At 68.4% G+C, this 113,350-nt stretch carries 106 protein-coding genes and 2 pseudogenes (2 of these 108 only partly in view); 59 read left to right on the top strand and 49 right to left on the bottom strand.

The window, feature by feature from the left end; translation table 11 throughout:
- A protein-coding gene (locus tag ACFVJ3_RS08915) for an MFS transporter (protein ID WP_378451738.1) crosses the window boundary here: on the top strand, positions 1-1,061 show its 3' portion. Its footprint begins 403 nt before the window's first position; 1,061 of the gene's 1,464 nt are visible here — the last part of the coding sequence; the start codon falls outside the window, past its left edge; its stop codon occupies positions 1,059-1,061.
- A 69-nt stretch (positions 1,062-1,130) separates the two neighbouring features.
- Here ACFVJ3_RS08915 and ACFVJ3_RS08910 read toward each other — a convergent pair whose 3' ends face one another.
- Together ACFVJ3_RS08910 and ACFVJ3_RS08905 are read right to left on the bottom strand one after the other, a co-directional pair.
- Entirely contained in the window at positions 1,131-1,613 is a 483-nt protein-coding gene (locus ACFVJ3_RS08910) for a nuclear transport factor 2 family protein (RefSeq protein ID WP_378451717.1), read from the bottom strand.
- Positions 1,610-2,506 (bottom strand): TIGR03619 family F420-dependent LLM class oxidoreductase, encoded by an 897-nt coding sequence (locus tag ACFVJ3_RS08905; protein WP_378451716.1) that lies wholly within the window; start codon positions 2,504-2,506, stop codon positions 1,610-1,612. The genes ACFVJ3_RS08910 and ACFVJ3_RS08905 overlap by 4 nt, the downstream gene beginning before the upstream one ends.
- Before the next feature lie 201 nt (positions 2,507-2,707).
- Here ACFVJ3_RS08905 and ACFVJ3_RS08900 point away from each other — a divergent pair, with 201 nt between their 5' ends.
- Positions 2,708-3,601: an IclR family transcriptional regulator gene (locus ACFVJ3_RS08900; RefSeq protein WP_378451715.1), complete on the top strand. Its 894-nt coding sequence runs from the start codon at positions 2,708-2,710 to the stop codon at positions 3,599-3,601.
- Between the two features lie 25 nt (positions 3,602-3,626).
- On the opposite strand, the gene ACFVJ3_RS08895 is transcribed toward ACFVJ3_RS08900, so the two are convergent.
- Positions 3,627-4,163, bottom strand: coding sequence for a flavin reductase family protein (locus tag ACFVJ3_RS08895; RefSeq protein ID WP_378451714.1), 537 nt, complete (start codon positions 4,161-4,163; stop codon positions 3,627-3,629).
- Between the two features lie 197 nt (positions 4,164-4,360).
- Here ACFVJ3_RS08895 and ACFVJ3_RS08890 point away from each other — a divergent pair, with 197 nt between their 5' ends.
- The 12 genes from ACFVJ3_RS08890 to ACFVJ3_RS08835 all read left to right on the top strand — a co-directional run bounded on the left by ACFVJ3_RS08890 (position 4,361) and on the right by ACFVJ3_RS08835 (position 16,124).
- Complete coding sequence (locus ACFVJ3_RS08890; protein ID WP_378451713.1) at positions 4,361-5,236, top strand: alpha/beta fold hydrolase; 876 nt, start codon at positions 4,361-4,363, stop codon at positions 5,234-5,236.
- On the top strand, positions 5,233-6,945 hold the full coding sequence (locus ACFVJ3_RS08885; protein ID WP_378451712.1) for an FAD-binding protein: 1,713 nt from the start codon (positions 5,233-5,235) through the stop codon (positions 6,943-6,945). The genes ACFVJ3_RS08890 and ACFVJ3_RS08885 overlap by 4 nt, the downstream gene beginning before the upstream one ends.
- Entirely contained in the window at positions 6,945-7,730 is a 786-nt protein-coding gene (locus ACFVJ3_RS08880) for a 2-keto-4-pentenoate hydratase (protein WP_378451711.1), read from the top strand. The genes ACFVJ3_RS08885 and ACFVJ3_RS08880 overlap by 1 nt, the downstream gene beginning before the upstream one ends.
- Positions 7,731-7,741: 11 nt before the next feature.
- On the top strand, positions 7,742-8,644 hold the full coding sequence (locus ACFVJ3_RS08875) for an acetaldehyde dehydrogenase (acetylating) (protein ID WP_378451710.1): 903 nt from the start codon (positions 7,742-7,744) through the stop codon (positions 8,642-8,644).
- Between the two features lie 36 nt (positions 8,645-8,680).
- Positions 8,681-9,739: a 4-hydroxy-2-oxovalerate aldolase gene (dmpG, locus tag ACFVJ3_RS08870; RefSeq protein ID WP_378451709.1), complete on the top strand. Its 1,059-nt coding sequence runs from the start codon at positions 8,681-8,683 to the stop codon at positions 9,737-9,739.
- Positions 9,740-9,777: 38 nt separating this feature from the next.
- Positions 9,778-10,956 (top strand): acyl-CoA dehydrogenase family protein, encoded by a 1,179-nt coding sequence (locus ACFVJ3_RS08865; protein ID WP_378451708.1) that lies wholly within the window; start codon positions 9,778-9,780, stop codon positions 10,954-10,956.
- Between the two features lie 88 nt (positions 10,957-11,044).
- Entirely contained in the window at positions 11,045-11,956 is a 912-nt protein-coding gene (gene bphC, locus ACFVJ3_RS08860; RefSeq protein WP_378451707.1) for a biphenyl-2,3-diol 1,2-dioxygenase, read from the top strand.
- A complete protein-coding gene (locus tag ACFVJ3_RS08855) occupies positions 11,953-13,107 on the top strand; it encodes an alpha/beta hydrolase family protein (protein WP_378451706.1) in 1,155 nt (384 codons plus the stop codon). The genes bphC and ACFVJ3_RS08855 overlap by 4 nt, the downstream gene beginning before the upstream one ends.
- A gap of 78 nt (positions 13,108-13,185) precedes the next feature.
- On the top strand, positions 13,186-13,572 hold the full coding sequence (locus tag ACFVJ3_RS08850; RefSeq protein WP_378451705.1) for a hypothetical protein: 387 nt from the start codon (positions 13,186-13,188) through the stop codon (positions 13,570-13,572).
- Positions 13,573-13,575: 3 nt separating this feature from the next.
- Complete coding sequence (locus ACFVJ3_RS08845) at positions 13,576-14,664, top strand: PEP/pyruvate-binding domain-containing protein (RefSeq protein WP_378451704.1); 1,089 nt, start codon at positions 13,576-13,578, stop codon at positions 14,662-14,664.
- Positions 14,664-15,272 carry a hypothetical protein gene (locus ACFVJ3_RS08840; RefSeq protein WP_378451703.1) on the top strand — a complete coding sequence of 203 codons (609 nt, stop codon included), beginning with the start codon at positions 14,664-14,666 and terminating at the stop codon, positions 15,270-15,272. Before ACFVJ3_RS08845 ends, ACFVJ3_RS08840 begins: the two co-directional genes overlap by 1 nt.
- A gap of 9 nt (positions 15,273-15,281) precedes the next feature.
- Positions 15,282-16,124: a DUF427 domain-containing protein gene (locus ACFVJ3_RS08835; RefSeq protein ID WP_378451702.1), complete on the top strand. Its 843-nt coding sequence runs from the start codon at positions 15,282-15,284 to the stop codon at positions 16,122-16,124.
- Here ACFVJ3_RS08835 and ACFVJ3_RS08830 read toward each other — a convergent pair.
- Together ACFVJ3_RS08830 and ACFVJ3_RS08825 are read right to left on the bottom strand one after the other, a co-directional pair.
- The gene (locus ACFVJ3_RS08830) at positions 16,121-17,356 is read right to left on the bottom strand and encodes a low temperature requirement protein A (RefSeq protein ID WP_378451737.1); all 1,236 of its coding nucleotides are present in this window, start codon (positions 17,354-17,356) and stop codon (positions 16,121-16,123) included. The two genes, ACFVJ3_RS08835 and ACFVJ3_RS08830, sit on opposite strands and share 4 nt — an antisense overlap.
- 69 nt (positions 17,357-17,425) lie before the next feature.
- Positions 17,426-18,241, bottom strand: coding sequence for an alpha/beta fold hydrolase (locus tag ACFVJ3_RS08825; protein ID WP_378451701.1), 816 nt, complete (start codon positions 18,239-18,241; stop codon positions 17,426-17,428).
- A 229-nt stretch (positions 18,242-18,470) separates the two neighbouring features.
- On the opposite strand from ACFVJ3_RS08825, the gene ACFVJ3_RS08820 reads away from it, so the two are divergent.
- Positions 18,471-19,256 carry an SDR family NAD(P)-dependent oxidoreductase gene (locus tag ACFVJ3_RS08820; protein WP_378451700.1) on the top strand — a complete coding sequence of 262 codons (786 nt, stop codon included), beginning with the start codon at positions 18,471-18,473 and terminating at the stop codon, positions 19,254-19,256.
- A gap of 9 nt (positions 19,257-19,265) precedes the next feature.
- Here ACFVJ3_RS08820 and ACFVJ3_RS08815 read toward each other — a convergent pair whose 3' ends face one another.
- From ACFVJ3_RS08815 to ACFVJ3_RS08805, 3 genes are read right to left on the bottom strand one after another with little or no spacing between them, the layout of a single operon-like run.
- A complete protein-coding gene (locus tag ACFVJ3_RS08815; RefSeq protein ID WP_378451699.1) occupies positions 19,266-20,057 on the bottom strand; it encodes an SDR family NAD(P)-dependent oxidoreductase in 792 nt (263 codons plus the stop codon).
- Between the two features lie 22 nt (positions 20,058-20,079).
- A complete protein-coding gene (locus tag ACFVJ3_RS08810) occupies positions 20,080-20,334 on the bottom strand; it encodes a hypothetical protein (protein ID WP_378451698.1) in 255 nt (84 codons plus the stop codon).
- On the bottom strand, positions 20,312-21,475 hold the full coding sequence (locus ACFVJ3_RS08805; protein ID WP_378451697.1) for a Rieske 2Fe-2S domain-containing protein: 1,164 nt from the start codon (positions 21,473-21,475) through the stop codon (positions 20,312-20,314). The genes ACFVJ3_RS08810 and ACFVJ3_RS08805 overlap by 23 nt, the downstream gene beginning before the upstream one ends.
- A gap of 167 nt (positions 21,476-21,642) precedes the next feature.
- Between ACFVJ3_RS08805 and hsaA the strand changes: the two genes are divergently transcribed.
- Positions 21,643-22,809, top strand: a complete 1,167-nt coding sequence (gene hsaA, locus ACFVJ3_RS08800; RefSeq protein WP_378451696.1) for a 3-hydroxy-9,10-secoandrosta-1,3,5(10)-triene-9,17-dione monooxygenase oxygenase subunit — start codon at positions 21,643-21,645, stop codon at positions 22,807-22,809.
- Here hsaA and ACFVJ3_RS08795 read toward each other — a convergent pair whose 3' ends face one another.
- Positions 22,810-24,348 (bottom strand): FAD-dependent oxidoreductase, encoded by a 1,539-nt coding sequence (locus ACFVJ3_RS08795; protein WP_378451695.1) that lies wholly within the window; start codon positions 24,346-24,348, stop codon positions 22,810-22,812. It lies immediately after the preceding gene.
- A 186-nt stretch (positions 24,349-24,534) separates the two neighbouring features.
- Between ACFVJ3_RS08795 and ACFVJ3_RS08790 the strand changes: the two genes are divergently transcribed.
- From ACFVJ3_RS08790 to ACFVJ3_RS08765, 6 genes are all read left to right on the top strand, one after another.
- The gene (locus ACFVJ3_RS08790) at positions 24,535-25,146 is read left to right on the top strand and encodes a TetR family transcriptional regulator (RefSeq protein WP_181450479.1); all 612 of its coding nucleotides are present in this window, start codon (positions 24,535-24,537) and stop codon (positions 25,144-25,146) included.
- Positions 25,147-25,328: 182 nt separating this feature from the next.
- Positions 25,329-26,492 carry a steroid 3-ketoacyl-CoA thiolase gene (locus ACFVJ3_RS08785; RefSeq protein WP_378451736.1) on the top strand — a complete coding sequence of 388 codons (1,164 nt, stop codon included), beginning with the start codon at positions 25,329-25,331 and terminating at the stop codon, positions 26,490-26,492.
- 26 nt (positions 26,493-26,518) lie between these two features.
- Positions 26,519-28,747, top strand: coding sequence for an acyl-CoA dehydrogenase (locus ACFVJ3_RS08780; RefSeq protein ID WP_378451694.1), 2,229 nt, complete (start codon positions 26,519-26,521; stop codon positions 28,745-28,747).
- Positions 28,748-28,753: 6 nt separating this feature from the next.
- Positions 28,754-29,626 (top strand): MaoC/PaaZ C-terminal domain-containing protein, encoded by an 873-nt coding sequence (locus tag ACFVJ3_RS08775; protein ID WP_378451693.1) that lies wholly within the window; start codon positions 28,754-28,756, stop codon positions 29,624-29,626.
- Complete coding sequence (locus ACFVJ3_RS08770; RefSeq protein ID WP_378451692.1) at positions 29,623-30,273, top strand: PaaI family thioesterase; 651 nt, start codon at positions 29,623-29,625, stop codon at positions 30,271-30,273. Before ACFVJ3_RS08775 ends, ACFVJ3_RS08770 begins: the two co-directional genes overlap by 4 nt.
- 36 nt (positions 30,274-30,309) lie before the next feature.
- On the top strand, positions 30,310-31,125 hold the full coding sequence (locus ACFVJ3_RS08765; RefSeq protein ID WP_378451691.1) for a mycofactocin-coupled SDR family oxidoreductase: 816 nt from the start codon (positions 30,310-30,312) through the stop codon (positions 31,123-31,125).
- Between the two features lie 77 nt (positions 31,126-31,202).
- Here ACFVJ3_RS08765 and ACFVJ3_RS08760 read toward each other — a convergent pair whose 3' ends face one another.
- Positions 31,203-32,864 carry a class I adenylate-forming enzyme family protein gene (locus ACFVJ3_RS08760; RefSeq protein WP_378451690.1) on the bottom strand — a complete coding sequence of 554 codons (1,662 nt, stop codon included), beginning with the start codon at positions 32,862-32,864 and terminating at the stop codon, positions 31,203-31,205.
- A 153-nt stretch (positions 32,865-33,017) separates the two neighbouring features.
- On the opposite strand from ACFVJ3_RS08760, the gene ACFVJ3_RS08755 reads away from it, so the two are divergent.
- Genes ACFVJ3_RS08755 through ACFVJ3_RS08745 form a run of 3 tightly spaced genes read left to right on the top strand, consistent with a single transcriptional unit; the run spans position 33,018 to position 36,806 of the window.
- Positions 33,018-34,211 carry an NADH:flavin oxidoreductase gene (locus ACFVJ3_RS08755; RefSeq protein WP_378451689.1) on the top strand — a complete coding sequence of 398 codons (1,194 nt, stop codon included), beginning with the start codon at positions 33,018-33,020 and terminating at the stop codon, positions 34,209-34,211.
- Between the two features lie 26 nt (positions 34,212-34,237).
- Complete coding sequence (locus tag ACFVJ3_RS08750) at positions 34,238-35,905, top strand: AMP-binding protein (protein ID WP_378451735.1); 1,668 nt, start codon at positions 34,238-34,240, stop codon at positions 35,903-35,905.
- Positions 35,906-35,918: 13 nt separating this feature from the next.
- Positions 35,919-36,806 (top strand): LLM class F420-dependent oxidoreductase, encoded by an 888-nt coding sequence (locus ACFVJ3_RS08745; RefSeq protein ID WP_378451688.1) that lies wholly within the window; start codon positions 35,919-35,921, stop codon positions 36,804-36,806.
- On the opposite strand, the gene ACFVJ3_RS08740 is transcribed toward ACFVJ3_RS08745, so the two are convergent.
- Positions 36,790-37,230: a nuclear transport factor 2 family protein gene (locus tag ACFVJ3_RS08740; protein WP_378451687.1), complete on the bottom strand. Its 441-nt coding sequence runs from the start codon at positions 37,228-37,230 to the stop codon at positions 36,790-36,792. The two genes, ACFVJ3_RS08745 and ACFVJ3_RS08740, sit on opposite strands and share 17 nt — an antisense overlap.
- A gap of 139 nt (positions 37,231-37,369) precedes the next feature.
- Here ACFVJ3_RS08740 and ACFVJ3_RS08735 point away from each other — a divergent pair, with 139 nt between their 5' ends.
- From ACFVJ3_RS08735 to ACFVJ3_RS08710, 6 genes are read left to right on the top strand one after another with little or no spacing between them, the layout of a single operon-like run.
- The gene (locus ACFVJ3_RS08735; RefSeq protein WP_378451686.1) at positions 37,370-38,536 is read left to right on the top strand and encodes an acyl-CoA dehydrogenase family protein; all 1,167 of its coding nucleotides are present in this window, start codon (positions 37,370-37,372) and stop codon (positions 38,534-38,536) included.
- Entirely contained in the window at positions 38,533-39,468 is a 936-nt protein-coding gene (locus tag ACFVJ3_RS08730) for a bifunctional MaoC family dehydratase N-terminal/OB-fold nucleic acid binding domain-containing protein (protein WP_378451685.1), read from the top strand. Before ACFVJ3_RS08735 ends, ACFVJ3_RS08730 begins: the two co-directional genes overlap by 4 nt.
- Positions 39,468-40,580, top strand: coding sequence for an acyl-CoA dehydrogenase family protein (locus ACFVJ3_RS08725; protein ID WP_378451684.1), 1,113 nt, complete (start codon positions 39,468-39,470; stop codon positions 40,578-40,580). The genes ACFVJ3_RS08730 and ACFVJ3_RS08725 overlap by 1 nt, the downstream gene beginning before the upstream one ends.
- The gene (locus ACFVJ3_RS08720; RefSeq protein ID WP_378451683.1) at positions 40,577-41,008 is read left to right on the top strand and encodes a MaoC family dehydratase; all 432 of its coding nucleotides are present in this window, start codon (positions 40,577-40,579) and stop codon (positions 41,006-41,008) included. The genes ACFVJ3_RS08725 and ACFVJ3_RS08720 overlap by 4 nt, the downstream gene beginning before the upstream one ends.
- A complete protein-coding gene (locus ACFVJ3_RS08715) occupies positions 41,005-42,183 on the top strand; it encodes a lipid-transfer protein (protein WP_378451682.1) in 1,179 nt (392 codons plus the stop codon). The genes ACFVJ3_RS08720 and ACFVJ3_RS08715 overlap by 4 nt, the downstream gene beginning before the upstream one ends.
- Positions 42,184-42,185: 2 nt before the next feature.
- Positions 42,186-42,998, top strand: coding sequence for a MaoC/PaaZ C-terminal domain-containing protein (locus ACFVJ3_RS08710; RefSeq protein WP_378451681.1), 813 nt, complete (start codon positions 42,186-42,188; stop codon positions 42,996-42,998).
- Positions 42,999-43,074: 76 nt separating this feature from the next.
- On the opposite strand, the gene ACFVJ3_RS08705 is transcribed toward ACFVJ3_RS08710, so the two are convergent.
- Complete coding sequence (locus ACFVJ3_RS08705) at positions 43,075-43,848, bottom strand: SDR family oxidoreductase (RefSeq protein ID WP_378451680.1); 774 nt, start codon at positions 43,846-43,848, stop codon at positions 43,075-43,077.
- Positions 43,849-43,969: 121 nt separating this feature from the next.
- On the opposite strand from ACFVJ3_RS08705, the gene ACFVJ3_RS08700 reads away from it, so the two are divergent.
- Complete coding sequence (locus tag ACFVJ3_RS08700; protein ID WP_378451679.1) at positions 43,970-44,731, top strand: SDR family NAD(P)-dependent oxidoreductase; 762 nt, start codon at positions 43,970-43,972, stop codon at positions 44,729-44,731.
- A gap of 156 nt (positions 44,732-44,887) precedes the next feature.
- A complete protein-coding gene (locus tag ACFVJ3_RS08695; RefSeq protein WP_378451678.1) occupies positions 44,888-45,943 on the top strand; it encodes a 2Fe-2S iron-sulfur cluster-binding protein in 1,056 nt (351 codons plus the stop codon).
- A gap of 10 nt (positions 45,944-45,953) precedes the next feature.
- Here ACFVJ3_RS08695 and ACFVJ3_RS08690 read toward each other — a convergent pair whose 3' ends face one another.
- From ACFVJ3_RS08690 to ACFVJ3_RS08675, 4 genes are all read right to left on the bottom strand, one after another.
- Complete coding sequence (locus tag ACFVJ3_RS08690; RefSeq protein WP_378451677.1) at positions 45,954-46,823, bottom strand: class II glutamine amidotransferase; 870 nt, start codon at positions 46,821-46,823, stop codon at positions 45,954-45,956.
- 24 nt (positions 46,824-46,847) lie between these two features.
- Positions 46,848-47,579 carry a flavodoxin family protein gene (locus ACFVJ3_RS08685; RefSeq protein ID WP_378451676.1) on the bottom strand — a complete coding sequence of 244 codons (732 nt, stop codon included), beginning with the start codon at positions 47,577-47,579 and terminating at the stop codon, positions 46,848-46,850.
- A gap of 114 nt (positions 47,580-47,693) precedes the next feature.
- On the bottom strand, positions 47,694-49,157 hold the full coding sequence (locus ACFVJ3_RS08680) for a catalase (RefSeq protein ID WP_378451675.1): 1,464 nt from the start codon (positions 49,155-49,157) through the stop codon (positions 47,694-47,696).
- Between the two features lie 201 nt (positions 49,158-49,358).
- On the bottom strand, positions 49,359-52,853 hold the full coding sequence (locus ACFVJ3_RS08675) for a protein kinase (RefSeq protein ID WP_378451734.1): 3,495 nt from the start codon (positions 52,851-52,853) through the stop codon (positions 49,359-49,361).
- Positions 52,854-52,956: 103 nt separating this feature from the next.
- Between ACFVJ3_RS08675 and ACFVJ3_RS08670 the strand changes: the two genes are divergently transcribed.
- The 3 genes from ACFVJ3_RS08670 (at position 52,957) to ACFVJ3_RS08660 (ending at position 55,826) form a co-directional block, all read left to right on the top strand.
- Positions 52,957-53,664 carry a nitroreductase gene (locus tag ACFVJ3_RS08670; protein WP_378451674.1) on the top strand — a complete coding sequence of 236 codons (708 nt, stop codon included), beginning with the start codon at positions 52,957-52,959 and terminating at the stop codon, positions 53,662-53,664.
- A gap of 1 nt (position 53,665) precedes the next feature.
- Positions 53,666-54,808, top strand: coding sequence for a class I SAM-dependent methyltransferase (locus tag ACFVJ3_RS08665; RefSeq protein ID WP_378451673.1), 1,143 nt, complete (start codon positions 53,666-53,668; stop codon positions 54,806-54,808).
- 163 nt (positions 54,809-54,971) lie between these two features.
- On the top strand, positions 54,972-55,826 hold the full coding sequence (locus ACFVJ3_RS08660; RefSeq protein ID WP_378451672.1) for a Bax inhibitor-1/YccA family protein: 855 nt from the start codon (positions 54,972-54,974) through the stop codon (positions 55,824-55,826).
- 158 nt (positions 55,827-55,984) lie between these two features.
- On the opposite strand, the gene ACFVJ3_RS08655 is transcribed toward ACFVJ3_RS08660, so the two are convergent.
- Together ACFVJ3_RS08655 and ACFVJ3_RS08650 are read right to left on the bottom strand one after the other, a co-directional pair.
- A complete protein-coding gene (locus ACFVJ3_RS08655; protein WP_378451671.1) occupies positions 55,985-57,202 on the bottom strand; it encodes an acetyl-CoA C-acetyltransferase in 1,218 nt (405 codons plus the stop codon).
- Positions 57,203-57,309: 107 nt separating this feature from the next.
- The gene (locus tag ACFVJ3_RS08650) at positions 57,310-58,332 is read right to left on the bottom strand and encodes an SGNH/GDSL hydrolase family protein (RefSeq protein WP_378451670.1); all 1,023 of its coding nucleotides are present in this window, start codon (positions 58,330-58,332) and stop codon (positions 57,310-57,312) included.
- A 135-nt stretch (positions 58,333-58,467) separates the two neighbouring features.
- Between ACFVJ3_RS08650 and ACFVJ3_RS08645 the strand changes: the two genes are divergently transcribed.
- From ACFVJ3_RS08645 to ilvA, 4 genes are all read left to right on the top strand, one after another.
- Positions 58,468-59,853: a cystathionine beta-synthase gene (locus ACFVJ3_RS08645; protein WP_005255744.1), complete on the top strand. Its 1,386-nt coding sequence runs from the start codon at positions 58,468-58,470 to the stop codon at positions 59,851-59,853.
- 126 nt (positions 59,854-59,979) lie between these two features.
- A complete protein-coding gene (locus ACFVJ3_RS08640; protein ID WP_378451733.1) occupies positions 59,980-60,486 on the top strand; it encodes a hypothetical protein in 507 nt (168 codons plus the stop codon).
- 21 nt (positions 60,487-60,507) lie between these two features.
- Complete coding sequence (locus tag ACFVJ3_RS08635; protein ID WP_378451669.1) at positions 60,508-61,680, top strand: cystathionine gamma-synthase; 1,173 nt, start codon at positions 60,508-60,510, stop codon at positions 61,678-61,680.
- 72 nt (positions 61,681-61,752) lie between these two features.
- Positions 61,753-62,985 (top strand): threonine ammonia-lyase, encoded by a 1,233-nt coding sequence (gene ilvA, locus ACFVJ3_RS08630; RefSeq protein ID WP_378451668.1) that lies wholly within the window; start codon positions 61,753-61,755, stop codon positions 62,983-62,985.
- Positions 62,986-62,991: 6 nt separating this feature from the next.
- On the opposite strand, the gene ACFVJ3_RS08625 is transcribed toward ilvA, so the two are convergent.
- The 3 genes from ACFVJ3_RS08625 to ACFVJ3_RS08615 all read right to left on the bottom strand — a co-directional run bounded on the left by ACFVJ3_RS08625 (position 62,992) and on the right by ACFVJ3_RS08615 (position 64,352).
- Positions 62,992-63,762: an FAD:protein FMN transferase gene (locus ACFVJ3_RS08625; protein ID WP_378451667.1), complete on the bottom strand. Its 771-nt coding sequence runs from the start codon at positions 63,760-63,762 to the stop codon at positions 62,992-62,994.
- 25 nt (positions 63,763-63,787) lie between these two features.
- Complete coding sequence (locus tag ACFVJ3_RS08620) at positions 63,788-63,979, bottom strand: hypothetical protein (RefSeq protein ID WP_378451666.1); 192 nt, start codon at positions 63,977-63,979, stop codon at positions 63,788-63,790.
- 178 nt (positions 63,980-64,157) lie between these two features.
- Positions 64,158-64,352, bottom strand: a complete 195-nt coding sequence (locus ACFVJ3_RS08615) for a hypothetical protein (RefSeq protein WP_378451665.1) — start codon at positions 64,350-64,352, stop codon at positions 64,158-64,160.
- Between the two features lie 15 nt (positions 64,353-64,367).
- Between ACFVJ3_RS08615 and ACFVJ3_RS08610 the strand changes: the two genes are divergently transcribed.
- Positions 64,368-65,894, top strand: a complete 1,527-nt coding sequence (locus ACFVJ3_RS08610) for an SEC-C domain-containing protein (protein WP_378451664.1) — start codon at positions 64,368-64,370, stop codon at positions 65,892-65,894.
- Positions 65,895-66,040: 146 nt separating this feature from the next.
- Positions 66,041-67,387, top strand: a complete 1,347-nt coding sequence (locus ACFVJ3_RS08605) for an NlpC/P60 family protein (protein WP_378451663.1) — start codon at positions 66,041-66,043, stop codon at positions 67,385-67,387.
- Positions 67,388-67,467: 80 nt separating this feature from the next.
- On the opposite strand, the gene greA is transcribed toward ACFVJ3_RS08605, so the two are convergent.
- Together greA and ACFVJ3_RS08595 are read right to left on the bottom strand one after the other, a co-directional pair.
- Entirely contained in the window at positions 67,468-67,962 is a 495-nt protein-coding gene (gene greA, locus ACFVJ3_RS08600) for a transcription elongation factor GreA (RefSeq protein ID WP_005238978.1), read from the bottom strand.
- A 227-nt stretch (positions 67,963-68,189) separates the two neighbouring features.
- A complete protein-coding gene (locus ACFVJ3_RS08595; protein ID WP_378451662.1) occupies positions 68,190-68,615 on the bottom strand; it encodes a DUF4307 domain-containing protein in 426 nt (141 codons plus the stop codon).
- 191 nt (positions 68,616-68,806) lie between these two features.
- Between ACFVJ3_RS08595 and mca the strand changes: the two genes are divergently transcribed.
- The 3 genes from mca to ACFVJ3_RS08580 are packed head-to-tail and all read left to right on the top strand — an operon-like array spanning position 68,807 to position 72,035.
- Positions 68,807-69,685 carry a mycothiol conjugate amidase Mca gene (mca, locus tag ACFVJ3_RS08590; RefSeq protein WP_378451661.1) on the top strand — a complete coding sequence of 293 codons (879 nt, stop codon included), beginning with the start codon at positions 68,807-68,809 and terminating at the stop codon, positions 69,683-69,685.
- Entirely contained in the window at positions 69,682-70,002 is a 321-nt protein-coding gene (locus ACFVJ3_RS08585; RefSeq protein ID WP_378451660.1) for a hypothetical protein, read from the top strand. Before mca ends, ACFVJ3_RS08585 begins: the two co-directional genes overlap by 4 nt.
- 17 nt (positions 70,003-70,019) lie before the next feature.
- Complete coding sequence (locus tag ACFVJ3_RS08580) at positions 70,020-72,035, top strand: thioredoxin domain-containing protein (RefSeq protein WP_378451659.1); 2,016 nt, start codon at positions 70,020-70,022, stop codon at positions 72,033-72,035.
- Between the two features lie 6 nt (positions 72,036-72,041).
- Here the strand turns inward: ACFVJ3_RS08580 and ACFVJ3_RS08575 are convergent, their stop codons facing one another.
- A complete protein-coding gene (locus ACFVJ3_RS08575) occupies positions 72,042-72,710 on the bottom strand; it encodes a hemolysin III family protein (RefSeq protein WP_005238985.1) in 669 nt (222 codons plus the stop codon).
- 161 nt (positions 72,711-72,871) lie between these two features.
- Here ACFVJ3_RS08575 and ACFVJ3_RS08570 point away from each other — a divergent pair, with 161 nt between their 5' ends.
- Positions 72,872-73,639, top strand: coding sequence for an isoprenyl transferase (locus ACFVJ3_RS08570; RefSeq protein ID WP_378451658.1), 768 nt, complete (start codon positions 72,872-72,874; stop codon positions 73,637-73,639).
- Positions 73,640-73,680: 41 nt separating this feature from the next.
- Here the strand turns inward: ACFVJ3_RS08570 and coaA are convergent, their stop codons facing one another.
- Positions 73,681-74,613 (bottom strand): type I pantothenate kinase, encoded by a 933-nt coding sequence (gene coaA / locus ACFVJ3_RS08565; protein WP_378451657.1) that lies wholly within the window; start codon positions 74,611-74,613, stop codon positions 73,681-73,683.
- Between the two features lie 169 nt (positions 74,614-74,782).
- On the opposite strand from coaA, the gene ACFVJ3_RS08560 reads away from it, so the two are divergent.
- From ACFVJ3_RS08560 to ACFVJ3_RS08550, 3 genes are all read left to right on the top strand, one after another.
- The gene (locus ACFVJ3_RS08560) at positions 74,783-76,003 is read left to right on the top strand and encodes a DUF885 domain-containing protein (RefSeq protein WP_378451656.1); all 1,221 of its coding nucleotides are present in this window, start codon (positions 74,783-74,785) and stop codon (positions 76,001-76,003) included.
- Positions 76,004-76,069: 66 nt separating this feature from the next.
- On the top strand, positions 76,070-77,365 hold the full coding sequence (gene glyA, locus ACFVJ3_RS08555) for a serine hydroxymethyltransferase (RefSeq protein WP_378451655.1): 1,296 nt from the start codon (positions 76,070-76,072) through the stop codon (positions 77,363-77,365).
- Positions 77,366-77,673: 308 nt separating this feature from the next.
- Positions 77,674-79,041: a PhoH family protein gene (locus ACFVJ3_RS08550; RefSeq protein WP_378451654.1), complete on the top strand. Its 1,368-nt coding sequence runs from the start codon at positions 77,674-77,676 to the stop codon at positions 79,039-79,041.
- 73 nt (positions 79,042-79,114) lie between these two features.
- Here the strand turns inward: ACFVJ3_RS08550 and ACFVJ3_RS08545 are convergent, their stop codons facing one another.
- Both ACFVJ3_RS08545 and ACFVJ3_RS08540 read right to left on the bottom strand, forming a co-directional pair.
- Positions 79,115-79,546 carry a limonene-1,2-epoxide hydrolase family protein gene (locus tag ACFVJ3_RS08545; protein WP_378451653.1) on the bottom strand — a complete coding sequence of 144 codons (432 nt, stop codon included), beginning with the start codon at positions 79,544-79,546 and terminating at the stop codon, positions 79,115-79,117.
- 26 nt (positions 79,547-79,572) lie between these two features.
- Positions 79,573-81,183, bottom strand: a complete 1,611-nt coding sequence (locus ACFVJ3_RS08540) for a serine hydrolase (protein ID WP_378451652.1) — start codon at positions 81,181-81,183, stop codon at positions 79,573-79,575.
- A 150-nt stretch (positions 81,184-81,333) separates the two neighbouring features.
- Here ACFVJ3_RS08540 and ACFVJ3_RS08535 point away from each other — a divergent pair, with 150 nt between their 5' ends.
- Complete coding sequence (locus ACFVJ3_RS08535; RefSeq protein WP_378451651.1) at positions 81,334-82,191, top strand: acyl-ACP desaturase; 858 nt, start codon at positions 81,334-81,336, stop codon at positions 82,189-82,191.
- A gap of 60 nt (positions 82,192-82,251) precedes the next feature.
- Here the strand turns inward: ACFVJ3_RS08535 and ACFVJ3_RS08530 are convergent, their stop codons facing one another.
- Both ACFVJ3_RS08530 and glpX read right to left on the bottom strand, forming a co-directional pair.
- Entirely contained in the window at positions 82,252-83,655 is a 1,404-nt protein-coding gene (locus ACFVJ3_RS08530) for a class II fumarate hydratase (protein ID WP_378451650.1), read from the bottom strand.
- A 99-nt stretch (positions 83,656-83,754) separates the two neighbouring features.
- On the bottom strand, positions 83,755-84,795 hold the full coding sequence (glpX, locus tag ACFVJ3_RS08525) for a class II fructose-bisphosphatase (protein WP_378451649.1): 1,041 nt from the start codon (positions 84,793-84,795) through the stop codon (positions 83,755-83,757).
- 189 nt (positions 84,796-84,984) lie between these two features.
- Here glpX and ACFVJ3_RS08520 point away from each other — a divergent pair, with 189 nt between their 5' ends.
- Positions 84,985-85,554: a DUF4245 domain-containing protein gene (locus tag ACFVJ3_RS08520; protein ID WP_378451648.1), complete on the top strand. Its 570-nt coding sequence runs from the start codon at positions 84,985-84,987 to the stop codon at positions 85,552-85,554.
- Positions 85,555-85,568: 14 nt separating this feature from the next.
- On the opposite strand, the gene ACFVJ3_RS08515 is transcribed toward ACFVJ3_RS08520, so the two are convergent.
- From ACFVJ3_RS08515 to ACFVJ3_RS08505, 3 genes are read right to left on the bottom strand one after another with little or no spacing between them, the layout of a single operon-like run.
- Positions 85,569-85,799: an exodeoxyribonuclease VII small subunit gene (locus ACFVJ3_RS08515; RefSeq protein ID WP_378451647.1), complete on the bottom strand. Its 231-nt coding sequence runs from the start codon at positions 85,797-85,799 to the stop codon at positions 85,569-85,571.
- A 3-nt stretch (positions 85,800-85,802) separates the two neighbouring features.
- The gene (xseA, locus tag ACFVJ3_RS08510; protein ID WP_378451646.1) at positions 85,803-87,059 is read right to left on the bottom strand and encodes an exodeoxyribonuclease VII large subunit; all 1,257 of its coding nucleotides are present in this window, start codon (positions 87,057-87,059) and stop codon (positions 85,803-85,805) included.
- The gene (locus ACFVJ3_RS08505; RefSeq protein ID WP_378451645.1) at positions 87,056-87,691 is read right to left on the bottom strand and encodes a lipid droplet-associated protein; all 636 of its coding nucleotides are present in this window, start codon (positions 87,689-87,691) and stop codon (positions 87,056-87,058) included. The genes xseA and ACFVJ3_RS08505 overlap by 4 nt, the downstream gene beginning before the upstream one ends.
- Positions 87,692-87,833: 142 nt before the next feature.
- Between ACFVJ3_RS08505 and ACFVJ3_RS08500 the strand changes: the two genes are divergently transcribed.
- Positions 87,834-88,844, top strand: coding sequence for a 4-hydroxy-3-methylbut-2-enyl diphosphate reductase (locus tag ACFVJ3_RS08500; protein WP_378451644.1), 1,011 nt, complete (start codon positions 87,834-87,836; stop codon positions 88,842-88,844).
- A 28-nt stretch (positions 88,845-88,872) separates the two neighbouring features.
- Here ACFVJ3_RS08500 and ACFVJ3_RS08495 read toward each other — a convergent pair whose 3' ends face one another.
- From ACFVJ3_RS08495 to ACFVJ3_RS08475, 5 genes and pseudogenes are all read right to left on the bottom strand, one after another.
- On the bottom strand, positions 88,873-89,715 hold the full coding sequence (locus ACFVJ3_RS08495; protein WP_378451643.1) for a DUF6542 domain-containing protein: 843 nt from the start codon (positions 89,713-89,715) through the stop codon (positions 88,873-88,875).
- Between the two features lie 23 nt (positions 89,716-89,738).
- A pseudogene (locus ACFVJ3_RS08490) lies at positions 89,739-90,540 on the bottom strand (DNA recombination protein RmuC); the annotation flags it as partial.
- A 2-nt stretch (positions 90,541-90,542) separates the two neighbouring features.
- On the bottom strand, positions 90,543-90,803 hold the full coding sequence (locus tag ACFVJ3_RS08485) for a zinc ribbon domain-containing protein (RefSeq protein WP_378451642.1): 261 nt from the start codon (positions 90,801-90,803) through the stop codon (positions 90,543-90,545).
- Positions 90,763-91,605, bottom strand: a complete 843-nt coding sequence (locus ACFVJ3_RS08480) for an RNA-guided endonuclease InsQ/TnpB family protein (RefSeq protein ID WP_378451641.1) — start codon at positions 91,603-91,605, stop codon at positions 90,763-90,765. The genes ACFVJ3_RS08485 and ACFVJ3_RS08480 overlap by 41 nt, the downstream gene beginning before the upstream one ends.
- A gap of 271 nt (positions 91,606-91,876) precedes the next feature.
- A pseudogene (locus ACFVJ3_RS08475) lies at positions 91,877-92,011 on the bottom strand (hypothetical protein); the annotation flags it as partial.
- A 446-nt stretch (positions 92,012-92,457) separates the two neighbouring features.
- Between ACFVJ3_RS08475 and ACFVJ3_RS08470 the strand changes: the two are divergent.
- Both ACFVJ3_RS08470 and ACFVJ3_RS08465 read left to right on the top strand, forming a co-directional pair.
- Positions 92,458-93,642 (top strand): exonuclease SbcCD subunit D, encoded by a 1,185-nt coding sequence (locus ACFVJ3_RS08470; RefSeq protein WP_378451640.1) that lies wholly within the window; start codon positions 92,458-92,460, stop codon positions 93,640-93,642.
- Positions 93,639-96,620 carry an AAA family ATPase gene (locus ACFVJ3_RS08465; RefSeq protein ID WP_378451639.1) on the top strand — a complete coding sequence of 994 codons (2,982 nt, stop codon included), beginning with the start codon at positions 93,639-93,641 and terminating at the stop codon, positions 96,618-96,620. The genes ACFVJ3_RS08470 and ACFVJ3_RS08465 overlap by 4 nt, the downstream gene beginning before the upstream one ends.
- 7 nt (positions 96,621-96,627) lie before the next feature.
- Here the strand turns inward: ACFVJ3_RS08465 and ACFVJ3_RS08460 are convergent, their stop codons facing one another.
- The 4 genes from ACFVJ3_RS08460 to ACFVJ3_RS08445 form a co-directional block, all read right to left on the bottom strand.
- Entirely contained in the window at positions 96,628-97,839 is a 1,212-nt protein-coding gene (locus tag ACFVJ3_RS08460; protein WP_378451638.1) for an AI-2E family transporter, read from the bottom strand.
- 77 nt (positions 97,840-97,916) lie between these two features.
- Complete coding sequence (locus tag ACFVJ3_RS08455) at positions 97,917-98,108, bottom strand: YbdD/YjiX family protein (protein WP_005239019.1); 192 nt, start codon at positions 98,106-98,108, stop codon at positions 97,917-97,919.
- Complete coding sequence (locus tag ACFVJ3_RS08450; protein WP_378451637.1) at positions 98,101-100,404, bottom strand: carbon starvation CstA family protein; 2,304 nt, start codon at positions 100,402-100,404, stop codon at positions 98,101-98,103. The genes ACFVJ3_RS08455 and ACFVJ3_RS08450 overlap by 8 nt, the downstream gene beginning before the upstream one ends.
- Before the next feature lie 126 nt (positions 100,405-100,530).
- Positions 100,531-102,108, bottom strand: coding sequence for an FMN-binding glutamate synthase family protein (locus ACFVJ3_RS08445; RefSeq protein WP_378451636.1), 1,578 nt, complete (start codon positions 102,106-102,108; stop codon positions 100,531-100,533).
- 119 nt (positions 102,109-102,227) lie between these two features.
- Between ACFVJ3_RS08445 and ACFVJ3_RS08440 the strand changes: the two genes are divergently transcribed.
- Together ACFVJ3_RS08440 and ychF are read left to right on the top strand one after the other, a co-directional pair.
- Positions 102,228-102,641, top strand: coding sequence for a CD225/dispanin family protein (locus ACFVJ3_RS08440; protein WP_378451635.1), 414 nt, complete (start codon positions 102,228-102,230; stop codon positions 102,639-102,641).
- 47 nt (positions 102,642-102,688) lie between these two features.
- On the top strand, positions 102,689-103,768 hold the full coding sequence (gene ychF, locus ACFVJ3_RS08435; protein ID WP_378451634.1) for a redox-regulated ATPase YchF: 1,080 nt from the start codon (positions 102,689-102,691) through the stop codon (positions 103,766-103,768).
- A 9-nt stretch (positions 103,769-103,777) separates the two neighbouring features.
- Here the strand turns inward: ychF and ACFVJ3_RS08430 are convergent, their stop codons facing one another.
- Together ACFVJ3_RS08430 and ACFVJ3_RS08425 are read right to left on the bottom strand one after the other, a co-directional pair.
- Positions 103,778-104,245, bottom strand: a complete 468-nt coding sequence (locus tag ACFVJ3_RS08430; protein WP_378451633.1) for an Ig-like domain-containing protein — start codon at positions 104,243-104,245, stop codon at positions 103,778-103,780.
- 154 nt (positions 104,246-104,399) lie between these two features.
- Positions 104,400-105,815, bottom strand: coding sequence for an MFS transporter (locus tag ACFVJ3_RS08425; protein WP_378451632.1), 1,416 nt, complete (start codon positions 105,813-105,815; stop codon positions 104,400-104,402).
- Between the two features lie 61 nt (positions 105,816-105,876).
- Between ACFVJ3_RS08425 and ACFVJ3_RS08420 the strand changes: the two genes are divergently transcribed.
- Positions 105,877-106,407, top strand: a complete 531-nt coding sequence (locus tag ACFVJ3_RS08420; protein ID WP_378451631.1) for a winged helix-turn-helix transcriptional regulator — start codon at positions 105,877-105,879, stop codon at positions 106,405-106,407.
- A 12-nt stretch (positions 106,408-106,419) separates the two neighbouring features.
- On the opposite strand, the gene ACFVJ3_RS08415 is transcribed toward ACFVJ3_RS08420, so the two are convergent.
- The 3 genes from ACFVJ3_RS08415 to ACFVJ3_RS08405 form a co-directional block, all read right to left on the bottom strand.
- Positions 106,420-107,289 (bottom strand): PE-PPE domain-containing protein, encoded by an 870-nt coding sequence (locus ACFVJ3_RS08415; RefSeq protein WP_378451630.1) that lies wholly within the window; start codon positions 107,287-107,289, stop codon positions 106,420-106,422.
- Positions 107,290-107,357: 68 nt separating this feature from the next.
- Positions 107,358-107,762, bottom strand: a complete 405-nt coding sequence (locus tag ACFVJ3_RS08410) for a DUF1304 domain-containing protein (RefSeq protein WP_378451629.1) — start codon at positions 107,760-107,762, stop codon at positions 107,358-107,360.
- Entirely contained in the window at positions 107,759-108,226 is a 468-nt protein-coding gene (locus ACFVJ3_RS08405; protein ID WP_378451628.1) for a hypothetical protein, read from the bottom strand. The genes ACFVJ3_RS08410 and ACFVJ3_RS08405 overlap by 4 nt, the downstream gene beginning before the upstream one ends.
- An 86-nt stretch (positions 108,227-108,312) precedes the next feature.
- Here ACFVJ3_RS08405 and ACFVJ3_RS08400 point away from each other — a divergent pair, with 86 nt between their 5' ends.
- The gene (locus ACFVJ3_RS08400) at positions 108,313-109,359 is read left to right on the top strand and encodes a LuxR C-terminal-related transcriptional regulator (protein WP_378451627.1); all 1,047 of its coding nucleotides are present in this window, start codon (positions 108,313-108,315) and stop codon (positions 109,357-109,359) included.
- A gap of 7 nt (positions 109,360-109,366) precedes the next feature.
- Here ACFVJ3_RS08400 and ACFVJ3_RS08395 read toward each other — a convergent pair whose 3' ends face one another.
- Both ACFVJ3_RS08395 and ACFVJ3_RS08390 read right to left on the bottom strand, forming a co-directional pair.
- Positions 109,367-109,765, bottom strand: a complete 399-nt coding sequence (locus ACFVJ3_RS08395; protein ID WP_378451626.1) for a hypothetical protein — start codon at positions 109,763-109,765, stop codon at positions 109,367-109,369.
- An 88-nt stretch (positions 109,766-109,853) separates the two neighbouring features.
- A complete protein-coding gene (locus ACFVJ3_RS08390) occupies positions 109,854-111,881 on the bottom strand; it encodes an elongation factor G (protein ID WP_378451732.1) in 2,028 nt (675 codons plus the stop codon).
- A gap of 139 nt (positions 111,882-112,020) precedes the next feature.
- On the opposite strand from ACFVJ3_RS08390, the gene ACFVJ3_RS08385 reads away from it, so the two are divergent.
- Positions 112,021-112,491 (top strand): SRPBCC family protein, encoded by a 471-nt coding sequence (locus ACFVJ3_RS08385; RefSeq protein WP_378451625.1) that lies wholly within the window; start codon positions 112,021-112,023, stop codon positions 112,489-112,491.
- A 3-nt stretch (positions 112,492-112,494) separates the two neighbouring features.
- On the opposite strand, the gene ACFVJ3_RS08380 is transcribed toward ACFVJ3_RS08385, so the two are convergent.
- Positions 112,495-113,350, bottom strand: partial view of an alkaline phosphatase D family protein gene (locus ACFVJ3_RS08380; protein ID WP_378451624.1) — the 3' portion only. The gene runs 791 nt beyond the window's last position; the window shows 856 of its 1,647 coding nt (coding positions 792-1,647); its start codon lies off the right edge, out of view; its stop codon occupies positions 112,495-112,497.

The raw sequence follows: 113,350 nt of genomic DNA, 5'->3' as shown, positions 1-113,350 counted from the left end.
CCCCGTCGATCATTCCCGTGGCCGTGGGATTCGTCGCGACAGGCATGGGCGCCAGCACAATCCTCGGCCCGATCATCGGTGGCTATCTCATCGACCACTTCGGTTACACCGGTGTGTTCTGGGCGCAACTCCTCCACGTGGCGGTCGTCGGAATCGCGGTCGCGATCTTCGTTCCCGAGTCCACCCTGCGCACGCGGTCCAAGCTGGACGTGCTCGGCGCGGTCATCCTCGGGCTCGGCGCCTTCGTGCTGCTGTTCGGCATCGGCAAGGCCACCGCGTGGGGGTACGCCGCACCGCAGACGCTTCTCTGCGTGGGCGGCGGTCTCGCGATTCTTGCCGGTTGGCTGGTGTATGAGCGCACGCCGAAGGAACCGCTCATCGACCTGCAGATGCTGAAGCACGGACCCGTCGCGAAAACATTGGCCGCCAGCGGTTTCGTCCAGTTCGTCCTCGTCAGCCATTCGATGCTCATCCCGATGTTCGTGATGACCGATCCCGACCTCGGTCTCGGCTACGGATTCGGTGTCACCGCCCTCGCCGTGGCGATCTACACCGTCCCCACGGGTGTCGTGTCGATGATCGCGGGCCCGGTCGGCGGATACTTCACCCGTCGCATCGGCCCGGCGCCGGTTCTGGTGTTCGGCGGCGCCTCCCTCGCGCTCGGGTCGTTCCTGCTCGCCACCCTGCACGACTCGACCGTCCAGATGATGTTCGGGCAGTTGGTGATCGGCCTGGGTCTCGGTTCCGCGTCGGCGACGTTGCCGAACCTCATCATGCGCACCGTGCCCGCGCAGACGCAGGGGATCGCAGGCGGGATGCTGAACCTGTCCGGCTCGCTGGGCAGTGCGATCGGCAGTCAGGTGATGATCGCCATCGTCGCGATCCCCGGGGTCGTGCTGGTGGGCCGGGCCGCGCAGTACTCGGAGAAGGGGTTCGTCTACGCCTTCTTCACACTCGCCGTCGCCGGACTGCTGGCCGCGGTGATGGGACTTCTCCTCACCCGCAACAAGATCGAGCGTCCAGTCGATACGGCGGTGCCCAAGTCGGAGATGGTCGCCTGACCTTCCCCCGCACAGACCACGAGGCCCGCAGCACCTGCGGGCCTCGTGCCGGTGCAGCTGAAGCTTTGCTCAGGCGTGTACGCCCGCGGCCAGCAGGGTGCGTGCCTCCTCGCAGCCGTCGAGCAGCCGATTGATGCGCCGGGTCACCTTCCACTCGCCGTCGATCTTGGCGAGTTCCCACCGGTTGGCGGTGATCCGGTGGACGCGGAATCCGTCGTCGTCGTGAATGATCAACTGCGACTTGCACGTGGCCACCGCGGTGTCGCCGGCGACGCGCACGTGCCCGGGTTCGAGCATGTGCGCGCAGCCACCGCCGATCCAGCCTTGATGCGCCTGTGACTGCACCATCGCCGTGATGGCCGCATGTCCGCGCATCACTCCGGTGTCGACGTCGTACACGCCGTCCTCTGTCCACAGCCGCGCGACCGCGTCGGCCGAACCGCTGTCGATGGCGGGACCGTAGGCGGTCATCAACTCGAGGATGGCGAGCTTGTCTTCGAGTGCGGTGACGCGTTCGGCGAGTGCGCGGACGAGTTCTTCGGTGCCGGTCATGGACGGATCCTGTCTGCGGTTGCGGTGCGGAAGGAGAGGCCGAGTTCGTCGCCCAACTGCCGGAGGGCCTCCAGTTGCTCGCAGTAGTGGGCTGCGCTCGTGGACGCGAGGGTGGCGCTGACGACGGTGGTGCCGGCGTCGCGTCGTCGTTCGAGGGCGCGGGCCGCGGTGTCGCGGGAGCCGATCGGGTCGAGGGGCGCGCCCGCGCTGAGGACCACGTCGAAACCGTCGGGGAGGTCGACCTTGGCGAGCAGCGCGCACAACTCGTCGAGGGACAGGCCGAACGGCACCCACCCGTCGCCGAGCGTCGCCGCGCGGCGCAGGGATCGCAGTGTCCGTCCCCCGATCCACAGCGGGACCCGCGGTTGGACGGCGTGCGGTTCGACGACGACGCCGTCGAAGTCGTAGAAGGTGCCGTGGTACTCGGGCCGAGGTTGCGACAGCGACGCGCGGAGCGCCGCGAGGGCGTCGTCGGCGCGGGCGCCCCGGTCGTCGAAATGGGCGCCGAGCAGATCGAATTCCTCGCGCAGGCTGCCCACGCCCAGACCCAGCACGAGTCGGCCGCCGCTGACGACGTCGAGCGTGCCGTAGCGCTTCGCGATCTCGAGGGGATGGTGATAGCCGAGTACCAGAACCTGGGTGGCCAGGCGGATGCCGGTGGTCTGTGCGGCGAGGAACCCGAGTGTCGCGAGCGGGTCCCAGTAGGTGCCGCCGCGCTCGACCGCGACGTCGGTGGGGACGGCGACGTGCTCGCTGCAGGTGAGGTGGTGGTAGCCGAGGCGGTCGGCCGTGCGGGCGATCGCGGTCAACTCCGCGATGCCGGCGCCGAGTTCCCAGTCCGCGCGGACGGCGGGGTGCGCGATGACGATGGGCGGCGCGATTCCTATGTGCATCAGTTCGTTCCTCCGCTGTCGGGGGTCGGTCTGTCGTCACCGTTGTAGTGGAGGTGCCCAGTGACCGCGCAGGGATTCCCGGTGACCGGACGCGGCGATCGTCCGATTTCTTCCCCGCGCCGGGCACGACTGGTACATTTTAAGAATTCATTTCAATTTTTGTCGGGCGTATGCGTGTGACCAGGATATTTGGAGGCGTCGATGACTGTCGTCGATTCGGATGATGCACTGTCGGTACCCGCTGCGAAGAAGGATCTGCCACCGTCGATGGTCGAGCGGATGACGCTGATCCTCGACGCGTTCGACGGCCGGACGTCGCGCCTGACCCTCGAGGAGGTCGCGTGCCGCACCCGGCTGCCGCGGTCCACGGTGCACCGCATCCTCGACCAGCTGGTCCGCCTCGACTGGGTCGACCACGCCAGCTTCGGCTACTGCCTCGGACGGCGCGCGATGGGGCTCGGCGGCGGCGACAACGGGCACAGCCAGGTCCGAGCTGCGGCGGCCCCGCTGCTGCACGAACTGCACATGCAGACCGGAATGGTGGTGCACCTGGCCGTGCTGGACGGCGCGGAGAGCGTGTACCTGGACAAGGTGGGCGGACGGATGGCCGCGAGCCTGCCGTCGCGGGTGGGTGGGCGCGTTCCCGCCTACACGACGGCGGGCGGCAAGGCGATGCTGGCGTGGGTGGACCCGGAACAGGTCGACAGCATGTACGGGCCGCGGCTCAACAGGAGCACGGACCGCACGATCACCGAACTGTCCACGCTGCACCAGGAGCTCAACCGGATCCGGCAGCGCCGCGGACTCGCGTTCGAGCGCGGGGAGGCGGTGCGCGGAATCGGGTGCGTCGGTGTCGCGGTCCGCAGCGCCGACGGGCCGGTGGCCGGCATCTCGCTGTGCGGAGACGCGCGCACCGTCCAACTCGAACGCGTCGCCCCGCTCGTCGTCGACGCGGCCCGGGAAGTCACCCGGACGCTCCACCCCGAACTGGGAACATCCCGTCGCGGCCGCCGGACTCCGGAGATCCCGGACAGCTCGTGGTCGACCGAGGCGCTGGACCAGCTCCTCGCGGTGCAGTCCGGGCAATGGCTGTAGCGCGCGTGACGAGTCTCTGGACTCGTTACGCGCGCACGGGCCGCGGAGCGGCGTCGAGGCCGAAACCGCCCCGGAAGAACACCATCGGCCGCTCCTCGCACACCGATTCGAGTTCCCGGACGCGTCCGATCACGACGTCGTGATCGCCCGCGGTGTGCACCGACTGCACGTGAGCGTGCACACGCACGAGCACCCCCGGCAACGACGGAGTCGACCACCGGGACGGCTCCCAGGAGAGCCCGTCGAACTTGGAACCCCGGCTCGAGCCGAACCGGAAGCAGAGGTCGGTCTGGTCTTCGCGCAGCACGTTGATCGTGAAACGCCCCGACCGCCGGATGCGCGGCCATGCCCGCCCGCGGTGATCGGCGCAGAACAGGATCAGTGGCGGCTCCAGGGACACCGACGCGAACGACTGACACGTGAAACCCACCGGACCCTCCGTGTCGAGGCCGGTCACCACCGTGACTCCGCTGGCGAATTGGCCGAGGGCGCGGCGCATCTCGTCCGGTGACGGTGCGTCCGAGTATGTCCCGGGCTGGGTGCCGGCCGGTTCGGTTGCCATCAGACCGCCTCCGATTGCTTCTGCGTCGCCGACCCGTTCGACGATCGTCCCCGAGGCTAGGGACGCCTCCGAACGGTCACGAGATGCCGTCTCGGTCAGTGGAAATCCCCGGCCGATGCCTGCGCCATCAGGGCGATGTCTCGCTGACCGGGATCGCTTCTGTCCGAGCCGGGAGCACGCTGGCAACGTGATCGACCATGACGACTGACTCGAGTTACGAGGGCACCCTGAAGGAGCTGACGACCGACCTCGGCGTGCTTCGCTACCACGAGGCCGGCGACGGTCCGCCTCTCCTGCTGCTGCACGGCTCCGGCCCCGGCGTGACGGGATGGCGCAACTTCCGCGGCAACCTCGGCGTCTTCGCCGAGCACTTCCGCACCTTCGTCCTGGAGTTCCCGGGATTCGGGGTCAGCGACGACTTCGGCGGGCATCCGATGCTCACCGCAGGCGACGCGGTACTCCGCTTCCTCGACGGGCTCGGACTCGACGAGGTGGCGATGCTCGGAAACTCGATGGGCGGCATCGTCGCCACCCAGTTCGCCATCGCACACCCCGACCGGGTCGGCAAGCTGATCACCATCGGCGGCATCGGCAAGAACCTCTTCAGCCCCGGCCCCGGTGAGGGCATCAACCTCCTGATGGAGTTCACGGACGAACCCACCCGGGAACGACTGATCGCGTGGCTGCACTCGATGGTGTTCGACCCCGCGATGGTCACCGAGGAACTGATCGAGGAACGCTGGACGCAGGCAACCGATCCCGAGACCCTCGCCAGCGCCCGCAAGATGTACAGCAGGGCGGCGTTCGAGGCCGGCGCCCGGGCCGCACTCGAGTCCGACGCGACCCCGTACTGGGCTCAGCTGCACAAGGTGAAGGCGCCGACACTGCTCACGTGGGGCCGCGACGACCGGGTCAGCCCGCTGGACATGGCGATCATCCCGATGCGGTCGATCCCCCGGGCGGAACTCCACGTGTTCCCGAACTGCGGGCACTGGGCGATGATCGAGCAGAAGACGGCGTTCGAGAGTGCCGTCCTCGCCTTCCTGCTCCGCAAGGACGGCAGCGGACGATGAGCGGCACCGAAGAAAACTTCGACACCACAGTCGATTTCCTCGTCGTCGGCAGCGGTGGCGGCGGCATGGCCGCGGCGATCACCGCGGCCGACCGGGGAATCGACACCCTCGTCATCGACAAGGGCGCCACGTTCGGCGGCTCCACCGCCATCTCCGGGGGCGGCATCTGGATTCCCAACGCCCCGACACTGCGGGAGAAGGGTGTGATCGACTCGCGGGAATCGATCCGCCGTTACCTCGACATCATCACCGAGGGCACGGTTCCCGCCGACCGTCTCGACGCCTTCGTCGACAAGGGTCCCGAGCTGATGGAACTGCTCGACCGCAGCCCGCACATGAAGCTCTACTGGGTGAAGGGCTACTCCGACTACCACCCGGAGTACGACGGCGGCCGTCCGCTCGGACGCACCATCGAATGCATGCCGTTCGATACCCGGGCGCTGCAGGACGACGAGCAGTACCAGCGCCCGAACAGCATGAAGGGTCCGCTGGGACTGTGGGTCACGTCCAAGGACTACCACGACCTCGCCATGGTCAAGCGCACCTGGAAGGGCCGCAAGGCATCACTGGTCGCGGCGTGGCGAGTGGCATCCAACGTGATCCGCCGACGCCACATGGCCACCGGTGGACGTGCACTCGTGGCGCGCATGCGGATGGTCCTCGAGGATGCCGGGGTGCCGCTGTGGCTGAAGACGTCGATGACGGAACTGATCGTCGACGGCACCGGAGCGGTCGTCGGTGTTCTCGCCGAACGCGACGGACGGACGGTCCGGATCGGCGCCCGTCGCGGCGTGCTGCTCGCGACCGGCGGGTTCGACCACAACCAGGACATGCGCGCGAAGTACCTGCCCAAGCACGGCGTCCCGGACGTCAGTGCCGGTGCCCGGGAGAACACCGGTGACGGCATCGTCGCCGGCCAGAAGCTCGGTGCAGCAGTCGACCTCATGGACGACGCCTGGTGGATGCCGTCGGTGTTCCACCCGATGGGCGCCGTGATCCCGCTCGTCTCGGAGCGGTGCATTCCGCCGTCGGTGATCGTCAACGGCCGCGGCGAACGCTTCACCAACGAGTCGTCGCCGTACGTGAACTTCGTCCACGACCAGCTCGACGGCGGTCACGTCCCGGCGTGGTTCGTGATGGACGGCAAGGCGAAGTCGCGGTACCCGTTCGCGCAGGTGCTGCCGGGAGTGCCGTTCCCACAGGGGTTCTACGACTCCGGGGTGGTGCACAAGGCGGACACGCTGCGCGACCTCGCCGACGCGATCGGCGTCAAGGCCGACACCCTGGTCGCAACCATCGACCGGTTCAACGGCTTCGCCCGCACCGGCACGGACGAGGACTTCGGCCGCGGTGACAGCGCGTACGACCGGTACTACGGCGACCCGACGATGAAGAACCCGTGCCTCGACGAGATCGTCCAGGGACCGTTCTACGCAATCCGGTGCGAGGCCGGCGACCTGGGCACCAAGGGCGGCCTCGTCACCGACGCCGACGCGCGGGTGCTCCGGGAGGACGGTTCCGTCATCGACGGTCTGTACGCCACCGGCAACACGTCCGCGTCGGTGATGGGCAACGAATACGCCGGTGCGGGCGCGACCATCGGTCCCGCCATGGTGTTCGGCTACATCGCCGCGCTGCACGTCGCCGACGTGAGTGGCAAAGAGTCCCGGAACACGCGACAGCACTCACGTGCGGGAGAGGTGGCGTGATGCTGAGCGATGCACAGCGGCTGTCCGCCGCCCACCTGCTGCGGAACGCCGAACGTGACCGCTCGCCGATCGACCCGTTGACCACAGTGTTCCCGGGCATCGACGTCGTCGACGCCTACGAGATCGCGCTGATCAACATCCGGTCGCGGCTGGAGGCGGGGGAGACGGTGTACGGCCACAAGGTCGGGCTGTCGTCCGAGGTCATGCAGAAGATGATGGGCGTGGACGAGCCCGACTACGGGCACCTGCTGTCGAGCATGGTGTACGCGGAGGGGACGCCGATCGACACCGCGCAGTTCTGCTACCCGCGCATCGAGGTGGAGATCGGCTACGTCCTCGGCGAGACCCTGCCGGGGGAGGGGTGCACCGAGGCGGATGTGCTGGCGGCCACCGAGTACATCGTTCCCAGCATCGAACTGATCGACTCGCGCATCACGGACTGGAAGATCGGGCTCGCCGACACGATCGCCGACAACGCATCCTCGGCCGGGGTGATCCTCGGCGCCGGACGGGTGGAACCGGCGAACGTCGACATCGGCGGGATCTCCGCCGTGCTGTTCCAGGGTGACGAGGAGATCGCGCGGGGCGAGGCGTCGGCGGTGCTCGGCAATCCCACGAAGGCCGTGGCCTGGCTGGCCCGGAAGGTCGCGAGCTTCGGAGTGCGACTCGAGGCCGGGCACGTGATCCTGCCCGGCTCCTGCACCCGCGCGATCGACGCCCGGCCCGGCGACGTGTTCCGCGCCGATTTCAGTGACATCGGTTCCGTATCAGTAGAATTCAAGTAAAGGCGACAACTGTGACCAAGGCTCTCGCCGCGATCGTCGGATCCGGCAACATCGGCACCGACCTCCTGTACAAGCTTCTCCGCTCGGAGATCATCGAGCCCCGCTGGATGATCGGCGTCGATCCCGACAGCGAAGGACTGAAGCGCGCCGCGGACCGGGGTGTGACCGCCAGCGCCGAGGGCGTCGACTGGCTGCTCGCCCAGGACGAGCGCCCCGACATCGTCTTCGAGGCGACGTCCGCCTACGTGCACCGGGCGAACGCCCCCCGCTACCGGGAACTCGGCATCCAGGCCGTCGACCTCACCCCCGCCGCGCTCGGACCCGCCGTCGTGCCCGCCGTGAACATGGGTGCGCACCGGACCGCGCCGAACGTCAACCTCATCACGTGCGGCGGCCAGGCGACCATCCCGATGGTCCACGCCGTCTCCCGGATCACCGACGTGGCGTACGCCGAGATCGTCGCCAGCGTGGCGTCGCCGTCCGCAGGCCCGGGAACCCGCGCGAACATCGACGAATTCACGATCACCACGAGCCGGGGCATCGAGACGATCGGCGGGGCGAAGAAGGGCAAGGCGATCATCATCCTGAACCCGGCCGAACCGCCGATGTTCATGAAGGACACCGTGTTCTGCTCCATTCCTGCCGACGCCGACCGGGACGCGATCACCGCGTCCATCCACGACGTCGCGGCGTCCGTGCAGGCATACGTCCCGGGTTACCGCCTGCGCGCCGAACCGCAGTTCGACGACCCGACGCCGATCAGCGGTGGCCTCGCCCGGGTCGGCATCTTCCTCGAGGTCGAGGGAGCGGGCGACTTCCTGCCGCCGTACTCCGGCAACCTCGACATCATGACCGCCGCCGCCACGAAGGTCGGCGAGAGTTTCGCGACGCAGATCCTCGGCGCGAGCGTCTGAACGCGTCCGCCCCATTCACTCTTCGAAGGATTACCGATGCCTTACAGTGCCGATCTCGACATCCGGGTGACGGACTCGTCGCTGCGCGACGGCTCCCACGCCAAGAGACACCAGTTCACCGTCGAACACGTCCGCTCGATCGTCGGGGCGCTCGACGCCGCCGGGGTCCCGGTCATCGAGGTCACCCACGGCGACGGACTCGGTGGTTCCTCGTTCAACTACGGCTTCAGCCATACCCCGGAGCAGGTGCTGATCAAGGCCGCGGTGGAGACGGCGGAGCGGGCGAAGATCGCGTTCCTCATGCTGCCCGGACTGGGGGTGCAATCCGACATCCGGGAGGCGGCGGACAACGGCGCGAGCATCTGCCGCATCGCCACGCACTGCACCGAAGCCGACATCTCCGTGCAGCATTTCGGTCTCGCCCGCGAACTCGGGCTGGAGACTGTCGGGTTCCTGATGATGTCGCACAGTCAGCCGCCGGAGGTTCTCGCGCAGCAGGCCCGGATCATGGCCGACGCCGGCTGCCAGTGCGTGTACGTGGTGGACTCGGCCGGGGCGCTGATCCTGAACGCCGTCAGCGACCGCGTGTCCGCCCTGGTGGCCGAACTCGGCGACGACGCGCAGGTCGGCTTCCACGGGCACGAGAACCTCGGGCTCGGTGTCGCCAACTCGGTGCTCGCCGTCGAGGCCGGCGCCCTGCAGATCGACGGCTCCACGCGGCGTTTCGGTGCGGGTGCGGGCAACACCCCGGTGGAAGCATTCGCCGCCGTCACGGAGAAGCTCGGAATCCGCACCGGCATCGACACTCTGAAGGTCATCGACGCGGCCGAGGACGTCGTCCGGCCGATCATGGACGGCGACTGCCTGCTCGACCGGCTGTCGCTGACCATGGGCTACGCGGGTGTCTACTCCAGCTTCCTCAAGCACGCCGACTCCCACGCCCGCCGGTACGGCGTGTCCGGTGCGGAGATCCTCATCGAGGCAGGCCGACGCAAGCTGGTCGGCGGTCAGGAGGACCAGCTGATCGAGATCGCCCTCGGCCTCGCAGACCGGAAGTCCGCGAGTTCCGCAGTCGCCGAGAAAAAGTCCGCCTAGGCGTTTCGCCGGGTACCGACCAGAAAGCCGAGATCATCATGGGTCACGTTCTTGACAGGATCGAGCAGTACGCGGACGAGATCCGCGCGGAAGGCGCCGAGGGCGACAAGCTGATGCGCCTGTCCGACACCTCCGCGAAAAGGTTGCGCGACTCCGGAGTGATGCGGATGCTGCAGCCCAAGGAGTACGGCGGCTACGAATCGCATCCGCGCGAGTTCGCGGAGACCGCGATGGGCATCGGCGCCATCGACGGGGCCGCGGGCTGGGTGAGCGGCATCGTCGGCGTCCACCCGTGGGAACTGGCGTTCTTCGACCGCACGGCCCAGGACGAGGTGTGGGGCGAGGACTCCGACATGTGGATGGCCTCGCCGTACGCCCCGATGGGTGTGGCCGTGCCCACCGACGGCGGCTACGTCCTCAACGGACGGTGGTCGTTCTCCTCCGGCACCGACCACTGCGGGTGGATCATGATCGGCGCCGCGGTCGGTGATCGGGACGGTACCCGGGTGATGCCCCCGAAGATCCTGCACGTGCTGCTCCCACGCGCGGACTACGACATCGACCAGGACAGCTGGAACGTCGTCGGGCTGCGTGGCACCGGGTCCAAGGACCTGATCGTCGAGGATGCGTTCATCCCCCAACACCGGACGCTGCAGGCCGACAAGGTCTTCGACGGGTCCGCGCCCAAGGAGTTCGGTCGCACCCAGACGCTGTACAACTTCCCGTTCTCGTGCATCTTCCCGCTCGGCATCACGTCGTCGCTGATCGGCATCGCCGAGGGTGCACTGGCCTGTCATCTGAACGCGCAGCGTGAACGTGTCACCGTGTCGGGCACCGCGATCAAGGACGACCCGTACGTGCTGTTCGCGATCGGCGAGGCGGCGGCGGAGATCGCGGCGTCGCGCGCGGCGATCCTCGAGACGGTCGACCGGTTCTGGGACATGACCGAGAAGGGCCGGGGCGTCTCGTTCGAACTGCGGTCCATCGGCCGGCGCACGCAGACCGCCGCCGCCTGGCGGGCGGTGCGCGCCGTGGACGAGATCTTCGCGCGATCCGGTGGCGGTGCGCTCCAACTGAAGACACCCCTGCAGCGTTTCTGGCGGGACGCCCACGCCGGTCTCTCCCACGCCATCCACGTGCCGGGTTCGATCTTCCACTCCTCGGCTCTGACCCAGCTCGGCGGAGAACCTCAGGGCATCCACCGCTCGATGATCTAGGCGCTCCGCACCCGTGCGCCTTTTTGGTAGTTCCAGCTACCAGAAAGGCGCACGGGCGGCGGAGCCGCCTCCAGGAAAGGACTTTCACATGACCGACATTCGAGGACTGGGCTACCTCAGGATCCAGACGAAGGACGTGCCACGCTGGCGGGAGCTGGTGGTGGACGGGCTGGGCATGGCCGAGGGTTCCGGCCCCGAGCCGGGCGGCCTGTACCTGCGTGTCGACGAGCGGCGGTCGCGGCTGATCGTCCTCCCGGGCGACACGGACAAGGCGCTCGCGGTGGGGTGGGAGGTGCGCGACCAGTTCGCCCTCCAGCGGGTGCGTGAGCAGGTGGAGAAGTCGGGTGTCACGGTCGACGTCCTGTCCGAGGAGGAGTCGCGCTACCGCGACGCCGAGCAGGTGATCGCGTTCGACGATCCGTCCGGCACCCGGGTGGAGGTGTTCTTCGGGCCCGTGCTCGACCACAGTCCGGTCGTCACCCCGCACGGCGGGCGGTTCGTCACCGGCGCACAGGGTCTGGGGCACGTGGTCCTCCCGACGCCGGCGTTCGAAGAGGCCTACACGTTCTACACCGAGGTGCTGGGCTTCCTGCCTCGCGGCGCGATCCGGCTCGGCTCGGCCGACGCCCCGGGACCGGCCCGTCGCGTGCGGTTCATGGGAGTCAATCAGCGCCATCACAGCCTCGCGTTGTGCCCTGCGCCGCACAGCGGCGAACCCGGGATGGTGCATCTGATGACGGAGGTCGACACGCTCGACGCCGTCGGCCAGGCACTCGACCGGCTCGGCAAGCTCGGCTTCTCCATCTCGTCGACCCTCGGGCGCCACACCAACGACCGTATGGTGTCGTTCTACGTGCGTGCCCCCGGCGGCTGGGACCTCGAGTTCGGCACCGAGGGCATGCTCGTCGACGAGACGCATTACACCGCCGAGGAGATCACGGCGGACAGCTACTGGGGTCACGACTGGTCGGGTTCCGAACCGCTGGCGGCCTTCTCATGACGTTCGCGCGCGCCCGAATCGGCGCCGTGGCCGCGCTCGTCCTCGTCAGCGGAAGTGCCTGTTCCACTGCGACATCCGAGACGGCCACCGACCCGGCCGCACTTCGCCCTGGTCGGCTTCTCTCGTCCCGCGTCGTCGCAGACGGTCCGGCATTGCCGAGCGCCGGACGGAACGAGGTGATCACCTACGCGTCGCAGGACGGCAACGGCGACCCCGTCGTGGTGTCGGGCACCGTGTCGATTCCGCGCACGCCGGCACCCGAGGGCGGGTATCCGGTGATCAGCTGGGCGCACGGCACCACCGGCGTCGCGGACGCCTGCGCCCCGTCCGCGGATTTCGCGGGTGGTCCCGCCCACAGCTATCTGTCCGGCGTGGACGCGTCCCTCGACGACTGGGTCGCCAAGGGATATGCGGTGGTGAGCACGGACTACCAGGGTCTGGGCACGCCGGGTGTCCACCCGTACGTCAACGGTGACACGGAGGTGAACGCCGTCGTGGACATCGTCCGCGCATCCCGTGCGATGGATCCGGCGGTCGGCTCGACGTGGTTCGTGATCGGTCACAGCCAGGGTGGGCAGGCGGCGTTGTTCACCGCGGCGCAGGGCGGGGAGCGCGCCCCGGAACTGCATCTCGGTGGTGCCGTGGCGATCGCACCGGAAAACGGGCTCGACCAGACGCCGCAGTACTTCCGCTCGGGTGTTCCGGGTATCGAAGCGGCCGAGGCGTTCCTGCCGCTGATCCTTCTCGGAGCCCAGGCCGCGGATCCCGCCCTCGACCTGTCGGAGTTGCTGACCGAGCAGGCGCAACCGCTGCTGACGGTGGCGCGGACCGGGTGCATCGACGACATCCGGAAGATGCCGCCCGTGCCCGCCGATCAGGTCTTCCGGCCCGACGCCGACCTGGGACCGCTCACCGAGTACCTGGCTCGCCAGGAACCGTCGAGGGTCCACGTGCAGGTCCCGACGCTGGTCGCGCAGAGTTCCGGCGACCTGGTGGTGAGCAAACCGTCGACAGATCTGATGGTGAAGACATTGCAGGACAACGGGAACGAACTGACGTATCGCACGTACGAGGGCGCGGACCATCGCGGGACGATCGGTGCGTCGCAGAAGGACGCGCAGGATTTCGTCGCCGGGATCCTCGCCGGCTGAGGATGCCGGGACCTCGCCCGACGACACGACCATCAACAGAATGTTGACAACAGACTGTTGATGGCGTGTGGTGGTCGGGTGACCACCGACGACCAGACACACGCGGCCGAACTCGATCAGGCACGCACGACGCTGAACGAGGCCGGTGCCGCGCGGCTCGAGCGGCGTCCCTGGGAGCATCCGGGGCAGCCACGATCGGACGCCGACCTCGTCAGGTTCGCGGCGTGGGCCGCCCGGGACGCACAGGGAACGGACCCGGCTGTGCTCGCGGCCGGGCTGCGGCTGCTGTCGTCAGCTCGGGTCGAGCTCGATCAGATCGAGGCCGGCCTGCTGTTCGCCGCCCGGGGCAGTGGGATGACCTGGCCGCAGGTCGCGGAGACGCTCGGCCTGGGTTCGGCGCAGGCTGCCCAGCAGCGCCTGAACCGGGTCCTTGCCAGGGCCGGCGACCGCGACGCGGAGGCCTGAGCAGTGCCGACTGTCCCACTGCCGGACGCATCCGAGCATTGCGGTGCCAAGGCCCGCAACCTCGGCCTGCTGCTGCGTGCCGGATTCCGGGTGCCCGACGGATTCGTGATACCCGATCCGCTCGGCGATCCCGGTTGGGAATGGGAGATCGAGGCCGGACTGCACCGTCTCGGTCCCGGTCCGTTCGCGGTGCGCTCGTCCGCCCTCGCGGAGGACGGCGTCGAGTCTTCGTTCGCCGGACAGCTGGCCACGACGCTCGGGGTCACCGCCACCGCCGAGGTGATCGAGGCGGTGCATCGCAGCGCCGCGTCGGGTTCCTCACCCGAAGCCGTCGCCTACGCGGCTCGCACGGATCGGGAAGCCCCCGCGTCGGCCGGGGTGATCGTGCAGGTGATGGTGCAACCCGAGACGGCCGGAGTCATGTTCACCCGGCACCCGGTCACCGGGGCCGAGCAGGTGGTGATCGAGGCTGCGAGTGGCCTGGGCGAAACAGTCGTGGCCGGGACCGTCACTCCGGAGGCGTACCTGGTCGACGGTGCGCACGTGCAGATCGCGAGGCACCGGGGCGGGCAACTGCTGACCACTGCCCAGGCCCTCGCCCTCGCGGCTCTGGGACGCGACATCGAGAACCTGTTCGGGCGCCCGCAGGACATCGAGTGGGCGATCGCCGGCGACGAGATCCGGGTCCTGCAGACCCGCCCGATCACGACCGCTCCCACCACCGCACCGCGAGCGAGAGCAACGCCGGGCGACGTGCTGCTGACAGGCGTCGCCGCCAGCCCGGGCACCGCCGTCGGGCCTGCGCGGATCATCGGCAACCTGGACGACTTCGCCCGTTTTCGTCCGGACGACGTGCTGGTCTGCCGTACGACCTCGCCGGCGTGGACCCCAATGCTGGCCCGCGCGTGCGCGGTGGTCACCGAGACGGGCGGGATGCTCGCGCACGCCGCGATCGTGGCCCGCGAATTCGGCATCCCGGCAGTCCTCGCGGCGCCGGGGGCCATGACCACCCTGACCGAGGGCCGGCTGGTCCGCGTCGACGGCACCCACGGGCACGTCGGCACCGCCACCCGGAACGCTGGGAGGAACTGATGTCGCACCGCACACCGACGGACATCCTGGTGCTGCACGCCGTGCGGATCCTGGGCTACGCGGAGACCGCGCGCATCGCCGCCCGCTTCGCCCTGCCTGCAGGACTGGCCGCCGAGCACCTGCTCGATGCCGAGGCCGGTGGGTGGGTCACCCACACCGACTTTGCCGGGGACAGCGGCTGGTCCCTGACCGAAACCGGGACGGTCCACGGCGAGCGACTGCTCGCCGCCGAACTCGACCGGTGCGGCACACGCGCCGTGGTGGTGCAGGTGCACCAGGACTTCCTGCCGCACAACGTCGCCGTGGCGGACGCGTGCACCGCCTGGCAGTTGGCCGAGATGGGCCTCGGCGAGACGACCCTGACCATCGACGAAACGATCACCCGCCTGGCGACCGCGGCGCACGCCCTGGCCGAACTCGAGGAGCGCCTGGTCGCAGGCATGGACCGGTTCGCCGGCTATCACCAGCGGTTCGCCGGCGCCCTCGAGCGAGCGGGCACCGATCCGGCCTGGATCACGGGAACCGACCGCGACTCCTGCCACCGCGTCTGGTTCGAGTTCCACGAGGACCTCATCGCTTCCCTCGGCCTGGCCCGCCAACAGGCCTAGTCTCGAACCATGGGCCTGCGACTGCGCGACACCATCGGACGTCAGCTACGCGAGCTTCGCTACGAGCCGACGGCGAAGCGGATCCGTGCCGTGCTGAACGGGATCACGGTGGTCGACAGTGACCGTGCGGTCCTGGTCTGGGAACCGCGGCGCGTCGTTCCCGCGTATGCGGTGCCTGCGGAGGACATCGACGCGGAGTTGTCGCCGGAGCCAACGGGTTCGGTGCCGGCGGAGGGAACCGGCGACGTCGGCTTCGCCCTGCCGGACGTGACGACGATGCCGGTACTCGATCCGCGGGTGCCGTTCTCGGTGCACAGCACGGAGGGCGAACCCGTCGCGATCCGTACCGCCGGCGTTGGGGACGCGCTGGGGTTCCGGCCCGGCGACGAGGACCTGACCGGGTACGTGGTTCTCGATTTCGACGGCTTCGACCGCTGGCTGGAGGAGGACGACGAGATCGTGGGCCATCCGCACGACCCGTTCCAGCGCATCGACGTCCGCCGCACGTCCCGCCACATCCGGGTGATGCTGGGCGACACCCTCCTCGCCGACACGCGGCGGGCGAAAATGCTGTTCGAAACACTGCTTCCGGTCCGCTTCTACCTGCCGCCCGACGACGTCGTCGCGGAACTGCAACCGAGTGCGACGACGTCGTACTGCGCCTACAAGGGCAAGGCCGCCTACCGGTCCGCGGTCACCGCCGGCGGAGTGCTGCACGACATCGCGTGGCGCTACGACGAGCCCCTCGTCGACGCGTCGGAAGTTCGGGGACTCGTGGCGTTCTTCGACGAGCGGCTCGATCTGGTCGTCGACGGTGTGGCCCGGTCGCGGCCGGTGACCCCCTGGTCCTAATACTCCTCGCGGGCACCGGGGTCGGCGCGCCCGAGCACGATCTCGAGCGCACGGGCCTCGTGCGCGTGCCCGAGCAATTCGTATCCGACGACCGTGACGACCGGTGCCAGCATCACCACGATCAGGCACCACGCCATCGACACGCCTTGCGCCGCCAGCACCAGTGCGAGCGCGATCGTGGCCGCGGTCAGGACGAGGAGCAGGATGTGGAACGGGTCGGGCACCCGCAGCAGATACGTGTACAGCAGGTACACGCCCGCAAGGAAGGTCGCGACGGGCACTGCCACGGAGAGCACCGTCGCCGTCGCGCCGATGTGGGAGGCGTGTTCGATGTAATACGCCGCCACGTGTAGTCCGGCCCCCACCGCGGCCAGCGACGCGAAGAGCACGATGTGGCTGTAACCCCAGACGAACGACCGGCTGCGGTACACCTCGAGCACCTCGGCCGAGGGCAGGGTGTAGTAGACCCACCACAGTCCGAACGTGAGTCCGATGCCCGCCACCGCGACGAGCATCGCGTCCAGTGTCCAACCCTGGTGTTCGACCACGGCGGACAGCGATGCCACGGTGCCGATCACCCCCTCGCCGAGCGTGATGATGACGAGGAGGCCGTGACGCTCGACGATGTGGTGTGCGTGCCAGGGTGTTCCGCCCTTGTACCGTTCGGCGATGACGGGGCTGGTCAGCTCGACGAGAATGAGGATCGCGCCGAGGCCGAACGCGTACTCGACGGTGAGGGGCGCGATCAACAGGGCGACCCAGCCGATCTGCGCGAGGACGAGAGTCGTGACGTACGTCAGTGCCGCGGAACGGTGCTCGGGGTCGTGTTTGGCGGCGCGCAGCCATTGGAACACCATGGCGACGCGCATGACGATGTACCCGGACACCATCACGGAATTGTCGAGTTCGACTCCGCGGTCGATCGACGCGAACATCGGAGGCAAGCCGAGCGCCAGGATGACGACGCCGATCATCTGGATCATGGTGGTGACCCGGTAGATCCAGTCGTCGGTGTCGTAGGCCGAAGCGAACCAGGAGAAGTTGATCCACGCCCAGATGATCGAGAACATCGCGAACGCGAATCCCGCCAGCCCGGCGGCGACGTGTCCTTCGGCGACGAGGTGCGCGAACTGATCGCCCGCGACTCCGAACGCGACGACGAACGTCAGGTCGAACAGCAGCTCCAACGGCGTTGCCGCACGGTGTTCCTCGTGCGGATCACGCCCGACCATCTTCTGGACGCGGTGGGCGAGGTTCCTGTTGTTCGGTGCCGGTTGTCCGGGCTCGTTCACGGCGGTCCGTTACGGAGTTCCCTGGTCTGCCTGCACCACGATGTCCGCGACCGCGGCGGGCTGGGACACCAGTACGGCGTGCGACGCGGGGATTTCCGTGATCTGGGCTCCCGCGCGCGTGGCCATGAACCGCTCCGCCGCCGCCGGAATCACGCGATCGTTCTGAGCGACCAGGGCCCAGCTGGGTGTCGACGCCCACGACGGATCGACGGTCGGCTCGAGGTTCCCGACGAGCGCCGCCGACTTCTGGTGCGCGATCATGTCCGCGACCGTGGCGTCCGAGACGTCCTGCGCGAACACCTCGTGGAAGCGGCCGGGATCGATGTAACCGTCGAGATTTCTTCCGGCGATTCCGGTGGGATCGTTCTCGACGACCTTCACCTGCAGCACCGGCGGGAGCAGCTGGCTGCCGGGGAACCGGATCGGGTCGAGGTTCAGCATGACCGGCTCGCCCTGCGCCGGCGCGAATGCCGCCACGTATACGAGGGCCTCGACGTTCGGCGAATGCACATTGGTGATGACCGCGCCGCCGTACGAGTGACCGACGAGCACCACCGGTCCCGGGATGTCCGCGAGCACCTTCTCGATGGCGGCGGAGTCGTACGCCGGTCCGCGCAACGGGTTGTCCGGGACCACGACTTCATACCCTCGGCCGCGCAGTTCCGCGGCGACCGCATCCCAGCTCGTCGTGTCGGCGAACGCACCGTGGACCAGCACCACCGTCGGCAGATCCTGGGCGAGGGCCGGTCCGGCCCCCACGGTGAGCGTGCCGGCAGCCGCGATCGCGCACGCGGCAACGGCGGTTCGTAGTCGAAGAAGTCGCATCACTCGTCTCCCGAGTCAGGAAAGAACACAGTGGTTAGGGGTGAAGGGCCCTGCGCGCCAGATGTAGTCGTCCGACGAGAGGCATCGCCGTACGAGAGCAACGCCGTGGCCTGGCCCTTCGTCGCTGAGATTACTCGCCTGCAGCGCGGTCGGCATCATTTCGGCTAGCGTGACTGGAGGGGGACGCACCGCTCGTCTGTTCACGCTCCGTCGTCGTCAGGAGGAACCCGTGGATCTCGCGTTACGCGACACCGTCGCCGTGGTCACCGGAGCCAGCAAAGGCATCGGGCTCGCCATCACCCGGGCGCTCGCCGCGGAAGGCGCGTTCGTGGTGGCGGGGGCGCGGTCGCCCGGCCCCGAACTGGAAGAACTCGTCCGCAGCGGAACGGTGGAGGCGGTGAGCGTCGACCTGTCGACCCCCACCGGCCCGGGCGAACTCGTCGCCGCCGCCACTGCTCGGGGCAGTCTCGGCGTCGTCGTCAACAACGTCGGCGCCGCCCACCCGAGACTGACCGGTTTCCTCGACGTGACCGATGAAGACTGGATCACGACGATGAATCTCAACCTGATGTCGGCGGTGCGGACGATCCGCGCCGCACTGCCCACGATGATCGCGGCGGGCCGGGGGAGCATCGTGACCACGAGTTCGGTCAACAGTTTCCTGCCCGACCCCACCGTCATCGACTACTGCGCATCCAAGGCCGCGCTCACCAACTTCTCGAAGGCTCTGTCGAAAGAGTTGGGACCGTTGGGCATTCGGGTGAACACCGTCAGTCCCGGTCCGGTGTCGACCGCCCTGTGGCTCGGCGACGACGGGGTCGCCGCCACGATCGCACGCACCGCAGGCGGCGACCCGGAGGCAGTGGCGGAGCGAGTCGCGAAGCAGGCGGTCACGGGCCGGTTCACCCGCCCGGACGAGGTGGCGGATCTCGTCGTGTTCCTCGCGAGCGACCGGGCGGGCAATGTGACGGGCTCCGACTTCGTGATCGACGGCGGACTCGTCACCACCCTCTGACGTCCGCGGCTACCGACGGCCCAGAAGTTTCCGCATTCCCTCTGCTGCCCCGCGCACGAGTGCGTCGCGGGGGAAACCACTACGCGTCTGGGCCGCGTCGTAGTTGCCACCCGCTACCCAGACCGGGCCGTCGGCGAGGTGCGCGAGCCCCTCACGGGCAACGTCTTCGGGTTCGGCGACCTTCATCCCGGGAAGATCGAAGTTCAGGCCCGCCCGGACCATCGCCGGCGTGCGGGTGACGCCGAGGACCAGTTCGACCACGTGGACGCCGAACGGCGCGAGTTCGAGCCAGAGACTTTCCGCGAAGATCCGGCCGAACGCCTTGGATGCGGCGTAGATGCTCTGGTCTTCCGAACCCAGGTACCCGGCCAGCGAACCGACCAGCACGATGCCGCCCCGGCCGAGGTCCTTCATCCTCGCGCCGAAATGCTGCGAAAGGTGCAGCTGAGACGTGATGTTCAGGTCGATGACACGCTGGAAGCCGGCGAGGTCTCCGCTGACGAACTCGTGTCCGTAACTGTTGGCTCCGGCGTTGAAGATCAGCAACCCCACCTCGACGTCGTCGGTGGCCGCGCGGATCCGGTCGACGGCGTCCGGATCGAGGAGATCGAGCGTGAGTGTGCGCACCAGGACGCCGTGGGCGCGGACCTTGGCCGCGGTCTCCTCGAGCGGCCCAGGCTTGCGGGCGATCAGCACGAGGTTGATCCCCGCGCGGCCCAGTTCCCCGGCGAAACTCGCGCCCACACCCTCGGAGCCGCCTGCGATCACGGCCCACGGACCGTAGTGCTCGGTGTCGATCATGTTGTGTCCTTCTGTAAATCGTTCAGTGGGCGGCGACAGGTGTCGGGACGGGGTCGGGATCGCGCACCGGGACGACGCCCGCCTCCGCGGCCCGGGTGATCGACGCCGTCAGCGCCGCGCATTCTTTCCGGGGAGCGCCGGGGCGTCCCGGCCCGGCGCTGCCGATCTCACGGCACCGGGCGCGGGCCGCGTCGTCCCACTGAACGGAAGTGTGTTCCCAGCTGTTCTTCTGGACCAGGACGCTCGCGCCGCACTCAGTGCACTGCAGCGGTTGCATCGGCTTCGCGCGCCTTTCGTGCGAGGTTCTCTTCGACTTCCCTCTTCCACGACTCGACCGGCCGGGTGGTGTCGAGTTCGAACTCGAACCGCTCGGTCATCTGCGGGGTCACCGCATCGACGTCGACGTAGAACTGCTCGTACCACCGTCGCAGCTGGTAAACCGGGCCGTCCTCCTCACAGAGGAGCGGATTCTCGATGCGGGTCTTGTTCTTCCAGATCTCGATGTCCTGCTCGAAACCCTTCGCGATGAACGTGCCGAAACTCTTCGCCATCTCGGTGGCCGCGTCGCCTTCGAGTTCCTTCGACTTCTTGACGATGATGCCGTACTGCAACACGAACCTGTCGGCACTGACGGGGTAGTGGCAGTTGATCAGCACGGAGTCCACGTCGTGCGTCTCGTAGCGGTACGTCAGGTCGTCGACCATGAACGACGGGCCGAAATACGTGGCATCCGAGCGGCTTCCGAGCATGCGGGGCTGACCCGACGCGTGCGGTCGCATGTCGTCGCGGGCCTGCCCGCGCATGAACTGGCTGGCGACGTGGCCCTCGAAGACGTTCTTGAAGTAGGTGGGGAACGAATAGTGCACATAGAAGAAGTGCGCCATGTCGACGATGTTGTCGACCACCTCGCGGCAGTTGGTGTCGACCGTGGTCCGGTACCAGACCCAGTCCGTCCACTCGTCGTCGAGTGCGCCTTCGATGTGGGGAATAGTGACGTCCGCGGGCGGCGGGTTGCCCTCCGGATCGTTCCACACGAACAACATCCCGTCCTGGTCGAGCGCGTGCCACGACCGGGTCCGGGCGAGCGGCGGAACGCGGCGCGCGTACGGAATCTTCTTGCACCGGCCGTTGCTTCCCCACCGCCAGTCGTGGAACGGGCACGCCACCTCGTCGCCCTTGACCGTGCCCTGGCTGAGATCGCCACCCATGTGCCGGCAATAGCCGTCGAGCACGGCGAGATCGCCCGCACTGTCGGCGAAGACGACGAGCTTGGTCCCGAACGCTTCGACGGAATGGGGCCTGCCGTCCCGGAATGCTTCGGACAATCCGATGCAGTGCCATCCACGGGCGAATCGGGTGGGCGCTGCGCCCGCGTCGATTTCGCGTACCTCGACTGTCTCGGACTGTTGGGTGGTCACGATGCGTCCCGTCCTCTCCTGGGCTTGTGCGGTGCCCTGCACGCTAAGTGAGCGTGGACGGCCCGCATCGCGTGGTCCCACTGGACGGGACCGGGCGGTGGGCCGGCGTTTCCCGTTGAGCGAGACGCCTGTCCACGCACGGGTGTGATCGCCCTACCCTCCGACAGATGACGAACGAGGTCCTGAGATCGGTCCGCGGCCTGCTACCGATGATCGCGGAACGCGCGGACAAGGTCGACGAGTCGCGGCGAGTGTCCGAACAGGCGATCCGTGAACTCGGCGACGCCGGATTGTTCAAGATGCTGCAGCCCAGGCGGTACGGCGGCACGGAAAGTAACCCGGTGCACTTCTTCGAGGTGGTGCGCGCCGTGTCCGGTGTGTGCGGCTCGACGGGCTGGCTGGCGTCGGTGCTCGGGGTGCACCCGTGGCACCTGGCCCTGTTCGACGACCGGGCGCAGCGTGACGTGTGGGGCCACGACGATTCGGTGCTCGTGTCGTCCGCCTACGCGCCCGTCGGGCGGCTCGTCCCGGTCGAGGGCGGATACCGGCTGACGGGGGACTGGCATTTCTCCTCGGGCTGCGAGCATGCGTCGTGGGCGCTGCTCGGCGCGATGGTGGTCGGGACCGAGGGCCGCCCGGTCGATTTCATGACCGCGCTGGTGCCGCGGTCGGACTACCGCATCCACGACGTGTGGGACGTGGTGGGGATGCGCGGCACCGCCAGCAACGAGATCAGCGCCGAGGGCGTGTTCGTTCCCGACCACCGGATCAAGAGGAACTACGAGACGGCGCAACTGCGCGGACCCGGTCAGAAGGTGAACCGGGGACCGCTGTACCGGCTGCCGTTCGCGACGCTCTTCACGACCGCGGTGGCGGCCCCGGGAGTGGGTGTCGTCGCGGGTTGCTACGAACGCTATCTGACGGTCATGCGGGAACGCGTGCGGCTCAGCCTCGGTGGCGGCAGATTCGTCGACGACCAGTTTGCCCAGGTCGCGGTGGCCCGGGCTTCGTCCGAGATCGACGCCGCGATGCTGCAGATGGATCGCAACGTGCGTGAACTGTGGGAGCTGGCCGAGGCCGGTGAGGAACTCCCCATGAGTCTGCGCCTGCGGGTACGCCGCGATCAGGTTCGCGCCACCGAGCGAGCCCTCGACGCGATCGACCTGCTGTTCAAGACCGCCGGCGGGAGTTCGCTGTCGCGGGGCAACGCGATCGAACGGTCGTGGCGCGACGCCCACGCGGGCAGCGTGCACGTGGCCAACGAGCCCGAACGCGCCCTCGCCCTGTTCGGCAGGGGCGCGTTCGGTCTCCCGGTGGAGGACAACCTCGTGTAGTCAGCTCCGCATGTGCTGAACTGCCCGGTAGGAGAAGACCATTGCGGTGCCGAGCGGCACTCCGGGACCGGGATAGAACCGGCCGCTGAGCGATGCGCTGGTGTTGCCCGCCGCATACAGTCCGTCGATGGGTGTTCCGTCGGCGCGCAGGACCCGGGCGTCGGCGTCGGTCCGGACGCCGCCCTTGGTGCCGAGATCGCTGAGCACGATGCGGGCCGCGTGGAACGGGCCCTGCGACACCGGGCTCAGTGCCGGGTTGAGGGGAGCGTCCGCCCCCGTGCCCGGAGGGCAGAAGAAGTTGTCGTACGGGTCTTCTCCTCGGTGGAACGCCTCGTCGACGCCGTGCTTGGCGAAGTCGTTGAACTGTTCGACGGTGCGGCGCAGTGCGTCTGCGGGGACGTCGATCTTCTCCGCGAGTTCCTCGATCGTGTCGGCCGAGACCCAGGTGCCCGCCGCGTGATGCTTCTCGGCGGAGATGTTCGGAATGGAGATGGCAGGCAACACGGGCCCGCCCTCCTTTGAGTCGAACACGAGATACGAACTGCCGCTTCCGTGCTCGATCATCGCTCGACCGAACTGGTCGTACGGCAGCGACTCGTTGAGGTACCGCTCTCCGGACCTGTCGACGAGAATGCCGCCGCGCACGCCCACCATGAAAGCGCCCGAGCCGTCCGGAAGTTCGACCCCGGGGCACCACCACGCCTCGTCGAGGAGTGCGGTGTCCGCGCCGATCTCCACCGCCGCCCGCAGGAGGTCGCCGGTGTTCGCGCCGCGCGGGCCCATGCTCCAGTCCGCCTTGCCCGGCGTTCCGTTCTCGGTGCGCAGGGCCGCGTTGCCCTCGATCCCACCGGCCGCGAGCAGCACGCCGCGCGTCGCCCGGATCCGGACGGTCTCACCGGTTGCGTTCGTCGCCTCGACGCCGACGACTCGGCCGTCCTCGACGATCAGCGAGCGCGCGGCGGTCTCGGTGCGCAGTTCCGCGTGCCCGGTGCCGTGCAGAGCCATGAGAAGACGGCCGATCAGGGCGCGGCCGCCGTTCAGCGTTCCCTCCGGATGCGGTTCCCCGGCCCGGTCCACGTCGGCCTCGGGCCGGATGACCTCGCGCAGGTCCCCGATCTCGTCGCTCGGCAGGTCGAGCGGGTTGATCGCGCGACCGTAGTCCATCCGGCCGGGTGCCTTGTAGTAGTCGGGAAACGCGCGCCACTCGAACTCGATGTGGGGATCGCGTTCGAGAAGGTCGACGACCTCGGGCGCGGTGGCGACGTACGCCTCCTGACGGTCGATCTCCTCGTCGCCCACCACTGCGCGCAGGTACGTGCGCGCCTTGTCCGTGGAGTCGCCGATGCCGGCGCGCTCCTGCACGGCGGTGCCCGGCAGCCACACCGCGGCGCCCGAGTACGCGGACGTGCCGCCGAACAGTGGGGTCTTCTCGAGGACGAGGGTGCGCAAACCCTGCGAAGCGGCCGTGTATGCGCCGGTCAGCGCGCCGCCCCCCGAACCGACCACCAGCACGTCGCACTCGGTTGTCCAGTCCTGCATCGTCGTTTCCTCCGTTGATGGTCTGTGGGGAGACTGGCGGTCCAGTCGTGGGGTTCACGCAATCGCATCCGGGCGACCTGCGGCACCTGCGGTCCCACTCACCGGACGAAATTCGATGCTTTCCCGATCCAATGCGAGAATCGACACCGGATCCGGGGCTGTGTGCGGAGTGAAGGGGGATCGAGGGTGCCGAGAATCGCCGAAGTGCGGGACGCTGCCGAACCGAGTTCGGAGGAACAGCGGGCCCGCCACGTCCGCATGCTCGAGGCCGCCATCGAACTGGCCACCGAGAAGGAACTCGCCCGGGTCCAGATGCACGAGGTGGCCAAACGTGCCGGCGTCGCGATCGGGACGCTGTACCGGTACTTTCCGTCGAAGACGCATCTTTTCGTCGCGGTGATGGTCGACCAGATCGACCGGATGGGTGTCGGGTTCAAGAAGAGCGCACCCCCCGGCCAATCGCCGCAGGATGCGGTGTACAACGTGCTCGTCCGGGCCACCCGCGGTCTGCTACGCCGTCCCGCACTGTCCACCGCGATGATCCAGTCCACGAGCACCGCCAACGTCGCGTCCGTGCCGGACGCCGGGAAGGTCGACCGGGCATTCCGGCAGATCATGCTGGACGCCGCCGGGATCGAACACCCGACGGAGGAAGACCTCACAGCGCTGCGCCTGCTGGTGCAGCTGTGGTTCGGCGTCATCCAGTCCTGCCTCAACGGCCGGGTCTCGATTCCCGATGCCGAGTCCGACATCCGTAAGGCGTGTGACCTGCTGCTGGTCAACCTGTCGCACCGCTGACGGCTCGCCGGCTTCGGGTCGCCTCATCGTCGACCTCGAAGTGAAATTCATTCCTGACTCCTGAGCTGCGCCGAAAACTATTTCGCAAGGCAAAGGGCGTTGATGTCTCTTCAAAAGTAGAATACATTTCAAAAATGAGCCGCGGACTCGTCCGCGAGCCAGAAGAACCCAAGGAGCGGAACATGGGCAACGCCGTCATCGTCGACGCGGCACGGACACCGATCGGGCGCCGGCGCGGGGCACTGTCCGGACTGCACCCCGCCGAACTACTCGGCGCCGCTCAACGGGGTGTCCTCGAACGCGCCGGTGTCGCCCCGGCGGACATAGGCCAGATCGTCGGCGGATGCGTCACCCAGGCCGGCGAGCAGTCCAACAACGTGACCCGGCAGGCATGGCTGCACGCGGGACTGCCGTACGCGACGGCGGCCACGTCGCTCGACTGCGCCTGCGGATCGTCCCAGCAGGCCGTGCACGTCGTGGCGGGCCTCATCGCGTCCGGCCAGATCTCCGCCGGAATCGGGTGCGGCGTCGAGGCGATGAGCCGGGTGTTCCTCGGCCAGGCCGTCACACCGGAGACCGGCAACCCGTACCCCGACGACTGGTCGATCGACATGGGTGACCAGTTCACCTCCGCCCAGCGGATCGCCGACCTGCGCGGACTCGAGCGCGGCGACGTCGACGCGTTCGGCCTCGAGTCGCAACGACGCGCCGCCCAGGCCTGGGCGGAAGGACGGTTCGACCGCGAGATCGTTCCCGTCACCGCTCCCGTCGTGGACAAGTCCGGCACACCCACCGGTGAACTCGCGGTGGTCACCCGCGACGGGGGACTGCGGGAGACGACGGCGGAGGCCCTGTCGGCCCTGAAGCCCGTGATCGACGGCCACATCCACACCGCGGGCAACTCGTCCCAGATCAGCGACGGCGCCGCCGCCGTCCTTCTCATGGACGAGGACCGTGCCCGCGAACTCGGGTTGCGGCCCCGCGCGAGGATCGTCGCGTCGGGCATGGTCGGCTCCGACCCGTACTACCACCTCGACGGGCCGATCGAGTCGACGCGGATGGTCCTGGGGCGCGCCGGAATGTCGTTGGGCGACATCGATCTCGTCGAGATCAACGAGGCGTTCGCGTCCGTCGTGCTGTCGTGGGCGCAGGTGCACGGGGCCGACATGTCGAAGGTGAACGTCAACGGCGGCGCCATCGCCCTCGGACATCCGGTGGGCTCTACCGGGGCGCGGCTGATCACGACCGCCCTGCACGAACTGGAGCGCTCCGGCAGCTCCACCGCGCTGGTCACGATGTGCGCCGGTGGCGCGCTGTCCACCGCAACCATCATCGAACGCATCTGACCCCCGAAACGATCGACGAGGCCGACATGACAATGGGATTGACCGAAGAAGAGCGCGACCTGCGCGACTCGGTGCGCGGCTGGGCCACGCGGACCGTGACCCCGGCCGTGCTCCGGGAGGCCGTCGAGGCCAAGACCGAGCAACGACCGCTGTTCTGGAAGTCGTTGGCGGACCTGGGTGTACTGGGACTGCACCTGCCCGAGGACGTGGGCGGGGCGGGGTGCGGGCTGGTGGAACTGGCAGTGGTCACCGAGGAACTGGGCCGGGTCCTGCTGCCCGGTCCCTTCCTCCCGACCGTGCTGCTCGGCGCCGTCCTGCACGAGTCCGGGCGCACGGGTGAGCTCGCCGGGCTGGCCGACGGTTCGACCCTCGGCGCGGTGGCCTTGCAGCCGGGCTCGCTGCGCCTCGTCCGGGACGGCGCAGTGGTGACGCTGGACGGCGAGTCCGGGTACGTCCTCGGCGGGCAGGTGGCCGACCTGTTCCTGCTCGCGGCGAGGGACGGCGACGAGACCGCGTTCGTGGCGCTCGCCCGCGACCGGCTCGAGGTGACCGACCTGCCCAGCCACGACGTGGTGCGCCGCAACGCGACCGCGACGGTGAACGGACTCGAGATCGCCGAAGCCGATGTCCTGCGGATCGATTCGCAGCGCGTTCGCGATCTGGCGGCCACCTTGTTCGCCGCCGAGGCGTCGGGAGTCGCCGACTGGGCCGTGACCACCGCCGCCGACTACGCGAAGGTGCGCCAGCAGTTCGGCCGCCCCATCGGCCAGTTCCAGGGCGTGAAGCACCGGGTGGCCCGCATGCTCTGCCTCGCCGAGCAGGCCCGCGTGTGCGCGTGGGACGCGGCCCGTGCGATGAATCCCGGAAGCAGTGCCAGGGCCGCGACGGCTGCGCCGCGCTGCAGTGCGGCGGAGGCGTCACTCGCGGCCGCGGTCGCCGGGGCCACCGCACCCGACGCAGCGTTCTCCGTCACCAAGGACTGCATCCAGGTGCTCGGGGGGATCGGCTACACCTGGGAACACGACGCCCACCTGTACCTGCGCCGGGCGCAGTCGCTGCGGATCCTGGTCGGGTCCACCGCATCGTGGCGGCGGCGCGTCGCCCGCGCGACCCTGGGCGGCACACGCCGGGTGCTCGGCATCGACCTGCCTCCGGACGCCGAGTACATCCGCGCCGACGTGCTCGCAGAACTCGCGCCCGCCGCCGCACTGGACGAGGCGGAGCGCAGGACGTACCTGGCCGAGAAGGGCTACACCGCACCGCACCTCCCGACGCCGTGGGGCAGGGGAGCTTGTGCCGTGGAACAACTCGTGATCGCGGACGAACTGCACGCGGCCGGGCTGAAGCCCCACGACATGATCATCGGCAACTGGGTGGTGCCCACGCTCATCGCGCACGGCAGCGAAGACCAGTTGCAGCGCTTCGTGCCCCCGTCGCTGCGCGGCGACCTCGTCTGGTGCCAGCTGTTCTCCGAACCCGGCGCCGGATCGGACCTCGCCGGCCTGACCACCAGGGCCACCAAGGTGGACGGCGGCTGGGTGCTGCAGGGACAGAAAGTGTGGACGTCGATGGCCCGGGATGCGGACTGGGGCATCTGCCTCGCCCGCACGGACGGATCGGTGCCCAAACACAAGGGACTGTCGTACTTCCTGATCGACATGTCGGGCAGCGACGGTCTCGACATCCGGCCGCTGCGCGAGATCACCGGCGAGGCCCTGTTCAACGAGGTGTTCCTCGACGACGTCTTCGTCCCGGACGAACTCCTGGTGGGCGAACCGGGCGACGGCTGGAAGCTGGCCCGCACGACCCTCGCCAACGAGCGGGTGTCGCTGTCGCACGACTCCTCGCTGGGCTCCGGCGGCGAGGCTCTGCTGACCCTGGCCGGCGAACTGCCCGGCGGCATCGACGACGAGCAGCTGACCGTGCTCGGCAAGGTGCTCTGCGACGCGCAGTCCGGCGGCCTGATGGGGCTGCGCACCACCCTGCGATCGATCGCGGGCGGGCAACCGGGCGCCGAGTCGTCGGTCGCGAAACTGCTCGGTGTCGAACACATCCAGCAGGTGTGGGAGGTGGCGATGGACTGGGCCGGGCCGCGCGCCCTGCTGGGCGATCAGCCCCGCACGTCCGGCACGCAGATGTTCCTGAATTCGCAGTGCATGTCGATCGCGGGCGGCACCACCAACGTCCAGCTCAACATCATCGGCGAACGACTGCTGGGTCTGCCGCGTGACCCCGAGTCCGGCAAAGGAGCGTGACCTGACATGGCGATCGACGTGAAGGCCGCGCTGACCGCGGAACCGGCCGTGCGCGACGTGGCGTGGACCGAGCGCGACGTGATTCTCTACCACCTCGGACTCGGCGCCGGCGAGAATGCCCAGGACCCCGCGGAACTGCGCTGGGTGTACGAGAAGAACTTGCAGGTGCTGCCGACGTTCGCACTGGTCGCCGGGCAGGGAATCTGGGCCGGCGACGCACCGGCGGCCGGGCTGAGCCTGCCCGGCATCGACATCGACCTGCGCAGGATCCTGCACGGCGGACAGTCGCTCACCGTGCATGCGCCCATTCCTCCGTCGGGTGAGGCCCGGGTGTCCTCGCGGGTGGCCGACGTGTGGGACAAGGGCAAGGCCGCCGTCATCGTGCTCGAACAAACGGCCACCGACTCGGGCGGGAACCCGTTGTGGACCACGGGGATGCAGATCTGGGCCCGCGATGAGGGCGGGTTCGGCGGCTCCCCGGGACCCGAGTCGGTGGCCACGGTGCCGGCCCGGGAACCCGACAAGGTGCTCGTGTCGCGCACCGGGACGGCGCAGGCCCTGCTCTACCGGCTCAGCGGCGACCTCAACCCGCTACACGCGGACCCCGAATTCGCGGCCGCGGCCGGGTTCGAAAGGCCGATCCTGCACGGGCTCGCGTCGTACGGTGTGGTGTGCAAGGCCGTCGTCGACGGGATGCTGGACGGCGATCCCACGCGACTGCGCCACTACGCGGTGCGGTTCGCGGGTTCGCTGTACCCGGGCGAGACCGTCGAGACCGCGGTCTGGCACGACGGCGACCGGCTGACCCTGCGCGCGACGTGCCCCGACCGTGACGGGCAACCGGTGCTGACCCAGGCGACGATGGAGGTGATCGGGTGAGCATCGGTACGCATCCCACGTTCGAGAACAGCCCGTCGGGAACGGTGCTGACGTCTCCGCCGGACGGTTCCGCCGTCGACCGGGCGACCGGGGCGGCCCGGCGGGTGATCGACGCGCTGCTGCGCACCGATCGCGGCAACGCCAATCTCGACAGAGTCGCGGAAGAGCTGAACAGCATCGCCGAGCATCTCGAGGAGCACGCGCCTGCCGGCGCCGAGCGGCTGATCGACATGTGGAACGGCGAGGGTGTCACCCGGCACGACCCCGTCACCGGGCCCGAGAACGCGCTCGCGCCGCCACTCGTTCTCGAGGGACTGTCCGACGGATCGGTCCGGGGCACCGTCACACTGACCATCCCGTACCAGGGGCCGCCCGGGCACGTCCACGGCGGCGTGTCCGCGCTCCTGCTCGACCACGTTCTCGGCGTCGCCAACGCCTGGGGTGGGAAAGCCGGCATGACAGCGCAGTTGAGCACCCGCTACCACCGCCCGACGCCGCTGTTCGAACCGCTCACCCTGACCGGGAAGCTGATGGCGGTCGACGGCCGCAAGATCACCACCGTCGGCGACATCCGGACCGCGGACGGCCAGGTGTGCGTCTCGGTCGAGGGACTGTTCGTCGACAAGACCGTGCCCCGCCCACGATGACCCCGATCAGGAGCAGACGATGATCAGGAACAGACAATGACGTCACCCGGCCGTTTCGAGAACAAGGTCGTCTTCGTCACCGGCGCGGCGCGCGGGCAGGGCCGCGCCGAGGCCGTCCGGTTCGCGTCCGAGGGCGCCGACGTCATCGCGATCGACGCCTGCACCGAATTCGCGTCCACCGCCTATCCCGGCGCCACCCAGGACGACCTGGCCGAGACGGTCCGGCTCGTCGAGTCGACCGGCCGGCGGATCGTCGCCGCCACCGCGGACGTGCGCGATTTCGACGGCCTTTCCCGGGCCCTCGCCGACGGCATCGAACGGTTGGGGCGCCTCGACGTCGTGATCGCGAACGCGGGCATCTGCTCGGGGGCGTTGTCGTGGGAGATCACCGCCGAGCAGTGGCAGGAGACGGTCGACGTCAACCTCACGGGAACCTTCCACACCGCGAAGGCGGCGATTCCGTATCTGATCGAACAGGGTGAGGGCGGCGCCGTCGTCTTCACCAGTTCGGTGTCCGGGCTGAAGGGCACGCCGTTCACCGGGCACTACGTCGCCACCAAGCACGGCATCACCGGGCTCGCCAAGACGATGGCGAACGAACTCGGTGAGCACCGCATCCGCGTCAACACGGTGCACCCGGCGGGCGTGGACACCGGCATGAAGGTGCGCGACCTGCATCCGCTCATCGCCCGGTACGCGTCGACGCTCGGTTCCATCTACCAGAACTCGCTGCCCTACAGCATCACCCAGCCGGAGGATGTCGCAGCCGTCGTCGCCTGGGTGTGTTCCGACGAGGCGAAATACATCACCGGGGCGCAGATTCCCGTCGACCTCGGCAACCTCATTCGCTGACGTTCACACGCTCGCCGAATATCACAGTGATGCAGTTCGACTGCACCACTGTGACATTCGGTGCTCGGTTACCGGCGTCAGACGGTGATGTCCCGGCGGATCATCTTGCCGGTCGCATTGCGGGGCAACAGGTCCGTGGTGATCCGCCAGCGGGTCGGAACCTTGAAATACGACAGGCGATCGGCGGCGTAGTCTCGCAGTTCCGCCTCGGTGGTCGCGGCACCCGGTCGCAACACCACGACGGCCGCCACCTCCTGCCCCAGATCCTCGTGGGGTGTCCCGATCACGGCGCACTCGAGCACGTCGGGGTGTTCGTCGAGGCACTGCTCGATCTCGGTGGGGTACACGTTCTCCCCGCCGCGGAGGATCAGATCCGAGCGGCGTCCGGTCAGCCGCAGGCGACCGTTCTCGACGAGTCCGTAGTCGCCGGTCCGGAGCCACCGGCCCGGGGCAATCGCTGCAGCGGTGGCGGCCTCGTCCTGCCAGTAGCCGAGCATCACGAACGGGCTGCGCACGCACACCTCGCCCTCGACGCCGTCGGGCAGCCACTCCCCGTACGGGTCGCGGATCTCCATGCTCACCGTGATGATCGGCCGGCCCAGCGTGCCCGGGAACTGCTCGAGTTCGGGGGCGGTGGCGACGGCGATCGCGGTACTGCACTCGGTGAGCCCGTAACTGTCCACGAGCGCGTTACGCGCGAACGGCACCTTCTCGCGCAGCCGTTCCTTGAACGCGACCGACGACGGGGCGGACGCCAGCGAGAACGACGTGAGCGACGACAGGTCGTACCTGTCGAGGTCGTCGTGCTCGACCAGACGGGACGCCATCGTGGGCACGGCTCCCCAGTTGGTGACTCGTTCCCGCTCGACGAGACGGAGCACGGCGTCCACGTCGAATCCGCCCTGGTGCATGACGACCGCGCCGCCCGTCGCGAGCCGCGGAATCACCAGATTGTGCAGGCTCGCGATGTGGAACAGGGGAGACGTCAGGAGGTAGCGAAGCGAACTCGGCACCGTGGGATCGACGGGCCGTCCACTGAATTCGCCGACCACGGCGTCGCTGAACCGGTGGTAGTCGACGACGGCCAGAATGTTGCGCTGAGAGTGCAACGCTCCCTTGGGCCTGCCGCTCGTGCCGCTGGTGTACAGGATGGCGGCGGGATCGTCCTCGTCGACGTCGGTGTGCGGCATCGGGGACCCTGCGTACCGCGCGAAGATCGCAGGCAGATCCTCCTCCATCGTGAGGACCGGGAGGTCGGTGCCGACCGCGGCGAGCGTCTCGGCGCGCTTCGCGTCGGCGATCACGACGGTGGGGCGACTGTGCGTCAGTCCGTACTCGACCTCCCGCGGAACCCACCAGCCGTTCAGTCCGACGCTGATGGCGCCGAGCACCTGCGTGGCCCAGAACGCGACCACCCACTCGGGGGTGTTCGCGGCCAGGATCGCGACCCGGTCGCCCTTCCGGACGCCGTGTTCCTCGCGCAGCGCCGTCGCCAGGGCCGCGACCGCGGCGGCGTGCTCGGTATAGGACATCCGGCGGTCGGCGGTCACGAGGTAGTCGCGGTCGCCCCACCGGAGCGACGTGGTGAGGAGTTCGCCCACCGAGCGCCCACGGTTCCTCATCACCGGCATCTGGGTGCCGAGCACCGGCTCCTCGACGAGTTCGAACCGGCCACCGGGTCCGGTGAGACGGGACATCACCTGATCCAGGTGCAACTGTGGATCTGTGGGGGCAGTCATCAAGGCGACCTTTCGTCCTCGGGCACTCGTACCGACACAAGATGGCACGCCGTGACGGGCGCCCGGACGTGGTTACCACTCAGCGAGACTGCCGCGATCCGTGACGTCCCGGCGCCGTTACGTTCGACAGCGAATCGCAGCTGGAGGAACACTATGACGATAGATCTCGACCCGCCCACAGTGAAGGTCGATCCGCTCGCCCCGGCCAGGCTCGGGCCGATCACCCTGCGCAATCGCGTGATCAAAGCAGCGACGTACGAGGGCCTGACCCCGAAGGGGCTGGTCACCGACGAGCTCATCGAATTCCATCGGCAGCCCGCCGCCGGAGGCGTGGGCATGACGACCGTCGCGTACTGCGCGGTCGCCGCGGACGGGCGGACGTCACCCGGCCAGATCCAATGGACCGACGAGACGATGCCGGGCCTGCGGAAGCTTACCGACGCCATCCACGCCGAGGGTGCGGCAGTGTCGGCGCAGATCGGCCACGCGGGACCGGTCGCGGCCGCGAAGTACATCGGATCCCCGGCCTTGGGCCCGTCCCGTGCATTCCGGATGACTACTCAGAACTTCTCCAAGCCGGCCTCGACGGCAGATATCGCCCGGATCGTCGAGGCACACGCCAACGCGGCTCGCCGCGCGGTGCAGGCGGGGTTCGACGCCGTGGAGATCCATTTCGGCCACAACTATTTGATCAGCTCCTTCCTCAGCCCGAAGGTCAACAAACGCACGGACGAGTACGGCGGATCCCTGGCGAACCGCGCCCGGTTCGCGCTCGAGACCGCCCGCGCCGTACGCGACGCGGTGGGGGACAGGATCGCGATCCTCGCCAAGCTGAATATGGACGACGGTGTGCCCGGAGGTTTTTGGGTGGACGAGGCCATCCAGGTGGCGCAGTGGCTCGAACAGGACGGTTCGCTGGACGCGCTCGAGCTCACCGCAGGCAGTTCGCTGCTGAATCCGATGTACCTGTTCAAGGGCGACGCTCCGCTCCGTGAGTTCGCCGCTGTCATGCCGCAGCCGACGAAACTGGGAATCCGTCTTGTCGGCAAGCACTTCCTGAAGGAGTACCCCTACCGCGACGCCTACCTTCTCGAGGACGCCCGCCAGATCAGGGCCGCCGTGACGATCCCGCTCGTCCTGCTCGGCGGCATCACCGGCAGGGCGACCATGGATCTGGCGATGGCGGAAGGCTTCCAGTTCGTGGCTGTCGCACGGGCACTGCTGCGGGAACCCGACCTCGTCAATCGGATCGCGGAGGAGACCCACAATCCCGGTCTGTGCATTCACTGCAACAAGTGCATGACGGCGATCTACGGTGGCACCCACTGCGTGCTCCGCGTGCCGTGAGCGTGCCTACCGTGTCGACAGGAGAGATGGAGTTGGAACGCACCACGATCGCCCGGATGCTGCTCGACCGGCTGGGCGACGACAGGCTGGGAGTCCGCACCCGGGAACAGGATTGGACCTGGGACGAGGTGGTGCGCGAGAGTGCGGCCCGCGGGACCGTCGCGTCCTCGCTGCGGCGCGACGGACCGTTCCACGTCGGTGTCCTGCTCGAGAACACCCCCGAGTTCCTGTTCTGGCTGGGCGGCGCTGCGCTCGCGGGCGCCACCGTCGTCGGCATCAATCCGACCCGTCGCGGGGCGGAACTCGAGGCCGAGATCCGGTACGTCGACTGCCAGCTGATCGTCACGGACACCGCGGGGAAGGCGCAGCTCGCCGGTCTCGACCTCGGGCTGTCCGAGGACCGGTTTCTGCTGGTCGACGATCCGGCCTACACCGAACTCGTCGCGTCCCACGCAGTGGAGAGCCCGGCCGTCGATCCCGGGATCGACGCGTCGACGCTGTTCCTCCTGCTGTTCACGTCCGGCACCACCGGCACGTCGAAGGCGGTGCGGTGCAGCCAGGGCCGGCTCGCCCGCCTGGCATACGCGAACACCGCCAAATACGGGCACGTGCGCGACGACGTCGACTACTGCTGCATGCCGCTGTTCCACGGCAACGCGCTGATGGCGCTGTGGGCGCCCGCCCTCGCCAACGGCGCCACGGTCTGCCTGCCGCGCAAATTCTCCGCGTCCGGATTCCTGCCCGACATCCGGTTCTTCGGCGCCACGTTCTTCACCTACGTCGGCAAGGCGCTGGCGTACCTGATGGCCACACCCGAGCAACCCGACGACCGGGACAACACGCTCGTCCGCGGTTTCGGGACCGAGGCCTCCCCGGAGGACAAAACCGAATTCGTCCGCCGGTTCGGCGCCGAACTGTACGAAGGGTACGGCTCGAGCGAGGGCGCCGGTTCGGTGACGCTCGACCCGAACGCCCCCGAGGGCGCGCTCGGCAGACCCGCGAACGAGAACATCGTCATCGTCGACCCCGACACCCGAATGGAGAAGGCCCGGGCGCGGCTCGACGAGCACGGTCGCGTGCTCAACCCGGACGAGGCGATCGGCGAAATGATCGACAAGGCCGGCGCGGCGCGGTTCGAGGGCTACTACAAGAACGAGGGCGCGATCGCGGACCGCATCCGGCACGGCTGGTACTGGACGGGCGACCTCGGGTACGTCGACGAGGCCGGCTTCATCTACTTCGCCGGCCGGAAGGGCGACTGGATCCGCGTGGACGGGGAGAACACCTCGGCATTGATGGTGGAGCGGATTCTGCGCCGCCACCCGAAAGTGGTCGCTACCGGCGTGTATGCCGTCCCCGACCCGCGGTCGGGCGATCAGGTGATGGCGGCCGTCGAGGTGTCGGACCCGGCCGATTTCGATCCGGCGGAGTTCGCCGCGTTCCTCGGTGGCCAGGACGACCTGGGCACGAAGGCTGCGCCGCGCTTCGTCCGGGTGTCGACGGACCTGCCGGTGACGGGATCGAACAAGGTGCTCAAACGAATGCTGCAGGAACAGCGCTGGCGTTGCGACGATCGGGTCTTCCGGTGGGCGGGACGCGGTGTTCCCGAGTACCACGAGATGACCGACAGTGAGAAGGCCGCGCTGGAGCAGGAGTTCCACACGCACGGCCGGCAACGATTCCTGCACGTGTGACGGTGAGGGTGACATGAAACTGGGTGTGGTGATTCCCGTCGAGCTGGGACGGGCGGGCGAGCCCGAGTGGATACTCGAATTTGCAAGGGCCGCCGAATCACTCGGGTTCGACGAGATCTCCGCCGTCGAGCACTCGGTCGTCATCGCGGACACGGCGAGTGCCTATCCGTACTCGCCCACCGGCAAGTCGCACCTGCCCGACGACTGCAGCCTGCCGGACCCGTTGGAACTGCTGTCGTTCGTCGCCGGCGCCACGACGACCCTGGGTCTCGCGACGGGAGTACTGGTCCTGCCCAACCACCACCCGGTGGTGCTGGCGAAGCGTCTCGCCACCCTGGACCGGCTGTCCGCGGGGCGCCTCCGCATCTGCCTCGGTCTCGGCTGGATGCGCGAGGAGATCGAGGCCTGCGGCGGCGACTTCGACCGGCGCGGCGCGGTCGCCGACGAGGCGATCGCGGTGATGCGGGCGCTGTGGTCGGGCACCAGCGCGGTCGACTTCGCGGGCGAACACTTCTCTTTCCGCGGCGCCCAGAGCTGGCCCAAACCCCACCGGGATACGGGAGTGCCGCTCTACATCGGCGGACACAGCCCGGCGGCCGCACGACGGGCAGGGCGGCTGGGCGACGGGTTCCAGCCGCTCGGCCTGGCCGGTGACGACCTGGACCGGGCGATCGCCCGGATGCGGGCGGCGGCAGCGGACGCCGGCCGCGATCCCGCCGAGGTCGACCTCGTGCTGGGTGCCACGCTGCCGCGGCTGGACGAGGCCAAGCTCGACCGGTCCCGGGACCTGGGCGCGAATCGGCTCGTGCTGTCGGCGTCCCGGCACGCGCAGTCCCTCGGCCAGGTCATCGACGAGATGGCCGCCTGCTCGGCGCGGTTGGGACTCAGTCCGGCACGGTGACCGGCACGTCCTCGCTGAAGTCGACGATCAGTTCGCGCCGGGAGAACTGCCAGCCCGTGACGCCGAGCACGTACCGGTCGTGGTAGCGCAACGCGATCCGGTTGTCGCGGAATCCGTTTCGGCCGGCATAGACGTGGTGCGCCGTGCAGTACGTCTCGCCCGACGCCGTCGACTCGTCCACGTCGATCACCTGCTGGTGGACGACGTGCCGGGTGGACTGCAGATGCGAGACCGCGTCCACGACGGCGGACGCGAGCACGTCACTGCCGCGGAGTTCCGTTGCCGCGCCGGTGCCCGTCAACGCAGGCGGGAGGACGAACGTCGCGTCGGTGTCGAACAAGGCCGCGAGCGTTGCCGCCTCGCGCCGGTCGACGGCCCGCGCGTAGCGGGCGGTGAGTTCGGTGAGAGCGAATCCGGTGGCCATTCCACCATTCCAGCGGACGTCCGGCATCGGCGACAGCCGCCTCCCGCTGACCGAGACATCGGCACCGAGGCGTGGGACTGCTGGTTAGCGTCCAGAACACACGTGGCGACAGCCACGCACAGGCTCGAGGAGGACGCCGATGGATGTGAGGGAATCGCCCGGGCAACGGGAACTCCGGCGGGAGTTGCGCGCCTACTTCGCGGCGCTGCTGCCGGAGGAGACGCGGCGGATCGCGGGTGAGGAGGGTGTGGGCGGAGAGCACTTCCGCGACATCGTGCGACTCCTGGGCAAGGACGGCTGGCTGGGTGTCGGCTGGCCGGTGGAGTACGGCGGGCAGGGACGGTCGATCGAAGACCAGTTCGTGTTCTTCGACGAGGTGCAACGGGCCGGACTGCCGTTCCCGTTCGTCACCGTCAACACCGTCGGACCCACCCTGATGAAGTACGGCACCGGGGAGCAGAAGGCGCGGTTCCTTCCCGGCATACTGGCCGGCGACATCGTCTTCGCCATCGGTTACACCGAACCGGAAGCCGGCACCGACCTCGCCTCGCTGCAGACCCGGGCGGTGCGCGACGGGGACACCTGGGTGGTCGACGGCAACAAGATCTTCACCAGTGGCGCCAACACGGCCGACTACGTGTGGCTGGCGTGCCGCACCGATGCGGACGCGCCCAAGCACAAGGGCATCTCGATCCTCATCGTGCCCACCGACGATCCCGGTTTCGGCTGGTCGCCGATCCACACCGTGGGTGGGCTGACGGTCACGTCGACCTACTACAGCGGGATCCGGGTCGGCGATCAGGACGTCGTGGGCGACGTCGACGGCGGGTGGCAGCTGATCACCGCGCAGCTCAATCACGAACGCATCGGGCTCGCCGCGCTGGGTGGACGGGCGCTCGGCCTGTGGCACCAGGTCCTCGACTGGGCCGGGCAGAACGGTGCACTCGACATCCCGTGGGTGCAGATGGACTTCGCGCGCACTCACGCGAAGCTCGAGGCGATGCGACTGCTGAACTGGAAGATGACCGCCGCGGTCGCGCGGGATGCGTTGTCGGGTGCCGATGCCGGCGCCACCAAGACGTTCGGCACCGAAACCCACGTCGACGTCTACCGCACGCTGCTCGGGATCCTCGGTGCCGCCGGACGGCTGCGTCCGGGCTCGCCGGGCGCGATCCTCGCCGGCCAGATCGAACAGATCTCCCGTCAAAGCGTGGTGAACACGTTCGGCGGCGGCGTCAACGAGGTGCTCCGCGACATGGTCGGCACCCTCGGCCTCGGACTCGTCCGCGAGAAGAGCGTGAAATGAGCGAACTCCTCACCCGGCTACGCGCTTTCGAGGGACGGACGATCGTCCCGGCCACCTGGGGTCCCGACCCGGTGAACACTCCGATGATCCGGCACTGGGTCGAGACGATGGGTGACACGAGCCCCGTCTACCTCGACGACGACGCCGCGCGCGCCACCGGCCGCGGCGGCGCGGTGGCACCCGCCCAGATGCTGCAGGTGTGGACCATGCGCACGTACGCCGACAAGATGTCCGGCGCCGACCCGTCACCCGTCTGGACGGAACTGATCGCCACACTCGACGAGGCGGGATTCACGTCTGTCGTCGCCACGGATTCGGACCAGGAATTCTTCGCCGAACTGCGCCCCGGCGACCGGGTGAGCACGACCGAGGTGGTCGAGTCCGTGTCCGAGGAGAAGCAGACCGGTCTCGGCGCAGGACATTTCGTCACCACCCTCAAGACGTACTGCAACGGCGACGGCGAGATCGTCGGCACCCAGCGGTGGCGGACACTCCGCTTCCGGCCCGCCGAGCGCACGGCCACGCGCCCGCTGCGCCCGAGGCCCGCCCTCGACGACGACAACGCGTTCTGGTTCGCGGCCGCACGCGAGCACCGCCTCGTCATTCAGCGGTGCGTGAGCTGCGGTGTGCTGCGGCACCCGACCGGACCGATGTGTGGGGAGTGCCGCTCCACCGAGTGGGACACCGTCGACGCGTCGGGGCGGGGCACCGTCTACACGTTCGTCGTCAATCACCACCCGAAGATCGACGCCTTCGACTACCCACTGATCGTCGCGGTGATCGAACTCGAGGAGGGCACCCGCCTGATCGCCAACATGACGGGAGTCGAACCCGACCACGTGCGCATCGGAATGCCGGTGGTACTGGACTGGATCGACGCCGACCCGGAACTCACCCTTCCCGTATTCCGGCCGGAATTGGAGGACCACTGATGGATTTCACCTTCAGCGAGGAGCAGGAAGCGGTGCGCGGGCTGGCCGCGGACGTGTTCGCTGCCAAGTCGCGACCCGAGCGGATCAAGGACGTCGAGTCGAGCGCTGACAGGATCGACCGGGAACTGTGGCGCGAACTGGCGACCACGGGTCTGCTCGGCATCGCCCTGCCCGAGAACCGCGGTGGCGGCGGCATGGGACTCGCCGAACTGTACGTCCTGCTCGAGGAGCAGGGCCGGACCGTGGCGCCGGTTCCGGTGTGGCCGCACGTCCTCGGCGCGCTCGCGATCGCCGAGTTCGGGACGCCGGACCAACGGGACGCGCTGGTCCCCGCGGCTGCCGACGGCAGCCTGATCGTCACCGTCGGACTCGAGGAGTTCGGACCGTACGTCGCGGGCGAACCGGCGACGACGGCACGCGAGGTGGACGGCCGGTGGCAGGTGCACGGCGCCAAGGCCGCAGTGCCGGTGGCCAACCTCGCCGAACGCCTCCTGGTCTCCGCGACCACCGACAGCGGTCCAGCGCTGTTCCTGGTGGATCCGGAGACCGCGGGCGTGACTGCGCAGCAGGCGGAGTCGACCACCCACGAGATCTGCGCGAACGTCACGTTCGCCGAGGCCCCCGCGGAACCGATCGGCCCGGCGGACGGTACCGCGGTGCGATGGCTGCTCGAACGGGTGGAACTGGCCGTCGCCGCCCTGCAACTGGGCGTGGGGGAAGGTGCGGTGAGTCAGGCCGTCACGTACCTCAACGGACGCTCCCAGTTCGGTCGCCCGCTCGCGACGTTCCAGGCCGTCACCCACCAGCTCGCGGACTGCTATATCGACCTCGAGGCCATGCGGGTGACGCTGTGGCAGGCCGTCTGGCTCCTCGCGAGCGGGGAAGATCCGGGAACCGCTGTGCTGGTCGCGAAATGGTGGGCGACCGACGGCGGGCAGCGGGTCGTTCACCGCACGCAGCACGTGCACGGCGGAATCGGCGTCGACACCGACTACCCGGTGCACCGGCACCTGCTGTGGGGCAAACAGCTCGCCGCCACACTCGGCGGTGCCGGCTCCGACCTGGCACGTCTGGGCGCGCAGCTGGCGGCCGGGGTCGAGGTGGTCGCATGACCGCGACCGTCGGCGCCACGACCTACGAGTCCGTCACGATCGGCGATCGGCTGCCGGAGCTGGTGATTCCGCTGACCCGCACCCTGATCGTCGCCACCGCCCTCGCCACCCGCGACTTCCAGGACGTTCACCACGACCCGGCCCGCGCGGTGGAGCGGGGGTCGAAGGACGTGTTCATGAACATCCTCACCACCAACGGGCTGGTGGGAAGGTTCGTCACCGACTGGGCGGGCCCGCACGTGTCGCTGCGCCGGATCGCGGTGCGGCTCGGTGCCTCCAACTACCCCGGCGACGAGATGACCCTGACCGGTGAGGTGGTCGCGAAGGACGGCGACCTCGTCACCGTGAAGATCCGCGGCGCGAACAGCCTCGGTGATCACGCCACCGGCACCGTCGTCGTCGCCTGGCCTGCACGAGGAGACCTGTGACCAGCCCCCTGTCGGGCGCCGCCGCCATCGTCGGCATCGGAGCCACCGAATTCTCCAAGCACTCGGGACGAAGCGAACTGCAACTGGCGTGCGAGGCAATCGTCGCCGCGCTCGCCGACGCGGGCATCGACCCGTCCGAGGTCGACGGACTGTCCACGTACACCGCCGAGACGAACGGGGAGGTGCTGGTCGCCCGCAACGCGGGCATCGGCGAGCTGAAGTTCTTCTCCCGCATCGGGTACGGCGGCGGCGCCGCGTGCGCCACGGTCCAGCAGGCGGCCATGGCCGTGGCGACGGGCATCGCGGACGTCGTCGTCTGCTACCGCGCGTTCAACGAACGGTCCGGTGTGCGTTACGGACTCGGGCAGCACGACCGCCCGATGGACAGCACCGCGGACCGGGCGGCGTACGCCTGGCTGACCCCGCAGGGACTGTCGACGCCCGCCCAGTGGGTGGCGATGTTCGCCCGCCGGTACATGCATCGGTACGGCGCCACGAGTGAGGACTTCGGCCGGGTCGCGGTCGTCGCACGCAAGCACGCCGCCGACAACCCCGCCGCCTGGTTCCACGGGCGGCCCATCACCCTCGACGACCACCAGCAGTCGCGGTGGATCGCCGAACCGCTGCACCTCCTGGACTGCTGCCAGGAAACCGACGGCGGTCAGGCCCTCGTCGTCGTCTCCGCCGAACGCGCCAAGGACCTCCGCACCACCCCGGCGATCGTCAAGGCCGCCGCGCAGGGCTCCGGCAAGGACCAGCACATGATGGCCAGCTACTACCGGCCCGACATCACCGGGATCCCCGAGATGGGCCTCGTGGGCAGGCAACTCTATGGGCAGAGCGGTCTCGCGCCGGACGACATCTCGGCGGCGATCCTCTACGACCACTTCACCCCGCTGGTCCTGCCGCAACTCGAGGAACTGGGTTTCTGCGACCCCGGCGAGGCGAAGGACTTCATCCGGGACGGACACCTCGAGGTCGGCGGCCGCCTCCCGGCGAACACCCACGGCGGGCAGATCGGCGAGGCCTATCTGCACGGCGTCAACGGCATCGCGGAGGCGGTACGCCTGATCCGCGGCACGTCGACCACACAACCGGACGGCATCGGCAACGTGCTGGTGACCGCGGGCACCGCCGTGCCCACCAGCGGCCTGATCCTGGGCAGAGAGGACTGATCATGACGACAACCGAGCGCACGACGGCAGGAGCGTGGCGAGGCGAGGACCTCGGCACCCGCACCGTGAGTTACGACGAGCGCGACGCCATCCTGTACGCACTGTCGGTGGGTGCACGGGCCACCGAAATGGACCTCGTCTTCGAGGAGCGTCTGCGCGTGTTGCCCACGTTCGCGCTCACCCTCGCCCAGTGGGCGCCGGACGAACTGGGGTCGCGGGGCGCTTTCGACACGAAGACGGCACTGCACGGATCGCAGGAACTGACGGTGTTCGCGCCACTACCGTGTCGCGGCGAGATCGCGTTGTCGGCGTCGGTCGGCGAAGTGTGGGACAAGGGCTCGGCAGCGGTGTTCGAGGTGCGCGTCGAGTCCGAGTTCTTCGTCGCCACCTGGTCGCTGTTCGCGCCCGGTGCCGGCGGTTTCGGTGGCGATCGAGGCCCCGCGAAACCGTCTCGGTCCGAGGGCGAACCGGCCGTGGAGGCTGTTCTGCAGACAGCGGAGAACCAGGCGGCCCTGTACCGGCTGACCGGCGACCGGCATCACATCCACATCGACCCGGCGGCGGCCGAGCGGATCGGGCAGCCCAGGCCGATCATGCACGGGCTGTGCACCCTCGCCGCGAGCACGCTGGAACTCGCGCGAGCGCTGGACGTCCACCCGGCCGACCTCGTCCGGCTGGAGGGACGGTTCGCCGCGCCGGTGTATCCGGGCGGCGCACCGACGTTGCGAGCCTGGGGCGATGCGGGTGACGCGTCGTTCGAACTCGTCCATGGCGATCGGCCGCTCATCGCCGGCGCCCGCGCCGCGTTCGGCTGACCGCACGTTCGCCCGCCGTCGCCGAATGTCACACCGGTGCAGATGAACTGAACCGATGTGACATTCGGCGAGGAGGTCAGGAGTGGGTCGCGAGGTACCGCGCGGGGTATTCGCCGCCGCCGTGGACGGCGAGATCGGCGCCGTTCACGTACGACGCCTGCGTGCTCGCCAGGAACAGGCAGGCGTCCGCGATGTCGGACGGCACAGCCATCCGCCCCATCGGCAGGGTTCGGGTGACGGCGGCGCCGCCGTCGTCACCGTAGACGGACGCCGCGCTCTCGGTGCGGATGAGACCCGTGGTGATGTGGTTGATCCGGACCTTCGGAGCCCATTCGAGCGCAAGCGCTTTCGTCAGCACCAGCAGGCCGGCCTTCGCGGCGCTGTACGCGGCGGTGCCGGGTTGCGGATCGTGGGCGGAGACGCTGCCGATGTTGACGATGGCACCGCCGTCGGACTGCTGCTGCATCACCGCGTTGGCGGCCTGGGCGACGGTGAAGGGTGCCAGCAGATTCAGCGCGACGATCTTCTCGACGAAACGCGGTGAGACGGTGGCCGCGTCGGCGTCGGGCGAACCGCCCGCGTTGTTGACGAGGACGTCGAGGCGGCCGTACCGCGCGACGGCGTCGTCGATCAGTGCGGCGGCGTCGGCGTGGTCGCGGACGTCGGTCGCGCGGAACACGGCGGTGCGATCACCGTGCGCCGGCAGGGTGTCCGGTGTGGAGCGACCGCAGACGAGCACGTTCGCACCCGCGGCGAGAAACGATTCGGCGACGACGAAACCGATGCCCTTGGTTCCGCCGGTCACGACGACGGTGCGGCCACTGAAATCGAGAGGATGGGGGATTGTCACGGGAGACCTTCGGAGTGAGGGAGCGCGAGGATTCCTGGCGCTCGAATGAGATCGGGGAAATCGGCACGAGGACCGAAAACAAGCAAATGCTTGGTTCGATAGTAGGGGAACGGGAGTGGACATGGGCAAACTCGACGGCAAGGTCGCGCTGATCACGGGTGCGGGACAGGGGATCGGGCAGGGAATCGCCCTGGCCCTCGCCCGGGAGGGCGCGGCGATCGCCGTCGCCGGACGGACCGAATCGAAACTGCACGGCACGTGCGAGCGACTCACCGAACTCGGCGCCCACAGCGAACCGGTGGTGTGCGACGTCAGCAGGCGCGCGGACATCGCGTCCGCCGTCGAGCGGACCGTGGACGTGTTCGGCGGCGTCGACATCCTGATCAACAACGCCAACGACTGCACGCCGGGACCGATCCTGTCGGTGATCGACGAGGAATACGAGCGGTCGTTCGCGACGGGACCGCTCGCGACGCTGCGCATGATGCAGTCGTGCCACCCGCACATGAAGTCGCGCGGCGGCGGCGTGATCGTCAACCTCGTCACGTCGGCGGCCGTGCGCTGGGACGCGAGCAACTACGGCGCCTACGGTTCGATCAAGGAGGGAATGCGTTCGGTGACCAGGTCGGCGGCGTGCGAGTGGGGGCGGGACGGCATCCGGGTGCTGTCCGTGGCCCCGCACGCGAAGAGTCCGGCCCTCGAGCGGTGGATGGAGCGGAATCCGGACGAGGCGGCAGAGTTCGTGGCGGGCATCCCACTCGGACGCGTCGGCGACGCCGAGACCGACATCGGGCGCGCCGTCGTGTTCCTCGTGAGCGAGGACGCCGGCTACCTCACCGGCGCGACCATCCCCCTGGACGGCGGGCAGTCCCGTTGGGGCTGACGGCGGGCAGTCCCGTTGGGGCTGACGGCGGGCAGTCCCGTTGGGGCTGACGACGATGATCCGGGTCCCGCACAGCGGGAAGAGCTGCGGACGCCGCCGTCGATCTGCACTAGTTTCGGCAGGATCGAATTACCGTAGCGAGAGGGCACCGTCGCGATGACGACCGTTGAAACACCACGCAGTTCGCGATCAGTAGTGGTCACCGTGGCCGCTGTCGTGGAGGAGACGTCCGACGCCCGGTCGCTGGTGTTCGACGTCCCCGACGAGCGTCGGCACGAATTCGCCTACAAGCCAGGTCAGTTCCTGACGCTGCGCATCCCGAGCGACCGGACGGGGTCCGTCGCCCGGTGCTACTCGCTGGCCAGTTCGCCGTTCACCGACGACCTGCCGAAGGTGACGATCAAACGCACCGCAGGCGGGTACGGTTCGCACTGGTTGTGTGACAACGTCGGCGTCGGCGACCGCATCGAGGTTCTGCCTCCCGCGGGCGTGTTCACTCCGGCCAGCCTGGACGAAGACCTGATCCTGTTCGCCGCGGGCAGCGGAATCACCCCGGTGATGTCGATCCTCAAGTCGGCGCTCAGCGAGGGCAGCGGGAAAGTCGTTCTCGTGTACGCGAACCGGGACGAGAAATCGGTCATCTTCGCCGACGAGTTGCGGGAACTCGCGGCGCGCCACGAACACCGGCTGACCATCGTGCACTGGCTCGAGAGCGTGCAGGGCCTGCCGACACCGCGGCAACTCGCGAATCTGTCGGACCGGTTCCGGGACCACCGCGCCTACCTCTGCGGACCGCGTCCCTTCATGGACGCGATCCACGAGTCGCTCGCACTCGCCGGCGTCCCGCGCGACCGCGTGCACGCCGAGGTGTTCACCTCCCTGTCCGGGGATCCGTTCGCGGACGTCGTGGTCGAGGAACTGCCGGACACGGGAGCGGGAGCGGCGTCGACGGTCGAGGTGCAACTCGACGGCGAAGAGCACAACCTGAGCTGGCCCCGCCAGGCGACGCTGGTCGACGTCATGCTCTCCCGGGGCCTCGACGTCCCCTACTCGTGCCGCGAGGGCGAATGCGGTTCCTGCGCATGCACGGTGGTCGAGGGAGAAGTGGACATGGACAACGCGTCGATCCTCGATCCCGAGGACATCGCGAGCGGCTACGTCCTCGCGTGCCAGGCACGTCCCGTCAGCGAGCACGTGCGGATCGAGTTCTGACCGGGGTTGGCTACTTCTCGGTCTGCGCGGCTGCGGCGCGGGCATTGAGGTCGGCGAGGCGGATCGGGTAACGCGGTGGGCGGTCGACGATCACCTCCCGTGTGACGGTGAGGTCGCGGTCGACGTGAAGCAGTTCGCCCGGTTGCAGCGGCGTCCAGCCGGGATCCTCGTCCATCTGTTCACTGGCGACGACGACCGCCGGATGCTCGGCGAGATGCTCGGACCTGGCACGGATTCGGCCGGGAGTGCTCGCGTGCTGGAGGTGGCGACCACCGCTCGGACCACCCGCGCGACGTTCGAGGAAGAGCAGGTCGTGGGTGTCCGGGTACCGTAGCGCCCACAATTCGCCGGGTGTGGTCAGCAGGATGTTGAGCGCGTAGATCGGCACGGTGTCCGCCAGCCATCGGGCGGCCGAGGTGATGCCGGCCGTGACGTCGCCGCCGTTCCTGCCGATGTGACTGGTGACGAGGGCGAAGACGCGTTCCGAGTCGGTGTCACCGTGAACGAGTGCGAGGTCGGAGCCCAGTTCCGCCTCGAGCTTCGTCAGGTCCTCGACCACGCCGTTGTGGGCGAACACGCGACCGTCCTGGGCGAACGGATGGGTGTTCTGGGGAAGCAGTTCACCCGTGGTCGCGAAACGGATGTGCGCGACGAACGTGGCCGAATAGCGATGCTTCGCCTCCTGCGCGAACTCCTTGTCCTCGTACGCCGCGAGCGGTTGCTTCTCCACCACCGGAGTTCCGTCCTCCGCGAACGTGCCGAGTCCCGTGCCGTCCGGCTCGCGGTGACTCTGCTGCGCCAGACTGTCCGGGGCGTCCAGCAGCCAGAACGACGCGCGGACGCGGTGAGGGGCGGCGGACAACCCGAACAATCGGCACATGACTTCCCTCTCGGGTGGGACGGATCAGCGGTAGTCCGGGTTGGCGAAGTCGGGGCGGCAACCCGCGTCCCACTCCGAACGTTGATTCCCGTACGCGGGGAACCCGCCGGCCTTCTTCAACATCGCGGCGACATGCATCAGGTTGTACGTCATGAACGTGGTGTTGCGGTTGGTGAAATCGTTCTCCGGGCCGCCCGACCCTTCGTCGAGATACGACGGGCCCGGGCCGGCCTCACCGATCCATCCGGCGTCCGCCTGCGGTGGGATCACGTATCCGAGATGCTGGAGGCTGTAGAGGATGTTCATCGCGCAATGCTTGACACCGTCCTCGTTGCCGGTGATCAGGCAACCCCCGGCACGCCCGTAGTACGCGTACTGGCCGTGGTCGTTGAGAATCGACGAGCAACCGTACAGCCGCTCGATCACCTGCTTCGTGACGGAACCGTTGTCGCCGAGCCAGATCGGACCGGCCAGCACCAGGATGTCGGCGTCCAGCACTCGCTGAAACAGTGGGGGCCATTCGTCGCTCGGCCACCCGTGCTCGGTCATGTCCGGATAGACGCCGGTCGCGATGTCGTGGTCCACCGCCCGAATCTGGTCGACCGAGACACCTTCCTTTTCCATCAGCCCGACACTGCGGTCGATCAGCCCCTGGGTGTTGCTCACTTCGGGAGACCGCTTCAGGGTGCAGTTGACGAACAGGGCACGCAGACCGCTGAAACGGGGGGTGCCGTCCTGCGGCGACGGATCGGTCATCAGTCCTCCCACGAAAGAGTCCGGAAGTCCACGATATGCCGCGGCGGTCCCTGTTCGTGGCAGAAGAGTCCGCCCGGTCCGGGGTATCCCGGACCGGGCGGACCCGGTGTTCCCTCAGCCCAGCGCGGAGATCGCCTTCGCGACGCCCTCACCGTAGGCGGGATCGCACTGCGTGCAGTTGTCGATGTGCCGCTGCACGACCTGCTGCGACGCGCCGTTGATGGCCCGCGCGGTGTTCTCGAACAACACCTGCTTCTGCTCGTCGCTCATGTTGTTGAACAACACGCGCGGCTGCGAGAAGTAGTCGTCGTCGTCCTCGCGGAAGTTGAACCGGTCTGCGAACGCGCCCACCGCCTGCGCGGGGTCGCGGTACCGGCTCTGCTCCTGCCACTTGCCGTAGCTGTTCGGCTCGTAGTGCAGGGTGCCACCGTTGTTGCCGTCGACCCGCATAGCACCGTCACGGTGGAAGTTGCTCACCGGGCAACGAGCCGCGTTGACCGGGATCTGGTAGTTGTTCACCCCGAGGCGGTAGCGCTGCGCGTCACCGTAGGAGAACAACCGGCCCTGGAGCATCTTGTCCGGGGAGAAGCTGATGCCGGGCACGACGTGCGCCGGGTTGAACGCGGCCTGCTCGACCTCGGCGAAGTAGTTGTCGGGGTTGCGGTTGAGCTCCCATTCGCCGACCTCGATCAGCGGGTAATCGGCCTTCGGCCACACCTTCGTCAGGTCGAACGGGTGGTAGGGGACCGTGTCGGCGTCGGCCTCGGGCATGATCTGCACGCACAGCTTCCACTTCGGGAAATTGCCGGCCTCGATGGCGTCGAAGAGGTCGCGCTGGTGGCTCTCGCGGTCGGCGCCGACCAGGGCCTCGGCCTCGGCGTCGGTGAGGTTCTCGACACCCTGCTGCACGCGGTGGTGGAATTTCACCCAGAAGCGTTCGCCCGCGGCGTTGATGAAACTGAAGGTGTGCGAACCGAATCCGTGCATGTGCCGGTACGATGAGGGGATGCCGCGGTCGCTCATCGCGATGGTGACCTGGTGCAGCGACTCGGGCAGCGACGTCCAGAAGTCCCAATTGTTGTCGGGGCTACGCAGATTCGTGCGGGGGTCACGCTTGACGGCGTGGTTGAGGTCGGGGAACTTCAGCGGGTCGCGGAAGAAGAAGACCGGGGTGTTGTTACCGACCAGGTCCCAGTTGCCCTCCTCGGTATAGAACTTGACCGCGAAACCGCGGATGTCACGCTCGGCATCGGCGGCGCCGCGCTCACCGGCAACAGTGGAGAAGCGGGCGAACAGCTCGGTCTTCTTGCCGACCTCGGAGAAGATCTTCGCGCTGGTGTACCGGGTGATGTCGTTCGTGACCGTGAAAGTTCCGAAGGCGCCGGAACCCTTGGCGTGCATGCGACGTTCCGGAATGACCTCACGGTCGAAATGTGCGAGCTTCTCGAGGAACCAGACGTCCTGCAGCAACTGCGGCCCGCGGGGCCCGGCAGTCACGACGTTCTGGTTGTCGGGAACGGGTGCGCCTACGGCCGTAGTGAGCTTGTCGTTCGTGTTCGCAGTGGTCTCTCGGCTCACAGTGGATCCCTTCGTTGCTGGCTGTCGCTCTGGGTTTTCTGGAACTGGCTGTCGGGCTTGAGGCTTCGCCGATGGCACTGTCGACGTCGCGGATCGAACCACACTCACGGGGCGCGACGCGGTGGTGGCCGCGTCCCACCCTCGTGTGTGTTCACGGTCACACTGCACCATCGTTTCTTGAATTAGTCAAGAAAGCGCACGCTAACTCTCGACCGGTGTCCCGGTCTCCAGTGCCGCAACCAGGAACTCTTCCGGAACATCCGGCCAGTCGGACTGCCAGCGGCCGGCTCGCCTGTCCTCGAGGAGGGCCGTCAGCGCGGGCACCATGCGCGGTCCGCCGTCGATCAGGTAGCGCACGAAGCCGATTCGTGCACACGTCGCGGCGACGGAGGCCAGCACCGGCTTCGCTTCGTCGACCCGGCCCGCCGCGACCAGGCACGCGACGAGCAGGCGATTGGCCTGCATGGCCGCCCTCGGCCGGATCTCCTGTTCGACCCGGCGCACCCACTCCTCCGCGCGGCGACACGCGACGTCGGGCTCGACGGCCGACTGCTTCCGGATCTCCGTGGCGTCGTCGAGCTGTGCGACGATCTCGGCGAACCCGAAATCGGGTTCCCGGGTCGCCTTCCCGTCGCCTGGAGGCTGGGGCGACGCGGGCAGGCCGAGCCGGACCCGCTCGTTCTCGACCCGGGCCCGTAGTCGCGGTAGTCCCAGCGACGCCGCCGCGGAAGCGCCCTCGTCGAGGTGGCGGGCAGCGGACGCGAGATCGCCACGGCCGGCCTTCAGTCGCGCGCCCGTGACGAAGCGGGCGATCATGAAATCGACTATGCCGCCCTCGGGTCCGAGCTCGTAGCTCTCGTCGAGGAGTCGTTCGGCCTCGTCGAGCTGGCCCAATTCGTACATCAGCTCGCCGAGGAGTGCGCCTGCGAGTCGTGCGGCATGCGAATGGGTGCCTGCCGACTTCGTCGCGGTTTGCACGGCCAGCCGGAAGTTGTCCTCGGTCGCGGTGATGTCGAGTTGTTCCATCGCGGCGATGCCGGCGAAGCAGTACCCGTACATCGTGCTGAACGGTCCGACGGTCCGCTGGTGGTACCCGGCTGCCCACTCCTGCAGGCGGCGGGCCTCCACGAAATCGAATTGGGCGATCGCGACGGCGGACGCGAGATTCGACCCCGCCGAAACCACCCACGCGCGTAGGGTTTCCGGGCGGGCCAGGCATTCCGCGATGAGGTCGGGGACTCCGGCGATGCGATCGGACGACACCGCGATCACGGCGCGGACGATGTCGGCCTCCACGCGGATGTCGGCCTGCTCGGTGTCGCTCAGCTTCGAGGATTCGAGGGTCGACACGACCAGCGAGAGCGACCGCAGTGTCGGCGCCACCCGTTGCAGCAGGATGTTCGCCCACGCGACCGCGATCTGGATGCGCGGGCTGGACTCGACCAGCGGCCGCGGCAACTTGTCGACCAGGCCGAGCAGCGCGACCATCCGCGAGTGCTCCACCAGGTACATTCCCTGCTCCTCGACCACCGCGACGGCCACGTCGCGATCGCCTGCCGCCAACGCGTGATCCACTGCATCGCTGACGTAGTGGTGGTCGGCGAACCAGTGCGCGGCCGCGCGGTGCAGGTCCGCCACGCGCGACGGATGATCGCGCTCGAGGCGCCGGCGGAGATACTCGGCGAACAGGTGGTGGTACTCGAACCACTCCCGGTCCTCGTCGAGGCTGCGCAGGAACAGGTCGCGCGATTCGACCTGCTCGAGCAGGGCCTGACCGCGGGTCACGTTCGCCAGCACGCAGGCGAGGTCGCCGCAGACGCGCTCGGTGACGGACGTGGCCAGCATGAAGTCGAGCAGCGCAGGCTCGAGGGTGCTGAGCACGTTCTCCGCCAGGTACTCGCCGATCGCGTGGTGGCGGCCCGACATGTGCCGGATGAGATCGCCGGGGTCGGCGCGATCACGCAGCGACAGCGACGCCAGTTGCAGCGCCGCCACCCACCCGTCCGTGGTCTCCTCCAGCGCCTCCACGTCGGAGTCCTCCAGGTGCAGTCCGCCGAGGTCGACCAGGAACCGCTGCGACTCGGTGATGTCGAAGCGCAAAGCCACGGAATCGATTTCGACGAGTTCGTCACGTACCCGCATCTTGGCCAGCGGAAGTCCTGCCTGGCTTCGGCTGCTCACCACCATCTGCAGGTGGTGGCAGCCGTTCTCCAGGATGAAGTCCATCGCGGCGATCGTGTCCGGCGACGTGACGCGGTGCCAGTCGTCGATCATCACCACCACGTGGCGCCTGCTGTCGTGGACCTGATTCACCAGCGAGGTCAGCACATACCGTTCCGCTTCGGCGCCGTTCTCGTCGAGCGCCTGCCCCAGTTCGTCCGCCAGGGTCGGCTCGGCCCGGCGGATCGCCTCGACGAGGTGGGACAGGAACCACACGACGTTGTTGTCGTCGTTGTCCACCGTCAGCCAGGCGACGGCGGCGCCGTCCTCGATGAGCACGTCGCGCCACTGGGCCGCCACCGTGCTCTTCCCGAAACCGGCGGGTGCGTGGATGAGCGTCAACCGCCTCCGCTGACCCAGCCGGAGCAGATCCAGGAGACGGGTGCGCTCCACCAGGGACCGCATCGGGGTCGGCGGCCGGAAGCGGGCCGCGGCGCTCGGCGGGGTGGCACCCGACCGCCGGCGGTAGCTGCGACTGTGCCCGGACGTCGAGGACTGCGTGGTCGGCGTCGAGGTGTGCTCGGTGCGCGGGAACTCGTCGGCCGCGGCGGGGAGCGCCATCTCGTCGACATCGAGCCCGTGCCTGCGCTCGATGTCGCGCAGTTCCTGGCCGAACTCCGCGGCCGAAGCCGGGCGGTCGGTCGGTTCCTCGGACATCGCGCGCTCGATGGCCGAGCACACGTCGTCGGGAATGTCCTCGCCCCGCAGATCCGGAACGGGTTGCGTGGCGATGCGGAGGAACTGCGCGACGAGCCGCTCCCCGCTCCGCCGCTCGAACGCGGCATGCCCGGTGAGCAGGCAGAACAGGGCGGCACCCAGGCTGTACACGTCGGAAGACGCGGACGGCGCGTCGCCGCGGAGAACCTCCGGCGCCGTGAACGCGGGCGAACCGGTGATCATGCTCGACGTGGTCTCGAATCCACCCGTGACGCGCGCGATGCCGAAGTCCGTGAGCTGCGGTTCGCCGTACCCGGTGAGCAGGATGTTCGCGGGTTTGACGTCGCGGTGCAGGGTGCCGAGCCGGTGCGCCGTCTCCAGTGCGCCCGCCAGTTTCACGCCGACGCGCAGCGTTTCACTCCACGGCAGCGGCCCCTCACGCCGAATCCAGGCGTCGAGCGAATTGCGCGAGTGGTACGGCATCACGATGTACGGCCTGCCGCTGCGCGTCACCCCGGACTGCAGGATGTCGACCACGTGGGGATGCCCCGACAATTTCCCCATCGCACGCTGCTCCCGCAGGAAGCGTTCGCGGTCCTCGCCGTCCAGATCGGAGGACAGCACCTTGATCGCGACCGTGCGGTCGAGCGCTGTCTGCAGGCAGCGGTAGACGACCCCGAACCCTCCCCGGCCGATCTCGCGTGCGTCGTCGAATCCCTCCGACGACAGCTCCGCGACGATGTCGGTCACGACGATCCGCTTGGTGGCCTGCGGATCCGAGTCGGTCGGCCCGGAACTGCTTTCCGGGTGTCGTGGCACACTCAATGAAATCACCTTCTCGGTGCACTGACGCCAGCATATCGCGGTCGCACGACACAGAGAGCGGTGTTCGAGAACGAGTAGACCCGAGGAGAATTCGACGGTGACGGATACCGGCATTGCGGCAGCGGACACGAGCCTGGCCGAGCAGACCCTGGCCCAGCTCCTCGACGCGCGAATCAGTTGCAGGGCTTACCTACCGGCGCAGGTGCCGCGCGATGTGATCGAGCGGATCCTCGAGCTCGCCCAGCAGACGCCGTCGTGGTGCAACACGCAGCCGTGGCAGGTCGCGATCACCGAGCGGGAGGGGACCGAGCGGTTCCGTTCCGGGCTGGCGGAGTACGTCCGCACCCACCCGCAGGAGTCCGACTTCGAGTGGCCCCGCGAATACGTGGGCGAGCACAAGTTGCGCCGCCGCGAGTGTGCCATGCAGCTGTACACCAGCGTCGGTATCGCGCCCGGGGACCGGGCCGCGTCGGCCGAGCAGACGATGAAGAACTTCGACCTGTTCGGCGCGCCGCACGTCGCGATCGTCACCACCCACGAAGCACTCGGAACGTACGGCGCCGTGGACTGCGGCCTGTACGTCGAGACGTTCCTGCTCGCCGCGCAGAGTCTCGGAGTGGCGACCATTCCGCAGGCCGCTGTCGCGGGAAGTTCGCGGTTCATCCACGACTTCTTCTCGCTCGAGGAGGACCGTCGGGTCGTCTGCGCGATCTCGTTCGGCTACCCCGACATGGAGAATCCCGTCAACGGATTCCGCACCCACCGGGAACCCGTCGCCGACGTCGCGCAGTGGGTGTCTCAGTAACGTGCTCGACTCCGAAGTGTTCGACCGGGACGCCCTGTTCGCCCGCCTCCGTCGCCGTCCCGACGTCGAGGCCCCCAACCTGACGGCCGTCGACGCCGCCGACCGGCTGATCCTCGACGAGGCCGCGGCGGCCCTGTCGGCGGCGCGACCCGGGACGCTCGCCGTGATCGGCGATCACTACGGTGGGCTCGCCCTCGGCGCTGCGGCGACGCACGGCTCCACCGCGATCCGCGTGCACCAGGACCCGCTGACCGGCGAACTGGCGCTCGCCGCCAACGCCGCGACGGTCGGGCTCGCCGACCGCTACCGGCCGTGCGCGCTCGGTGAGGAGCTGCTCGCGGGCGCAACGGTCGTGCTGATGCAACTGCCGCGGAGCCTCGGCGAACTGACCGAGGTCGCCGAGGCGATCGCACGCCACGCCGACCCGTCCGTCGTCGTCTACGCGGGCGGACGCAACAAGCACATCTCCACCGCCATGAACGACGTGCTCGGGCGATCGTTCTCCGACGTCCACGCGACCCTCGGCAGGCAGAAGTCGCGGGTGCTGATCGCGAGTGGTCCGGTGGAAATGGCGCAGCAGACTTACCCCGTCACCGAGCACCTCGCCGAGATCGGGCTGGACGTCGTGTCGTACGGGGCCGCGTTCGCCGGGCCCAAGCTGGACATCGGGACCAGGTATCTCCTCGACTTCCTTCCCCGCGTGAACCCCGGCGCGCGGGCCGCGGTCGACCTCGGGTGCGGAACGGGCATTCTCGCCGTCAGCCTCGCCCGGCTCCTCCCGGAAGTGTCGGTGATCGCCACCGACCAGTCCTCCGCTGCGGTCGCGTCGGCGGCCGCCACCGCCCGCGCCAACGGACTCGACGGACGGGTCAGCCCGCTGCGCGACGACGCCATGTCCACCCTCGCCACCGACAGCCAGGACGTCGTCCTGTGCAACCCGCCGTTCCACGTGGGCGCGGCCGTCCACACCGGAGGCGCGTCGAAGATGTTCACCGAAGCCGGGCGGGTGCTCCGGCCCGGCGGCGAATTGTGGACCGTGTACAACTCGCATCTCGGATACCGGGGCCGGTTGCAGCGGCTCGTCGGTCCGACAGACGTCGTCGGCCGGAATCCCAAATTCACCGTCACCCGATCGGTGGCCTGACCGCCACGCCGACCGGCCTCGTCTGGCGGGTGTCCCCGCGGCACCGGTAGAGTCCGAATTGTCCGACCCGAAAGCGACGAACGGGAACTTGCGGTGGGTGCGGGACGTTCAACGTACAAGAAACCCGGATCCACCCGGCGAGCCACGAGAAGGGATGTGCACGGTGCGCACCACCAGTAACCCGGTGTTCCGCAACCTGCCCAAACAAGAGGGCAGCGGCGGATACGCCTCGTTCGGATCTACGACGGCCGGCGCAGCGCAGGTCACGCAGCAGTTCGGCCAGCCCCAGTACACGCAGGCCGAGCCCTACCGGACGGGCCCCGACTACCGTTCGATGACCATCGACGACGTCGTCACCAAGACGGGTGTCACGCTCGGCGTGCTCACGGTGTCGGCGATCATCTCCTACTTCCTGGTGAGCAACAACGCGAACCTCGCGGGCCCGTTGGTCATCGGCGGTGGCCTCGTCGGTCTCGTGCTGGTCCTGGTGGCCACGTTCGGCCGCAAGATGGACAACCCGGGCATCGTCCTCGCCTACGCGGTGGCGGAGGGCCTGTTCCTCGGTGCCCTGTCGTTCATGTTCACCGACGTCACGTTCGGTGGAGTCGGGGGAGCGGCGCTCATCGCCCAGGCCGTACTCGGCACGTTCGGCGTGTTCTTCGGCATGCTCGTCGTCTACAAGACGGGCGCGATCCGAGTCACGCCCCGCCTGACCCGGATGATCATCGGCGCCCTCATCGGTGTCGTCGTCCTCGTCCTCGGCAACGTGATCGCCAGCTTCTTCACCGAAGGCGGCCTCGGCCTCCGCGACGGCGGTCCCGTGGCGATCATCTTCAGCCTCGTTTGCATAGGTATCGCCGCATTCAGCTTCCTGCTGGACTTCGACGCCGCCGACCAGCTGATCCGCGCCCAGGCGCCGGAGAAGGCCGCATGGGGCGTCGCATTCGGACTCACCGTCACCCTCGTGTGGCTGTACGTCGAGATCCTGCGACTCCTGAGCTACTTCAACAGCGACTAGGCGCGAAAGCGCGAGAAGGCCCCGAGAGCAGAAGCTCTCGGGGCCTTCTCGCGCTTCGCGCCCGTGCGCCGTTCTGGTCGCTACCGCTACCAAAAAGGCGCCCGTGCGCCGTTCTGGTCGCTACCGCTACCAAAAAGGCGCACGAGCGGCGGAGCCGCCTAACTCAGGCGCTCGAGGACCATTGCCATGCCCTGCCCGCCGCCGACGCACATGGTCTCGACGCCGAACGTCTTGTCCTGCTCGCGCAGGTTGTTGAGCAGGGTGTTGGTGATGCGGGCACCGGTCATGCCGAACGGGTGGCCGAGGGCGATGGCGCCGCCGGAGATGTTCAGCTTGTCCTCGTCGATCTTCAGTTCGCGGGCCGATCCGAGAACCTGGACAGCGAACGCCTCGTTGATCTCGAACAGGTCGATGTCGGAGATGGACTTGCCCGCGATGGCGAGGGCCTTCTTGACGGCCTCGATCGGGCCGAGGCCCATGATCTCGGGGGACAGTCCGGACACACCGGTGGACACGATGCGGGCCAGCGGAGTCAGGCCGAGGGCCTTGGCCTTCGTGTCGGACATGATGACGAGCGCGGCGGCGCCGTCGTTGAGCGGGCACGCGTTGCCTGCGGTGACGGTGCCGTCCGGCCGGAACACGGGCCCCAGCTGGCTGATGCCCTCGTAGGTGGTGCCGGCGCGCGGGCCGTCGTCGGTGGACACGACGGTGCCGTCGGGGAGGGTGACCGGGGTGATCTCCCGCTCGAAGAAGCCGTTCTTGATTGCTTCCTCCGCGCGGTTCTGGGAGCGGACGCCCCAGTGGTCCTGCTCCTCGCGGGTGATGCCGGTGGCCGATGCGACGTTCTCGGCGGTCTGGCCCATGGCGATGTAGACGTCGGGAATCTGCTCGTTCTTACGCGGGTCGGTCCAGGCGACGCCGCCCTCGGCGAGCGTCGCGGTGCGCGCCTCGGCGTCGGCGAACCTCGGGTTCTTGGTGTTCGGCAGGCCGTCGGCGTTGCCGGTGACGAAGCTGGACACCGACTCGACGCCGGCGGAGATGAACACGTCGCCCTCGCCGGCCTTGATCGCGTGCAGTGCCATGCGGGTGGTCTGCAGCGAGGAGGAACAGTAGCGGTTGACGGTGACGCCGGGCAGGAAGTCGTAGCCCAGTTCCACCGCGACGACGCGGGCGATGTTGAAACCCGACTGGCCGGCGGGCTGACCGCAGCCGAGGAGCAGGTCGTCGATCTCGGTGGGATCGAGTTCGGGGACCTTCGCCAGCGCTGCGGCCACCATCTGCGTCGTCAGATCATCCGGGCGGATGGTCTTGAGCGAGCCCTTCATGGCTCGGCCGATCGGTGAGCGTACTGCGGAGACGATGACTGCCTCGGGCATGAAAACTCCTTTGTCAATTGCGGGGGTCTGCACTGTGTTGCAGACCACCCGTTTTGTGGCCTTCCCGACAACTTACGTTGCCGGGCGGCACCGGGGGCATCGCCATCTCACTCAGCGACCCGTCGCGTCCTGGACGCGGACGCCTCCTCGATCGCGAGGAGTTCGTCGAGGCTGGCAGGTGCGCGTCGCCTCGCAGTGCGTCGCCACAGAAAACGGTTGAGCGAGGCTGTCATTCGGGTCGACAGCTTGCGTGATTCCGCGGCCTCCGACACCTCGGGCAGGTCGGGCAGCGGGCCGCCGTGCCACATGCCGAGGGCGGTCGCGAGAACGGGCACGATCTGGATCGCCGCCAATTCGTACCCCGCCGCCGACGGGTGGAAGTGGTCGGAGGAGAACATCCGGTCGGGAGCCGCCAGGAACTCGGGCGCCAGCAGGTCGGCCAGCGCCACCGGGTGGCCTCCCGCCGCGCTGGTCGCGGCCGCCTGCGCCCGGGCCAGCCGCAAACCCCACGTCCGGACGACGGTCCGCAGGGGCTGCGGAATCGCGGTCACCACCCCGAGGTCGGGGCACGTTCCGACCACGACCGCGCAGTCGTGGGCGCGGAGCCGTTCGACGGCCTCCCCAAGCCTGCGCGCCGACGCCCGGATGGAGTTCTTTGACGTCACGTCGTTCGCGCCGACCAGGATCACCGCGGCGTCCGGCGGCGGTCCGGCCACGAACATCGCGTCCACCTGCCCGCTGAGTCCGCGGGACGTGGCACCGCCGATGGCCTTGGTGCTCAGCCGGATCCGCCTGCCGGTCTCGTCGGCGAGGCGCCGCGCGATCTGCACGCCGGGCACTTCGTCCGCCGACAGGCATCCCACCCCGGCAGCCGTGGAGTCGCCGAAGATCATCAGATGGACGTCGTACGGCGTGGTCCGCACCCAGCGTTCGGGGACCGCGGCGCCGGGGTAGTAGACGCCGTCGGCCTCCGGCGGCTTGGCGACGTTGTGCCCGATCACACCGCGGGCCGTCGTCGCCTGGGACATCAGATAGGAGTACGCCGCCCACGACAGCGTGCCTGCGCTCGAACCTGCCACGACAGCCGCGGCGCCGGCCTTCACTCCGGTCTGCCAGGTCCTCTTGGGCACTGGTCTCACCTTTCCGCTACCTGGTGCTCATCTCACGGGTTCCAGCGGACTGCGTCCGCACCAATCTAGTCGGATCGGGGCCCCCGTGCCGGACGTCCGTGAGCATCGGATCAGGGCATCTGGGAGCATGGAGGCATGCGCATCGCGGAACACGTCGTCGACCTGATCGGCAACACCCCTCTCGTCAAGCTCTCTTCTGTCATCGGGGAGAACCACGGGACCGTTGCAGCCAAGATCGAATACCTCAATCCGGGTGGAAGCTCGAAGGACCGTATCGCGGTCAAGATGATCGACGCCGCGGAGGCGTCCGGTGAGCTGAAGCCGGGCGGGACCATCGTCGAGCCCACGTCCGGCAACACCGGCATCGGCCTCGCCCTGGTGGCCCAGAAGCGCGGATACAAGTGCGTGTTCGTCTGCCCCGACAAGGTCAGCGAAGACAAGCGGAACGTTCTCAAGGCCTACGGCGCCGAGGTCGTGGTGTGCCCCACCGCGGTCGCGCCGGAGCACCCGGACAGTTACTACAGCGTCTCCGACCGGCTTGCACGCGAGCTCCCCGGCGGCTGGAAGCCCAACCAGTACTCCAACCCGGGCGGCCCGCAGAGCCACTACGAGACCACCGGCCCCGAGATCTGGGCCGACACCGACGGCAAGATCACCCACTTCGTCGCGGGCGTCGGCACCGGCGGCACCATCACCGGCACCGGCCGCTACCTCAAGGAGGTGTCCGGCGGCAAGGTCAAGGTCATCGGCGCCGACCCCGAGGGTTCCGTGTACTCGGGTGGCACCGGCCGTCCGTACCTGGTCGAGGGCGTGGGCGAGGACTTCTGGCCGAGCGCTTACGACCCGTCCATCCCCGACGAGATCATCGCCGTGTCCGACGCCGACTCCTTCGAGATGACCCGTCGTCTCGCCCGCGAAGAGGGCTTGCTGGTCGGCGGCTCCTGCGGCATGGCCGTCGTCGCCGCACTCGAGGTCGCCAAGCGCGAGGGCCCCGACGCCGTCATCGTCGTCCTGCTGCCGGACGGTGGCCGCGGATACCTGTCGAAGATCTTCAACGACAAGTGGATGGCGTCCTACGGGTTCCTCCGCACCCCGCTCGACGGCAAGCCCGACGAGAAGACCGTCGGCGACGTGCTGCGCGGCAAGTCCGGCGAACTCCCGGACCTCGTCCACACCCACCCGTCCGAGACACTGCGCGACGCCATCGAGATCCTCCGCGAGTACGGGGTGTCCCAGATGCCCGTCGTCGGTGCGGAGCCGCCCGTCATGGCCGGTGAAGTGGCGGGCAGTGTCACCGAGCGCGACCTGCTGAGTGCCGTGTTCGAGGGACGCGCGCACCTGGCCGACCCGGTGGAGAAGCACATGAGCAAGCCGTTCCCACTCATCGGTTCGGGCGAGCCCGTATCGGCCGCCACCAAGGCGCTCGGCGACACCGACGCGCTGATGGTCGTCGACGACGGCAAGCCCGCCGGGGTCATCACCCGCCACGACCTTCTCGGTTTCCTCAGCGCCGGCTCCTAGACGACACGTCGAGGGCCGGGCGCGCCAACACTGGTCCCCGCTGCGCACGGAACGTACGGTGCACAGCGGGTACCGGTCCGGTGTCCGTGAGGGGGAGTCACAGTGAGTGCTCTACGTCGTGTTCTGGTGGTCCCGGTCGCCCTGCTCGGGTTCGCCGCCGCCGGATGCGGGAACAGCATCGAGGGTGCCGCGGTCGCACAATCGGGATCGTCGGACGTCGACTCGGTGTCTTCGGGCACCTCGTCTTCGGACGCGTCCGCCGACTGCGCCGCGCTGACGAAGGCGCTCGGTCGTCTGGTGTCGGATCGGCCGCATCTCACCGAGGCCGTCCTGCCCGGATCGACCGATCCGACCTGCTCATGGTCCAAGGGGCCGACCAACGTCATGAGCACCATCACCGCGTCGGTCAAGCCGCAGGTGACGGATCCTGCCGTCCTCGTCGAGATGCGGAACGGAACGAACGTCGTCCCGGACCCCCGTTCCGCGGAGTTCGGCGGGGTGGTCCTCGACGTCGTGGCCATGGCGCTGCTCACCCCGGAACACAGCATCATCGTCAACGCACTCGACCCCTCCGTCAGCGACGCAACCAAGCTCGACGTGGCCTTCGCCATCGCGGAGTATCTGGAGAATTAGGTCCCCACTAGTGTGGGGGCCATGAGTGAGCAGCGCAGCAAAGCGGACAACATCAGCTGGCAGGGGTTCTCCACCAAGGCCGTGCACGCAGGATTCGACCCCGACCCGCAGACGGGCGCCGTCAACGTCCCGATCTACGCGAGTTCGACGTTCGCGCAGGACGGCGTCGGCGGCATGCGTAACGGATTCGAATACGCCCGCACCGGTAACCCCACCCGACGACCGCTCGAGGCCAACCTCGCCGCCCTCGAATCGGGCACGTACGGTCGCGCCTTCGGCTCCGGCATGGCCGCCACCGACTGCCTGCTCCGTGCCGCGCTCCGCCCCGGCGACCACCTCGTCATCCCGAACGACGCCTACGGCGGAACGTTCCGCCTGATCGACAAGGTCTTCACCCAGTGGGGCATCGAGTACACGCCCGCCGCGGTGTCCGACGTGGACGCGGTCCGGGCAGCGATCCGGCCCAACACCAAGCTCGTGTGGGTCGAGACGCCCACCAACCCGCTCCTCAACATCGGTGACATCGAGGCGCTGTCCGACGTGGCGCACGACGCCGGCGCGAAGATTGTCGTCGACAACACGTTCGCGTCGCCGTACCTGCAGCAACCGCTGCAGCTCGGTGCCGACGTCGCGCTGCATTCGACCACCAAGTACATCGGCGGACACTCCGACGTCGTCGGTGGCGCACTCGTCACCAACGACGAGGAGCTCGACACGGCGTTCGCGTTCCTGCAGAACGGTGCAGGCGCCGTCCCCGGACCCTTCGACGCGTTCCTCACGCTCCGCGGCATCAAGACCCTCTCCCTGCGCATGGAGCGGCACAGCGACAACGCCGAGAAGGTCGTCGAACTGCTCGCCGGCCACTCCGCGGTGTCCCAGGTGATCTACCCAGGACTCGAGTCGCACCCCGGCCACAAGGTCGCCGAGAAGCAGATGCGCCGCTTCGGCGGCATGATCTCCGTCCGCCTCGCCGGCGGCAAGCAGGCCGCGCTGGACTTCTGCTCGCGCACCGAGATCTTCACGCTGGCCGAGTCGCTCGGCGGCGTCGAATCGCTGATCGAGCACCCGGGCGCCATGACCCACGCCTCCACCGCCGGTTCGCTCCTCGAGGTCCCGGACGACCTGGTTCGCCTGTCCGTCGGCATCGAGGATGCCGCCGACCTCGTGGGCGACATCGAGCAAGCGCTGAAGTAGTAGGCGGCTTCGCCGCCCGTGCGCCTTTTTGGTAGCCACCGCTACCAAAAAGGCGCACGGGCCGAAGGCCTTATGCTGGCCCGCGTGGAGCCTGTCACGCTGGATCAGATCAGAGCAGCTCGTAAGCTGCTGGACCCCGTCATGCGCCGGACGCCGGTGATCGCGTCCCGGGCGCTGTCGGAACGATGCGGGCACGTGGTGTCGCTGAAGTGCGAAAATCTGCAGCGCACAGGATCTTTCAAACCGCGCGGTGCGTACAACCGGATCGCGAATCTGTCGGTCGCCGAACGGGCCTGCGGGGTCGTGGCGGCCAGCGCCGGCAATCACGCGCAGGGCGTGGCCTGGGCGGCTACGGAACTGGGCATCCCGTCCACCGTGTTCATGCCCACCGGCGCGCCTCTTCCGAAACTCGTCGCCACGAAGGCGTACGGCGCCACCGTCCATCTCACCGGCGACACGGTGGACGACGCGCTCGTCGCCGCGAAGGAGTTCGCGGACGAGACCGGCGCCGTCCTGATCCATCCCTTCGATCACGTCGACATCGTCGCCGGGCAGGGGACCGTGGGGCTCGAGATCCTCGAGCAGGAACCCGACGTCGGCACGGTCGTCGTCCCGACCGGCGGTGGTGGGCTGATCGCGGGCATCGCCGCGGCGGTCAAGGCCACCCGGCCGGACGTGCGGATCGTCGGCGTCCAGGCCGAACAGGCGGCCGCCTGGCCGCGTTCGCTGGCGGAGGGCCGCCCGATTCCGCTGGAGACCATGTCGACCATGGCCGACGGCATCGCGGTCGGCCGACCCGGCGACGTGCCGTTCGCGCACGTCGGCTCGCAGGTCGACGCCATCGTCACGGTCAGCGAGGACGCCCTGTCCCGGGCGCTGCTCCTGTGCCTCGAACGCGCGAAACTCATCGTGGAGCCTGCGGGCGCGGCTGCGGTGGCCGCGTTGATCAGCTGCTCGACGGAAGAGCTGGGACTCACCGGGAAAGTGTGCGCGGTGCTGTCCGGCGGCAACATCGACCCGTTGCTGCTCACCCATGTCGTCAATCACGGTCTTCGGGCGGCCGGACGGTATCTCGGTGTGCACGTGACCATTCCGGACCGACCGGGTGGTTTGGTCAGTCTCCTCGGGGTGATCAGCGGCAACGGCGCCAGCGTCGTGGACGTCGTCCACTCCCGCACCGGCGGCGCGCTCGCGCTCGACGAGGTGGAGGTGTTCCTCACGGTCGAGACCCGTGGTCCCGGACACCGGCAGGATCTCCTCGACGCCCTGCGCGACGCCCAGTACACGGTCCGCCTGCAGGAATAGCCGGAGCTAGCTCGGCCACCCGCCCAGGGTGACCACCCGGAACTCCTGATCCACCAGCCGGGCAGGCAGCTCGAGGTTGGTGAGCCAGTCGACCGCACCGCCGCCCATCCCGACCGCCGCCGCGCTCGATGCGTGCGCGGTGGTGCACGACTCGGCCACCACGGACACGGTCCGCCACAACGAGATCGAGTCGGGGTGCAGGGGTTTGACGGTGCTGGCCGTCGCGACGGCCGCACCCGACGGGATCGACACCTGGCAGGTGGGGTCGCCCGGCAGGTCCTGGACCTGGACCTGCCAGCCGCCCGGTGGTGTGGGCCCGGCGGTGGCGATGTCTCCGCCGAGCGCCACCAGGACGCCACACCCGAGCAGCTCCGCCGTCGTCGACGCACAATGGTCCGCGGAACTGGCCCGGGCGGTGGCCGTCAGATCGAGTTCCACCCCGGCGGGGAGCGTGACCTCGGTGCCATCGACGGTGATCGATCGCCACGACTGGGGTGCGAGGGCCGACGCCGTGGGGTCGAGTGCGCCCTCCGTGGTGCGCGCAGCGGCGAGGGCATCGGTGAGGAACCGCGCGAACATCGGTGTGACCGTGTTCGGGCCCGCGTCGAGCGAGCGGATCTCGGCGTCCGCGCGGTCCCGGTTGACGGCGGCATCGGCTGCCGCGAGGTATCCGCGGATCAGATTCGACGCCGAGCTCAGAGCATCGGGGTCGGTGACGACGATGCGTGCGTGCACACCCCAGGTGGACCATTCGGTTGCGCTGCGTGCGCTGGTCATGTGGTGGTTCTCCGGTCGCGGGATCTCAGGAACCGCTGGACAGGGCGTCCGGTGCGCCGAATCCTGCCGAGACGAGGGGCGCCGCCACCGCCGAATCGGGGGTCGCGGGGTCCGCTGCCGCCGCCACACCACCACCGGCAACCAGTCCGGCGATTCCGGCTGCCGCCAGGACGCGGCGAACGGGAAGCAGGCGGGAAATCCGTCGGTCTTCACTCATGCCGACCAGCTTCCCCGAAGAACCTTAGAACAACCTGGGAAGAATCTGTCGCTCCTCGCCGAGTGCGCAGTAGTGCAGCGCACGCCCGGCGTGTCGCCTGCAGTTTGTGCGCAGTCGTGCCCGACACCCGTCGCCGTGACGGAGTCGTCACTACGATCGGATCGACCTCGAGGCGCCGCTACTCGGATATCTCCCTGACGGCCGGAACGTCGCGCTCGACGTTCTGCTCTCGGGACGCGTCCTCACGCACCGCCTTACCGCGTGGGAGATCTCGGCCGACGTCGTGGAGATGGAGGATTTCGAGCCACTCCTGCACCTCGCATCCGGGGAGCCCGAGGTCGATGGCTTCGCGGTCGCGTTCGGCGGCGAGCACGCTGACGAGCTGGCTGTGAGAGGCGTGGACGGCGGGCCCTGGTCGGATGAGGCAGTTCTCGTCCTTCCGAAGGGCACCCTTGTGCAGCGTTCTCCCGGAGACCTTCTCGCGCTTTCGACGTCGGACAGTGGGGTGCACCTCGACTTCGTCGCCGAGCCGGTTGCGGACGCTCCCGATCTTGCGCCGCGGTTCACTCAGCGGTTGACCGAGAGCGCGGTAGTCGATCTGGAAGAGGAGGTCTGGCAGCTCCTGGTCGACGATCCGGCGGCGTTCGCAGTGCCGACATTGCCATTGGCAGAAATGGTCGAGGCCGCCGACTTCGACCGTTCCGGGCAACTTGTCGCCCCGCGCGGATTCGATTTCGACGAGTATGGCCAAGATCTGTTGATCCGCGTGTACGCGGAACAGCTGGGGCTGCCGGTGGAGGCGGCACCGGCCGTGGCAATGCTGGTTTCGCTCGTCACAGCTCTCGCAGAGGACGACGACCAGGACATCGGAGAACGCTTCTTCGGTAAGCCGGAACTCTACGCAGGCCTGGCCGATCCGGCTGTCGTGGAAGTCGCCGCTCACGAGCTGTTCGACGCGGACGTGGATCCGAGCGTGGTGCTGGAGGCAGCGCAACTGCTGCTCGTGTCGGGACCCCGCGAAGTGAAAGCAGCCGCGTCGTGGATCGCGGGGCGCGCCACCGAGATGGAGGGCTTCCCGGAGCAGGCCGAAGATCATTACCACTACGCTCTCGCCGTGGACGGAGCGTTCGATCCCGCTCTCTTCGACCTTGCCCGCTTCGCGTCGGATCGAGGCGACGCCGTCCGCGGACTGTCGTTGCTGAATCGGATGGCCGGCGGGGACGTAGAGACGCTGCACGCTGTGCTCGAACACTTTCAGCCAACTCCCAGGCCGGGGCTGGGCCGAAACCATCCATGCTGGTGCGGCTCGGGGAAGAAGTACAAGATCTGCCACCTCGGGAAAGGCGACCAACCCTTGTCCGAGCGGGCCGCGTGGCTGTACCAGAAGGCGAAGCTGCACGCGGAGGAGCTCGGCTGGCGGGATCAGATCTTGGAGTTCGCCGAAATTCGGTCCGAGTTCTGGGTCGGTGAGGAGGCGCTGCTCGAGTCGTTGGACGACCCGCTGGTCGCCGACGTCGCACTTTTCGAAGGCGGTGCGTTCACCGACTTCGTCGACAGCCGTGCCGACCTGCTGCCCCCGGACGAGTTCGCACTCGCACGGCAGTGGCAGGAGGTCGAACGGTCGGTGCACGAGGTGGAGGAGGTTCGGCCGGGTGAGGGTCTGACACTGCGGGACCTGCGCACCGGCGACCGGCACGAGATCAGAGAAGGATCCGCGAGCCGGCAATTGCACGTCGGGAATCTGATCTGTGCCCGCGTCGTCCCGGCGGGTGACACGTGGCAGATCTTCGGGGGAATCGAACCGATCGCGCCGGCTCAGCGCGCGCCCCTCCTCGAGATGTTGGACGACGAGACCACGGATCCGGCCGACCTGGTCGAGATCCTCAGCGAACGTTTCGTGCCTGTGCGTGGGTGACCGAGGCGACGTGATTCGCCAGGTGCCGCGCTCCCGCAGGTCACGGTAGGAAACGGATCAATCCCGCAGAATCGCCTCGCACCTGCTGTGCCCCGTCGTAACGTGAACTCACTCGGTTAGGTGCACCGAGGAGGAGGAGCGCACGTATGTCAGTTGATGCAGCGGCGATCATCGTGGCGATCACCACCGCAGCGGGGGCCATCGTTCAGGGAGCGGACATACCGCAGCCGGTGAAAGATCAAGCAGCCGAAGCAATTCAGGTGGTCGAGCAGGCCTCACCCGACGTTCAGAAACAAGTAAACGACGCGATATCGACTCTCCCGGAACCGGCCCGCGTGCAGGCCGAGCAGATGGTGACCCAGGCCTCGGATGTGGTGAAGCAGGCAACCGACCCCTACATTCCGCCGCCGCCCGCCGTCGCGGCGCCGCCGCCTGCCCCGGTTCCCCCGCTGGCACTCCCGGACACTCCACTCGACCAGCCCCCCGCGATGAGCGCCCCCGACGTCGGAACGGCGATCGGGGGCCTCGCCGCTCTGCCGGGGGTCCCGGCCCTGATCAGCGGACTCGGATCGCTGATCCCGTCCGTCCCCGCCGGCTTCCCCGGTGTCTCGCTCGCGCCGGTCGGCGCCATCGCCGTCTTCGCGCCGTGGATCCGCAAGGCCGGGTCGCTGTGCGAAGGCATCAAGCCGCCGACGCTGGCGGCCCTGTATTCGGTCGAGAACGGTTTCCGCTACGGCGCGACCTCACCGGTGTCTCGGGCGGGCGCCCGCGGTCCCGGCCAGTTCATGCCCCCGGCCTGGGCCAAATACGGCAAGGACGCGGACGGCGACGGCAAGGTCGACATCAACGGCGTCGCCGACCCGATGATGGCGTCCGGCCAGATGCTGTGCGACCTGTTCGGGCAGATCGAGGGCTGGAAGAAGGAGGGTGTGGTCAAGGGTGACACCCTCGACCTCACACTCGCCGCCTACAACGCGGGCCCCGGTGCCGTGCGAACGGCCGGTGGAATGCCTGCCGGGAAGTTCGACTACGAGCACGAAACCCAGCCGTACGTCGCGCGGATCCGCTCGCTCGAGGATTCGTTCGCGCGCATGCTGTCGCCGTTCTTCTACGGTGCGGCCGCGGGCGACATGGGCCGCGTCGTCGAGGCGGCCATGCGGTTCATCGGGCTGCCGTACGTCTGGGGCGGCGGCAACATCAACGGACCGTCCGGTGGCGGCTTCGATTGTTCGGGCCTCACCTCGTTCGCGGTGTACGCCGCGACGGGCATCAAGCTGCCTCGCACGTCGGAAACGCAGTGGGGCGTCGGGGTCGAGATTCCGCTGTCCGAGGCCAGGCCCGGAGACCTGTTGTTCGGCAACTGGCAGTCGGGTGGGCCGGGACACGTCGCGATCTACGTCGGAAACGGCCAGATGCTGCACGCCCCGACAACCGGCGACGTGGTGCGCATCGGTCCCGTATTCGCCGACATGAAGGCCCGCAGGGTCTTCTGATCCCGCTCACCGGCGTCGACGCAAAAAACTCCGGCCCGGGCGCTTGGCCCGGACCGGAGTTTTCGGCGGTTGATCCGAGATCAGCTGTGGTACGGCTCCGCGCTGACGAGCGTCACCTTCATGCTGCTGCCGTTGGGCAGCGTGTATTCGCGGGTTTCGCCGACCTTCGCCTCGAGCAGTGCCCCACCCAGCGGGGAGTTGGGGGAGTAGACCTCGAGCTTGTTGTCGCGTGCACCCTCTTCGCGGGTGGCGATCAGGAACGTCTCGGTGTCCTTCTCGTCGCCGTCGTAGTACACCTTCACCACGGAACCGGGCAGTGCGACACCGGACTGGGTGGGCGCTTCGCCGACCTTCGCGCTGTTCAGGAGTTCCTGAAGCTGGCGGATGCGGGCCTCCTGCTGACCCTGCTCTTCGCGGGCCGCGTGGTAGCCACCGTTCTCCTTCAGATCGCCCTCTTCGCGACGCTCGTTGATCTCGGCGGCGATGACCGGACGATTGGCAATGAGCTGGTCGAGTTCGCTCTTGAGCCTGTCATGTGACTCCTGGGTCAGCCAGGTCACCTGGGTCTCGGTCATCTCGATCACTCCCTCGTAGTTGGAGCCGCCGGGCTCCCTCGACAGACCACTGCAACAGCAGTGATCAACGGCTCGGCACAATTCGACGGCCGGGGCCGTTCGATTTCCGCCTTGCCGCCAATGCAGCAATACACGGTTCCAAACCGGAACCGTGTACCTGGCGATTCTAGCACGATCGGGGAGTGCAAACCCCGAATAACCCGAACGGTCGCTCGGCTGCGCTGGTCTCAGCCGCCGGTCAGATAGGCGGGAACGTCCAGGCTGCAGCCGTAGATGTCGCCCATCGCGGGCGGGCGCGACGTGTAGACGGGGGCGGTGACTTTCACCGTCTGGTCTTCGCCGCCGGCGATGTACACCTCGCGCCGGCCGGTCTCGGAACCGTCCTTGGAGCGGGAGCGGACGATGCAGACCGCGGCCTGGGACGGATCCTCGCGGGTGACGGTGAACGTGATGTCCAGCTGCGAGTCACTCACCAGATCGAACGACGTGGCCTCACTGTCGATCTCGGAGACGGCGAACTTGTTGTAGGCGACGAACGCCACGATCACGCCGACGACCACGACCGCCGCGGACAGCGCCCACACGAGCCAGCGCTTCGGGCGCGCAGGCTTTGCCGCGGCTGTGTATCGGCCCGGGGGAAGCGTTCTCGTCATCTCTCAACTCTCGTACCGCTCCGGTTCCACGTAACTCACAGCACTCGAGCGGGGGCACGGCTGCAAGCGGAACTCTCGGGTGGAACTATAGAGGACGTGCGTCAGTGCGCCGTCAGCGATGGCGGAGGGCGAGAGCGCGCGACACGGACAAGCCGGCAACGGCTACTGGCGAAGTTGAGGTGAACGAATACGTGAGCGGATTCCGGCTCATGGCCGTCCATGCCCATCCCGACGACGAGTCGAGCAAGGGTGCCGCGACAACGGCCCGTTACGCCGCAGAGGGCAACGAAGTGAAGGTCGTGACGTTGACCGGTGGTGAACGTGGCGACATCCTCAACCCCGCGATGGACGTGCCCGGGGTGCGTGACCGCATCCACGAGGTCCGCATCGAGGAGATGGCCGAGGCGGCGCGGATCCTCGGAGTCCAGCACCAGTGGCTGGGATTCGTCGACTCCGGTCTCCCCGAGGGCGACCCGAAGCCGCCGCTGCCGGAGGGCTGCTTCGCGCTCGTTCCGCTCGAGGAGCCGACCGAGGCGCTGGTGCGTGCGATCCGCGAGTTCCGTCCGCACGTCATGACCACGTACGACGAGAACGGCGGCTACCCGCACCCCGATCACATCCGCTGCCACGAGGTGTCGATGGCCGCGTACGAGGCCGCCGCCGACCCGGAGCGGTTCCCCGACGCCGGCGAACCGTGGAAGGTGCAGAAGGTCTACTACTCGCACGGCTTCATCCGGAAGCGTCTCCTGCAGTTCCAGGAGGAGTACGACCGCCGCGGCGAAGAGTTCCCGATGGCCGAGTGGCTCAAGAAGTGGAAGACCGAGCAGGGCGACCTGATGGCACGCGTCACCACCCAGATCACGTGCGGCGACTTCTTCCCGCAGCGTGACGACGCGTTGCGGGCTCACGCGACGCAGATCGACCCGAACGGCTCGTTCTTCGCGGTTCCGCTCGAGATCCAGCAGAAGATCTGGCCGACCGAGGAATTCGAGCTCGCCAAGACCCGGGTCACCACCTCCATCCCGGAGAACGATCTGTTCGCGGGCATCAACGAGGACGGACAGCAGTGAATGCGTTGACGGTGAACATTCTGGCCGGCGCGGCGGACGTGCTGGCGCAGACGCCGAGCAGCCCGTCCGGTCCCGAGTTCGGCAAGGCGTCGCCCATCGGCCTCGTCGTCATTCTCGCGTTGCTCGCGGGTGTGGTGCTGCTGGTGCGTTCGATGAACAAGAAACTCAAGAACCTGCCCGAGACGTTCGAGCCGGAGCATCCCGAACCGGACCAGGAAGTGGACGAGGGCACCGACCGCGGCGCGATCCACGGTGGCGGCGTGAGCGGCACCGAACCGCCGAAGCCCACGGACACCCCGCCCAACCTGCAGAAGTAGTCGAACAGGAGCTGGACATGGACCCACGCGCACAGAACACACTCGGTGGGTCCACCAGCCCCTATCTGCGACAGCACGCCGACAACCCCGTGCACTGGCAGCAGTGGGGTCCGGAGGCGACCGAGTGGGCGCGCGAGCGGGACGTCCCGATCCTGTTGTCGATCGGGTACTCGGCGTGCCACTGGTGCCACGTGATGGCCCACGAGTCCTTCGAGGACGAGGCGGTGGCGTCGCTGATGAACGAGCATTTCGTGTGCGTCAAGGTCGACCGCGAGGAGCGTCCGGACCTCGATGCCGTGTACATGAACGCCACGGTCGCGATGACCGGCCAGGGCGGCTGGCCGATGACGTGCTTCCTCACTCCCGACGGCGCCCCGTTCTACTGCGGCACCTACTACCCGGCCGAGCCGCGCGGTGGGATGCCGTCGTTCACCCAGTTGCTGGGAGCCATCGCCGACACGTGGCGGGACCGCCGGGGTGACGTCGACGAGGCGGCAGCCTCGGTGGTCGCCGAGCTGCGGCGGGGAGCCGGCGGGATCCCAGAGGGTGATGTCCGGGTGGACGCCGCCCTGCTGGACGCGGCCGCCGGAGCCGTGCTGGCGGACGAGGACGCCGACCGCGGAGGGTTCGGGGGAGCCCCCAAGTTTCCGCCGTCCGCGCTGATGGAAGGCCTGCTGCGCACCTACGAGCGGTCCGGCGGCGACGACGTGCTCGGCGTGGTGGCGCGGACGGCGTCGGCGATGGCGCGCGGCGGCCTCTACGACCAGCTCGGCGGCGGTTTCGCCCGGTACTCGGTCGACGCGGCGTGGGTGGTGCCGCACTTCGAGAAGATGCTCTACGACAACGCCCAGTTGCTGCGCGCGTACGCGCACCTGGGGCGGCGCACGGGCTCGGACCTGGCCGTCCGCGTCACCGAGGAGACCGTCGAGTTCCTGCTGCGCGATCTGCGCACCGGCAACGGGTCGTTCGCGTCCGCGCTCGACGCCGACACCGAGGGTGTCGAGGGACTCACATACGTGTGGACCCCGGAGCAGCTCGTCGAGGTCCTCGGTCTCGAGGACGGGAAATGGGCGGCCCGGGTGTTCGCGGTGACCGCGGATGGCACGTTCGAGGCCGGCACGTCCGTCCTGCAGCTTCCGCGCGATCCGGACGACTGGGACCGCTGGCGCCGGATCCGGGACACGCTGCTCGCCCAGCGTGCGACGCGGCCGCAGCCGGGACGCGACGACAAGGTGGTCACCGCCTGGAACGGCCTCACGATCACCGCGCTCGCCGAGGCCGGTGCCGGGCTCGGCAGGCCGGAGTGGGTGGCCGCGGCCGCCGACTGCGCGCGTGCGGTGCTGGGATTGCACGTCGTCGACGGGCGTCTGCGGCGGGCGTCCCTGGGAATGTCCGTCGGCGAATCGGCCGGGGTGCTCGAGGACTACGCCTGCCTGGCGACGGGCCTTCTCGCGTTGTATCAGGCGACCGGCGACAGCGAGTGGCTGACGCACGCGCAGGCTCTGCTCGACCGCGCCCTGATTCATTTCGCCGACGAGGAGCGGCCGGGCAGCTGGTTCGACACCGCCGACGACGCCGAAACCCTGGTGACCCGTCCCCGTGACCCGGTCGACGGTGCGACGCCGTCCGGAGCGTCGTGTCTGGTCGAGGCGCTGCTCACCGCGGCCGCGGTGGCCGACGTGGAGGCGTCGGGACGGTACGCGACCGCGGCCGCCGAATCGCTCGACCGGGTGGCACTGCTTCTGGAGCGCGCGCCGCGATCGGCCGGGCACTGGCTCGCGGTGGCCGAGGCGTCGGTGCGCGGCCCGATCCAGGTGGCCGTGGCAACCGACGGCGATTCCACCCTGCTCCGGGAGGCGCGCAGACTCGCTCCCGGCGGTGCCGTCGTGGTCGGCGGCGCACCGGACTCGTCACCGCTGCTCGCCGACCGGCCGCTGGTCGGCGGCGCGTCCGCGGCGTACGTGTGCCGCGGGTTCGTGTGTGACCGCCCGGTGTCGACGGTCGAGGACCTCGGTGTCGCGTTGAGTCGGTAGTCCGGCCTACCGAAACACCACCAGCCACACGGCGATGTAGTGGCACAGGGCCGCGATGACGGTGGCGGCGTGGAAGAACTCGTGATGCCCGAACGTGGTCGGCCAGGGGTTGGGCCACTTGGTGGCGTAGAGGATCGCGCCGACCGAGTACAGGATGCCGCCGATCAGCAGCAGCACCATCGGGAGGACGCCGACCTCGTGCGTCAGTTCGGGTGCGACGGGGACGATGGCCCAGCCGAGCAGCAGGTAGAGCGGCACCCCGACCCAGCGTGGTGCCGTCGGCCACAGCATTTTCAGCGCGACCCCCGCGAGCGCCCCCGCCCATACGACGATCAGCAGCGTCCGGCCCGTGTCGGGCGGAAGTCCCAGCACCGCGAACGGGGTGTAGCTGCCGGCGATGAACAGGAAGATCATCGAGTGGTCCGCGCGCTTCATCCACGTGCGAGCCGAGACGGTGTTCCAGTGGATGCGGTGGTAGGTGGCGCTGACCCCGAACACACCGCACACCGTGAGGCTGTAGACGGCGGTGGCGAGCGCCGCTTCCCCGGACACCTGGGTGCCCGACAGTGTGACGAGGACGATGCCGGCGATCACGGAGACGCCGAACGCCCACAGGTGAATCCACCCTCGCAGTCGGGGCTTGACGGGCAGTTCGTCGAGGCCGAAAGCGGTCACTGAACACCTCTTCTCGCTGTGCGTGGCGCTAACCTACGCAACCGTAGGTTAGCTTGTGGTGAGAGCGTACCCGTCGGTAGCAGGAAGTCGTGCGCTGTGTGACGGCCGTCGCGGATCGCCTTCGGCTGCGGCGTAGTCTTGCGTGTCATGGTGATCTCCAGGTGAGTGCGCGAGGACTGCTGTACAGCATCTACGAGCGTCGGCTACTGAAGCGGCTCGACGGTCTACAGCACCCTCGGCACATTGCCGTGATGTGCGACGGCAACCGGCGGTGGGCCCGGGAGAACGGCTTCGAGGACGTCAGCCACGGCCACCGCATGGGCGCCCTGAAGATCTCCGAGATGCTCGGCTGGTGCGACGCCGCGGGCATCGAGATGGCCACCATCTACCTGCTGTCGACCGAGAACCTGCGCCGCGACCCCGGGGAACTCGACACCCTGCTCGAGATCATCACGGACGTCGTCGAGGAGATCTCCGGCCCCGACAAGAACTGGAGCGTCAAGATCGTCGGCGCCCTCGACCTCCTGCCCGCCGAACAGTCGCGGCGTCTGCGCGACGCGGCCGCCGGGACCGAGGGTCGCACCGGCACCCACGTCAACGTCGCGATCGGCTACGGCGGCCGCCAGGAGATCGCCGACGCCGTGCAGTCGCTGCTGAGCGAGAAACTCCTCGCGGGACTGTCGGGGGACGACCTCGTGAAATCGATCACAATCGACGGCATCGACGGTCACCTCTACACGTCCGGCCAGCCCGACCCCGACCTCGTGATCCGCACGTCGGGGGAGCAGCGGCTGTCGGGGTTCCTGCTGTGGCAGAGCGCCTACTCCGAGATCTGGTTCACGGAGGCGTACTGGCCCGAGTTCCGGCGCGTCGACTTCCTCCGCGCGCTGCGCGACTACGCCGCCCGGCACCGCCGCTTCGGCATCTGACGTGAGCGGCGAAGCGTGCCCGAACACACTTCGCCACTCACCTACAGCTTGCGCAGACGCAGCCGGTTGATCGAATGATTCGCGTCCTTGCGCAGCACGAGCGTGGCGCGCGGACGCGTCGGCAGGATGTTCTCCACGAGGTTCGGCCGGTTGATGTTGTGCCAGATCTCCTGAGCGGCGGCCGTCGCGTCCCGGTCGGACAATCCGGCGTAGTGGTGGAAGTGCGCGTCGGGATCGGAGAACGACGTCTTGCGCAGCGCGAGAAAACGCTGGATGTACCAGTTCTCGATGTCCTCGATGCGGCCGTCGACGTAGATCGAGAAGTCGAACAGGTCCGACACCATGAGCCGGGGACCGGTCTGCAGCACGTTCAGGCCCTCGATGATGAGGATGTCGGGCTGCCGGATCAGGTGGTACTGGCCCGGGATGATGTCGTACGAGATGTGTGAATAGACCGGCGCGGCCACCTCTTCGGCACCCGACTTCACCTCGGTGACGAACCGCAGCAGCTTGCGGCGGTCGTAACTCTCGGGAAAGCCCTTGCGGTGCATGATCCCGCGGCGGTTCAGCTCGGCCGTCGGATACAGGAAGCCGTCCGTCGTCACCAGGTCGACGCGCGGGTGGTGCTCCCACCGAGCGAGGAGGGCCTGGAGGACACGGGCGGTGGTGGACTTGCCGACCGCGACACTGCCGGCGACGCCGATCACGAACGGCACCTGCTGGTCGGGGTGCTTCTCGCCGAGGAACGTCGCGGTCGCGGCGAACAGTCGCTGCCTGGCCGCGACCTGCAGGTGGATCAGACGCGACAGCGGCAGGTACACCTCTGCGACCTCTTCGAGGTCGATCTGCTCGCCGAGGCCCCGCAGTCCGTACAGCTCTTCCTCGGTCAGGACGAGTGGCGTCGACTTACGCAGTGTGCGCCACTGCTTCCGGTCGAATTCGACGTACGGACTGGACTCGCTCGTCCGCGCCATCAGTTCCGCTCACACTCGGGTACACGGGGGAGTGAGCGGTCCATGCCCAGAATCTCTGCCGTCGTCGTTGCGCTGGCGAGTAGCGGTTGCATAGTCGGATTGTGCTTGGTGCCACAGGCTGCGCTGTCGGCGGGTCGGGCAGACGCGTCTGCGACTAAGGTCGGACGGCATGGAATCCGTTTCGTTCGTACGCGAATACTTGCTGCTCGGGCTGGGTTTCGACCGGCTGGAGGAAGGATTCGTCGACGCGTATACCGGCGATCCCGCGCTGCGCAGGCAGGTGGAGAACGCGCCGAAGCCCGATCCGCGCGATCTCGCGCGCACGGCGGCGAACCTCCGCGCCGAGTTGCCGTCGGCGGGACTGTCCGAGGAGCGGACCCGGTTCCTCGACGTCCATCTCCGGGCCCTCGAATGCTCGGGGCGCAAGTTCGCGGGTGACGACGTCGGCTTCGTCGACGAGGTCGAGGCGTACTTCGACGTCCGCATCGAACGCGGCGACGAGGAGCAGTACCGGGAGGCGCACCGGAAGATGGACGCCGTGCTGCCCGGAACGGGCCCGCTTGCCGAACGCATCCAGGCCCACCGCGCGAAGGACGAGATCCCCGCGGACCGGTTGCAGGAATGTGTCGACGCCTTCTCCAGTGCGCTGCGCGACCTCGTGCGGGAGCACTACGCACTGCCCGACTCGGAGGTCGTCGAGTACGAGGTGGTGGGCGACAAGCCGTGGTCGGGGTTCAACTACTACCTCGGCGACTACCGTTCCCGGGTCGCGATCAACTCCGACCTCAAGCAGCACATGTCGAACCTGCCGCGGCTGATCGCGCACGAGTCCTACCCCGGCCACCACACCGAGCACTGCCGCAAGGAAGCCGGACTGGTCGGCGCGGGACAGCTCGAGCAGACGTTGTTCGTCGTCAACACCCCGCAGTGCCTGATGGCCGAGGGACTCGCGGACCTCGCGCTCGAATCGATCGTCGGGTCCGACTGGGGGCTGTGGGCGCAGGAAATTTACGCCGACCTGGGCCTGCGATTCGACGGTGAGCAGGCGCAACGCCTGTCCGGGGCGTCCGGGCAGCTGCTCGGTGTGCGGCAGGACGCGGCGATGATGCTGCACGACGAGGGCCGCAGCCACGACGACGTCGCCGCGTTCCTGCAGCGGTGGAGCCTGTCGACCCCCGAGCGGGCCAGGCAGTCGCTACGATTCCTGTCGTCGCCGCTGTGGCGGGCGTACACCAGCACCTATGTGGAGGGATACCGCCTGCTCGGTGGCTGGCTGGCCGAGGTGCCCGTCGGTGCGGAGCGGTCGGAGCGGTTCCGTCGACTGCTCGACGAGCCGCTCGTGCCCAGCGTCCTGCGCGCCGGTGAGGGGTACCTCACCGCGGGCGGTTAGGAAGTCCTCACGGGTACTTCGTAGACTGGGAGCATTCGTTTCCGCATCCAGCTTGGAGATCCCTCGATGACCGCTGTGCCCGGTACCGACGTCAACACGGCCCCCCTAGCCGAACTCGACCCCGAAGTCGCCCAGGCCATGGCAGGTGAGCTGGCCCGTCAGCGCGACACGCTGGAGATGATCGCGTCGGAGAACTTCGTTCCCCGCGCGGTCCTCCAGGCTCAGGGCAGCGTCCTCACCAACAAGTACGCCGAGGGATACCCGGGACGCCGCTACTACGGCGGCTGCGAGCACGTCGACGTCATCGAGGATCTCGCCCGCACCCGCGCCAAGGAACTGTTCGGCGCCGACTTCGCGAACGTCCAGCCGCACTCCGGCGCACAGGCCAACGCGGCGGTGCTGATGGCCCTGATGAACCCGGGTGAGAAGCTCCTCGGCCTCGACCTGGCGCACGGCGGCCACCTCACGCACGGCATGAAGCTGAACTTCTCCGGCAAGCTCTACGACGTCGCGTCGTACGGGGTCAGCAAGGAAGACCACCGCATCGACATGGACGAGGTCCGCAAGATCGCCGTCGCCGCGCAGCCGAAGGTCATCGTCGCCGGCTGGTCCGCGTACCCGCGTCACGAGGACTTCGCCGCGTTCCGTTCGATCGCCGACGAGGTCGGCGCGTACCTGTGGGTCGACATGGCGCACTTCGCGGGCCTGGTCGCGGCCGGGCTGCACCCGTCGCCCGTGCCCTACGCCGACGTCGTGTCCAGCACCGTCCACAAGACGCTCGGCGGGCCCCGGTCCGGCCTGATCCTGGCCAAGCAGGAATGGGCGAAGAAGCTCAACTCCGCCGTCTTCCCCGGCCAGCAGGGCGGGCCGCTGATGCACGCCATCGCCGCCAAGGCCGTCTCCCTGAAGATCGCCGGCACCGAGGAGTTCAAGGATCGTCAGCAGCGCACCCTGACCGGCGCGAAGATCCTCGCCGAGCGCCTGACCGGCTCGGACGTCGTCGACAAGGGTGTCAGCGTCCTCACCGGCGGCACCGACGTGCACCTCGTGCTCGTCGACCTGCGCAACTCGCAGCTCGACGGCCAGCAGGGTGAGGACCTTCTTCACGAGGTCGGCATCACCGTCAACCGCAACGCGGTGCCGTTCGACCCGCGCCCGCCGATGGTCACGTCCGGCCTCCGGATCGGCACGGCGGCGCTCGCATCGCGCGGGTTCGGGGACGAGCAATTCACCGAGGTCGCCGACATCATCGGCACCGCACTCGCCGGATCGTCCGACGTCGAGACGCTGAAGTCCCGCGTGTCGAAGCTCGCCGCCGACTTCCCGCTGTACGAGGGTCTCGAGGACTGGCGCCTGATCTAGGCGGCTCCGCCGTCCGTGCGTGGCCTGCGAGTGGGAGGACTCGTTAACCACGCACGGGCGCCGAAGGCGCCTCCACGTAACGTGATGTTCACCGACACGCCCGCCGCTCGCACGGCCGTCCGGCGTGTTTGGCAGTACCGTCTGGGGTAACAGGCAGCGGGGAAGTTGCTTGTACGGGAGGTCCTGATCGTGGCTGACACACTCAGTGCGAGGGGGCCGGCGCCCGGCCCTCGTGTGGTGACACACCAGGGACGGACCGGTCCAGCGAACCGAGTTTGCGTGGGTGCCACGCAGACCTAGGAGCCAACGTGACTGCTTCACGCTCCGTCTCAGCCCGCGTCGGACGCTCGTCCGCCGCCCCCAGGAAATCGTCGGATTCCGCAGTTCGTACATTCGTACTCGATACCTCCGTACTGCTGTCCGACCCCTGGGCCGTCACCAGGTTCGCCGAGCACCGTGTGGTGCTTCCCCTCGTCGTGATCAGCGAGCTCGAAGGGAAGCGGCACCACCACGAGTTGGGATGGTTCGCAAGAGAATCGCTGCGTATGCTCGACGACCTCCGTCTGGAATACAGTCGTCTCGACCAGCCCGTGCCGATCGGCACCGAGGGCGGCACCCTGCAGGTCGAGCTGAACCACACCGACCCGTCGGTTCTCCCGGTCGGATTCCGCACGGACAGCAACGATTCGAGGATCCTGGCCTGCGCACTGAACCTCGAGGCCGAGGGTGGTGACGTCGTCCTGGTCAGCAAGGACATCCCGCTGCGTGTGAAGGCCGGTGCGGTGGGTCTTCCCGCCGACGAGTACCACGCCCACGACGTCGTTCCGTCGGGTTGGACGGGGATGGCCGAACTGGACGTGGCGTCCTCGTCGATCGACGAATTGTTCTCCGAGGGTGTCGTCGATCTGGAGGAGGCTCGGGAGCTTCCGTGCCACACGGGTATTCGGCTGCTGGGTGGTTCGTCGAGCGCATTGGGCCGCGTGAACGCCGAGAAGCGGGTGCAGTTGGTGCGGGGGGAGCGTGAGGCGTTCGGTCTGCACGGACGTTCGGCCGAGCAGCGGATCGCCCTGGACATCCTGCTGGACGACAGTGTGGGCATCGTGTCGCTGGGCGGCAAGGCGGGCACCGGCAAATCGGCGCTGGCGTTGACGGCCGGGCTGGAGGCCGTGCTCGAGCGTCGCACGCAGCGGAAAGTCGTTGTCTTCCGGCCGCTCTACGCGGTGGGCGGGCAGGAACTCGGCTACCTGCCGGGTAGCGAGAGCGAGAAGATGGGCCCGTGGGCCCAGGCGGTCTTCGACACTCTCGACGGCCTCGCCAGCACCGAGGTGATGGACGAGGTGATCAGCCGCGGCATGCTGGAAGTGTTGCCACTCACGCATATTCGCGGACGGTCACTGCACGATTCGTTCGTGATCGTGGACGAGGCGCAGTCGCTGGAACGCAACGTGCTGCTCACGGTGCTCTCCCGCCTCGGCAGCGGCTCCAGGGTGATCCTCACCCACGACGTCGCGCAACGCGACAACCTGAGGGTCGGACGTCACGACGGTGTGGCCGCGGTGATCGAGAAGCTCAAGGGGCATCCGCTGTTCGCGCACATCACGTTGACGCGCAGTGAGCGTTCGCCGATCGCGGCGCTCGTGACGGAGATGCTGGAGGAGTTCGGGCCGACGCCGTAGGCGCCTGCCGCGCAGCGTGTTCCGCCCGATGTCGCACGGTCCGATCGGACCGAGGTGACATCGGGCGGACACGTCAGAAGGCGCGCACGATCCCTTTGAGCGTGCCCCACAGGAAATCCCGGCTGCTGAAGTAGTCGCGCCAGACGGCGATCTTGCCGTCCTTCATCTCGAAAGTTCCGCACACCCAGAATTCGCTGCGCACCCGCTTGTAGATCAGGATGTCGGTACGTTCGGTCAGCACGGCTGTTCCGTCGCCGGCGATGTGGTGCAGGCGCACGTCGAATCCGACACCGGGGCGGCTCATTCCGCGGAGTATCCGCATGACGGAGTCGAGGCCGCGGATCTTGGGCAGGGACACGTTGTGCCACACGATGTCCTGGTGGAGATACTGCCGTGCGGTGTCCGGGTCGCCGGCGACGAGTGCGTCCAGGAAGGCCCGGACGATCTGGACGTCTGCCGTGTCCGTTCGAGTGGTTCCCGTCGGCGTGTGCGAGTTCGTGCTCATGATCTTCTCCCCGTCGATGTCTCGGCTCAGCGGACGAATGTCCCGCGGCCTTCCGTGTCGTAGTACTCGAGTGTGACGTTGTTGCCGGCGAACGTGGCCTTCGAGATGGTTCCGGGTGGGGCGTTCTCACCGCCGGGTGTGAAGGTGAAGGTGTCGCCGTCCCAGTGGGTGAGTGGGAAGGTCTGACCGGCGGGTCCGAGTTGGAGCGACAGCGCGCCGTTGCTCTCGGTGACGACGGCGGGACCCCAATACGGGTTGCCGTAGGTGCCCGCGTAGGTCGGGAGGGGTTGCGATGGCGACGGGTTCGCGGGGGCCGTCTGGCCGACGAGACTGCCCTCGGGCTCGTCCATCGGCGCGATGGCCTGCCGGTACAACGATCTCCAGTCCTCGCGGATCTCCCCGAACTGCACGAGGTCGGCGAACTCGGCGGTGAGGGCCTCGGGAATGCCGATGGGCGACCCGTTGGTCAGGGCGACGATGGCGACGTCGGCGGACGGTATCGCGACGAAGTTCGTCGCCACCCCGAGCTGGAACCCGCCGGAGTGGCTGAGGGAGACCCGGCCCGCCGACGTGGTCGAGACGTTGAACCCGTAACCGTAGGACCCCGGACGGCTGTCCATCGAACGGGGTGGGCTGGACACCATCTGGGGACTGACCGCGGGAAGCAGTGCGTCGGGGGACACGATCTCCTTGCCCTCGAACGTTCCGTCGGCCAGCAGCATCGCCAGCCATTTGCCCACGTCGTTTACGGACGAGCTCACCCCGCCTGCGGGGGACTGCGCGTCGGGGTTGCGTACCGCATCGGCGACATACTTGCCGTCGACGAGTTGGTGCGCGACTGCGCGGTCGCTGCGGGCCTGATATTCGGCGAATCGCGAACTCGTGGAGGACATCCCCAGCGGCTGGTAGATCGCCTGCTCGGAGAGCGTCGCCCAATCGGTCCCGGATGCCGCCGCCACGGCCTCCGCCGCCGCGGTGAGGCCGAAGTTGGTGTATTCGTAGGTGATCCGGAACGGGTTCAGCGGGTCGAGCCGGAGCTTGTCGAGCACCTGCTGCTGGTTGTAGCCCATATCCTCGAGCAGATCGCCGGCGTGATCGGGCAACCCCGACCGGTGCGAGTACAGATCGCCCACCGTGACGTGCTCGGTGACCCACGGGTCGGCGAGGGCGAAACCGGGCAACTTGGACGCCACGGGAGTGTCCCAGCCGACGACGCCGGCATCGACCTGATGGGCCACCACCGTGGACCCCACCGGCTTCGACATCGACGCCAGCTGGAACACGGTGTCGGCGTCCACCTTCTGATCGGCGCCCGCCTCGCGCACCCCGAAACCCTTCGCATAGACGGTCTGCCCACCGTGGACGACGGCGACCGCCATGCCCGGAAGTCCGGAACTCTCCATCAACTCGTTCGCCAGTTCGTCGAGACGGCCCACGGCGTCGTCGATCTGACCGTCGGGGATGTCGACGCCCGCGACCGTGCCCGGGTTCGGCGGCTGGGAGGACTGCGAGGTGGGGTTCGCGCCGGACGTCGCGGCGGACCCGGAGTCGTCCGTGTCGGAGCCACAACCCGTCACGAGTGACCCGCCGAGCGCGAGAGCCGACAGAAGTATCGTCAGGTTCCGATGTCTGCGCATTGGTGATCCTCTGCTCGGGCCCGGGGTACACCGCAAGCCTAACGACTGCAAGCCCATGACCAGGCTGTTTTCGTCACAACGTCGGCGTTGTTCCCGTCGAATTCACCAGTGGTCGACCCCGCGCCGGGGCGCGGACGCTACGGTGTGCGGATGCCGATTGAAAAGAATGACTCGCAGCTGCTCAGTGAGCTGGCCCCGGTGGTGGACGAAAACCTCACACGTCACATCGCCGAGGCGGACGGCTGGCAGCCGCACGATCTGGTTCCCTGGGACCAGGGCAAGAACTTTGCGTTCATGGGTGGAACGGATTGGTCGGCAGATCAGTCGACCCTGAGCGACGTCGAGGCGCTCGCGCTGACCGTGGGTGTGCTGGTGGCGGACAACGTCCCCGCATACCACCGGGAGATCGCCAAGCACCTCGCCCAGGTGGGCCCGTGGTGGCGCTGGGTGGGCCGCTGGACCGCGGAGGAGAACCGGCACTCCATCGTGCTCCGGAACTACCTGATGGTGACGCGTGCCGTCGACCCCGTCGCCCTCGAGCGCGCCCGGATGGACGAGATGGTCCGCGGCTACGCGATGCCGCCGATGCACCTGCTCGAGATGCTCGCGAACTCCGCGTTCGAGGAAAAGGCCGCGGCGGTGCGTCATCACAACACGGCAGCACTCGGCGAGGATGCGCTGGTGGCCGTGATCGCCGAGCGGCTGGCCACGGACGACGAACTGCAGTCGCAGTTCTACCGGAACATCGTCGAGGCCGCGTTCGAGCTGGTACCCGACCAGACGATGCGGGCCGTCGCGTCGCGCATCGAGGCGTTCGACGTTCCGAGCGTGGCACTGCCCGGCGGAACCGACAGCACCGCAGTGCTCGCCGAGGCCGGCATCTACGACCCCGCCCAGCAGGGGGAGAAGGTGTTCGCTCCGCTGCTCCGCTCATGGAACATCGCCGGGCGCACCGATCTCGGACCGGAGGGCGAGAAGGCCCGCGACGAGCTGTCGGCGTTGCTGTAGGACTTCTGTGCGAGAAGGGCCCGCACTCCAGGCGAGTGCGGGCCCTCTCCGTCGGCAGGGTCAGTCCTTGACCTTCGCCATCGCCAGCACGTCGAGACGCTTGTCGAGTTCTTCTTCGCTCAGCTTGTCGCCGATCAGACCCCGGTCGACGACGGTCTCGCGGATGGTCTTCTTCTCCTTCAGCGCCTGCTTGGCGACGGCCGCGGCCTCCTCGTACCCGATCGCGGAGTTCAGTGGCGTCACGATGGACGGCGACGATTCCGCGAGGGTTTTGAGGTGCTCGGTGTTCGCGACGAGCCCCACGACGCACCGGTCGGCGAACAGCCGCGTGACGTTGGCCAGCAACGTCAACGATTCGAGCAGGTTCCGCGCCATCATCGGGATGTAGACGTTGAGTTCGAATGCGCCCGCGGCACCGCCCCAGGCAACCGCGGCATCGTTGCCGACCACCTGTGCGGCGACCTGGGTGGCAGCCTCCGGGAGCACCGGATTGACCTTGCCGGGCATGATCGAACTGCCGGGCTGCAGGTCGGGGAGACGGATCTCGCCGAGACCGGTGAGCGGTCCCGATCCCATCCAGCGGATGTCGTTGGCGATCTTGGTGAGGGACACCGCGATCGTGCGCAGCGCGCCGGACGCCTCCACCAGGCCGTCCCGCGCCGCCTGCGCCTCGAAACTGTTCTTCGCCGGTATGAGGGCGTCGACGCCCGTCGCCTTGACCAGTTCGGCGACGACCTTCGGGCCGAACCCGTCGGGGGCATTGAGCCCCGTTCCGACCGCGGTGCCGCCGATGGGCAGCTCACCGAGCCGGGGAAGGCAGGCCACGACCCGCTCCATCCCCGCCTCCATCTGGCGGGCGTAACCGCCGAACTCCTGACCGAGGGTCACCGGGACGGCGTCCATGAGGTGGGTGCGGCCCGACTTCACGACATGCTTCCACTCGGTGGACTTGTCGAGCAGGGCCAGGCGCAGGTGGTCGAGGGCGGGGAGGAGGTCCTTCACCGCGGACTCGGTGGCCGCGACGTGCGTCGCGGTGGGAAAGGTGTCGTTGGACGACTGCGACATGTTGACATCGTCGTTGGGGTGGACGACTACACCGTTCGCCGCGGCGATCGACGCGATCACCTCGTTGGCGTTCATGTTGGAACTGGTGCCCGAGCCCGTCTGGAAGACGTCGATGGGGAACTGATCGTCGTGGTTGCCCTCGGCGATCTCGCCCGCCGCGGCAATGATGGCGTCCGCTTTCTCGGGGTCGAGGAGGCCGAGGTCCTTGTTGACCTGCGCGCAGGCTGCCTTCAGCAACCCCATTGCACGTATCTGGGTGCGCTCGAGACCTCGACCGCTGATCGGGAAGTTCTCGACGGCGCGCTGAGTTTGCGCGCGCCACAGGGCATCCACGGGCACCCGCACCTCGCCCATGGTGTCGTGTTCGATCCGGTACTGCTGCTCGCTGCTCTCGGTCATGCGTCAAACATGCCACTTCCGAGCGCGTCGTGGGGGCGCTCCCCGTGCGCCTTTCTGGTAGCCGGAGCTACCGGAAAGGCGCACGAGCAGCGGAGCCGCCTAGAACGTCGGCGGAACGGCGCCGTCCTCGCCCGTGAAGTCCACGGACGAGTACTCGCGCAGCTTCTCGAGACGGTGGTACGCGTCGATCATGCGGACGGTGCCCGACTTCGACCGCATCACGATCGACTGGGTCGAGGCGCCGCCGCCGTAGTAGCGGACACCGCGGAGCAGGTCGCCGTCCGTGACACCGGTGGCGCAGAAGAAGACGTTCTCACCGGACACGAGATCTTCGGTGGTCAGCACGCGATCCAGGTCGTGGCCTGCGTCGATGGCCTTCTGGCGCTCGGCGTCGTCGGTCGGGGCCAGCCGGCCCTGTAGCGAACCACCCATACAGCGCATGGCGGCGGCGGCGATGATGCCCTCCGGGGTTCCACCGGTGCCGATCAGGATGTCGGTGCCCGAGTCCGGACGCGCGGCGGCGATCGCACCCGCGACGTCACCGTCGGAGATGAGGCGGATGCGGGCGCCGGTATCCCGGACCTCCTGGATGAGCCTGGCGTGCCGGGGACGGTCGAGGATGCAGACCGTCACGTCGGAGGTGGACGCCTTCCGGACCTTCGCGACACGCTTGATGTTCTCGGCGACGGGCGCGGTGATGTCGATGACATCGGCGGCGTCGGGACCGACGGCGATCTTCTCCATGTAGAACACGGCGGACGGGTCGAACATCGCGCCGCGCTCGGCGACTGCGAGGACGGCGATCGCGTTGGGCATGCCCTTCGCCATCAGGGTGGTGCCGTCGACCGGGTCGACGGCGAAGTCGCATTCGGGTCCGTCGCCGTTGCCGACCTCTTCGCCGTTGAACAGCATCGGGGCTTCGTCCTTCTCGCCCTCGCCGATGACGACGACGCCGCGCATCGAGACCGAGCTCACGAGCTGGCGCATGGCGTCGACGGCGGCGCCGTCGCCACCTTCCTTGTCGCCACGGCCGACCCAGCGACCGGCAGCCATCGCACCAGCCTCGGTGACTCGGACCAATTCCAGAGCAAGATTTCGGTCCGGGGCCTCGCGGCGACTCGACGTGGTGCTAGCCGTCATGGGCAGTGCCTCCTGGTGCAGTCACGGTCGACGTTGTACGTCGACGCTGTGTCGGTGGCCGTCGGCCGCCGAGTGTCGGGTGGATCTCAGTGCTGATTCTCCCAGAAAGAAGTGTGACGTGCGCTGCTGGGGCGCGAATCACGGGACCGAGAATCGTTGTTCCGGGACCGACCCTGGATACTGGTGGGCGTGGCATCTGATAAACCCCGCATCCTGCACAACAACCGCGACATGGTGTGGTCGCTCGTACCCCTTGTCCTGTTCTGCGTACTGATCGCGGGTATCGCCAGCCAGTGCACGTTCAGCCCGGGCGGGCCCACCAGTGGTCCGATCCCCAGCTTCGACGTCGACGCGGCGCTGAAGTACGACGCGCAGGACCTTCCGTTCCCGGTACGGAAGCCGGAGACGCCGGAGGGCTGGACGCCCAACTCGGGCAGCCGCAGCATCGTCAGCGGCGACGGCGGCGGCGATTCGAGCACCGTCGGATTCATCACCGAGGCCGGCCGCTACATCCAGCTGACGCAGAGCAACGCCGCCGAGACGGTGCTCGTGCCGTTCGTCGCGGGTGGTCCGCGTACAGCGACGGGAACCGAGAACATCGCAGGTCACAGCTGGATCGTGTACGGCGGGGAGGGTGTCGAGCCGATCTGGGTCTCCGACTTCGGCGACGTCCGGCTCCTCGTGACAGGCAGTGCGTCAGCCGAGGCGTTCGAGCAGCTCACCACCGCCGCGGCCGACGCCCCGATCCTCGCGGCCTGACGGCCGGGGGTGTCTCAGCCCTCGTCCTCGGCGTGGGCGAGCGCCGTCTCGACGCGCTTGCGCGCCCCGGCGAGGTGCTCCTCGCAGCGTTTGGCCAGGGCCTCGCCGCGCTCCCACAGCGCGAGTGACGCGTCGAGGTCGAGGCCGCCCTGTTCGAGCACCTTGACCACGTCGACGAGTTCGTCGCGCGCCGCCTCGTAGCCGAGCTCCGCGGTGTCGGTGTCGTTTCCGGTGGGCTTACTCATGTCCTACTTGTCCTTTCCCATCACCGCGGCACGGATTGCGCCGTCGGCGACTCGAACGCGAATCTGGGTGCCCGGTGGGGCGTCGTCGACCGAGCGCAGTACCTCGGGATCGCCGTCGGGCACGATCCGCTGAACCACGGAGTAGCCGCGGGCCAGGGTCGCGGCGGGCCCGAGGGTCGTCAGCCGTGCGAGCAGGTGCTCGATCGTGGTGCTCTCCGCGGCGATCGCCCGGCTGATGTCGCGTCGCCCGGCCTCCCGCAGTCGTTCGATCTCGTCCGACCGGTGGTCGAGTGCGCGCAGCGGATCGGCGAGCACCGGCCGGCTCCGCAGCTGGGCGATCAGGTGCGACTCGCGTTGCACCCAGTTGCGCAGCGCAGCCGCGCTCCGCGACCGCAGTTCGCCGACGAGTGCCTGCTCGGCGACGGCGTCCGGTACGACCCGCTTGGCGGCGTCCGTCGGTGTCGCGGCCCGCACGTCGGCGACGTGATCGCTGAGCGGACTGTCCGGCTCGTGACCGATGGCGCTGACCACCGGAGTTCGGCAAGCGACGATCGCGCGGCACAGGGTCTCGTCGGAGAACGGCAGCAGGTCCTCCACACTGCCGCCGCCGCGCGCGAGGATGATCACGTCGACGTGCGGGTCGGCGTCCAGTTCCTTCAACGCGTCGAGCATCTGCGGAACGGCGGTCGCGCCCTGCACCGGGGTGTTGCGTACCTCGAAGCGCACGGCGGGCCAGCGGCGCTGCGCCACGCTGAGGACGTCGTGCTCGGCGGCGCTGGCGCGACCGGTGATCAGCCCGATGGTGCCCGGCAGGAACGGCAGCGGACGCTTCAGCCGAGGGTCGAACAGGCCCTCCGCGGCCAGCAGCGCACGCAACCGCTCGATCCGGGCCAGGAGTTCACCGATCCCGATCGCGCGGATCTCCGTCACCCGCAGCGAGACCGAACCCCGGCCGGTATAGAACGACAACTTGCCGAACATCACCACCCGGCTGCCCTCGGTGAGCGGGACGGGGGAGTTCTGCAGCAGCTGCGGGGAGCAGGTCACCGACAACGACATGTCGACGGACGGATCCCGCAGCACCAGAAACGCGGTCCGGGTTCCCGGACGCGCGTTGATCTGGGTGATCTGTCCCTCGACCCAGACACTCCCGAGCCGGTCGATCCACTGTGCGACCTTGGCCGACACGGTGCGGACCGGCCAGGGCTGCTCGGCGGTACTCGGTCCGGTACTGGCTGTGCGGGGCTGTGCGGAGGTCACTTGGCCTTGGCGGAGGTGATGCGGTTGGTCAGCATGGTCTGGAACGGCGCGCGCGCCAGGGTCGCGTTCTCGTAGTCCAGCAGCGTCGTGAGGTCCTCGACGGACAGGCTGCGCAGGCGCGCCCGCAGCTGGGCGAGCGTCAGCGTGCCGTAGTCGAGTACGACGGCGATCTCGGGTTCAGCCACCGTCGGCGCGGAGGTCGCGGCCTTCTTGCTCGCCGACTTCACGGGGGCGGCGCCGTTGGTGGTGGCGGCGGGAGCAGCCTTCGGGGTCGAGACCTTCTCGGGAGTGCTCTCGTCCTGCGGACTCAGCGAGTACAGGGCGAACCGGCCCGGTCCGGCCGGCCGCTCGTCGGTCACGCCGTCGACGGCGGGTTCCGGATCGGTGTCGTCGTCGAAGACGGCCCAGGCCGGCTGCTCGTCGTCGTGGGTCCAGTTGATCAGTGCGAAAGCTTGGTCGCCCTTGATGGCCAGCGCCGTCATGGACTGCTGAACACGCATCGTGGTCTGCAGCACCTGACTGACCGCGGTCATGGGCAGGGTCGCCGCGGTGGTCGGCAGTTTCCTGGCCTCTTCGACGGCCGTCACGGCGATTCCAGCGGCGACACGCGCCACGAACGGGGGACGAATCATTCCCACAGCCTGCCTGACAACGGCACGTTTGGGTAGCCGACGTGCCCACAGCGTCGACGACTTCGGTGCGACGATGCGCACACTACTCGGCGGAGGCCCCGCGAAAGTGTCGTCCGTCCGGGGTGACCCGTAGTCTGGAACCATGTCTTCGGCTGTTCCACTCAATGTGGGTATCACACGTTCGGCAGATTCGGGAGCGTCGCGTGCCGACGGCGAGAAGCGCGTACTGCTCGCGGAGCCTCGCGGCTACTGCGCCGGCGTGGACCGCGCCGTCGAGACGGTGGAGAAGGCGCTCGAGAAGCACGGCGCCCCGATCTACGTGCGCAAGGAGATCGTCCACAACCGGCACGTCGTCGAGACGCTGTCCGATCAGGGTGTCGTCTTCGTCGACGAGACCGACGAGGTTCCGGAGGGCGCGCTGCTGGTGTTCTCCGCCCACGGCGTATCTCCCGCGGTCCACGAATCGGCCGCGGCGCGCAACCTGCGCACCATCGACGCCACGTGCCCGCTGGTCACGAAGGTCCACCAGGAAGCCAAGCGCTTCGCCCGCGACGACTTCGACATCCTCCTGATCGGCCACGAGGGCCACGAGGAAGTGGAGGGCACCGCCGGCGAGGCACCCGATCACGTGCAGCTGGTCGACGGACCCGACTCCGTCGACGCCGTGACCGTCCGCGACGAATCGAAGGTCATCTGGTTGTCGCAGACCACGTTGAGCGTCGACGAGACGATGCAGACCGTCGCCCGGCTGCGGGAGCGTTTCCCGAATCTGCAGGACCCGCCGAGCGACGACATCTGCTACGCCACCCAGAACCGTCAGGTGGCGGTCAAGGCGATGGCGCCCGAATGCGACCTCGTCATCGTCGTCGGATCCCGCAACTCCTCGAACTCCGTTCGCCTCGTCGAGGTCGCACTGAATGCGGGCGCGAAGGCGTCGTACCTGGTCGACTACGCGCGCGAAGTGGATCCGGCCTGGCTCGACGGCGTCCGAACGGTCGGGATCACCTCCGGTGCGTCCGTGCCGGAGATCCTGGTGCGCGGTGTGATCGATCTGCTCGACGAGCACGGATTCCACGACGTCCAGCCGGTCACCACGGCGAACGAGACGCTGGTCTTCGCACTGCCGCGCGAGCTGCGCGCCGCGCGGACCTGATCGGCCCGCTACCTGCGCTGTCCCTGCTCTAGCGGGGCCGCTCCGTCTCGAACGGCGGCTCGTACCGGTCGCGGTAGCGCACCTGCGGAATGGGGTGGGCAGGCACGTCGGAGTTCGGCCGGGGTCGCGGCGTCGCCCGCGGCGGGACCGAACGCGGCGCCTGAGTGCTACGCGGAGGTGTCGAGCGGGGTGCCTGTGCGGCCCGGTCGACCATCGGTGGTGGGGGCGCCGTCCGTCCGCCCGACGAGGACGAGCGGCGAGGCGGTGGAGTGGCTGCCCGTCGAGCCGAGCGGGGGTGCTCCCGTGCAGCGTCCTTGTCACGCGCCCGACGCGCCGGCGGAGACTGCTCCGACCCCTCGGCTGCGCGCCGAGGACGGGCAGAGCGTGGCTCCCGCTGCGCGCGTCGCCGCTCCGACGTGCGAGCGGGGCCGGTCTTGCGTTGCTGCAGCAGGAAAAGGCGGAGTCCACCGATCAGCAGCGTTACCACGGTGGCGGCAAGCATGACCGGAAACCGGTTGACCAGCGGATACGCGACGTTGATCGCCAGGTCTTTCAACGCGGTGCTGTTCTCCTCCGCGATCAGACTCTGCCCGAGCGGCACCGCGACGAACAGGATCAGCGGCGGCTGGACGATCGCGGTGAACAGCGCCCGATTGCCGGCAGCCGCCACGGCGAGAACACAGCCGAGGAAATAGAACGTGGAGAACGCGGCCGTGAGTTCGGTGCCACGAGCCGCATCGACAGCGAATCCGACAAAGGTGACCCCGACGGCCAGGAGAATGACACCCCACCAGGGGAGACCGGGGACCGTAGGGACAATCGACCGCCTGTCGAGCGGCACCCCAGAGCGAGCACGTTGGGTTGCAGACACACAACGACAGTAGCGGCAACTTGTTAACTGGCCTCGTTGGCGTGACCGGTAGAGCCTGAGAGATCCTCGAGATTTGTGCGTCGCGGCCACGAATCGACGGCGCTGACCTCGGTGACGTCCCCGTCGAACACGTCGAGGTCGTGGAGCTTGCGTGCGGTGACTGTGACCCGGGACTCCATCGACGCGACGGTGAGATTGAACGAGTCGACGGCCTTGCCGAGTTGTGAGCCGAGGCGGTCGAGGTGCGCGCCGACCGTGCCCAGCCGCGAATACAGCTCCCGGCCGAGCTGGTGGATCTTCGCGGCGTCTTGAGACAGCGCCTCCTGCCGCCAGGTGTGCGCGATGGTCCGCAGCAACGCGATGAGGGTGGTGGGGTGGCGAGGATCACGTTTCGCGAGAACGCGTGCTCGAGCAGCCCGGAGTCGGCGGTCAGCGCCGCGTCCAGGAACGGATCACCGGGCACGAACAGCACCACGAACTCCGGCGTCGGGTCGAACGACTCCCAGTACGTCTTGTCGGCCAACTGGTCGACGTGCGTGAGCAGCTGCCGGGCGTGCCGGGTGAGGTGCTGTTCCCTAGCGGTCGGGTCTTCCGTCTGCGCGGCGTCCACCGGCCATGGACCGCGCGGAACCCACCTCGCCCTGGCAGCCGACCTCGGCGCCGGTAGGCCGCGAACGGGACCTTGGCGTCGACCACGATCTGCTTGCCGCCCGCGAGGTACACGAGCAGGTCGGGACAGACACCGTCCTTCGGCACCTGGGTGTCGAAGTCGCAGTGCCGGATCATCCCGGCCAGTCGACCACCCGGCTCCAGCTGGATCTCGCCGTTCATGTTGAGTGTTGTCTAGTGCACTCGGCATGAGTGCCCGGGTTACCCCGGTCACGTTTACCATCCGGTGGTGTTCCCGCAGCGATACCGTCTGCCCGCCGGGCGGCGGGTCTTATGGTTGGTTTCTGTCGGGCGTCTTTCACGTCTCGTCCGCAACTCGCCGAAGACGCACCACCGTCACCAGCTGCGAGGGCAGCGAGGTTGAGGGCGGCGTTGTGATCACGATCCGCGCGGTATCCGCACGCATCGCAGGTGAACACCCGAACTGTCAGGGGCAGTTTGGTCTGCCACGTGCAGTCCGGTGCCGGCCCACTCGGTCTTGTAGGTCAGTTGTCGCCGAATCTCGGCGAGCGCCGCATCACCGAGGGCCCGATTCAATCCGCGTTTGTAGGCGCCACCGGAGCGTGTCATTCCGGCAATGTTGAGGTCTTCGACGACGACGGTGTCGAAGTCCCGGACCAGTCGGGTGGTGAGTTTGTGCAGGTGATCGCGGCGCGCGTCGGCGATGCGGGTGTGTACCGCCCGGATCTGTTCCTGGGTGCGCAGCCACCGCCGTGACGGCTCCTGGGCGGTGCGACGATCCGGGCCGACCCACCGCGATGCGCGGCGCCCCAGGCGACGCAATCTCTTCGCGTGCTTGCGGGCGTGTTTCGGGTTCTCGATCATCTCCCCCGTCGAGAGGACCGCGAGGTGTTTGACCCCCACATCGACCCCGACCACCGAACCGCCCACGCCACGATCACCGACCGCGGCGGCGGTACCGGTCGTTGTGGGTGGGAGTGCACGGGCGGGAAGAGTGATGTCGACCGAGAACGACACCTGCCACCGGCCGCGTCGATACGACAGGGTCGCCGACCGGATCCGCGCCGACCCGGCGATCGTCTTGCGGGCCAGTTTGCGGGTGGATTCGCACGTCCGGATCGCCCCGATCCGCGGCAACTGCACATGACGGCGGTCCCCGCCGTCGGTGACCAGCCCGAAACTGCCCGTCGTGAAGCACCGCCCGTTTGCTTTTGAAGCGGGGGAATCCGGTGGCGCCTTTACGTTTCCCGGACCGGGCATCGGACCAGTTCGACAGGGCGGCAGCGCAGTTCGCGATCCCGGAACTGTATGCCTCTTTCGAGTTCTCCGGCCACCACGGCTGCCCGGACTCGGGGTTGACGGCGACGGCGTTCTTGACGGTGTTCCAGTGTTTGCGCAGGCCGTACGCGGACCAGCACACCGGCGGCGTCAGCTCCGCGTCCGGGATCTCGTAGGACCGTTCCGCTGCGCGTTGGTCGAGGTTCGCCTTGACCTGCGACAGTGCCCAGTTGTAGGCGAACCGCTGCGCCCCGCAGTGCGAACGGATCACCGACTCCTGCTCCGGGGTGGGGTCGAGGACGTACACGAACGCACGGATCACCGTCCGACACGGGTTCGGCGCAGCGATGTCGGCAGTCCGATCCGCGAGTACCGCAGCGGCCGTCATGGGCGGTCCGTCGCGACGGGCACTGCGCTGCCCATACCGGCGGGTACTCATCATCACCACCTCGTCGTAGTTCAGCGCCTGTTCCGCCATGGCGCCGACGGCCTCGTGCAGCGGCCCGACCAGTCGCGAGATCTGTTCGCCGATCGCACCCGAGTGGCGGCGCGCGGAGTCTTCGCTGACTGCGCCGAGCGACTGCCGGAGGAGGGCCTCGTTCTCGCGCAGCGCGGCGAGCTGTGCCTCCGCTCGCGCCGCCCGAGCACCGCTCCGTGCCGCGTGCAGGAGCCACCCGAGGGCGGTGCCCGCGGCCAGCGCCAGGAGCATTCCGAGTGCAGCGAGTGCATTCATGTGGCTCATGGTGCACCGCCCCACCGACACGTCGAATCGGTCGGACGCCACGCGGCCGAGGTGTTCGAGGTTGTCGGCAGGGTGCTCTACGGTCTCGGGACATGAGGATCCTGCACACTTCGGACTGGCACATCGGACGCACGTTCCACGGGGTGGACCTGCTCACCGACCAGGCCCGTGTGCTCGACGCGATCGCCGCCCTCGTCGCCGAGCATGGTGTGGACGTCGTCGTCGTTCCCGGCGACGTCTATGACCGGTCGATCCCCAGCGCGGACGCCGTCACCGTGTGCAACCGCGGATTCGAAGCCATCCGGGACGCCGGCGCGGTCATCGTCGCCACGTCCGGCAATCACGACTCCGCTGCGCGGCTCGGGGCGGGTGCCGCGTTCTCCCGTGCGGGCGGGCTCCACCTCATGACGACGGTCGCCGGGATCGGCTCGCCCGTCGTGCTCGAGGACGCGCACGGTCCCGTCGCTTTCTACGGCATTCCCTATCTCGAGCCCGAGATCACCCGTTCGCAACTGGACGTGCCGACCGCCCGCTCGCACGCCGAGATCCTCGACGCCGCGATGGACCGTGTCCGCACCGACCTCGAGGGGCGGAACGAAACCGGTCCGCACACCAGGTCCGTGGTGCTGGCTCATGCGTTCGTCGTGGGAGCGGAGGCCACGGGATCGGAGAGGTCCATCTCCGTCGGCGGCGTCGAGACGGTGTCGGCTTCGGCCTTCGGCGGGGTGGACTACGTCGCGCTCGGCCATCTCCACTCGCCGCAGACCCTCGCCGAGAACATCCGGTACTCGGGCTCGCCGCTGCCGTACTCCTTCGGTGAGCGCACCCACAGCAAGGCGGTCTACCTCGTGGATCTCGACGCCGACGGCCTGCGGGCCGTCGAGCGAGTCGACCTGCCGGTGGTCCGCGGGCTCCGGCAACTGACGGGGACGGTGCAGGAGTTGCTCGAGGACGATGCGTTCCGCGGCGCCGAGGACTGCTATGTGTCGGCGGTGCTCACCGACCCGGAACGCCCGGTCGACGCCATGCGCTCGCTCCAGACGCGATTCCCGTTCGCCGTTCACCTCGAGTGGCAACGCCCGGAGGGCGGCGACGATCTGCGCTACCGCGACAAGGTGCACGGGCGCAGCGATTTACAGATCACGCGCAGCTTCCTCACCGATGTGCGCAGCGAACCGTCGACCGGCGAGATCCGGCTTGTGGAAGCTGCACTCGGCTTCGCCGACCGGGCCGGCGAGGACACCGCCGAGGTCGTCGCGCTGGAACAGACGGCATGAGGCTGCATCGACTCGAAGTCGAAGCCTTCGGGCCGTTCGCAGGATCCGTGGAAGTCGACTTCGATCGGCTCGGCGCGGACGGGCTCTTTCTGCTGCACGGTCATACCGGCGCCGGTAAGACGACGGTCCTCGACGCGGTGGCGTTCGCGCTGTACGGCACGGTGTCCGGGGCACGGAAGGACGGCAAGCGCCTGCTGTCCGACCACGCGCCCGCCGGTTCCGTTCCGACGGTGACGCTCGAGGCGACGATCGCGGGCCGGCATCTGCGGCTCGTCCGCAGCCCGGAGTTCGAGCGTCCCAAGCGCCGTGGGTCGGGGACCCTCAAGGAGAACGCGAAGGCCACGCTCACCTGGCTCGACGGTCGCGGGGAGAACCTGTCCCGGATCCCCGACATCGCCGAGGAGGTCGGGCGGCTGATGGGCATGAGCGCCGACCAATTCTTTCAAGTGGTCCTGCTGCCGCAGGGGGAGTTCGCGAAGTTCCTGCGCGCCGACAACGAGGAACGCGGTCAGCTTCTGGAGAGGCTGTTCGACACCACCCGATTCGGAACGGTGGAGGAGTGGTTCCTGGACCGCAGGCGTACCAGCGCCCACGACCTGGACGAGCATCAACGGGCCATCGACGTGCTGCTGGCACGGGTCGCGACGGCCGCAGGCATCGAGGGGGGTGCCGACGCTGATCCGGCGACCTGGGCCCACAAGCTCGAGGACGAGGCCCGCGAGACTCGTGACCTGGCCGCGGACGAACTGCAGAAAACCAAGAGTCAGGCGAAGGTGGCCCGCGACGCGCTCACGGAGGCGCGCCGCGTCCTCGAACTGCAGAACCGTAGGCGGCGAGCCGAGGCGGAACTCGAGGCCCACGCAGCGGGGGCAGGCCGGCGGGCGGACCTCGTCGCCGAATTGGCGGATGCGCGCCGGGCCGAACCGGTCGCGACCGTGGCGCGCGACGCCGATGCTGCCCGGGCCAAGGCCGCGGCCGCCGCGCGACACGTCGAGGCGATCACGGACGGATTGCGTTCGACGGTGGGCGGCGCCGATCTCGTGGCGGAGTTGTCCTGGCCTCCGACCGCTGACGAACGGGAGTACATCCGATCGAGTATCCGTGTTTGGCGTGACGAGATCGTGCGCCTCGACGGGGCACTCGCCGAATCCGTCGCCGCCGACCGGCTCGCTGTCGAAGTGGGGAGGCTGCGCGCCCGGCAGGTCGAACTCGCCGAGGCCGGTGACGCGCTGTCCCGGGAGCGGGAACAATTGCCGCTCGCTCTACGGGAAGTGGAGAAGGCGCTCGACTCGGCGCAGAAGGCCCGCGCCGCACTGCCCGCCCTCGTCGATGCGCGGGACCGGGCAGCGGACGCTGCCTCGGCGGCGGCGGATCTCCGCACCCGACGGGCCGAGCGTGATCGGCTCGAGCGGGGCGTGCTCGATGCCCGGCAAAAGCATCAGGACGCGCGGGAATACTGGCTCGACTTGCTGCAACGTCGGATCGCGGGCATGGCCGCGGAACTGGCGGGCACGCTCGAGGACGGTGTCGCGTGCCAGGTGTGCGGTTCACCCGAGCACCCGCACCCTGCCGAACCGTCCGAGCTGTCGGTCACGAAGGCCGACGAGGACAAGGCCCTTGCGGCGGAGCAGAAGGCCGCGGCGGTGCTGACGACCGCGACCGAGAAGCTGGGCGCGGTGGAGCGCGCGATCGACGTGCTCGTGCAGCGCGGCGGCGACGGTGACGCGGACGCACTCGCGCAGGCCCTCACCGCTGCAGAAACGGCGGTGGGGGAGGCGACTGCACTGGGCGACGAGATCGAGCGTCGGTCCGCATCGCTCACCGAACTGCGGGACCGCGAGAGTTACCTGCAGGAACGGGCGCGGGACGTGGGCGTCGACGCCGCCATCGTGGCCGAGAGGATCACTACGAGTACGACACAGCTCGGGGAGATCCGGGCCCGGGTGAGCGAGGCTGCAGGCGACGCCCCGAGCGTGGAGGCTCGTCGCGCACGACTCGACGCCCTCGCCGAGTCCGCATCCGAGTTGCTCGACGCGCGGGACGCCGGTGCCGGAGCCGAGTCGGCGGCCCGTGAACTCGTGGCCAAATCCGAAACACTCGCCGGGGACGCCGGTTTCGACAGCACTGCCGACGCCGTGGCGGCGGTCCGGACGGCCGCCCGCCAGGGTGAGATCGAGGCTGTCCTCACGGCGGCGCGGGACGCCGAGGTCGGGGCGCGCAGCGTGCTCGACGACCCCGAGGTCGTTGCCGTCGCCGAGGCGGAGCCCGTGGAATTGGCGTCCGTCCAGCACGCGCACGACGTGGCCGCGGAGGTCGTGAACGTCGCCGTCGCGGCGGCGTCCGACGCCGAGCGCCGACTGCTCGATCTGGAACGGTTCGTCGGCCAGCTCGACAAGGCCGCCGAGGCGATTGCGCCGATGCAGACCGCGCACGAGGAGCTGGCCGTGCTCGCCGAGGTGATTGCGGGCCGTGGCCAGAACGCCAGGAAGATGTCGCTGCGGTCGTATGTGCTGGCGGCCCGGCTGGAAGAGGTGGCGGTCTCGGCATCCGCGCGGCTCGGCCGGATGTCGGCGGGACGGTACGAGTTCGTCCACAGCGACGAGGCCGGTCCGCGAGGCCGCCGCGGTGGTCTGGGGCTGGACATCCGCGACGACTACACCGGGGTGGTGCGTTCGGCCAAGACACTGTCCGGCGGTGAGTCGTTCCTGGCGTCACTGTCGCTGGCGCTCGGTCTCGCCGATGTGGTCGCGGCGGAGTCGGGAGGCGTCGTGCTCGACACGATGTTCATCGACGAGGGATTCGGCACCCTCGACGCGGACACCCTCGACTCGGTGATGGGCGTCCTCGACGAGCTTCGCGACGGCGGCCGGGTGGTCGGGATCGTCAGTCACGTCGACGAGATGCGTCAGCGAATTCCGAGCCGGCTGCACGTGATTCGCGGACGCACCGGCTCCACCGTGGAGGTGGTCGCCGGCTGACCGCCGGTCAATCCGCCTTGGGCGCGACGGCGGCCTGGTCGATCGTGACGCCCTCCCGTTCGGCGTCGTCGAGGTCCTCGTTTGCGGCGACGGCATCGGCGATGTTGCTTTCGGCGCTGTGCTCGTCGATCTGCTCACCGATGTAGCGCACCACCACGGCGGCGACGGCGGCGGCGGGCACCGCGAGGAAGGCGCCGACGATCCCGAACACGGAGGCACCGGCCGTGACGGCGAGCAGAACCACGACGGCGTGCAGTTTCATGCTCTTGCTCTGGAGAACGGGCTGCAGCACGTTGCCCTCGATCTGCTGCACCACGAGGATGATGATGAGCACGATCACCGCGGTGGTGAGACCGTTGGCCACCAACGCGACGAGCACGGCGAGAGCGCCGGCGACGAACGCACCGACGATCGGGATGAAGCCACCGATGAACGTCAGGATCGCGAGGACCGGTGCGAGTGGCACGCCGAGAATCAGCAGTCCGGCGCCGATGAAGACGGCGTCGATGAGGCTGACCAGCGCCTGCGTCCGGATGAACCCGCCGAGCGTGTCCCACATGCGGCCGAGCACCACTTCGAGGTGACGGCCCGCGCGGCCGCCGCTGACGGAGTGCAGCCACGGGATGAACCGGGGGCCGTCCTTGATGAAGAAGAACGACAGCACCAGCACGAGGCCGAGCGTGATCAGCAGGGAGCTGGCGGTGCTGACGCCGGTGAACACACCGGACGCGATGACCGTCCCACTCTCCTGCACCTTCACGATGATGGTGTGGATGCCCTGGTCGATCTGATCGTCCTGCAGGTTGATCGGCGGGCCCTTCAGCCAGTCCTGCACCTGGTTGATGCCCTGGGTGGCCTTGTTGGCCAGCTCGGGGGCCTGGCTGACGATCGACGGCACGATGCCGGCGATGATCCCGGCCACGACGGCGACGAACATGACGAGCGTCGTCGCTGCTGCCGCCGCCGGGGGGATACGCCGTCTCGTCATCGCCCGCGTCGGCGGCCACAGCACCGTGCACACCACGACGGCCAGGAGCACGGGGAGGACGATCACCCACAGCTTTTCGATGATCCACCCGAACAACAACGCGCCCAGCGAGATGGCCACGAGGACCAGCGACCACTTGGCCAGCCACATCGCACCCACCCCGATGAGATGCCCGCGGTCCGGTTTCGTGACTGCGCTCCCGGACGGCGCCGGGGCTTCCTTCTCCGTCACAGATGGTCCTCCCTCACCGTGTCTGCTCAGCAATCAGTACTGACAGTACTGGGGGACGCCGTCACGGGTCGGTGACGTCAGCAGCAGCGGGCACCCGGGTTCGCGTCGGCGTCCGCGTAGCGCGCCTTCCAGTACTCGCGCTCGGTCGGCACCTCGGCGTCCGGATGGTTCCGGCGAAGGTGTTCGACGTACCTGCTGTAGTCGTGGTCGCCCATCAGCGACCCCGTCCACCACCAAGCGGTCCGGACGGCCCCGACGACCCTATTCATCATGGTGATGTGCCCTGTCCGTGTGGGTGTGCGCAGCACCGGGTGCGCGCACGACGCCCGACGCGATGAGTTCGTTCCATTCCTTGTCGAGTTCCTTCTCGGCAGCGGTGGGGACGAACCCGGCGGGCGCGAAGATCTTCGACGGTTGCTCGGGCGACTCGGTGGTCGGCAGTCCACCCGCCCGGAACGCCTTGATGCAGACGAGCGCTCCGGCCACCACGACGACGAGGACGAGGCCGGCGAACACGATCGACAGGGTGCCCTGGATGAACGTGTTGCGGATGACGGCGTCGATGGCCTCGGGGGTCTTGGCGGAACCGAAGCTGGTCTTGCCGGCTTCCTTTGCCTCCTTGAACGCGGCGTGCTGGGACCAGTAGCCGACGGCGGTGTTGCCGGAGAAGATCTTCTGCCAGGACGCCGTCATGGTCACGATCAGGTCCCAGACGAGCGGAACGCCGGGAATCCATGCCCACTTGAAGAGGCCCCTCTTCATGACGATGGCGAGGACCACCGTCAGGGCTATCGCGGCGAGCAGCTGGTTCGCGATGCCGAAGAGCGGGAACAGGGTGTTGATTCCGCCGAGCGGGTCGGTGACGCCCATGAGGAGGATGGCGCCCCACAGCCCGACGACGGCCAGCGAGCACACCCAGGCTCCGACGCGCCACGACGGATCCTTGAACTTGCGGGCGGGTCCGCCGAAATTGCCGAGCGAGTCGGACAGCATGAACCGGGCGACACGGGTGCCGGCGTCGACGGTGGTGAGGATGAACAGCGCCTCGAACATGATCGCGAAGTGATACCAGAACGATTTGAGGGCGGCGCCGCCGAGGAACTGGCTGAGCACTTCCGACATGCCGAACGCGAGCGTCGGGGCACCGCCGGTGCGCGAGATGATCGACTCCTCGCCGACGTTCTCCGCGGCCTGCGAGAGGGTGTCGGGGCTGATGTTCGGGCTGGACAGTCCGAGGCCGTTCACGTACGCGGCGGCCGTCTCCGGGGTTCCGCCGGTGAGGGTGGCCGGCGCGTTGAGCGCGAAGTACAGGTGCTGGTCGATGATGCACGCGGTGACGAGCGCCATGATCGCGACGAACGACTCGGTGAGCATGCCCCCGTATCCGATCAGCCGCATCTGCTTTTCCTTCGCCAGCAGCTTGGGCGTGGTGCCGGAGGAGATGAGGGCGTGGAAGCCGGACAGCGCGCCGCACGCGATTGTGATGAACAGGAACGGGAACAGCGAGCCCGCGAAGGCGGGGCCGTTGCCCTGGATGGCGAACCTCGTGACGTCGGGCATCTTGATGGTGGGCTGCGCGACCAGGATGCCGATGGCCAGCAGGATGATCGTGCCGATCTTCATGAACGTCGACAGGTAGTCGCGCGGGGCCAGCAGCAGCCACACGGGCAGGACGGATGCGGCGAAACCGTAGGCGATCATCAGCCAGGCGAGGGTCACCTTGGAGAGCGTGAACCAGTCGGCGCCCCAGCCGGTGTCGGCAACCCAGCCGCCGGACACGATGGCGAGGAGCAGCAGCACGACGCCGATCAGCGACACTTCCGCGACCTTGCCCGGGCGAAGGTACCGAAGGTAGACGCCCATGAACAGGGCGATCGGGATGGTCATGGCGATGGAGAAGACACCCCACGGGCTTTCCGCGAGCGCGTTGACGACGACGAGGGCGAGTACCGCGATGAGGATGATCATGATGACGAAGACGCCGATCATGGCGGCGACACCGCCGACGAGACCGAGTTCGTCGCGGGCCATCTGACCGAGGCTGCGTCCGCGGCGTTTCGTCGAGATCCACAGAACGAGGAAGTCCTGGACGGCTCCGGCGAAGACGACGCCGATGATGATCCACAGCGTGCCGGGCAGGTAGCCCATCTGCGCGGCGAGGACGGGGCCGACGAGGGGGCCTGCGCCGGCGATGGCGGCGAAGTGGTGCCCGAACAGCACCCGCCGGTCCGTCGGCATGTAGTCCTTGCCGTTCTCCAGGATCTCGGCGGGGGTGGCCCGGTCGTCGCGGGGCTGGACGAGTTTGCGCTCGATCAGCCGCGCGTAGAAGCGGTAGGCGATGAGATACGTGCAGACGGCGGCCACCACGAACCAGACGGCGTTGATGTTCTCGCCGCGAACGAACGCGATCATCACCCAGGCGATGCCGCCGAGAAGGCCGAGGACGGCGAATGTGATCCGCGCCGCCGGTGAGATGGGGGTGCGGTCCACGACGCCGACCGCTGGTAGATCCGGATCCGTATTCAGGTACTCGATCTCGGATTCGGGGGCGGCTCTCAGGGCCATCGCGAACTCCTTCCCAGCGCCCCCGTCGTCATTGTGTGCCAGGGGTGACGCCGTCGACAGATGCCACATCTTTTGTGGCCCCCGTCACCCTATTGCTCCGACGTTCGGTTCGACGAAAAAACGACGTCAGAAGCGAGTCGAATCGGCGTCGATCCAGTCGGTGAGCCAATCCGAGGGCGGATCTTCGAGTAGTTCGCCGGGCATCAGCCACTCGTACAGTTCCGCGTAGGTGCGGGTGGTGACCCCGTCGATCCGGCGGTTGAGCATCGACGGTGTCAGCTGATCGAAGCTGTCGAGACCCATCGATGCCACCATCTGCTGGGCGCCCGCCACCGTCGACTTCTGGAACCGGAACACCCTGGCCGCCTTGTCGGGGACGTCGAGTGCGCGGGTCCGCGCCGGGTCCTGGGTCGTCACTCCGACGGGGCAGCGGTTGGTGTGGCACATCTGCGCCTGGATGCACCCGACGGCGAACATCATCGCGGGGGCGGCCAGGGTGAAGTCGGCGCCCTGGATGATTCGTTTGACGATGTCGGATGCGCTGGCAACCTTCCCTGACGCGCCGATCTTGATGCGGTTCCGCAGTCCGGCGCCGGTGAGCGCGTTGTGCACGAGCATCAGTCCCTCGGTGAGGGGCATGCCCATGTTGTCCTCGAATTCCACTGGACCTGCGCCGGTTCCGCCCTCGGAGCCGTCGACGATGACGAAGTCCGGGGTGACGTCGCGTTCGAGCATCGCCTTGCAGATGCCGAGGAACTCGGTGCGCGATCCGACGCACAATTTGAACCCGACGGGTTTGCCGCCGGAGAGCTTTCGCAGGGTGACGATGAAGTCGATCAGCTCGTTCGGGGTGGAGAAGGCGGTGTGTGCGGGCGGGGAGATCACCGTCTGTCCGACCGGCACGCCGCGCGTCCGGGCGATCTCCCGCGACACCTTCGCCCCGGGCAGCACACCGCCGAGTCCGGGTTTCGCGCCCTGCGACAGTTTGATCGAGATCGCCTTTACCTGGTCGAGTGACGCGTGTTCGGCGAACTTGGCGGGGTCGAAGTGGCCGTCGCCCGTCCGGCAGCCGAAGTAGCCGGACGCGATCTCCCAGATCAGGTCGCCGCCGTGCTTGCGGTGGTACGGGCTGATCGCGCCCTCGCCGGTGTCGTGCGCGAACCCGCCGCGCGCGGCCCCGGCGTTGAGGGCTTCGATGGCGTTGGCGGAGAGCGAGCCGAAGCTCATCGCCGACACGTTGAGAAGTGCGATGTCGTAGGGCCGTTCGCAGTCGGGGCCGCCGATGTGGACGGTCGGCGGCTCGGGCGGTGCCATCCGGGCGCGCAGCGAATGGGCCATGAACTCGTAACCGACGGCGTGCACGTCCCGCTCGGTGCCGAACGGCTCCTCGGCGAGCGTCCCCTTGGCGCGCTCGTAGACGAGGTCGCGGGTGTCGCGGTCGAAGGGCGTTCCATCCGTGGATGATTCGACGAAGTACTGCTGGATCTCGGGGCGGATCTTCTCGAGCAGGAACCGTGCGTGCCCCAGCACCGGATAGTTCCGCAGAATGCTGTGCCGCCGTTGCAGCAGATCCCACGTGCCCAAGGCCGCTGACGCGAGAAGGACGACCGAGGCGAACCACCACCCAGTCGCCACACCGAGGGTCAGGGCGAGGGCGCCCAGTCCGAGGATCCATATCGCGAGGACGATCAACCAGCGGGTCACTCGCTGAGACTAGAACCTCACGTGAGTGCCGACGCGTACTCCGGCGCACTTTTCCACTCACATGGGGAGAGGGATGGGATAGTGGACGCACGAGGTCAGCTGCCACGACAGGGGGAGTCATGTCGGAGTCACCGAGCAATCCGGAATCGTCGAGCAATCCGGTGCCGCCGAAGCCCGGCGACACGGGTGCCTACGGCTACCAGTACCCGACGCAGCAACAGCCGGCGCCGCAGTCGCAGCCGTACCCGGGCCAGTACGGCCCGCCGCCGCTGCCGCCCTCGAACGCCGGGTGGGCGGTTGCCGCCGTCCTCTTCTTCTGGCCGCTCGCCTTCGCCGCGTTCAACCACGTCCACGACGTCTACCCGAAGTGGGCGATGGGCGATTACCAGGGCGCCCAGTACGCGTCCGACCGCGCCAAGGCGCTCGGCAAGATCGCCCTCTGGATCTGGGTGGCGCTGATCGTCGTCTTCGTCATCGGGTACGCCATCTTGATCATCGCCCTCGTCGCGAACAGCGATACCTCCAGCTGGTGAGGCCGATGGTCGTTGATCGGACGCCGACGCCGTAGAATCCAACGACCGTGAGCCTTACCCTCGGAATCGTCGGACTGCCCAACGTCGGCAAGTCCACCTTGTTCAACGCGCTGACCAACAACGACGTGCTGGCCGCGAACTACCCGTTCGCGACCATCGAACCCAACGTCGGCCTGGTCGAACTGCCCGATCCGCGGCTGTCCGAGCTCGCCCGGATCTTCGGCTCCGAGCGCATCCTGCCCGCCACGGTGTCGTTCGTCGACATCGCCGGCATCGTCAAGGGCGCCTCCGAGGGCGCCGGCCTCGGCAACAAGTTCCTCGCCAACATCCGCGAGGCCGACGCCATCTGCCAGGTGGTTCGCGTCTTCAACGACGACGACGTCGTGCACGTCGACGGCCGCGTCGACCCGGCATCCGACATCGAGGTGATCGAGACCGAGCTCGTCATCGCCGACATGCAGACGCTGGAGAAGGCCCTGCCGCGTCTGGAGAAGGAAGCGAAGAAGAACAAGGAACTCAAGCCCATCCACGAGGAGGCGCTGAAGGCGCAGGAAGTCCTCGACGAGGGCAAGACCCTGTTCAGCGTGAAGGACAAGCTGGACTTCTCGCTGCTGCGCGAGCTGAGCCTGCTCACCACCAAGCCGTTCCTGTACGTGTTCAACGCCGACGAGGCCGTGCTCACCGACGAAGCGAAGGTTGCCGAACTGCGCGCCTCCGTCGCCCCCGCGGACGCCGTGTTCCTCGACGCCAAGGTCGAGCAGGAGCTGCTGGAGCTGGACGAGGAGGATCGGCAGGAGATGCTCGACTCGATCGGACAGTCCGAGCCGGGCCTGCACGCACTCGCCCGCACCGGCTTCCACACCCTCGGCCTGCAGACCTACCTCACCGCAGGTCCCAAGGAATCGCGCGCCTGGACCATCCACAAGGGCGACACCGCCCCGCAGGCCGCCGGTGTCATCCACACCGACTTCGAGCGCGGCTTCATCAAGGCCGAGATCGTCTCCTTCGACGACCTCGTCGCCGCCGGATCCATGGCCGCCGCCAAGGCCGCAGGCAAGGTCCGCATGGAGGGCAAGGACTACCTCATGGCCGATGGCGACGTGGTGGAGTTCCGCTTCAACGTGTAGACCGGGCTGTCAGCCCAGCGGGAGGCAGACCGAGCCGAGATTCAGCCCCATCGTCACGTTGACTGTCAGGTTTGCGGACGTCGAGGTGTCGAAGCCGGTGAATCCGCTGAACTTTGCGAAGACGATGTGCGCGCCGGTCGTCGTGAATGTGTGGTTGACCGTGGCGGTGCCGTTCGTCACGGGCGCCGCGGCGCCGAGCGTGGCTGCGCCCTCCTTGAACTCGACCGTGCCGCCCGCGGGGATGGGCGTGACATTCGCGGTCAAGGTGACCGGGCAGGTGGTCGCCGGTGTGCCCTGCGCGGACACGGTGGTCGTGGTTGCTGCTGCTGCGGCGGATGGAACCACGAGCACCATCGCTGCGGCCGCGACGCCCAGGGTGAACAGTGTGGCTCTCAGTCGCGGCACGAGCCTGCGTCGAACGTGGTGGCCCTTTTCTGTCGGTCCCGAACGAGGCTGTGGATTTGCGAACGCGATCATGACCGCACTCCTTCGATTCGCGCTTGATGAAACGCGAAGCGGACGACCACGGCTCGACCTTTGCGGCCGCCCGGGCCGCTGGATTTGACGTTACTCGGGGTGCGTGATCGGCATCAATCCTGACGACCGTTCGGTACCAGGGGGAGAAACCGTGTCAGCCTCGGCCTCCGACCGCCAGTTGCGCGGATCCCCGCACGAGAACCCCTACGACTCCTGCGCCGACGAGTGAGATCAGCCCTGTGGTGACGGCCGCGTAGTTCCAGCCCGCCACCATGCCGTCGACGGTGCCTGCCGGGTTGAGGGCGATGATGCTGACGACGGTGACGCCGATGGACGAGCCGAGGTAGCGGGCGGTGTTGTTGGCACCGCTGCCGAGTCCGCCCTGGTCGGCGGGCACGCTGGCGACGGCTTGGCGGCCGAGGCCGGCGTTGAGCAGTCCGCTGGCGACGCCGGCGAGCAGCAGTCCCGGGACGAGCCGCAGCAGCGACGAGTCGGGGGAGAGGCCCGTCATCGTGAGCATGGCGAGGCCGACGCCGGCGAGTCCGATGACGAGTTGCGGTGACCCGGCGAGCCTTGCCGGGAGTGTGCGGGCGAGCAGTGATGCCACGACACTCGTGCCCGACCACAAGGCGATTACGCCGGCCGCGGCCAGCGTGCTGACGTGCATCGTCTTGACCAGGAACGTGCACGCGAACGACATCAGGCCGATGATGCCCGCCCCGGTGGCGAGTGCCGCGAGGGTGGCGGCCAGGAAGTCGCGCCGGCGGAACAACGCGAGGTCGAGCATCGGGAACGGTCGCCGCCGCTCGACCGCGACGAAGGCGAGCACGAACACGACCGCGCCGACACCGCAGAGCACGGTGGCGGCGGTGTTCCCCTGCCTGCCCTCGACCAGTGCGACGAGCACCAGGACCATCGCGGCGCACAGGGTGACCGCTCCCGGAACGTCGATGCGCTTCGGGACGGCAGAGCGTGACTCGGCGAGCGCACGCGTCGCGACCTGTCCGATCATGAGCGACGCGACGGCGAGTGCCCAGTACAGGCCGCGCCACCACCCGGCGAGGTCGAGGAGCCCCGCGAGGACGGGACCGACGGCGATGCCCGCGCCGACGCTTGCGCCCCAGATCCCGCTCGCCGTCGCACGCGCCGCCGGGGTGGTGAAGGCATGTGCGACGGCGCCGAGGCTGGCCGCGATCAACGCCGCGCCCGCCACTCCCTGGATCAGTCGTCCGATGATGAACAGGACGGGTTCCTGGCTGACCGCGCCGACCACCGCGCCCAGCGCGAGAAGCCAGGCACCCCACTGGAACACCCGGCGTCTGCCGTAGTCGTCGGCGAGTGCGCCCGCGGTCAGCAGGACCGCGGCGAGGCCCACGCTCATCGAACTGAGAATCCACGTCTGCGCTGCCGGGCCTGCCGACAGCGCGGTCGCGACGGTGGGCATGTTGCCGAGCGGGGCGCAGAACGCGACCAGAGCGACGAACGTCCCGAGTGACGCGACGGACAGCGTGGTCGCCGGGCGGGGCGAGTGTTCGCGGATCGACTGGGCAATCGCAGTTGGTCTGTTCACAAGACTGAACCTAGATCCTTTTTGGTCTGGTGACAAGACTGAATTGCGCTAGCATGGGGGAGTGGCACTGGGAACCGGGTACTCACAGCAGAACTGCAACCTCGCTCGCGCCCTCGAAGTGGTGGGTGAGCGGTGGACGATGCTCGTGTTGCGCGACTGTTTCTACGGCGTCCGGCGCTTCAGTGATCTGCTCGCCCATCTCGACATCTCGCGCGCCGTCCTGACGGATCGGCTGACCGCTCTCGTCGAAGCCGGCGTGCTCGTCCGAGTCGCCGACGGCGGTCATCCCGAGTACGAACTCACCGAGGCCGGAAAGGCTTTGTGGCCGAGCATCTACGCGCTGTCCCAATGGGGCGAGCAGTACGTGTCGCCCGGCAGCTACCCCGGCCGCGTGTTCTCCCACGCGGAGTGCGGAACGCAACTCGATCGCTTCGGGAGGTGCCCAGACTGCGGCACGATCCCGGGCCCCGAGGACCTGGTGGTCGCACCCGGGCCGGGGGAGGCCGTCCATCCCCGCAACGACGCCGTCGCAGTGGCCCTGCGTGAGCCGCGCCGGATGCTCACTCCGCTGCGTCCGCGCAGCGACGCCTGATCGGCGCGACCCTTACGCCGCGACGCGCAGGGGCGGCTCGAACGTCGCCCGCACCTGCAGCCACTGGGCGAGGATCTGGCATCCGGTGAGCCCGCTCGCATCGAGTGGTTCGCTGGCGTACGCGACGTGCCGCCCGCCCCGCGCGTTGACGACGCGCACACCCCGCCAGGTGAGGCGCGGCGGAAGGTAGCCGAGCACCTCGATCGCCGCGGTCCGCAGCCGACGGACGTCGGTGCGCCACTGCCGAGGGCTGACACAGGTCTTGGTCGCGTTCTGGAAGCTGTTGTTGCGGATCAGTTCCCACGTCTGCGCAAGCCACGTCCGCAGCGCGCGAAACGACATCCACCGGGTGAGGTCCGCGATGTCGCGCACGTAGCTGTCTTCGCTGGCATTGCAGATCATGTCGTCCGGGTGCGCGATCCACTGGACCGGGACGGAGTCGGGGATCGGGGCGCCGTCACCCGCGACACCGCGCCCGCGGCAGCCCGGAACCACCCCTGCGGGTTGTTCGGGGTCGGAGACGAGTCCGACCGCGGAGAGGTTGCCGGCGCACAGGGCGCCGGTGGCGATCTGCCCGAGCACCTCACGGATCACGGTGCATCCCTGCGAGTATCCGATCAGCATGACCGGTCCCGGAGCGTCCTCCATGGCGTCGATCAAGCGGCGGACGCCGACCTCGGTGCTCTGCCGGTAACTGAGCCCGCCCGCGGCGACCGGCCCGTACGACGCCGGATAGCCGATCCACCGCGACGCGAACCGGTCGTCGAGGGCGTCGGTGACGTCACGCAACAGTCCGGAGACGTGGCGTCGGTGGTCATCGGGGTGGGACTCTCCGGTGCCACCGACGGCGAGAACGGTCACCTGGGACATGGCTCCCATCATGCCGACCGCGAGTAAGGATCCATTCGGTCGACTCTGAGAAGTTCCTGGCAATCGAGCGCTGTGGGTTGTCACCCGATCGCCAGCGCGATCAAGGCCACCAGCGGCGGCACGCTCTGTGACAGTGCTCCGACGACGCCGTCGCCTCGCTGTCGGCTGAGCGCCATGCGGTCCGAAACGGCCAGGGCGATGCCCGCCAGGAACATGAAGAGGCAGGTGTAGGCGACGAGGATGCGACCCGGAGTGTCGTGACCCGCCCACCACAGGATGACGCCGGCGATGGCTCCGGAGCCGAGGAACAGATTGTAGAAACCGACGTTGAATGCCCACAGGTGAGCGGCGGGCACGTCGCTGCTCGGAATACGGAAGATGCCTTCGTGCACCGAGGGCCTTCGAAACAGGAACGACTCCCACACGAACGCCAGCAGGTGCACGCCTGCGGCGATCAAGGTGGCGATCTGCGCGACGATGATCATGGCGCACCCGCCCCGGTCGCGAGTTCGACGCCGTAGCGATCGGTGACCCCGTGCAGCAGTCGGGCCACTTGCTCCGGCGAGTGCCTGCCACGGCCGACCGCGTCGAGATCACCGAAGAAGCTGCTGTTGGATGCGCCGGCGGAGACGAGGAGGAAGTCGGCGGACTCGGAGAGGACGGTGAACGTATTCATCGTTCCCGCCTCGACGACGATGGTTTCCCCCGCCGCGAGCTCGTACCCGGTGTCTCCGGCCTGGACGAGTATCCGGCCGCGCAGCACGTGGTAGGACTTCGACCACGGCTCGGCGTGCAGTGGGCCGTCCGGTGCGGTCCGGGATGCTTCGACGAGGAAGACTTCGTATGCCTCGCCGGTGTGATCGCCGCCGACCAGGACCGTGATGTCGGCGTCCGGCGCAGTGAGGCGCCTGCCGTCGCCTGCTCTGATTACGTGAATGTGGGTGGACATACTGCGACGGTAGGACCGGCGCACCCCGCTGCCCATCCCAGGAATCTGGGATGGTGGTGTGCCTGTGACCAGCGCATACTGTGTTCATGCTGGAGGTCCGGGCGGAAAGGCTGCGCCGGGAGGTGCTCGCGTTCGCGGGATCGGGTGCCGGTGTCACGCAGCTCCATGAGCGCGCCATCGAATTGGTCGGTGAGACGGTGCGCAGCGACCTGACGTGCTGGGCGATGCTCGACCCGGAGACACTCGCGATCAGTTCGATGACCAGCGGGCGCAGCCGGATACCGCAGCAGTACGAACCGCTGCTCGCCGAATCCGAGTACAACGGCGACGATCCGGGCACGTTCGCCGAACTCGCCCGCAGTGGCCGAACCATCGCGCGGGCCTCGGATCTACCCGCGGACGAAGTCGCGCACAGCCTCCGTCGCGGCGCGGTCTGGGCGCCGCTGGGGCTCGGCAGCGAGGTCCGAATCGTGTTCCGCGTCGACGGCGTGTGCTGGGGCGCAGCCGGATTCGTGCGGTCCGGATCGGATTTCACCGACCGTGAGCTCGAGTTCCTCACGCTCGTGGCTCCCGGCCTGGCGGTCGCGACACGGGCCGCCGCGTCCGTGCACGCCCCGGCGGTCTCCGGCCACGGCGACCAGGGTCCGGCGGTGGTGCTGACCGATGCCGCCGGCGATCCGATTGCGCTCACGGCCGCTGCCCACGGCTGGCAGGACCGCTTCGACGAGGTCGCCCCGGGCAGGCTGACCGTGGTGTTGCGGGCCGCGACTTTCGGGGCGCGATCCAGCGGATCGGGGATCTTCAAGGCGCGTGTGCGCGACGCGAAGGGCGGCTGGATTCTGGTGCGCGCAACGGCCTTGATCGGCGGCGACGAGCCGCAGACGGTGGTCACCCTCGAACCCGCAGTCGGCGGCGAGCTCACAGGACTGCTGCTCGCGGCCTACGCGGTGACCGCACGCGAGCGTGATGTGTGCGCGGACGTAATGGCCGGTTACGCGACGTCCGAGATCGCGGACCGCCGCGGCATCACGGTGAACACCGTCCAGGACCACCTGAAATCGGTGTACGCGAAGGCCGGGGTGCGCAGCCGCGCGGAACTCGCCGCGCGGCTGCGGACCGGTCGCGAGCACTAGCGGCGGCTCACGAACCGGTTGTGCCGGAACAGGCCTCCTGCGCGGCCGCCCACGTCGAACTGTCCACCCCGGGAGGAGCGCTCGACACGTCCGGAGTTCCACCCTGAGGCGGGGCCGAACCGTCGCCACCCTCCGGCGGTGCCATCTCGCCGCTGGGCGGCGCCATTCCACCCTGTGCCCCGCCACCGGTCTGGTCGGGCGGTGCGGGTACGCCGTTCTCCTCGAGGCAGGCCTGGAGTTCGTCGCTCATCGCCGCAGGCGGGGCGCCGCCCTCCACGGCGGTGCTGCTGGTGTCGGTCGACGAAGTGCCGGACGACGACTCGCCCGAACTACACGCGACGACGGAGCAGGCGAGACCGACAGCCAACGCCGCTCCACCGATGCCGCGAACCAATTGTGAACGCATGATCGATGCCGTTCCCTTCTGTGTGAGTGAGACACCACTACACCGCGGGAGGCTGGGAGAACGCTGCGTGCACGCTGGAAGGACACTGTCAGCGCGGTTCGGGCCGCTCCTGATAACACTTGAAACTCAGTGCGAGACGGCCACGTCCGTGTGTCATCGAGCGCAGGGCGACCGGATAGTCGGTGACCTCGCTCGTCGGCACCGACGCGATCACGGTGACCTCGCCGTCCCCTGCCGGTTCGGTGCCCTCGATCTGGCCGCGCCGTCGTCCGAGGTCAGCCATCACGTCACCCTGAAGCGTCGACGGCACCGTGACCTCGACGTGGTCGACGGGTTCGAGGACAAGGGTGCCCACCTTGTCGATGGCCGCACGGAGGGCGAGCGCCCCCGCCATCCGGAAGCTGAAATCGTCGGAGTCGACCGAGTGATGCTTGCCGTCGAGAACCGTGGCCCGCAGGTCGACGAGCGGAAACCCGTGCCGGCCTCCGCGTCCCATCGATTCGGCGATCCCCTTACCGACCGCGGGGATGAGGGACTTGGGTATCACTCCACCACGGGTCTCGTCGACGAATTCGTAGCCCTCGTCGCGGGGGAGCGGCTCGAAACGGACGGTCGCCACCCCGAACTGGCCGTGGCCACCACTCTGCTTCTTGTGACGACCCTCCGTCTCCACCGGTCCGAGCAGCGTCTCGCGGTAGGCGATCTTGACCGGTTCGGTCTGGAGCGTGATGCCGTAACGCCGCTTCAACCGGGTCAGCGCCACCTGCACGTGCACGTCGCCGGCGCCCCGGACTACCGTCTGGTGGGTTTCGCTGTCGCGGGAAACCTCCAGCGTCGGGTCGTCGCTGACGAGCTCCGCCAGGGCGGTCGCCAGTTTGTCCTCGTCGCCCGCGCTCTCGGCGGCCACGGCGATTCCGTAGACGGGGCGGCGGTGCACGATCGGGGGAACGGTGAGGGACGACCCGATCGGCGCGAGGGTGTCGCCCGTCGAGACGTCGGTGAGCTTGATGGCGCCGACGATGTCGCCCGCCTCCGCGGTGTCGATCGCGGTGTGTTTGCTGCCGAGGACGCGAAGGAGGTTGTGCAGGCGCTCCTTCGCCCCGGTGCGCTGGTTTACGAGGATGTCGTCGGCGTGCACGGTTCCGGAGAGGATCTTCAACAACGCCACCTGCCCGACGTATTCGTCGGTCTGCGTCTTGAAGACGTACGCGAGCGGGTCTCCGGACGGATCGCACCGCACCTCCGCGACCGCGTCACCGTGAACCTCGATGCCCGGGACCTCCGACGGTGCGGGCGCAATCCGGCACACGAAGTCGAGCAACCGGTCGACGGCGATCGCATCGACGGCCGACCCGCACAGCACCGGCCACAGTGAGCCCGCGGCGAAACCCGCGCGGAGCGCGTGCTCGAGTTCGGCCACGGAGATGTCCTCCCCGTCGAGATACTTCGAGAGCAGGTCGTCCTCGATCTCGACCACGTCCTCCACGAGATGCTCGTGCTGTTCGTGCTCGCGGTCGGCGATGTCGGCGGGCAGTTCGTCGCTCGTGTTCGCGGACCCGCTGTCGTAGAGGATGACGTGCTCGGTGAGGAGATCAGCGACCCCGGTGAACGCCGACGCTTCGCCGACGGGCAGGTCGACCGGCTCGACCCCGGACCCGAAATGGTCGCGGATCCCGGCCAGGACGACGTCGAACGACGCCCGCTCCTTGTCCATCTTGTTCACGAACAGGATGCGCGGGATGGATCGCTCCCCGGCCGCCTGCCACAGCAACTCGTCGTTCACCTGCAGACCGCTGACGCCGTCGATCACGAACACGGCGACGTCCGCGACCCGGAGAGCGGTCATCGCGTCGCCCACGAAATCGGCGTAACCCGGCGGGTCGAGCAGGTTGATCCGGTAATCGCCCCACGAGAACGAGGCCAGGCCGAGCGCCAGCGACTGCGTGCGGTCGTGCTCTTCCGGCTGGGTGTCGAGCACGGTGTTGCCGCTCTCGACACGACCGGGCCGCGTGACGACACCGGCGCGGTACAGCATCGCCTCCGCGAGTGTCGTCTTCCCGTTACCCTGATGTCCCACCAGAGCGATATTGCGGATCAGATCCGTCTCGGTCGTCACTGCTACCCCCACCACAGCACTGTCGTATGGGTCGCTCCCGACGATACCGCGCGCGCGACCGCCGGCGAGGCGTTATCTTCCACCTGGACAGGTGGGCGCGACCTCGTTCCACCACACCCGATACCGAATGGAGACCGGCATGGCTTCGGACGAGTTCCTCGTCGAACGTTCCACCGTCATCGATGCGAGCCCCGATGTCGTTCAGCCGCTTCTCGACAACTTCCGCCAGTGGCAGTCGTGGTCGCCGTGGGAGGACGTCGATCCCGACCTGAAGCGCACGTACTCCGGCCCGGAGTCGGGTGTCGGCGCCGCCTACGCCTGGGAGGGTAATCGCAAGGCGGGGGCGGGGTCGATGGTGATCACCGAGTCGGTGCCCGGCTCGAAGGTCGTGCTCGACCTGAAATTCCTCAAACCGTTCAAGGCGGACAACGTCACGACGTTCCTCCTCGATCCGAACAGCGCCGGGACCACTGTCCGCTGGCAGATGACCGGCAAGACCAACCGCTTCTTCAAGATCGTGGGAGTCCTCTTCCCGATGGACAAAATGGTGGGCAAGGACTTCGAGAAGGGCCTCGCACAGCTGAAGGCGACGGCCGAGCAGCGTCAGTAGTCCTTATCCCGTCGTCAACTCGAGGTCGGTCATGGTCTTGAAACGGGGGGTGCCGCCGCTGTCGTTGCGTGCCTGTTCCATCACGAGGCGGGCGGTCCGTCCGTTCAGGTGGAGCGTCGCGACCTGGTCGCCGAAGAACGGTCCGGCAACCTTCGACCAGTCGATGGGAACGGGTGGCACCCGCGACACCCGGCCGAGGATGAAACGCACGGTCCGCTCGGTGGCGCGCCGCCACGAGATCCGGAACGCCACCTTCATGGCGGCCGGAACGTAGTTGTGCAAGGGAGAGCACGTCAGCTGATACACCAGAGACTGCAACTGCTCGGTGTAGTGCGCCTGCGCGACGTAGGCGTGGTGGACGTCCCCGGACAGCACCGAGATGGTGGACGGCGCTCGGCCACCCGGCCCGGCCCGGCGGCCAGCGCCGACCTCGGCGAAGAGGCGGGCGAGCCGGTCGAACGAGTCGCGAAACGCCGCCCAGTGCTCCAGGTCCGCCCCCCGCCGGATCTTCTCCGCCAAGGCTGCCACCCGCGGGCCGCGGGATCCGGCTGCGAGGCGTTCGTCCCAGGACTCGAGGTCGTGGAGGGCGCGGGGCAGCAACCACGGCAGGGACGTCCCGACGAGCAGGTGGTCGTAGTCGCCCTCGGTCTGACGTTCGATCCAGGAGAATTCGGGGTCGGACACCATCTCGCGGCGACCGCCGGAGAGGACACGACCGCACCGCGAGTCGATGACGAGCAGCCGCGCGACCCCGAGGTCCCGGCGATACGACCACTGCGTGCCCTTGGCCCCGTCCGCTTCCTCGTCGGCGGCAGACGCGAATTCACGGAGCATCGGCTCGACGTCACCGCCGTGCTTC

It is taken from the genome of Rhodococcus sp. NPDC127593 (genome assembly GCF_042671975.1).
GTDB lineage: Bacteria > Actinomycetota > Actinomycetes > Mycobacteriales > Mycobacteriaceae > Rhodococcus_F.
This window is presented reverse-complemented; position numbering and strand designations above follow the sequence as displayed.

Excerpts from the sequence above, each read along its gene's own strand:
- ACFVJ3_RS08910 (WP_378451717.1), bottom strand. The coding sequence starts at position 1,613 with ATGACCGGCACCGAAGAACTCGTCCGCGCACTCGCCGAACGCGTCACC.
- ACFVJ3_RS08905 (WP_378451716.1), bottom strand. The coding sequence starts at position 2,506 with ATGCACATAGGAATCGCGCCGCCCATCGTCATCGCGCACCCCGCCGTC.
- ACFVJ3_RS08900 (WP_378451715.1), top strand. The coding sequence starts at position 2,708 with ATGACTGTCGTCGATTCGGATGATGCACTGTCGGTACCCGCTGCGAAG.
- ACFVJ3_RS08895 (WP_378451714.1), bottom strand. The coding sequence starts at position 4,163 with ATGGCAACCGAACCGGCCGGCACCCAGCCCGGGACATACTCGGACGCA.
- ACFVJ3_RS08890 (WP_378451713.1), top strand. The coding sequence starts at position 4,361 with ATGACGACTGACTCGAGTTACGAGGGCACCCTGAAGGAGCTGACGACC.
- ACFVJ3_RS08885 (WP_378451712.1), top strand. The coding sequence starts at position 5,233 with ATGAGCGGCACCGAAGAAAACTTCGACACCACAGTCGATTTCCTCGTC.
- ACFVJ3_RS08880 (WP_378451711.1), top strand. The coding sequence starts at position 6,945 with ATGCTGAGCGATGCACAGCGGCTGTCCGCCGCCCACCTGCTGCGGAAC.
- dmpG (WP_378451709.1), top strand. The coding sequence starts at position 8,681 with ATGCCTTACAGTGCCGATCTCGACATCCGGGTGACGGACTCGTCGCTG.
- ACFVJ3_RS08865 (WP_378451708.1), top strand. The coding sequence starts at position 9,778 with ATGGGTCACGTTCTTGACAGGATCGAGCAGTACGCGGACGAGATCCGC.
- bphC (WP_378451707.1), top strand. The coding sequence starts at position 11,045 with ATGACCGACATTCGAGGACTGGGCTACCTCAGGATCCAGACGAAGGAC.
- ACFVJ3_RS08855 (WP_378451706.1), top strand. The coding sequence starts at position 11,953 with ATGACGTTCGCGCGCGCCCGAATCGGCGCCGTGGCCGCGCTCGTCCTC.
- ACFVJ3_RS08840 (WP_378451703.1), top strand. The coding sequence starts at position 14,664 with ATGTCGCACCGCACACCGACGGACATCCTGGTGCTGCACGCCGTGCGG.
- ACFVJ3_RS08835 (WP_378451702.1), top strand. The coding sequence starts at position 15,282 with ATGGGCCTGCGACTGCGCGACACCATCGGACGTCAGCTACGCGAGCTT.
- ACFVJ3_RS08830 (WP_378451737.1), bottom strand. The coding sequence starts at position 17,356 with ATGGTCGGGCGTGATCCGCACGAGGAACACCGTGCGGCAACGCCGTTG.
- ACFVJ3_RS08825 (WP_378451701.1), bottom strand. The coding sequence starts at position 18,241 with ATGCGACTTCTTCGACTACGAACCGCCGTTGCCGCGTGCGCGATCGCG.
- ACFVJ3_RS08815 (WP_378451699.1), bottom strand. The coding sequence starts at position 20,057 with ATGATCGACACCGAGCACTACGGTCCGTGGGCCGTGATCGCAGGCGGC.
- ACFVJ3_RS08810 (WP_378451698.1), bottom strand. The coding sequence starts at position 20,334 with ATGCAACCGCTGCAGTGCACTGAGTGCGGCGCGAGCGTCCTGGTCCAG.
- hsaA (WP_378451696.1), top strand. The coding sequence starts at position 21,643 with ATGACGAACGAGGTCCTGAGATCGGTCCGCGGCCTGCTACCGATGATC.
- ACFVJ3_RS08795 (WP_378451695.1), bottom strand. The coding sequence starts at position 24,348 with ATGCAGGACTGGACAACCGAGTGCGACGTGCTGGTGGTCGGTTCGGGG.
- ACFVJ3_RS08785 (WP_378451736.1), top strand. The coding sequence starts at position 25,329 with ATGGGCAACGCCGTCATCGTCGACGCGGCACGGACACCGATCGGGCGC.
- ACFVJ3_RS08780 (WP_378451694.1), top strand. The coding sequence starts at position 26,519 with ATGACAATGGGATTGACCGAAGAAGAGCGCGACCTGCGCGACTCGGTG.
- ACFVJ3_RS08775 (WP_378451693.1), top strand. The coding sequence starts at position 28,754 with ATGGCGATCGACGTGAAGGCCGCGCTGACCGCGGAACCGGCCGTGCGC.
- ACFVJ3_RS08765 (WP_378451691.1), top strand. The coding sequence starts at position 30,310 with ATGACGTCACCCGGCCGTTTCGAGAACAAGGTCGTCTTCGTCACCGGC.
- ACFVJ3_RS08760 (WP_378451690.1), bottom strand. The coding sequence starts at position 32,864 with ATGACTGCCCCCACAGATCCACAGTTGCACCTGGATCAGGTGATGTCC.
- ACFVJ3_RS08755 (WP_378451689.1), top strand. The coding sequence starts at position 33,018 with ATGACGATAGATCTCGACCCGCCCACAGTGAAGGTCGATCCGCTCGCC.
- ACFVJ3_RS08750 (WP_378451735.1), top strand. The coding sequence starts at position 34,238 with ATGGAGTTGGAACGCACCACGATCGCCCGGATGCTGCTCGACCGGCTG.
- ACFVJ3_RS08745 (WP_378451688.1), top strand. The coding sequence starts at position 35,919 with ATGAAACTGGGTGTGGTGATTCCCGTCGAGCTGGGACGGGCGGGCGAG.
- ACFVJ3_RS08740 (WP_378451687.1), bottom strand. The coding sequence starts at position 37,230 with ATGGCCACCGGATTCGCTCTCACCGAACTCACCGCCCGCTACGCGCGG.
- ACFVJ3_RS08735 (WP_378451686.1), top strand. The coding sequence starts at position 37,370 with ATGGATGTGAGGGAATCGCCCGGGCAACGGGAACTCCGGCGGGAGTTG.
- ACFVJ3_RS08730 (WP_378451685.1), top strand. The coding sequence starts at position 38,533 with ATGAGCGAACTCCTCACCCGGCTACGCGCTTTCGAGGGACGGACGATC.
- ACFVJ3_RS08725 (WP_378451684.1), top strand. The coding sequence starts at position 39,468 with ATGGATTTCACCTTCAGCGAGGAGCAGGAAGCGGTGCGCGGGCTGGCC.
- ACFVJ3_RS08720 (WP_378451683.1), top strand. The coding sequence starts at position 40,577 with ATGACCGCGACCGTCGGCGCCACGACCTACGAGTCCGTCACGATCGGC.
- ACFVJ3_RS08710 (WP_378451681.1), top strand. The coding sequence starts at position 42,186 with ATGACGACAACCGAGCGCACGACGGCAGGAGCGTGGCGAGGCGAGGAC.
- ACFVJ3_RS08700 (WP_378451679.1), top strand. The coding sequence starts at position 43,970 with ATGGGCAAACTCGACGGCAAGGTCGCGCTGATCACGGGTGCGGGACAG.
- ACFVJ3_RS08695 (WP_378451678.1), top strand. The coding sequence starts at position 44,888 with ATGACGACCGTTGAAACACCACGCAGTTCGCGATCAGTAGTGGTCACC.
- ACFVJ3_RS08690 (WP_378451677.1), bottom strand. The coding sequence starts at position 46,823 with ATGTGCCGATTGTTCGGGTTGTCCGCCGCCCCTCACCGCGTCCGCGCG.
- ACFVJ3_RS08685 (WP_378451676.1), bottom strand. The coding sequence starts at position 47,579 with ATGACCGATCCGTCGCCGCAGGACGGCACCCCCCGTTTCAGCGGTCTG.
- ACFVJ3_RS08655 (WP_378451671.1), bottom strand. The coding sequence starts at position 57,202 with ATGCCCGAGGCAGTCATCGTCTCCGCAGTACGCTCACCGATCGGCCGA.
- ACFVJ3_RS08645 (WP_005255744.1), top strand. The coding sequence starts at position 58,468 with ATGCGCATCGCGGAACACGTCGTCGACCTGATCGGCAACACCCCTCTC.
- ACFVJ3_RS08635 (WP_378451669.1), top strand. The coding sequence starts at position 60,508 with ATGAGTGAGCAGCGCAGCAAAGCGGACAACATCAGCTGGCAGGGGTTC.
- ilvA (WP_378451668.1), top strand. The coding sequence starts at position 61,753 with ATGCTGGCCCGCGTGGAGCCTGTCACGCTGGATCAGATCAGAGCAGCT.
- ACFVJ3_RS08625 (WP_378451667.1), bottom strand. The coding sequence starts at position 63,762 with ATGACCAGCGCACGCAGCGCAACCGAATGGTCCACCTGGGGTGTGCAC.
- ACFVJ3_RS08620 (WP_378451666.1), bottom strand. The coding sequence starts at position 63,979 with ATGAGTGAAGACCGACGGATTTCCCGCCTGCTTCCCGTTCGCCGCGTC.
- ACFVJ3_RS08605 (WP_378451663.1), top strand. The coding sequence starts at position 66,041 with ATGTCAGTTGATGCAGCGGCGATCATCGTGGCGATCACCACCGCAGCG.
- greA (WP_005238978.1), bottom strand. The coding sequence starts at position 67,962 with ATGACCGAGACCCAGGTGACCTGGCTGACCCAGGAGTCACATGACAGG.
- ACFVJ3_RS08595 (WP_378451662.1), bottom strand. The coding sequence starts at position 68,615 with ATGACGAGAACGCTTCCCCCGGGCCGATACACAGCCGCGGCAAAGCCT.
- ACFVJ3_RS08580 (WP_378451659.1), top strand. The coding sequence starts at position 70,020 with ATGGACCCACGCGCACAGAACACACTCGGTGGGTCCACCAGCCCCTAT.
- coaA (WP_378451657.1), bottom strand. The coding sequence starts at position 74,613 with ATGGCGCGGACGAGCGAGTCCAGTCCGTACGTCGAATTCGACCGGAAG.
- ACFVJ3_RS08560 (WP_378451656.1), top strand. The coding sequence starts at position 74,783 with ATGGAATCCGTTTCGTTCGTACGCGAATACTTGCTGCTCGGGCTGGGT.
- glyA (WP_378451655.1), top strand. The coding sequence starts at position 76,070 with ATGACCGCTGTGCCCGGTACCGACGTCAACACGGCCCCCCTAGCCGAA.
- ACFVJ3_RS08545 (WP_378451653.1), bottom strand. The coding sequence starts at position 79,546 with ATGAGCACGAACTCGCACACGCCGACGGGAACCACTCGAACGGACACG.
- ACFVJ3_RS08540 (WP_378451652.1), bottom strand. The coding sequence starts at position 81,183 with ATGCGCAGACATCGGAACCTGACGATACTTCTGTCGGCTCTCGCGCTC.
- ACFVJ3_RS08535 (WP_378451651.1), top strand. The coding sequence starts at position 81,334 with ATGCCGATTGAAAAGAATGACTCGCAGCTGCTCAGTGAGCTGGCCCCG.
- ACFVJ3_RS08530 (WP_378451650.1), bottom strand. The coding sequence starts at position 83,655 with ATGACCGAGAGCAGCGAGCAGCAGTACCGGATCGAACACGACACCATG.
- glpX (WP_378451649.1), bottom strand. The coding sequence starts at position 84,795 with ATGACGGCTAGCACCACGTCGAGTCGCCGCGAGGCCCCGGACCGAAAT.
- ACFVJ3_RS08515 (WP_378451647.1), bottom strand. The coding sequence starts at position 85,799 with ATGAGTAAGCCCACCGGAAACGACACCGACACCGCGGAGCTCGGCTAC.
- ACFVJ3_RS08505 (WP_378451645.1), bottom strand. The coding sequence starts at position 87,691 with ATGATTCGTCCCCCGTTCGTGGCGCGTGTCGCCGCTGGAATCGCCGTG.
- ACFVJ3_RS08500 (WP_378451644.1), top strand. The coding sequence starts at position 87,834 with ATGTCTTCGGCTGTTCCACTCAATGTGGGTATCACACGTTCGGCAGAT.
- ACFVJ3_RS08480 (WP_378451641.1), bottom strand. The coding sequence starts at position 91,605 with ATGCCCGGTCCGGGAAACGTAAAGGCGCCACCGGATTCCCCCGCTTCA.
- ACFVJ3_RS08470 (WP_378451640.1), top strand. The coding sequence starts at position 92,458 with ATGAGGATCCTGCACACTTCGGACTGGCACATCGGACGCACGTTCCAC.
- ACFVJ3_RS08465 (WP_378451639.1), top strand. The coding sequence starts at position 93,639 with ATGAGGCTGCATCGACTCGAAGTCGAAGCCTTCGGGCCGTTCGCAGGA.
- ACFVJ3_RS08455 (WP_005239019.1), bottom strand. The coding sequence starts at position 98,108 with ATGAATAGGGTCGTCGGGGCCGTCCGGACCGCTTGGTGGTGGACGGGG.
- ACFVJ3_RS08450 (WP_378451637.1), bottom strand. The coding sequence starts at position 100,404 with ATGGCCCTGAGAGCCGCCCCCGAATCCGAGATCGAGTACCTGAATACG.
- ACFVJ3_RS08440 (WP_378451635.1), top strand. The coding sequence starts at position 102,228 with ATGTCGGAGTCACCGAGCAATCCGGAATCGTCGAGCAATCCGGTGCCG.
- ACFVJ3_RS08430 (WP_378451633.1), bottom strand. The coding sequence starts at position 104,245 with ATGATCGCGTTCGCAAATCCACAGCCTCGTTCGGGACCGACAGAAAAG.
- ACFVJ3_RS08415 (WP_378451630.1), bottom strand. The coding sequence starts at position 107,289 with ATGATGGGAGCCATGTCCCAGGTGACCGTTCTCGCCGTCGGTGGCACC.
- ACFVJ3_RS08410 (WP_378451629.1), bottom strand. The coding sequence starts at position 107,762 with ATGATCATCGTCGCGCAGATCGCCACCTTGATCGCCGCAGGCGTGCAC.
- ACFVJ3_RS08405 (WP_378451628.1), bottom strand. The coding sequence starts at position 108,226 with ATGTCCACCCACATTCACGTAATCAGAGCAGGCGACGGCAGGCGCCTC.
- ACFVJ3_RS08400 (WP_378451627.1), top strand. The coding sequence starts at position 108,313 with ATGCTGGAGGTCCGGGCGGAAAGGCTGCGCCGGGAGGTGCTCGCGTTC.
- ACFVJ3_RS08395 (WP_378451626.1), bottom strand. The coding sequence starts at position 109,765 with ATGCGTTCACAATTGGTTCGCGGCATCGGTGGAGCGGCGTTGGCTGTC.
- ACFVJ3_RS08385 (WP_378451625.1), top strand. The coding sequence starts at position 112,021 with ATGGCTTCGGACGAGTTCCTCGTCGAACGTTCCACCGTCATCGATGCG.